The organism is Bacillus sp. FSL R5-0576 (assembly GCF_038004765.1).
Classification (GTDB): domain Bacteria; phylum Bacillota; class Bacilli; order Bacillales; family Bacillaceae; genus Bacillus; species Bacillus subtilis.
In genome coordinates, this window is record NZ_JBBORU010000001.1 from 642,843 (window position 1) to 758,185 (window position 115,343).

105 protein-coding genes and 6 pseudogenes (2 of these 111 cut by a window edge) are annotated in these 115,343 nt (G+C 46.8%); 80 read left to right on the top strand and 31 right to left on the bottom strand.

Annotated elements, in window-relative coordinates:
• The 23 genes and pseudogenes from NX903_RS03275 to NX903_RS03385 form a co-directional block, all read left to right on the top strand.
• A protein-coding gene (locus tag NX903_RS03275) for a GNAT family N-acetyltransferase (protein WP_014479097.1) crosses the window boundary here: on the top strand, nt 1-35 show its final stretch. Its footprint begins 508 nt before the window's first position; 35 of the gene's 543 nt are visible here — the last part of the coding sequence; its start codon lies beyond the left edge, outside the window; its stop codon occupies nt 33-35.
• 22 nt (nt 36-57) lie between these two features.
• Nucleotides 58-361 (top strand): annotated as a pseudogene (locus NX903_RS03280) (YesK-like family protein).
• A 114-nt stretch (nt 362-475) separates the two neighbouring features.
• On the top strand, nt 476-1,105 hold the full coding sequence (locus NX903_RS03285) for a YesL family protein (protein ID WP_072173406.1): 630 nt from the start codon (nt 476-478) through the stop codon (nt 1,103-1,105).
• Nucleotides 1,102-2,835, top strand: a complete 1,734-nt coding sequence (gene yesM, locus NX903_RS03290) for a two-component system sensor histidine kinase YesM (protein WP_086343545.1) — start codon at nt 1,102-1,104, stop codon at nt 2,833-2,835. Before NX903_RS03285 ends, yesM begins: the two co-directional genes overlap by 4 nt.
• Nucleotides 2,835-3,941, top strand: a complete 1,107-nt coding sequence (gene yesN / locus NX903_RS03295) for a two-component system response regulator YesN (protein ID WP_086343546.1) — start codon at nt 2,835-2,837, stop codon at nt 3,939-3,941. Before yesM ends, yesN begins: the two co-directional genes overlap by 1 nt.
• Nucleotides 3,942-4,044: 103 nt before the next feature.
• Complete coding sequence (locus NX903_RS03300; protein ID WP_086343547.1) at nt 4,045-5,328, top strand: ABC transporter substrate-binding protein; 1,284 nt, start codon at nt 4,045-4,047, stop codon at nt 5,326-5,328.
• Nucleotides 5,325-6,254: a carbohydrate ABC transporter permease gene (locus NX903_RS03305; RefSeq protein ID WP_086343548.1), complete on the top strand. Its 930-nt coding sequence runs from the start codon at nt 5,325-5,327 to the stop codon at nt 6,252-6,254. Before NX903_RS03300 ends, NX903_RS03305 begins: the two co-directional genes overlap by 4 nt.
• A gap of 3 nt (nt 6,255-6,257) precedes the next feature.
• Complete coding sequence (locus NX903_RS03310) at nt 6,258-7,148, top strand: carbohydrate ABC transporter permease (RefSeq protein WP_014479106.1); 891 nt, start codon at nt 6,258-6,260, stop codon at nt 7,146-7,148.
• A gap of 15 nt (nt 7,149-7,163) precedes the next feature.
• Entirely contained in the window at nt 7,164-8,198 is a 1,035-nt protein-coding gene (yesR, locus tag NX903_RS03315) for a rhamnogalacturonyl hydrolase YesR (protein ID WP_029317436.1), read from the top strand.
• 22 nt (nt 8,199-8,220) lie between these two features.
• Nucleotides 8,221-10,506, top strand: a complete 2,286-nt coding sequence (gene yesS / locus NX903_RS03320) for a transcriptional regulator YesS (RefSeq protein ID WP_086343549.1) — start codon at nt 8,221-8,223, stop codon at nt 10,504-10,506.
• Nucleotides 10,507-10,519: 13 nt separating this feature from the next.
• Nucleotides 10,520-11,218 (top strand): rhamnogalacturonan acetylesterase, encoded by a 699-nt coding sequence (gene rhgT / locus NX903_RS03325; protein ID WP_086343550.1) that lies wholly within the window; start codon nt 10,520-10,522, stop codon nt 11,216-11,218.
• Nucleotides 11,211-11,873, top strand: coding sequence for a YesU family protein (locus NX903_RS03330; RefSeq protein ID WP_086343551.1), 663 nt, complete (start codon nt 11,211-11,213; stop codon nt 11,871-11,873). The genes rhgT and NX903_RS03330 overlap by 8 nt, the downstream gene beginning before the upstream one ends.
• Entirely contained in the window at nt 11,870-12,496 is a 627-nt protein-coding gene (locus tag NX903_RS03335) for a YesL family protein (RefSeq protein ID WP_003233820.1), read from the top strand. The genes NX903_RS03330 and NX903_RS03335 overlap by 4 nt, the downstream gene beginning before the upstream one ends.
• 138 nt (nt 12,497-12,634) lie before the next feature.
• On the top strand, nt 12,635-14,479 hold the full coding sequence (rhgW, locus tag NX903_RS03340) for a rhamnogalacturonan lyase (RefSeq protein WP_441296277.1): 1,845 nt from the start codon (nt 12,635-12,637) through the stop codon (nt 14,477-14,479).
• Nucleotides 14,480-14,524: 45 nt separating this feature from the next.
• Nucleotides 14,525-16,379: pseudogene (gene rhgX / locus NX903_RS03345) on the top strand (rhamnogalacturonan exolyase).
• Between the two features lie 157 nt (nt 16,380-16,536).
• Nucleotides 16,537-17,190, top strand: a complete 654-nt coding sequence (locus NX903_RS03350; RefSeq protein WP_003233813.1) for a rhamnogalacturonan acetylesterase — start codon at nt 16,537-16,539, stop codon at nt 17,188-17,190.
• A gap of 7 nt (nt 17,191-17,197) precedes the next feature.
• Nucleotides 17,198-19,189 carry a beta-galactosidase YesZ gene (gene yesZ / locus NX903_RS03355; RefSeq protein ID WP_086343554.1) on the top strand — a complete coding sequence of 664 codons (1,992 nt, stop codon included), beginning with the start codon at nt 17,198-17,200 and terminating at the stop codon, nt 19,187-19,189.
• Between the two features lie 43 nt (nt 19,190-19,232).
• Nucleotides 19,233-21,806, top strand: a complete 2,574-nt coding sequence (locus tag NX903_RS03360; RefSeq protein WP_086343555.1) for an exo-rhamnogalacturonan lyase family protein — start codon at nt 19,233-19,235, stop codon at nt 21,804-21,806.
• A gap of 121 nt (nt 21,807-21,927) precedes the next feature.
• Nucleotides 21,928-23,436, top strand: a complete 1,509-nt coding sequence (locus tag NX903_RS03365) for an extracellular solute-binding protein (protein WP_029317444.1) — start codon at nt 21,928-21,930, stop codon at nt 23,434-23,436.
• 54 nt (nt 23,437-23,490) lie between these two features.
• Entirely contained in the window at nt 23,491-24,447 is a 957-nt protein-coding gene (locus NX903_RS03370; RefSeq protein ID WP_014479122.1) for an ABC transporter permease, read from the top strand.
• Nucleotides 24,448-24,460: 13 nt separating this feature from the next.
• Nucleotides 24,461-25,348: a carbohydrate ABC transporter permease gene (locus NX903_RS03375; RefSeq protein WP_003242715.1), complete on the top strand. Its 888-nt coding sequence runs from the start codon at nt 24,461-24,463 to the stop codon at nt 25,346-25,348.
• An 8-nt stretch (nt 25,349-25,356) separates the two neighbouring features.
• The gene (lplD, locus tag NX903_RS03380) at nt 25,357-26,697 is read left to right on the top strand and encodes an alpha-galacturonidase LplD (protein WP_046664331.1); all 1,341 of its coding nucleotides are present in this window, start codon (nt 25,357-25,359) and stop codon (nt 26,695-26,697) included.
• A 74-nt stretch (nt 26,698-26,771) separates the two neighbouring features.
• Nucleotides 26,772-27,467: a DUF421 domain-containing protein gene (locus NX903_RS03385; protein WP_003233805.1), complete on the top strand. Its 696-nt coding sequence runs from the start codon at nt 26,772-26,774 to the stop codon at nt 27,465-27,467.
• A 36-nt stretch (nt 27,468-27,503) separates the two neighbouring features.
• Here the strand turns inward: NX903_RS03385 and hmoA are convergent, their stop codons facing one another.
• From hmoA to NX903_RS03400, 3 genes are all read right to left on the bottom strand, one after another.
• Complete coding sequence (gene hmoA, locus NX903_RS03390) at nt 27,504-27,830, bottom strand: heme-degrading oxygenase HmoA (protein WP_014479126.1); 327 nt, start codon at nt 27,828-27,830, stop codon at nt 27,504-27,506.
• A gap of 103 nt (nt 27,831-27,933) precedes the next feature.
• Nucleotides 27,934-28,296, bottom strand: coding sequence for a VOC family protein (locus NX903_RS03395; RefSeq protein ID WP_003233803.1), 363 nt, complete (start codon nt 28,294-28,296; stop codon nt 27,934-27,936).
• 91 nt (nt 28,297-28,387) lie between these two features.
• Nucleotides 28,388-28,930 (bottom strand): hypothetical protein, encoded by a 543-nt coding sequence (locus NX903_RS03400; RefSeq protein ID WP_064671886.1) that lies wholly within the window; start codon nt 28,928-28,930, stop codon nt 28,388-28,390.
• 197 nt (nt 28,931-29,127) lie between these two features.
• On the opposite strand from NX903_RS03400, the gene NX903_RS03405 reads away from it, so the two are divergent.
• The 4 genes and pseudogenes from NX903_RS03405 to NX903_RS03420 all read left to right on the top strand — a co-directional run.
• Nucleotides 29,128-30,000 (top strand): STAS domain-containing protein, encoded by an 873-nt coding sequence (locus NX903_RS03405; RefSeq protein WP_014479128.1) that lies wholly within the window; start codon nt 29,128-29,130, stop codon nt 29,998-30,000.
• A 154-nt stretch (nt 30,001-30,154) separates the two neighbouring features.
• Nucleotides 30,155-30,322: a YezD family protein gene (locus NX903_RS03410; RefSeq protein WP_003244522.1), complete on the top strand. Its 168-nt coding sequence runs from the start codon at nt 30,155-30,157 to the stop codon at nt 30,320-30,322.
• A 109-nt stretch (nt 30,323-30,431) separates the two neighbouring features.
• The gene (locus NX903_RS03415; RefSeq protein ID WP_014479129.1) at nt 30,432-31,076 is read left to right on the top strand and encodes a Bax inhibitor-1/YccA family protein; all 645 of its coding nucleotides are present in this window, start codon (nt 30,432-30,434) and stop codon (nt 31,074-31,076) included.
• Between the two features lie 68 nt (nt 31,077-31,144).
• A pseudogene (locus tag NX903_RS03420) lies at nt 31,145-31,482 on the top strand (FAD-dependent monooxygenase); the annotation flags it as partial.
• A gap of 34 nt (nt 31,483-31,516) precedes the next feature.
• Here NX903_RS03420 and NX903_RS03425 read toward each other — a convergent pair.
• Entirely contained in the window at nt 31,517-32,587 is a 1,071-nt protein-coding gene (locus tag NX903_RS03425) for a DUF3900 domain-containing protein (protein ID WP_003233793.1), read from the bottom strand.
• A 149-nt stretch (nt 32,588-32,736) separates the two neighbouring features.
• On the opposite strand from NX903_RS03425, the gene cypD reads away from it, so the two are divergent.
• The 7 genes from cypD (at nt 32,737) to NX903_RS03460 (ending at nt 43,343) form a co-directional block, all read left to right on the top strand.
• Complete coding sequence (gene cypD, locus NX903_RS03430) at nt 32,737-35,922, top strand: bifunctional P-450/NADPH--P450 reductase (protein WP_086343557.1); 3,186 nt, start codon at nt 32,737-32,739, stop codon at nt 35,920-35,922.
• A gap of 446 nt (nt 35,923-36,368) precedes the next feature.
• A complete protein-coding gene (gene ltaS1 / locus NX903_RS03435; protein WP_024572622.1) occupies nt 36,369-38,288 on the top strand; it encodes a lipoteichoic acid synthase LtaS1 in 1,920 nt (639 codons plus the stop codon).
• Nucleotides 38,289-38,525: 237 nt separating this feature from the next.
• Complete coding sequence (locus NX903_RS03440) at nt 38,526-39,290, top strand: glucose-1-phosphate cytidylyltransferase (RefSeq protein ID WP_014479136.1); 765 nt, start codon at nt 38,526-38,528, stop codon at nt 39,288-39,290.
• 6 nt (nt 39,291-39,296) lie between these two features.
• Nucleotides 39,297-40,265 (top strand): GDP-mannose 4,6-dehydratase, encoded by a 969-nt coding sequence (locus tag NX903_RS03445; protein ID WP_003244102.1) that lies wholly within the window; start codon nt 39,297-39,299, stop codon nt 40,263-40,265.
• Nucleotides 40,266-40,288: 23 nt separating this feature from the next.
• Complete coding sequence (locus NX903_RS03450) at nt 40,289-41,200, top strand: putative nucleotide-diphospho-sugar transferase (RefSeq protein ID WP_086343558.1); 912 nt, start codon at nt 40,289-40,291, stop codon at nt 41,198-41,200.
• Between the two features lie 28 nt (nt 41,201-41,228).
• Complete coding sequence (locus NX903_RS03455; protein WP_003233779.1) at nt 41,229-42,407, top strand: glycosyltransferase family 2 protein; 1,179 nt, start codon at nt 41,229-41,231, stop codon at nt 42,405-42,407.
• On the top strand, nt 42,408-43,343 hold the full coding sequence (locus NX903_RS03460; protein ID WP_015482937.1) for a putative nucleotide-diphospho-sugar transferase: 936 nt from the start codon (nt 42,408-42,410) through the stop codon (nt 43,341-43,343).
• A 29-nt stretch (nt 43,344-43,372) separates the two neighbouring features.
• Here NX903_RS03460 and NX903_RS03465 read toward each other — a convergent pair whose 3' ends face one another.
• From NX903_RS03465 to NX903_RS03475, 3 genes are all read right to left on the bottom strand, one after another.
• The gene (locus NX903_RS03465) at nt 43,373-44,602 is read right to left on the bottom strand and encodes an MFS transporter (protein WP_014479139.1); all 1,230 of its coding nucleotides are present in this window, start codon (nt 44,600-44,602) and stop codon (nt 43,373-43,375) included.
• A gap of 111 nt (nt 44,603-44,713) precedes the next feature.
• Entirely contained in the window at nt 44,714-45,421 is a 708-nt protein-coding gene (locus NX903_RS03470) for a YjjG family noncanonical pyrimidine nucleotidase (RefSeq protein ID WP_014476102.1), read from the bottom strand.
• Between the two features lie 92 nt (nt 45,422-45,513).
• Nucleotides 45,514-46,899: an amino acid permease gene (locus tag NX903_RS03475; RefSeq protein WP_029946523.1), complete on the bottom strand. Its 1,386-nt coding sequence runs from the start codon at nt 46,897-46,899 to the stop codon at nt 45,514-45,516.
• A gap of 249 nt (nt 46,900-47,148) precedes the next feature.
• Between NX903_RS03475 and yfmT the strand changes: the two genes are divergently transcribed.
• The 7 genes from yfmT to NX903_RS03510 all read left to right on the top strand — a co-directional run bounded on the left by yfmT (nt 47,149) and on the right by NX903_RS03510 (nt 54,322).
• A complete protein-coding gene (yfmT, locus tag NX903_RS03480) occupies nt 47,149-48,606 on the top strand; it encodes a benzaldehyde dehydrogenase (RefSeq protein WP_086343559.1) in 1,458 nt (485 codons plus the stop codon).
• Between the two features lie 469 nt (nt 48,607-49,075).
• Nucleotides 49,076-49,480, top strand: a complete 405-nt coding sequence (locus NX903_RS20935) for a methyl-accepting chemotaxis protein (RefSeq protein WP_369888597.1) — start codon at nt 49,076-49,078, stop codon at nt 49,478-49,480.
• A gap of 133 nt (nt 49,481-49,613) precedes the next feature.
• Complete coding sequence (locus NX903_RS03490; protein WP_086343560.1) at nt 49,614-51,503, top strand: ABC-F family ATP-binding cassette domain-containing protein; 1,890 nt, start codon at nt 49,614-49,616, stop codon at nt 51,501-51,503.
• 122 nt (nt 51,504-51,625) lie between these two features.
• The gene (locus NX903_RS03495) at nt 51,626-52,072 is read left to right on the top strand and encodes a YfmQ family protein (protein ID WP_003243426.1); all 447 of its coding nucleotides are present in this window, start codon (nt 51,626-51,628) and stop codon (nt 52,070-52,072) included.
• Between the two features lie 124 nt (nt 52,073-52,196).
• Complete coding sequence (locus tag NX903_RS03500; RefSeq protein ID WP_014476107.1) at nt 52,197-52,619, top strand: MerR family transcriptional regulator; 423 nt, start codon at nt 52,197-52,199, stop codon at nt 52,617-52,619.
• A 65-nt stretch (nt 52,620-52,684) separates the two neighbouring features.
• A complete protein-coding gene (locus tag NX903_RS03505) occupies nt 52,685-53,875 on the top strand; it encodes an MFS transporter (protein ID WP_015252583.1) in 1,191 nt (396 codons plus the stop codon).
• A gap of 291 nt (nt 53,876-54,166) precedes the next feature.
• Nucleotides 54,167-54,322 (top strand): hypothetical protein, encoded by a 156-nt coding sequence (locus NX903_RS03510; protein WP_086343561.1) that lies wholly within the window; start codon nt 54,167-54,169, stop codon nt 54,320-54,322.
• A 118-nt stretch (nt 54,323-54,440) separates the two neighbouring features.
• Here the strand turns inward: NX903_RS03510 and NX903_RS03515 are convergent, their stop codons facing one another.
• The gene (locus tag NX903_RS03515; RefSeq protein ID WP_014476110.1) at nt 54,441-55,997 is read right to left on the bottom strand and encodes an ABC-F family ATP-binding cassette domain-containing protein; all 1,557 of its coding nucleotides are present in this window, start codon (nt 55,995-55,997) and stop codon (nt 54,441-54,443) included.
• 172 nt (nt 55,998-56,169) lie between these two features.
• Here NX903_RS03515 and NX903_RS03520 point away from each other — a divergent pair, with 172 nt between their 5' ends.
• On the top strand, nt 56,170-57,300 hold the full coding sequence (locus NX903_RS03520) for a DEAD/DEAH box helicase (protein WP_086343562.1): 1,131 nt from the start codon (nt 56,170-56,172) through the stop codon (nt 57,298-57,300).
• A gap of 70 nt (nt 57,301-57,370) precedes the next feature.
• Complete coding sequence (locus NX903_RS03525) at nt 57,371-57,817, top strand: GNAT family N-acetyltransferase (RefSeq protein WP_042978063.1); 447 nt, start codon at nt 57,371-57,373, stop codon at nt 57,815-57,817.
• 48 nt (nt 57,818-57,865) lie between these two features.
• Here NX903_RS03525 and NX903_RS03530 read toward each other — a convergent pair whose 3' ends face one another.
• The 6 genes from NX903_RS03530 to NX903_RS03555 form a co-directional block, all read right to left on the bottom strand.
• The gene (locus NX903_RS03530) at nt 57,866-58,885 is read right to left on the bottom strand and encodes an NADP-dependent oxidoreductase (RefSeq protein ID WP_086343563.1); all 1,020 of its coding nucleotides are present in this window, start codon (nt 58,883-58,885) and stop codon (nt 57,866-57,868) included.
• A 104-nt stretch (nt 58,886-58,989) separates the two neighbouring features.
• Nucleotides 58,990-59,790, bottom strand: coding sequence for a Fe(3+)-citrate ABC transporter ATP-binding protein YfmF (yfmF, locus tag NX903_RS03535; protein WP_003233737.1), 801 nt, complete (start codon nt 59,788-59,790; stop codon nt 58,990-58,992).
• Nucleotides 59,791-59,802: 12 nt separating this feature from the next.
• Nucleotides 59,803-60,804 carry a Fe(3+)-citrate ABC transporter permease YfmE gene (yfmE, locus tag NX903_RS03540; RefSeq protein WP_086343565.1) on the bottom strand — a complete coding sequence of 334 codons (1,002 nt, stop codon included), beginning with the start codon at nt 60,802-60,804 and terminating at the stop codon, nt 59,803-59,805.
• A complete protein-coding gene (gene fecD, locus NX903_RS03545; RefSeq protein ID WP_086343566.1) occupies nt 60,801-61,802 on the bottom strand; it encodes a Fe(3+) dicitrate ABC transporter permease FecD in 1,002 nt (333 codons plus the stop codon). Before fecD ends, yfmE begins: the two co-directional genes overlap by 4 nt.
• Nucleotides 61,803-61,874: 72 nt before the next feature.
• Nucleotides 61,875-62,822, bottom strand: a complete 948-nt coding sequence (gene yfmC, locus NX903_RS03550; RefSeq protein WP_042978069.1) for a Fe(3+)-citrate ABC transporter substrate-binding protein YfmC — start codon at nt 62,820-62,822, stop codon at nt 61,875-61,877.
• A gap of 109 nt (nt 62,823-62,931) precedes the next feature.
• Complete coding sequence (locus NX903_RS03555) at nt 62,932-63,300, bottom strand: YfmB family protein (protein WP_003233730.1); 369 nt, start codon at nt 63,298-63,300, stop codon at nt 62,932-62,934.
• Nucleotides 63,301-63,542: 242 nt separating this feature from the next.
• On the opposite strand from NX903_RS03555, the gene NX903_RS03560 reads away from it, so the two are divergent.
• The 10 genes from NX903_RS03560 to nosA all read left to right on the top strand — a co-directional run bounded on the left by NX903_RS03560 (nt 63,543) and on the right by nosA (nt 73,831).
• Entirely contained in the window at nt 63,543-63,890 is a 348-nt protein-coding gene (locus tag NX903_RS03560; RefSeq protein WP_003233729.1) for a general stress protein, read from the top strand.
• 190 nt (nt 63,891-64,080) lie between these two features.
• Nucleotides 64,081-65,343, top strand: coding sequence for a pectate lyase (locus tag NX903_RS03565; protein WP_003244025.1), 1,263 nt, complete (start codon nt 64,081-64,083; stop codon nt 65,341-65,343).
• Between the two features lie 126 nt (nt 65,344-65,469).
• Complete coding sequence (locus tag NX903_RS03570; protein WP_015383080.1) at nt 65,470-66,906, top strand: anion permease; 1,437 nt, start codon at nt 65,470-65,472, stop codon at nt 66,904-66,906.
• Between the two features lie 126 nt (nt 66,907-67,032).
• On the top strand, nt 67,033-68,661 hold the full coding sequence (gene yflR, locus NX903_RS03575; protein ID WP_086343567.1) for a two-component sensor histidine kinase CitS: 1,629 nt from the start codon (nt 67,033-67,035) through the stop codon (nt 68,659-68,661).
• Entirely contained in the window at nt 68,633-69,313 is a 681-nt protein-coding gene (gene citT / locus NX903_RS03580; protein ID WP_086343568.1) for a two-component response regulator CitT, read from the top strand. Before yflR ends, citT begins: the two co-directional genes overlap by 29 nt.
• A gap of 2 nt (nt 69,314-69,315) precedes the next feature.
• Nucleotides 69,316-70,275, top strand: a complete 960-nt coding sequence (locus NX903_RS03585) for a tripartite tricarboxylate transporter substrate binding protein (protein ID WP_029946126.1) — start codon at nt 69,316-69,318, stop codon at nt 70,273-70,275.
• 25 nt (nt 70,276-70,300) lie between these two features.
• Nucleotides 70,301-70,426: a hypothetical protein gene (locus NX903_RS03590; RefSeq protein ID WP_003233716.1), complete on the top strand. Its 126-nt coding sequence runs from the start codon at nt 70,301-70,303 to the stop codon at nt 70,424-70,426.
• Between the two features lie 43 nt (nt 70,427-70,469).
• Nucleotides 70,470-71,771 (top strand): citrate transporter CitM, encoded by a 1,302-nt coding sequence (citM, locus tag NX903_RS03595; protein ID WP_003242978.1) that lies wholly within the window; start codon nt 70,470-70,472, stop codon nt 71,769-71,771.
• A gap of 55 nt (nt 71,772-71,826) precedes the next feature.
• Nucleotides 71,827-72,621: an MBL fold metallo-hydrolase gene (locus NX903_RS03600; protein WP_015383086.1), complete on the top strand. Its 795-nt coding sequence runs from the start codon at nt 71,827-71,829 to the stop codon at nt 72,619-72,621.
• A gap of 118 nt (nt 72,622-72,739) precedes the next feature.
• The gene (nosA, locus tag NX903_RS03605) at nt 72,740-73,831 is read left to right on the top strand and encodes a nitric oxide synthase (protein ID WP_042978077.1); all 1,092 of its coding nucleotides are present in this window, start codon (nt 72,740-72,742) and stop codon (nt 73,829-73,831) included.
• On the opposite strand, the gene NX903_RS03610 is transcribed toward nosA, so the two are convergent.
• Nucleotides 73,822-74,097, bottom strand: a complete 276-nt coding sequence (locus NX903_RS03610) for an acylphosphatase (RefSeq protein WP_003243829.1) — start codon at nt 74,095-74,097, stop codon at nt 73,822-73,824. The two genes, nosA and NX903_RS03610, sit on opposite strands and share 10 nt — an antisense overlap.
• 66 nt (nt 74,098-74,163) lie before the next feature.
• On the opposite strand from NX903_RS03610, the gene NX903_RS03615 reads away from it, so the two are divergent.
• Nucleotides 74,164-74,829: an MOSC domain-containing protein gene (locus tag NX903_RS03615; protein ID WP_086343569.1), complete on the top strand. Its 666-nt coding sequence runs from the start codon at nt 74,164-74,166 to the stop codon at nt 74,827-74,829.
• 40 nt (nt 74,830-74,869) lie between these two features.
• On the opposite strand, the gene NX903_RS03620 is transcribed toward NX903_RS03615, so the two are convergent.
• The 4 genes from NX903_RS03620 to map form a co-directional block, all read right to left on the bottom strand.
• Nucleotides 74,870-75,007 (bottom strand): YflJ family protein, encoded by a 138-nt coding sequence (locus NX903_RS03620; protein ID WP_003233704.1) that lies wholly within the window; start codon nt 75,005-75,007, stop codon nt 74,870-74,872.
• 156 nt (nt 75,008-75,163) lie between these two features.
• Nucleotides 75,164-75,319: a hypothetical protein gene (locus NX903_RS03625; RefSeq protein ID WP_003244572.1), complete on the bottom strand. Its 156-nt coding sequence runs from the start codon at nt 75,317-75,319 to the stop codon at nt 75,164-75,166.
• A 106-nt stretch (nt 75,320-75,425) separates the two neighbouring features.
• Nucleotides 75,426-75,740 (bottom strand): DUF3243 domain-containing protein, encoded by a 315-nt coding sequence (locus NX903_RS03630; RefSeq protein ID WP_086343570.1) that lies wholly within the window; start codon nt 75,738-75,740, stop codon nt 75,426-75,428.
• A gap of 81 nt (nt 75,741-75,821) precedes the next feature.
• Nucleotides 75,822-76,571, bottom strand: coding sequence for a type I methionyl aminopeptidase (map, locus tag NX903_RS03635; protein WP_003233698.1), 750 nt, complete (start codon nt 76,569-76,571; stop codon nt 75,822-75,824).
• A gap of 171 nt (nt 76,572-76,742) precedes the next feature.
• Here map and nagE point away from each other — a divergent pair, with 171 nt between their 5' ends.
• Nucleotides 76,743-78,101 (top strand): N-acetylglucosamine-specific PTS transporter subunit IIBC, encoded by a 1,359-nt coding sequence (nagE, locus tag NX903_RS03640; RefSeq protein ID WP_014479158.1) that lies wholly within the window; start codon nt 76,743-76,745, stop codon nt 78,099-78,101.
• Between the two features lie 32 nt (nt 78,102-78,133).
• Here nagE and ltaS read toward each other — a convergent pair whose 3' ends face one another.
• Nucleotides 78,134-80,083 carry a lipoteichoic acid synthase gene (gene ltaS, locus NX903_RS03645; RefSeq protein WP_003233694.1) on the bottom strand — a complete coding sequence of 650 codons (1,950 nt, stop codon included), beginning with the start codon at nt 80,081-80,083 and terminating at the stop codon, nt 78,134-78,136.
• Between the two features lie 100 nt (nt 80,084-80,183).
• Here ltaS and NX903_RS03650 point away from each other — a divergent pair, with 100 nt between their 5' ends.
• From NX903_RS03650 to NX903_RS03660, 3 genes are all read left to right on the top strand, one after another.
• Nucleotides 80,184-80,321 (top strand): hypothetical protein, encoded by a 138-nt coding sequence (locus NX903_RS03650; RefSeq protein WP_086343571.1) that lies wholly within the window; start codon nt 80,184-80,186, stop codon nt 80,319-80,321.
• 18 nt (nt 80,322-80,339) lie between these two features.
• Nucleotides 80,340-80,732, top strand: coding sequence for a DnaJ family domain-containing protein (locus NX903_RS03655; RefSeq protein ID WP_086343572.1), 393 nt, complete (start codon nt 80,340-80,342; stop codon nt 80,730-80,732).
• A gap of 124 nt (nt 80,733-80,856) precedes the next feature.
• Nucleotides 80,857-82,272 (top strand): alanine/glycine:cation symporter family protein, encoded by a 1,416-nt coding sequence (locus NX903_RS03660; protein WP_015252561.1) that lies wholly within the window; start codon nt 80,857-80,859, stop codon nt 82,270-82,272.
• Here the strand turns inward: NX903_RS03660 and NX903_RS03665 are convergent.
• The 3 pseudogenes from NX903_RS03665 to NX903_RS03670 form a co-directional block, all read right to left on the bottom strand.
• Nucleotides 82,269-82,533 (bottom strand): annotated as a pseudogene (locus NX903_RS03665) (endospore germination permease); the annotation flags it as partial. The gene NX903_RS03660 and the pseudogene NX903_RS03665 overlap by 4 nt on opposite strands.
• A gap of 48 nt (nt 82,534-82,581) precedes the next feature.
• A pseudogene (locus NX903_RS20940) lies at nt 82,582-82,662 on the bottom strand (spore germination protein); the annotation flags it as partial.
• A gap of 126 nt (nt 82,663-82,788) precedes the next feature.
• Nucleotides 82,789-82,974 (bottom strand): annotated as a pseudogene (locus tag NX903_RS03670) (spore germination protein); the annotation flags it as partial.
• A 192-nt stretch (nt 82,975-83,166) separates the two neighbouring features.
• Between NX903_RS03670 and treP the strand changes: the two are divergent.
• The 4 genes from treP (at nt 83,167) to NX903_RS03690 (ending at nt 87,880) form a co-directional block, all read left to right on the top strand.
• On the top strand, nt 83,167-84,579 hold the full coding sequence (treP, locus tag NX903_RS03675) for a PTS system trehalose-specific EIIBC component (protein ID WP_003233682.1): 1,413 nt from the start codon (nt 83,167-83,169) through the stop codon (nt 84,577-84,579).
• Between the two features lie 70 nt (nt 84,580-84,649).
• Nucleotides 84,650-86,338 carry an alpha,alpha-phosphotrehalase gene (treC, locus tag NX903_RS03680; protein ID WP_086343573.1) on the top strand — a complete coding sequence of 563 codons (1,689 nt, stop codon included), beginning with the start codon at nt 84,650-84,652 and terminating at the stop codon, nt 86,336-86,338.
• Between the two features lie 20 nt (nt 86,339-86,358).
• A complete protein-coding gene (gene treR, locus NX903_RS03685) occupies nt 86,359-87,075 on the top strand; it encodes a trehalose operon repressor (RefSeq protein WP_041851175.1) in 717 nt (238 codons plus the stop codon).
• A 139-nt stretch (nt 87,076-87,214) separates the two neighbouring features.
• A complete protein-coding gene (locus NX903_RS03690; RefSeq protein ID WP_014476144.1) occupies nt 87,215-87,880 on the top strand; it encodes an NAD(P)H-dependent oxidoreductase in 666 nt (221 codons plus the stop codon).
• Between the two features lie 37 nt (nt 87,881-87,917).
• Here the strand turns inward: NX903_RS03690 and NX903_RS03695 are convergent, their stop codons facing one another.
• A complete protein-coding gene (locus NX903_RS03695) occupies nt 87,918-92,306 on the bottom strand; it encodes a multifunctional 2',3'-cyclic-nucleotide 2'-phosphodiesterase/3'-nucleotidase/5'-nucleotidase (RefSeq protein WP_086343574.1) in 4,389 nt (1,462 codons plus the stop codon).
• Nucleotides 92,307-92,548: 242 nt separating this feature from the next.
• Between NX903_RS03695 and yfkM the strand changes: the two genes are divergently transcribed.
• Nucleotides 92,549-93,067 carry a general stress protein 18 gene (gene yfkM / locus NX903_RS03700; protein WP_043940070.1) on the top strand — a complete coding sequence of 173 codons (519 nt, stop codon included), beginning with the start codon at nt 92,549-92,551 and terminating at the stop codon, nt 93,065-93,067.
• A gap of 39 nt (nt 93,068-93,106) precedes the next feature.
• Here the strand turns inward: yfkM and NX903_RS03705 are convergent, their stop codons facing one another.
• Together NX903_RS03705 and NX903_RS03710 are read right to left on the bottom strand one after the other, a co-directional pair.
• On the bottom strand, nt 93,107-94,297 hold the full coding sequence (locus NX903_RS03705) for an MFS transporter (protein ID WP_003243812.1): 1,191 nt from the start codon (nt 94,295-94,297) through the stop codon (nt 93,107-93,109).
• A gap of 92 nt (nt 94,298-94,389) precedes the next feature.
• The gene (locus NX903_RS03710; protein ID WP_010330293.1) at nt 94,390-94,605 is read right to left on the bottom strand and encodes a DUF1128 domain-containing protein; all 216 of its coding nucleotides are present in this window, start codon (nt 94,603-94,605) and stop codon (nt 94,390-94,392) included.
• A gap of 202 nt (nt 94,606-94,807) precedes the next feature.
• Between NX903_RS03710 and yfkJ the strand changes: the two genes are divergently transcribed.
• From yfkJ to NX903_RS03725, 3 genes are read left to right on the top strand one after another with little or no spacing between them, the layout of a single operon-like run.
• On the top strand, nt 94,808-95,278 hold the full coding sequence (yfkJ, locus tag NX903_RS03715) for a protein-tyrosine-phosphatase (protein WP_003243480.1): 471 nt from the start codon (nt 94,808-94,810) through the stop codon (nt 95,276-95,278).
• Nucleotides 95,279-95,295: 17 nt separating this feature from the next.
• On the top strand, nt 95,296-95,616 hold the full coding sequence (locus NX903_RS03720; protein WP_003242981.1) for a hypothetical protein: 321 nt from the start codon (nt 95,296-95,298) through the stop codon (nt 95,614-95,616).
• Between the two features lie 23 nt (nt 95,617-95,639).
• On the top strand, nt 95,640-96,467 hold the full coding sequence (locus NX903_RS03725; protein ID WP_003242564.1) for a YihY family inner membrane protein: 828 nt from the start codon (nt 95,640-95,642) through the stop codon (nt 96,465-96,467).
• Between the two features lie 198 nt (nt 96,468-96,665).
• Here the strand turns inward: NX903_RS03725 and NX903_RS03730 are convergent, their stop codons facing one another.
• On the bottom strand, nt 96,666-97,841 hold the full coding sequence (locus tag NX903_RS03730; protein ID WP_003233661.1) for an MFS transporter: 1,176 nt from the start codon (nt 97,839-97,841) through the stop codon (nt 96,666-96,668).
• Nucleotides 97,842-98,008: 167 nt separating this feature from the next.
• Between NX903_RS03730 and cax the strand changes: the two genes are divergently transcribed.
• Nucleotides 98,009-99,064, top strand: coding sequence for a calcium/proton exchanger (gene cax, locus NX903_RS03735; protein ID WP_003242902.1), 1,056 nt, complete (start codon nt 98,009-98,011; stop codon nt 99,062-99,064).
• Between the two features lie 70 nt (nt 99,065-99,134).
• Nucleotides 99,135-99,929, top strand: a complete 795-nt coding sequence (locus NX903_RS03740) for a YfkD famly protein (RefSeq protein ID WP_003233657.1) — start codon at nt 99,135-99,137, stop codon at nt 99,927-99,929.
• Between the two features lie 38 nt (nt 99,930-99,967).
• Here NX903_RS03740 and mscC read toward each other — a convergent pair whose 3' ends face one another.
• The gene (gene mscC, locus NX903_RS03745; protein ID WP_010886444.1) at nt 99,968-100,810 is read right to left on the bottom strand and encodes a mechanosensitive ion channel protein MscC; all 843 of its coding nucleotides are present in this window, start codon (nt 100,808-100,810) and stop codon (nt 99,968-99,970) included.
• Complete coding sequence (gene yfkAB / locus NX903_RS03750; RefSeq protein ID WP_003233655.1) at nt 100,811-101,932, bottom strand: radical SAM/CxCxxxxC motif protein YfkAB; 1,122 nt, start codon at nt 101,930-101,932, stop codon at nt 100,811-100,813.
• A gap of 144 nt (nt 101,933-102,076) precedes the next feature.
• Here yfkAB and NX903_RS03755 point away from each other — a divergent pair, with 144 nt between their 5' ends.
• Together NX903_RS03755 and pdaA are read left to right on the top strand one after the other, a co-directional pair.
• Nucleotides 102,077-102,262, top strand: coding sequence for an SE1561 family protein (locus NX903_RS03755; RefSeq protein ID WP_003223132.1), 186 nt, complete (start codon nt 102,077-102,079; stop codon nt 102,260-102,262).
• 100 nt (nt 102,263-102,362) lie between these two features.
• Nucleotides 102,363-103,154: a delta-lactam-biosynthetic de-N-acetylase gene (gene pdaA, locus NX903_RS03760; protein WP_014479173.1), complete on the top strand. Its 792-nt coding sequence runs from the start codon at nt 102,363-102,365 to the stop codon at nt 103,152-103,154.
• Between the two features lie 36 nt (nt 103,155-103,190).
• On the opposite strand, the gene NX903_RS03765 is transcribed toward pdaA, so the two are convergent.
• Both NX903_RS03765 and corA read right to left on the bottom strand, forming a co-directional pair.
• Nucleotides 103,191-104,051, bottom strand: coding sequence for an NAD(P)-dependent oxidoreductase (locus NX903_RS03765; protein WP_086343575.1), 861 nt, complete (start codon nt 104,049-104,051; stop codon nt 103,191-103,193).
• Nucleotides 104,052-104,149: 98 nt separating this feature from the next.
• Nucleotides 104,150-105,109 (bottom strand): magnesium/cobalt transporter CorA, encoded by a 960-nt coding sequence (gene corA / locus NX903_RS03770; protein ID WP_003233650.1) that lies wholly within the window; start codon nt 105,107-105,109, stop codon nt 104,150-104,152.
• Between the two features lie 117 nt (nt 105,110-105,226).
• Between corA and NX903_RS03775 the strand changes: the two genes are divergently transcribed.
• The 10 genes from NX903_RS03775 to acoL form a co-directional block, all read left to right on the top strand.
• On the top strand, nt 105,227-106,090 hold the full coding sequence (locus NX903_RS03775) for a DNA-3-methyladenine glycosylase family protein (protein WP_086343576.1): 864 nt from the start codon (nt 105,227-105,229) through the stop codon (nt 106,088-106,090).
• Between the two features lie 113 nt (nt 106,091-106,203).
• Nucleotides 106,204-107,604, top strand: a complete 1,401-nt coding sequence (gene rlmD, locus NX903_RS03780; RefSeq protein ID WP_086343577.1) for a 23S rRNA (uracil(1939)-C(5))-methyltransferase RlmD — start codon at nt 106,204-106,206, stop codon at nt 107,602-107,604.
• A gap of 603 nt (nt 107,605-108,207) precedes the next feature.
• Entirely contained in the window at nt 108,208-108,492 is a 285-nt protein-coding gene (locus NX903_RS03785; protein WP_134156917.1) for a YfzA family protein, read from the top strand.
• A gap of 744 nt (nt 108,493-109,236) precedes the next feature.
• Nucleotides 109,237-110,214, top strand: a complete 978-nt coding sequence (locus NX903_RS03790) for a tRNA dihydrouridine synthase (protein WP_086344577.1) — start codon at nt 109,237-109,239, stop codon at nt 110,212-110,214.
• 195 nt (nt 110,215-110,409) lie between these two features.
• Nucleotides 110,410-110,862: a DUF6884 domain-containing protein gene (locus NX903_RS03795; protein WP_014479178.1), complete on the top strand. Its 453-nt coding sequence runs from the start codon at nt 110,410-110,412 to the stop codon at nt 110,860-110,862.
• Between the two features lie 29 nt (nt 110,863-110,891).
• Entirely contained in the window at nt 110,892-111,581 is a 690-nt protein-coding gene (locus NX903_RS03800) for a YfjL-like protein (protein ID WP_049140609.1), read from the top strand.
• 229 nt (nt 111,582-111,810) lie between these two features.
• Nucleotides 111,811-112,812, top strand: coding sequence for an acetoin:2,6-dichlorophenolindophenol oxidoreductase subunit alpha (acoA, locus tag NX903_RS03805; RefSeq protein WP_086343580.1), 1,002 nt, complete (start codon nt 111,811-111,813; stop codon nt 112,810-112,812).
• Nucleotides 112,813-112,815: 3 nt separating this feature from the next.
• Nucleotides 112,816-113,844 (top strand): acetoin:2,6-dichlorophenolindophenol oxidoreductase subunit beta, encoded by a 1,029-nt coding sequence (gene acoB, locus NX903_RS03810; protein WP_086343581.1) that lies wholly within the window; start codon nt 112,816-112,818, stop codon nt 113,842-113,844.
• Nucleotides 113,845-113,857: 13 nt separating this feature from the next.
• Nucleotides 113,858-115,054 (top strand): acetoin dehydrogenase complex dihydrolipoyllysine-residue acetyltransferase, encoded by a 1,197-nt coding sequence (gene acoC / locus NX903_RS03815; RefSeq protein WP_043940072.1) that lies wholly within the window; start codon nt 113,858-113,860, stop codon nt 115,052-115,054.
• Between the two features lie 20 nt (nt 115,055-115,074).
• On the top strand, nt 115,075-115,343 hold the start of the coding sequence (gene acoL / locus NX903_RS03820) for an acetoin dehydrogenase complex dihydrolipoyl dehydrogenase (RefSeq protein ID WP_086343582.1). 1,108 nt of this gene lie beyond the right edge of the window; the window shows 269 of its 1,377 coding nt (coding positions 1-269); the start codon lies at nt 115,075-115,077; its stop codon lies off the right edge, out of view.

Consider the following 115,343-nt stretch of genomic DNA (forward strand, 5'->3'; position numbering starts at 1 on the left):
ATCATTTGTTTGAGAAAGAGATTACGGCAGAATAAGCGTCCTTTGCAGGGGGCTTTTTTGTCTTTTCTAAAAGGGAGGGCAGGCGATGTTGTGGCCAATATTATTTGTGACAGGGATCGTGACGGCTTGTCTGTTTGCTGGCGTATCCGTTTTGATGCGGATGAGATTTCCTGACAAAAGTCGGCCGGAATGGATGTAGGCCGGGCTGATCGTCCTTGGTGTGTTTCTGATCTGGTAGAGCCTCGTATATGCACGCGGCTGGGAAGGGGCTGCGCTCGGAATGCTTGGATTCAATGTCATTTTCGGAGCCATTGCCGGATATTTGATCGATAAGGCCATCCGGCGTTACTGGAAAAGATAAGGCTGCTGCTGTCTCTCATCATGTCGAAATTTTCACAGACCGGCAGGAATTTTCTTTCGAAAGGAGAAATACATATTACTTTAAAATGAAAGCGTTTTCCAAAGCAGGAAGGTGATGTTGATGATACACAGTGTGACAAATGGGCTGAATCGTTTTTGTACGTGGGTGATGAGACTGGCCTATTTGAATGTGCTTTGGATTTTGTTTTCTCTTGCAGGCCTGGTTGTGTTTGGGCTGATGCCCGCTACTGCCGCGATGTTTACAGTGGCGAGAGAATGGGCGAAGGGGAATACAGATGCCCCGGTGTTTTCTGTCTTTTTTCGGACGTTTAAAAAGGAATGGCGGGCATCACAGATCCTCGGGCTTATCGTTGTGACGGCTGCCCTGTTTCTGTTTGCGGATATGCGGATAGCGGCTCAGATGGACCAGCCTGTGCTCGTCAATGTATTCCTGAGCATTAGTTTGATTTTCGCGTTTGTTGTGCTGTATGTGTTCCCGGTATTTTCTCATTTTGACGTAAAAATCAGAGAGGTGCTGAGCATCAGCTTTTTCATTGCTTTCAGCCGTCCGGCGGTAACGCTTTTGATGGCGGCGGGCGCTGTCGGTGTGCTTTGTCTCGTTCTGTTTCATGTCACGTTTCTATTGTTTTTCAGCGGGAGTTTACTCAGCCTGATCTTAACGAAGCTGTCCTTTAAAGCGTTTCGGTCAATGGATCAGCGGCAGGAGAAAGAAAAGGCGGCATGAAGAAAAGAGTTGCTGGCTGGTACAGGCGGATGAAGATTAAGGATAAGCTGTTTGTGTTTCTATCGTTGATTATGGCCGTATCCTTTCTGTTTGTATACAGCGGGGTCCAGTATGCCTTTCATGTGTATGATGAGCAGATTTACCGCAAGTCCTCGGAGGTGCTTCGGATGTCTTCTGAAAGGATCGAAGACGAGCTGAAGAAGATAGAGGATGTGTCATATGAAATCATTACAGACGAACAGATTCAGCGCATCATGAGTATGCAAAATCGGGATGATACGTATGATCAATATCAAATGAAGCAGGAGCTGTGGGATCAGCTTGCGGGATATGCCAGCGATGAAAAGTACATCGATTCCATTCATGTGATTGATGCCCGCGGCTCAGAGTATTCAGCCGGAAGCAGTTCTTCAGATCTTTTGCAGCAGGAGCAGGAAGAGGTATTTAAGCGAGCGAAAGCGAAAAATGGAAGAAATCTTTGGATGACGCTCGGCGGGTCAGATCCTGTCCTGATTTCAGCACGGCAGATCAGGTCCTATCACCAGCTGAGTTTGAACGGCTTGGGCATGGTGCTGATCCAGGTCAATGTAAAACAGATGATTCGTGATGTGCCGAAGGATTGGGGCGATTCAGTCGGAGACATTATGATTGCTGACCAAGGCGGTAATTTGGTGTATACGGCACATGCATCAGCGCATGTTCCTGAGGCAGCAAAAGAGACGCTGAAGCACCCCGGTTATGACTTGATAAAAAAGAATGGCAAACGTTACTTTATTTCTTACCTTCAATCATCCTACCAAAATTGGAGCTACTATAACGTTATCCCCTTTGATCAGATGTTCGCAAAAATTTCCTTTATGAAAACAGTGATCGGCACATGCTTTCTTCTCTTTTTCTGTGTGGTTTTGCTTTTCGGAAGGAAAATCGCCAACAGCATCACGGAGCCGATTGAACAGCTTGTGACCGCGATGAAATCGGTGCAGCACGGCGGCATTGAAGCAGGTGTGTCGCTTTCTCTGCCGGAACATACACAGGATGAGGCCGGCATGCTGAACCGCCATTTTACTGTCATGATGAAACGGATTAATGAGCTGATGGAAGAAAATGTGGAAAAACAGCTCATTATTAAAGAAACCGAATTGAAAGCACTGCAAGCCCAGATCAATCCGCATTTTTTATATAACACGCTCGAGTCCATCAATTGGCTGGCTAAGGCGAATCAGCAAAAGCAAATCTCAAAAATGGTGGAATCGCTCGGTTTTCTTCTGCGAAACAGCATACATATGAAAAAGGATATCGTGACCATTCAGGAGGAGGCGGACATTGTACGTCACTATATGACCATTCAGCGATTTCGATTTGAAGAGCGCCTGAATTTCACGTTGGATATTGACGATGAGGTGAAGCATTGCCTCATTCCGAAACTGACGCTCCAGCCGCTTGCGGAAAATGCGATTCAATACGCGCTTGAACCCTTTACAAGGCCATGCGCCATCCGGATTCAGGCCAAAAAGGCGAAGGGCTGTGTCTGTATTACGGTCGAAGATAACGGCCCTGGCATGGATGGACGGATTCTTGAATCAACGGGCGGAAGAGGAATCGGACTTTGGAATATTCGCGAGCGCATCAGCCTGACATTCGGAGAGCCATACGGATTGCGGATTCATAGTGAGCATGAAAAGGGGACGAGGATTGTGATCACAATACCGTGCCGAAATGAGGTGGTGTGATGTATAAAATACTGCTGGCTGATGATGAGAGGATTATCCTTGATGGAATGGCGGGAATCATTGAGTGGGAGTCGCTTGGCGCCTCATTGATCGGTAAAGCGCAGAACGGACATGAAGCATATGAAAAGATTGTACATAAGCAGCCGCATATCGTCATCACAGATGTCAAAATGCCCGGCATGGACGGGCTTGAGCTGATCAAAAAGGTGTCAGCCGTCAGCCCGTCGGTGCAATTTATCGTCCTGTCCGGGTTTGGAGAGTTTGAGTACGCAAAGGAAGCCATGAAATATGGGGTGAAGCATTATTTGCTGAAACCCTGCAATGAACAGCAGATTATCAGCTCGCTGGAGGAAATCATTGCTGAGCTGAAGCGGCAAGATGTGCACAAAAAGAAAACAGCCCATCTAAAACACGAGCTCGACCATATCCGTTCCTTTGCAGCCGATCAATACTTGGAAGGCTTGATCGCCGGTGTGGCCCAGCTTTCTCCGCCGCCTTCACTTGCCGGAAAAAAGATCCGCCTCTTGATCTTAAAAGGGGAACAATCTATTGATGCCGCAGCCAGAGAGGCACTCGGGTCGGCACTGACAGCGGTTTGCAGCAGCGGAGAATGGACCGTGCTCGCCGTAGAGGAGAACGCCGCTGAAAAGGCGGAGGAGGTTTTTGCGGACCGCAAGCTGGTCATCAGTCAGGCGGGAGAACTCCGGCACGCGGGGCAGCTGTTTCGGGACACAGCTGAAGCGTCTGGTGACCTGCATGGGAGCGCAGTGATTTCGAAAATGATCAGGCTTATTGCCGACGAGCTCGGAAATCCGAATCTGTCCTTAAAATGGGCGGCGAAGGATATGTTGTTTATGAATCCTGATTATCTCGGGAAGTTATTTAAGCAGGAAACAGGCGAGAAATTTTCCCAATATGTTACACGAGTGCGTCTTGAACATGCGATGAAACAGATGAAAATGAGGCGGGATGCGAGTGTATCAGAAATTGCTGAAGAAATCGGGTTTGGCGATAATCCGAAGTATTTCAGTCTTGTTTTTAAAAAATATACCGGTCTGACACCGTCAGAATTCAGAAGAAAACAGGGAGGCGCTTCCGCAGGATAGCCATCTCTGTTTTTTTGACTTTCGCCACTGTTTTTTGAGTGTTTCGCCCTATCCGAACGCTTTAAAATAAAATGTAAGCACTTACATTAAAGGGGGGATTGGTTTGAAGAAGATTTGTTACGTGCTGTTATCCCTTGTCTGCGTCTTTTTTTTCAGCGGATGTTCAGCGGGTGAAGAGGCCTCGGGAAAAAAAGAAGACGTTACACTCAGAATCGCGTGGTGGGGCGGGCAGCCAAGGCATGATTATACAACAAAGGTAATTGAACTTTACGAGAAAAAGAATCCGCACGTCCATATTGAAGCGGAATTTGCGAACTGGGATGACTACTGGAAAAAGCTTGCGCCCATGTCTGCCGCCGGCCAGCTTCCTGATGTCATTCAAATGGATACCGCTTACTTAGCCCAATACGGAAAGAAGAACCAGCTGGAAGATTTAACGCCGTATACAAAGGATGGAACGATTAACGTCAGTTCAATCGACGAGAATATGCTGTCGGGCGGAAAAATCGACAATAAGCTATATGGATTTACGCTAGGTGTCAACGTGCTGTCTGTGATTGCCAATGAAGATTTGCTGAAAAAAGCCGGTGTGTCTATCAATCAGGAAAACTGGACGTGGGAGGATTACGAGAAGCTGGCGTATGATCTTCAGGAAAAAGCCGGTGTCTACGGTTCCAACGGAATGCATCCGCCTGATATTTTCTTCCCTTATTATTTGCGCACAAAGGGTGAGCGCTTTTATAAAGAAGACGGCACTGGCCTCGCGTATCAAGATGATCAGCTGTTTGTCGATTACTTTGAACGGCAGCTGAGGCTGGTGAAAGCGAAAACGTCCCCAACACCTGATGAAAGCGCACAGATTAAAGGGATGGAAGACGATTTTATCGTCAAAGGCAAGTCAGCGATTACATGGAACTACTCCAATCAATATTTGGGCTTTGCCCGGCTGACAGACTCGCCGCTGTCTCTCTATCTGCCGCCGGAGCAAATGAAGGAAAAGGCGCTGACATTGAAGCCGAGTATGCTGTTTTCCATTCCGAAAAGCTCTGAGCATAAAAAAGAGGCAGCGAAATTTATTAATTTCTTCGTGAATAATGAGGAAGCGAACCAGCTGATTAAAGGCGAGCGAGGCGTTCCAGTCTCCGACAAGGTGGCGGATGCGATTAAACCGAAGCTGAATGAGGAAGAAACCAACATCGTGGAGTATGTAGAAACCGCGTCAAAAAACATCAGCAAAGCCGATCCGCCAGAGCCTGTGGGAAGCGCGGAGGTCATCAAGCTGCTGAAAGATACGTCAGATCAGATTCTGTATCAGAAGGTATCGCCGGAAAAAGCCGCCAAAACGTTCCGGAAAAAGGCCAATGAGATATTAGAGAGGAATAATTGACGGGAAATGGGGCTGACGCAATGAAAAAAAGCCGGAGTATAAGAAAAGACAATCTGGCGGGATATGCTTTTATTTCTCCGTTTATCATCGGGTTCCTATGCTTTACGGTGATTCCGATGGGGGTGTCCCTGTTTCTGTCCTTCACGAGCTATGACTTGTTTACGGCGCCGAAATGGATCGGGCTCGACAACTTTAAGGAAATGTTTACGGGTGACGAAAAGTATTGGCAGTCTCTGAAGGTGACGTTTACGTATGTGCTTGCCGGGGTTCCGCTCCGCCTCGGCTTCGCGCTTTTTATCGCTGTCATTTTAAACAATGCAGCAAAAGGAACGGCCATTTACAGAACGCTCTTTTATTTGCCTTCGATCATCGGCGGGAGCGTCGCCGTGGCGATTATGTGGCGCAATATTTTTGGCAATGACGGGGTCATCAATGCGCTGCTGTTTTTTGTCGGGATTGATCAAAAAATTCTTTGGTACCAGAATCCGACAAGTGCGCTGTGGACATTGATTCTGCTGTCCGTCTGGCAGTTCGGGTCGTCAATGCTGATTTTTCTGGCCGGGCTGAAAAACATTCCGTCTTCGTATTTGGAAGCGGCAAGTGTGGATGGGGCAAATCGGGTGCAGCGTTTCTTCAAGATCACGCTTCCGATCCTTACACCGATTATTTTCTTTAACCTAGTGATGCAGACGATTTCTGCTTTTATGACATTTACACCTGCCTATATCATTTCGAAGGGCGAGGGCGGGCCGCTTGACGGGACACTTCTCTATTCGCTCTATTTGTTCCAGCGTGCGTTTAACTATTTTCAAATGGGCTACGCAGCGGCGATGGCGTGGGTCATGCTTGTCATTGTCGGGCTGATTACGCTCATATTGTTTAAAACATCGTCATATTGGGTTCATTACGAGTCAAAGGAGGAATGACGGATGGAGCCGGTCAACGAGCCTGTCAGAAAAGCCCCGGTTTTTGAAAGAAAAAAAGCCGGGCGCGTCAGTCCCAAACGCATACTGTTCCATGTTTTTACGGCAACGCTGGCGGTGTTACTGCTGTACCCGGTCATTTGGCTGTTTGTCAGCTCGTTTAAAGAAAGCGCCAGTATTTTTACAACCTCACATTCTCTCATTCCCGACCCTTTTATTCTCAGTAACTATGCTGAAGGGTGGAAGGGTATCGCGGGACAGCCGTTTCTGACGTTTATTAAAAACTCGGCGATCATTGTCGGACTGTCAACAATCGGTGCCGTCCTGTCATCGGCTGTCATTGCGTACGGATTTGCGCGTATTCCGTTTAAGGGAAAAAAATTTTGGTTTGCGTGCATGATGGGGACGTTAATGCTGCCTCATGAAGTGTTGATGATTCCGCAGTATATTATGTTTGCGAAATTAGACTGGCTGAATTCCTTTAAACCAATTGTCGTTCCGCAATTTTTCGGGCATGCGTTTTTTATCTTTCTGATGATCCAGTTTATCCGGACGATTCCCGAGGAGCTGGATGAAGCCGCGCGAATCGACGGATGCGGGCGCTTTGCCTGCTTTTGGCGGATCATTCTCCCGCTGATTGCCCCCGCGCTTGCGACGTCTGCGATTTTCTCCTTCTATTGGAAGTGGGAGGAGCTGATTCAGCCGCTTTTGTATTTGAATAAGCCGGAGCTTTACCCTGTTTCACTTGCGCTGAAGCTTTTTCTCGATACAGAGTCGGCTTCGAACTGGGGCGCGATGTTTGCCATGTCGGCCGTCTCGTTATTGCCTGTGATTCTTGTATTCTTTTTGTTTCAGAAATATATCGTTCAGGGCATCAGTACGACCGGATTAAAATAAAAAGGAGTGTTGCAGATGGCACAGCTTATCTTTGATGAAGAAAAGGTGACGTCGGTTATTGACCGGATCGTGAAACGGACATTTCAGATGGATTTTGCGTGGGATTGGCCTGGCGGCGTCGCGTTTTACGGTGTGGCGGAGGCCTATGAAGCGACGGAAAACGAGGAATATATCAATCTGTTAAAAACGTGGGTGGATGAACAGCTGGAGGATGGGCTGCCGCCGCTTTCGATCAACGGAGTTTCCATCGGGCATACGCTTTTGTTCCTCCACAAGGTGACAGGTGATGACGTGTATTTGGAAACAGCGGCCGAGATGGCGGAATATGTGCTGCATAAGGCGCCGCGCTTTGGCGAGGGTATCCTTCAGCATACGGTGAATGCGGCAGAATACGTATTCCCTGAACAGGCATGGGCGGATACGCTGATGATGGCTGGGCTGTTTATGCTGAGAATCGGGCGGGTCATGGAGCGTGAGGATTATTTTGAAGACGGCCTGCGCCAGTTTCACGGACATGAGGATGTGCTTCAGGACCCTGTCACGAATTTGTACTACCACGCCTGGGACAACAAAGCGCAAAATCATCTGTCGGGGATTTATTGGGGCAGGGCGAACGGCTGGGCGGCACTCACGATGGCAAAGGCGCTCCCGCTTATTGAGGTGACACATCCTTCCTTTATGATCATCGACGGATCGCTCAGAGACCAGCTGAGCGCGCTTGTCCGGCTTCAGGATGAATCAGGGCTGTGGCATACGATTTTGGATGATCCGGATTCTTATCTGGAGGTTTCGGCATCAGCGGGTATTGCTTCTGCTCTGATGTCGAGCGGAAAGCTGTATACAAAATATGTGCAGAAATCGCTTGCCGCCATTTTGGATGCAGTGGAAGAGGACGGACGGGTCAGCAAGGTATCGGCCGGGACAGCCGTCATGAAAAATGCCGAAGGATACAAACAGGTGCCTTACAAACGAATACAAGGATGGGGGCAGGGACTTGCGCTGACGTTTCTTGCTGATGTTTTGAAAACGAAAAAACGCGTGTATCAGTAAAGATAGCGGCGGGGGGAGAGGGATGAAAAAACAGCCTCAACAGAAGGAACGGGTTTCTCGCTGGAAGGGAACGTATTTCAAAAGAAACTTTGTCTTCATTTTGCTGATTGCCTGTATTCCCGGATTGCTGACTGGCGGCGCAATCTACTTTCTTTCGATCGACAAGGTGGAGAAAGAGCTGCAAAGGTCGCATGAAACACAGGTGGCGCGTGAGGTCAGCCGAATGGATGAGAAGCTGGGAGTGCTTGAACTGGCACTCACCCAGATGGCCTACGATTCTTCACTGATGAATGGATTGGCCGAGAGGGATTTGGAGAAAGACTTTACGTTCTCCTATCAATTAACGAAAAAGCTGTTTCTTTTGCGGGACCAGCAGCCGCTGATCGAGCAGGCTTCCATCTTTCTGAACAGCCCCCGGCCTCTTGTGCTGAGCCCTGAATACAGCGCTTTGACAGAACAAGAGGGCCTTCGCAAGTATCGCTCGCTGCTTGCCTCAGACCACAGCATTTATTGGAAACGGTCGGGAAATCAAGCGATGCTGATCCAGCTCATTCCGGGCGCGGCGGAGAAACCGTTCGGCGCGATCATGCTGGCGGTTGATCCGAAAGAAATGGAATCAATCCTGCAAAGCTTGTCCCCCTATCCTGATGGCAGTGCGCTGCTTTTAGATCAAAATCAAGAGGTGCTGTTTCATGAAGGGGAAAAAGATTTTGAAAAGACTTTACTTCAAGAGATAAAAAAACAGCCTGCTGAGAAAGGTCATTTTCAGATGGAATGGGAAGGCAAGGTGTATTCTGTCTCCTTTGGAGAAATGAACCGGATGCATCAGCAATGGACCTTTGTGTCAGCGGCGCCTCTTTCAGCTATTACAGCGCCGATGGTGTTTTTATCAAAAGTGATCATCGTGATGCTGGTCATTTGCATCGGTTTGGCGGTGTGCATGACATGGTATGCATCAAAAAAAATCTATCGTCCCATTCAGCATTTGCTTGGCTTGTTTACCGGTGGAGAGAAGAAAGTATGGCAGGCGTCCGGGCAGGATGAATTCAAGTGGATTGAAAAGAGATGGCAGGATCTATCCCTTGAAAGCCGGAAGCTCCAAGAGCAGCTCCTGCGGCAGACGCCCCATATGAAAAAAAGTTTTTTGCAGCATCTCTTGCAGGGCGATTTTTACTATGACAACGAGGAAAGCCTCAGATTGCGGATGGAGGAGGCTGGCTGGAACATCGGCGGAAACGTGTTTCATGTGCTTGATCTACAGGTGACAGGGCTCCGTTGTGAAAAAAGCATCTTCCGTGAAGGTGATGAACAGCTTGCCGTGTTTACCCTGACCAATCTGGCTGAGGAATTGGCGGATAAACACGTTTTTCAGCTCTCCATACTTGATATCGGCCGGCTTTCTGTCACCGTTCTTGTGATGAAAACAAACAGCTCTGATCTGAAGGCGTATATAACGGAGCTGGCACGCCAATTTGGGGATGTAACCGGACTATGCCTGACCTCGACATGGAGCAGCAAAACGGAGCGTGTCACGGAAATCCCTTCTTTATTTCAGAATGTGAAATGCGGCAAATCCCGCAGGAAATTTGCTAACCGGGATCAGGTCATTGATTTGCAGGCCGACTTCCCTCAGGATGAGCAGTTCGCTCCTTATTACCCTTTTGAGCTGGAAAAACAAATTGTTCAGGCCATCCGGCTGGAAAGAAAACAGGAAGCCAAGGAACTGATAGATGGATGTATGAGGGAACTGGCGGAAAAGGCGGCCATAGACAGGCATGTGCATTCCGCCCTGATTCAGCTGTTTTCCCGCATTCAGGAGGATATTTTGCATTCCGGGCTCAATCCCAGCGAACTGTTTCAGCACCGGAATCCGTTTCTTGATATTTCAGAATTGCGCGAACCTAACGAAGCGGCGGCCTGGCTGATGGATGTAGTGGTGACGCCTTACCTTTCCAAGCTTGAGGGCAGAAAAAACAGACAGCAAAAGCAGCTGGCAGAACGTGTGATTGCGATGATTCACGAACAGTATATGGCGGACATTTCATTGGAAAGCTGTGCCGATGCGCTTGGCATGAATTCATATACGTTAAGCAAGGCATTTAAGCAAGTGACCGGCATTAATTTTATCGATTATGTGACCCAGATCAGAATCGAAAAGGCGAAAGAACTGCTGGTCAATACGAATAAAAAAATTCATGACGTGTCAGAAGAAGTCGGCTACCGCCACAATTATTTCAATCGGATTTTTAAAAAACAGGTCGGCATGCCGCCGGGTGTCTTCAGGCAAATGTATCAGGAAACGCCGTGAAAGGAGAGAACATGTGATGAAGAAACCGATTCAAGTATTTTTAGCGGGAGATTCCACTGTGAGTGACTGCCCGCCTCATGAAGCGCCGATGGCGGGGTGGGGGCAGGTATTCGGGCAATTGTTTTCTGAAGATGTGCTGGTCCGCAATCATGCCAAAGGAGGAGCGAGCACCAATTCTTTTGTGGAGGAAGGAAGGCTTCAAGCAATTGCCGAGCACATCACACAAGGCGATTATTTGTTGATTCAATTCGGCCACAATGACCAAAAACCGCGGGGGACGAAGCCGTACTCCACATTTCAGCAGTTTCTTACCTTGTTTGCAGATACGGCACGCGAAAAGGGCGCGCATCCTGTGTTCGTCACATCGGTGCAGCGCCGCCGCTTTGATGAAAACGGACGGATCGAGCATACGCTCGGTGAGTATCCAGATGCGATGAAAGCACTGGCGAAGGAGCTCGATGTACCTGTGATTGATCTGCTTGCGAAAACAAAGGTGCTGTATGAAGCATACGGGCCGGAGGAGTCGAAGCGATTGTTCGTTTGGTTTCAGCCGAATGAACATCCGAATTACCCGGACGGCATTGAGGACAATACGCATTTTTCGGAAAAAGGTGCAATGGAGGTTGCGAAGCTTGTGGCAGAAGGCATTGAAGAGATCGGACTTCCGCTTAAGGACCGCCTTGTGAGCCGGGAGGGGAAAGAACATGTATAAGGAAGGCGCGTGCCTGTACCGTAATCCGCTCCGGTCTAAAAGCGATGTGAAGGACTGGCGGATGGAGGGAGGCGGACAGATCTCATTTGACGATCACAGCTTGCACCTGTCACATGTCCAGGACGAAGCGAACTTTGTCTTTTGGTGTCCGGAAACCTTTCCAGACGGCATCATTGTGACATGGGACTTCTCTCCGATCGAGCAGCCTGGACTGTGTATGCTGTTTTTTGCCGCTGCGGGTATTCGCGGCGAGGATTTGTTTGACACAAGTCTCAGGAAAAGAACAGGAACATACCCTGAGTATCATTCAGGAGATATCAATGCCCTCCACCTGTCGTATTTCCGCAGAAAATACCCGGAGGAAAGAGCATTCCGCACCTGCAATTTAAGAAAAAGCCGCGGTTTCCACCTCGCCGCAATGGGGGCCGATCCGCTGCCTTCTCCAGACGACGCTGATTCTCCGTATCGTATGAAGCTGATCAAAGACAAAGGCTATGTGCACTTTTCAATCAATGGTCTGCCCATTCTTGAGTGGATGGACGACGGCAGCACTTATGGGCCTTTGTTAACAAAAGGAAAAATCGGGTTCCGGCAGATGGCCCCCATGAAAGCCGTTTACAGGGATTTTGCCGTGCATCAAGCGGTGAGAAGATGAAGACGACTGTAACGGATGCGCTTTATGCAGGCTGCGAAGCGGTGGTGAAAATAGCATGGCTCAACGGGCTGTGGCTGTTGTTTACACTTTTGGGCGGCGTTCTTTTCGGATGGGCGCCGAGCACAGCTGCGATGTGTGCCGTTATAAGGAAATGGCTGATGGGGCAAAAGGATGTCCCGATATTTTCGTTATTTCTCGATACCTATAAAAAAGAGTTTCTCAAGGTTAATGCGATCGGATTGGCGTTTTCGGCTCTTTTGCTCATATTGTCTGCCAACTATCATTATTTTTCTGCCAGTACGAATTGGCTGTCCTTTGCCGTAACAAGCTGCACGCTGCTTGCAGGGCTTTTGTATATCATCGCGCTGATGTATGTGTTTCCCCTTTATGTGCATTACCAGCTCCCGCTTCGCAAATATATTCCGCAGGCACTGCTGTTTGGCGCCATGAGGCCGCTGACGACCGGCTGTATGCTGATCGGGTGCGGATTTGTCCTTTATTTGCTGTATACGCTTCCTGGCCTGATTCCGTTTTACGGCCCATGTTTATTTGGGCTTGTGTTGATGTTTTTTGCTCTTAGGGGATTTCAAAAGACGGAGGCCCAGCACCATCAAGCCGGGTAACAAAAAAATGACAAATACGCAAAAAAGTGCAGTGTCCGAAATAGGCAGATGCAAAAAAGTGAAATTGAAGACAGCTCACATAGCGCATAAAATCCAATTTAAGTAAGCGCTTACAGATAAATGAGAAGGAGCTGTCTGATGATTAGACGAAGGAAACGCATGTTTACCGCTATTACGTTGCTGGTCTTGTTGGTGATGGGAACCTCTGTATGTCCTGTGAAAGCTGAAGGGGCAGCGCGGCAGATGGAAGCGCTGAACCGGGGGCTTGTAGCGGTCAAGACGGACGGGGGCATTTTTGTCAGCTGGCGGTTTCTTGGAACCGAAAACGCATCTGTTTTGTTCAATGTGTACAGAGACGGGCAAAAACTGAATGCTGCGCCTGTCAAAACAACGAACTATGTGGATAAAAACGGATCGGCGGGCTCAACGTATACGGTTCGGGCTGTTGTAAACGGTACCGAACAGCCGGCTTCTGAAAAAGCCTCCGTATGGGCGCAGCCGTATCATTCCGTCCCGCTGGATAAACCGGCTGGCGGCACGACACCAAAGGGTGAAGCTTACACGTACAGCGCTAATGACGCAAGTGTTGGCGATGTGGATGGTGACGGGCAATACGAGCTGATCCTGAAATGGGACCCGTCTAACTCAAAAGACAATTCACAGGATGGCTATACGGGTGACGTGCTGATTGACGCGTATAAACTGGATGGCACAAAGTTATGGCGGATCAATCTCGGCAAAAACATCAGAGCGGGCGCGCACTACACCCAGTTTATGGTGTATGACCTTGATGGTGACGGAAAAGCGGAAGTGGCAATGAAAACGGCAGACGGGACAAAAGACGGCACGGGAAAAGTAATTGGAAATGCCAATGCTGATTACAGAAATGAACAGGGGCGTGTGCTTTCAGGCCCTGAATATCTCACTGTGTTTCAAGGTTCAACCGGGAAAGAGCTTGTCACCGCAAATTTTGAACCGGCGCGCGGCAATGTGTCGGATTGGGGAGACAGCTACGGCAACCGTGTTGACCGTTTTCTCGCCGGCATTGCCTACCTTGATGGACAGCGGCCGAGCCTGATCATGACCAGAGGGTATTACGCTAAAACCATGCTAGTTGCCTATAACTTCAGGGATGGAAAGCTGTCAAAGCTTTGGACGCTGGACTCCTCAAAGTCAGGAAATGAAGCGTTTGCCGGACAGGGGAATCACAACCTGAGCATCGCGGACGTTGACGGGGATGGAAAAGATGAGATTATTTTCGGCTCAATGGCTGTTGATCATGACGGGAAAGGCATGTACTCGACCGGCTTAGGCCATGGGGATGCCCTCCATACAGGAGATCTTGATCCGGGCCGGCCGGGGCTTGAGGTGTTTCAAGTTCATGAGGACAAAAATGCAAAATACGGCTTATCTTTCCGGGATGCTGCAACCGGAAAAATCCTTTGGGGCGTTTATGCCGGCAAGGATGTAGGCCGGGGAATGGCTGCTGATATTGACCCGCGTTATCCGGGACAGGAAGTGTGGGCAAACGGTTCTCTCTACTCAGCGAAAGGGGTCAAAATCGGAAGCGGGGTTCCGTCCTCTACCAACTTCGGCATCTGGTGGGACGGCGATCTGCTCCGGGAACAGCTGGACAGCAACCGAATTGATAAGTGGGATTATCAAAACGGCGTATCGAAAAATGTGCTGACTGCATCAGGCGCAGCGGCTAACAACGGCACAAAAGCAACACCAACGCTTCAGGCTGATCTGCTCGGTGACTGGCGCGAGGAAGTCGTGTGGAGAACGGAGGACAGCAGTGCACTGCGCATTTACACGACGACCATTCCGACTGAGCACAGGCTGTATACGCTGATGCACGATCCGGTGTACCGGCTTGGCATCGCCTGGCAAAATATCGCCTATAACCAGCCGCCGCACACAAGCTTCTTTTTAGGAGACGGCATGGCGGAACAGCCAAAACCAAATATGTATACGCCTTAACTGAAAGGGGGAAGGAACGGGCTGCGTGCAGCCCGTTCCCATCAAATGAAACCAAAAAAGAGGCAAATGGAATACCTGACCAGAGGTTTGATTGCGGTAAAGACAGAACAGGGCGTGTTTGTCAGCTGGCGTGTTTGTCAGCTGGCGTTTTCTCGGCACGGATCATGAGACGACGGCTTTTCACCTTTATCGGGATGGAAAGCGGATCACCCGCGATCCAATCGCTGAAAGCACTAATTTTCTCGATCAAAATGGAACGGCTGACTCTGTTTATCAAGTGGCGGCTGTCAATAAAGGACGGGAAGAAAAGCTTTCCAAGGAAGCTCGTGTTTGGCAGGAAAATGTCCTGGAGGTTCCGCTTGCCAAACCGGAAGGCGGTGTGACGCCGGACGGAAAGCCGTACACTTACAGCGCCAATGATGCTAGTGTCGGGGATATAGACGGGGATGGAGAATATGAAATGATCCTGAAGTGGGACCCGTCCAATTCAAAAGACAACGCTCATGACGGTTATACCGGGGAGGTGCTCATAGATGCCTATAAACTGGACGGCACCTTTTTGTGGCGCATCAACCTCGGCAGAAACATCAGGGCGGGCGCTCATTACACGCAATTTATGGTGTATGACCTTGACGGTGACGGAAAAGCAGAAATCGCCATGAAAACAGCTGACGGCACAACAGACGGGAAAGGACATATCATCGGTGATGAGCAGGCCGATTTTAGAAACGAACAGGGCAGAATTTTGTCCGGCCCGGAATATTTGACTGTGTTTAAAGGAGAAACCGGTGAGGCACTCACGACCGTGGAATATGAACCGCCCCGCGGCAAGCTGGAGGATTGGGGAGACGGATATGGAAACCGGATGGACCGTTTTCTCGCTGGAATCGCTTATTTGGATGGGGAGCGGCCGAGCCTTGTAATGGCACGCGGCTACTATACGAGAGCCGTGCTCGTGGCATACGATTTCAGAAACGGAAGGCTCAAAAAACGCTGGGTATTTGACTCCAACCATCCGGGACATGAAGCGTACGCAGGACAGGGGAACCACAGTTTAAGCGTGGCGGATGTCGACGGAGACGGAAAAGATGAAATCATATACGGCGCAATGGCTGTCGATCATGACGGAACCGGCCTGTACTCAACGGGGCTCGGGCACGGAGACGCGATGCATGTAGGGGATCTGGACCCGTCACGAAAAGGGCTTGAAGTGTTCCAGGTGCATGAGGACGCCACGAAGCCGTACGGACTGTCGCTGCGAGATGCCGGAACCGGTGAGATATTATGGGGCGTCCATGCTGGAACTGACGTTGGCCGGGGCATGGCGGCTCATATTGATCCAAGCTACAAAGGATCGCTCGTCTGGGGAATTGATCCGCCGGGCAATGATGGCATGTCGTATGGGCTTTTCACGAGCAAAGGCGAAAAAATCAGCGACAAAGCGCCCGCTTCAGCCAATTTCGCCATCTGGTGGGACGGTGATTTGGTCAGAGAACTGCTTGATCATGACTGGGACGGAACGATCGGCAGGCCAAAGATTGAAAAATGGGATGCTGAAAACGGCTGTCTGAAGACGATATTTCAGCCGGCCGGCGTGCTGTCCAACAACGGCACGAAAGGAAACCCGGTTCTTCAGGCCAACCTGTTCGGAGACTGGCGGGAAGAAGTGATATGGAGAACGGAAGACAGCAGCGCGCTCCGTATCTATACAACGACACATCTCACCCGCCACCGCTTTTACACGCTGATGCATGATCCGGTTTACAGGCTCGGCATCGCCTGGCAGAATACCGCCTACAACCAGCCGCCGCACACGAGCTTTTACCTCGGAACGGGAATGAAAAAACCGCCGAAGCCCGCCCTGTACATAGCGGGAAGTAAAGCGGAGGCACCGCTGTAGGAGGACTAAGGGATAAGACGCAAAGGCTGAACTCTACGACAAGATGATTAACGAACGGGCAGGACGAACCAATGCTCAAGCGCTGTACGCACCGGTCTTTTTCAAGGGAAGAGCTATCCGTGATGGAAGCTGTATAAAAAACGAGGGGGAATGAAAAATGGCAAATCATATTTATCTTGCCGGCGATTCGACTGTTCAAACGTATGGAGACAGCACAAATCAAGGGGGCTGGGGGCAGTTTCTCGGCTCGCATCTGCCGGAGCATATTCAGGTGATCAACAGAGCGATCGGGGGAAGAAGCTCGAAGACATTTGTCGAAGAGGGCAGGCTTCAGGCGATCCTCGATGTGATCGAGCCGGATGATTGGCTGTTCGTGCAGATGGGCCATAATGACGCGTCGAAAAATAAGCCGGAGCGCTACACCGAGCCCTATACTACTTATAAACAATATTTAAAGCAGTATATCGCAGGCGCGCGGGAAAAAGGCGCCCATCCGCTTCTCATTACCCCCGTAGCCCGCTTTCATTACGAAAATGGCGTGTTTTTGAACGATTTTCCAGATTACTGCATTGCCATGAAGCAGACGGCTGAAGAGGAGAATGTCCAGCTCATTGATCTGATGGAGAAAAGTCTCGCTTTCTTTACTGAGAAGGGCGAGGAAAAAGTGTACACCTATTTTATGATTTCAGAAGGGATTAATGATTACACGCATTTTACAAAAAAAGGCGCAAATGAAATGGCGAAACTTGTAGCAAAAGGCATAAAGGAGCTCGGCCTGCCATTGACAGAATCGATCATCAAAGAAAGGTGAAAATGGGATGAGAAAACTGTATCATGGTGCTTGCTATTATCCGGAATTATGGGATGAAGAGACGATTCAGCAGGACATTGACATCATGCGTGAAGTTGGCGTAAATGTTGTGCGGATCGGCGAATTTGCCTGGTCTGTCATGGAACCTGAAGAAGGAAAAATTGACGTCGGTTTTTTCAAAGAAATCATCGCCCGGCTGTATGAAAGCGGGATCGAAACGATTATGTGCACGCCGACGCCTACCCCGCCAATTTGGTTCTCACACGGCCGGCCCGAACGCATGCATGTCAATGAAAAAAGAGAGATCATGGGGCATGGCTCCCGTCAGCATGCCTGTACGAACAACCCGTATTTTCGAAAAAAAGCCGCTATCATCACCACAGCCATCGCCAAGGAGCTTGGCCGGCTCCCGGGGCTGATCGGCTGGCAGCTAGACAATGAGTTTAAATGCCATGTTGCAGAATGCATGTGTGAGACGTGCTTGCGCTTATGGCATGACTGGCTCAAAAATCGCTATGGGGTGATTGAGCGGTTGAATGAAGCTTGGGGAACCGATGTGTGGAGCGAAACCTATCAGGCGTTTGAGCAAGTCCCGCAGCCGGGACCGGCCCCATTTCTGCATCACGCCTCTTTAAGCACTATGTATCAGTTGTTTTCGATGGAGATGATCGCTTCGTTTGCGGATGAACAGGCCAAAATCATCCGCTGCTATTCAGATGCGCCGATCACGCATAACGGATCAGTCATGTTCAGCGTGGACAATGAGAGAATGTTTCAGAATCTCGATTTTGCCTCCTATGACACATACGCTTCGCAGGAAAACGCCTCTGCCTTTTTATTGAACTGTAATTTGTGGAGAAATTTGAAACAGGGACGCCCGTTTTGGATTTTGGAAACGAGTCCGTCGTATGCCGCCTCGCTTGAAAGCTCCGCTTACCCGCACGCAGACGGGTATTTGCAGGCTGAAGCCGTATCGTCCTACGCCTTAGGAAGCCAGGGGTTTTGCTACTGGCTATGGCGACAGCAGCGTTCAGGCAGCGAGATTTCCCACGGTTCGGTTCTCAGTGCCTGGGGCGAACCCACCATCGGCTACCAAAATGTGCTGGCGGTTGAGCGGGCAAGAAAGGAAATCGAGCCTGTTATTCTATCGACTGAACCCGTTCAAGCCGAGGCGGCGATGACTTACTCTGACAGAGCAAAAGCATTTATTAAAACTGAGCCTCACCGGGGACTCCGGCATCGTTCGCTTGTGACGCATTTTTATGAACGTATTCTCAACACGGGGATTCACCGTGACCTTATTCCGGAAGGCGCTCCACTGGACGGATATCGCTTGCTGTTTACGCCATTTGTGCCGTATTTGTCTTCTGAATTTATCAAAAAAGCTTCGGCATTCGCTGAAGCGGGCGGCATCTGGATTGCCGGGCCGTTGACAGGAGGGCGCACATGCGAGCATACCATTCATACCGATTGCGGACTTGGCGAACTTGAGAAAACGTCAGGGATCAAAACACTGTTTACCTTTCCGATGAATGAGAACGTGAATACAGGAAAAGCGTTTGGCATCACGGCGCCGCTTGGGCTGTGGAGCGCGGTGTTTGACACAGAGAGCGGAAACACCCTTGGCACGGTTGAAGCAGGACCGGGGGCGGGCCATGCTTTTCTGACGGAACGGAATTACGGCGAGGGGAAAATTGTCATGCTGGGCTCGCTTCCATCCGGGAAAGAAGGGGATGCGATGCTGGAAGCGCTCGTCAGGCATTATGCGGAGGAAGCTGTTATTTCCAGCCGGTCGGATGTTACGCCCGGCACGATCGTTGCCCCGCGCAAAGGCGATAACGGCCTTGTGTGGATCATCGTGAATATGGATGGAAAAGGAGGAAGTGTGACACTGCCGGAAGCGGGAACAGATCTGTTGACGCACCGCTTGGAAAAGGCGGGGAGGCTGGCGGTCGGACCGCATGAATACCGTGTGATTCAATTTGACAATCCCAGCTGATTCTTTGCATCGAATCAGCTTTTTTCTATGGAGGGAGAGACCGATGAAAAAGATCAAATGGTTATCAGGACAGCCAAAGGTGATAAGCGGTGTGACGTGGGGCGTGCCATGGAAAAAAGGAGAATTAAAAAAGGGTGACCGTCTGGCGCTTATGAATAAAAACGCGGAAACGCGATATGTGCAAAGCGAACCGTCGGCCTATTGGCCGGACGGGAGCATCAAGTGGACAAAGCACGCGGCGGTGTTTGGCGGTAAGGAAAACCAAAACTTTATCGTGCAAAAAAGAGAAGTCCCGCAGCCAACTGAATCGCTCAGTATTCATGAGACAGAGCACGATATCCAAGTGGATACAGGAGCACTCGTTTGTACCATTCATAAAACAGGATCTGATTTCATTCAATCATTGCAGATCAACGGAAAGCCGATCGCCGCAGGCGGGAGGCTCGTTGCGATAAGAGAAACGAGAAAGGAGTCAGCGGCGGAAACGGTTCTTTTTCAAGAAACGTCTGTCAGCTTTATCAAACGGGCGACGATTGAGCAGAGTGGTCCTGTCAAAGCAGTAGTCAAAATCGAGGGAGTGCATGTGCTCCATAAAACGAATGAAGAATGGCTGCCGTTTGTCATCCGATTGACGTTTTATGCCGGGCTGTCTGAGATCGGCCTTGTGCACACGCAGCTGATTGACAGGAGCGGTAAACTAGAATTCGTTAAGGGGCTCGGCATCGAATTCGACCTTTTTTTGGAGGGAGAGCCGTACAACCGCCATTTTCGCTTTGCGGGAGAGAAAGGGATGTACAAAGAACCCGCCCAGCTGTTTGGTACACGTAAATTCAATGAACGATATCCGCTTTATGAAAAACAAATCAATGGCGAAATGCTGTCTCCAGATGAAGAGCATAAGGAATGGTTTGCGCACGGAACACAGAATGCGGTTTGGGACGATGTGAAGCTTGTTCAGGATTCAAGCGATCATTACAGCCTGTCAAAACGGACCGGAAAAGATTATGCGTGGATCGGCATGCTGCATGGCAGCCGGGCGAAGGGGCTTTGCTATGCGGGCGGAAAAAATGGCGGTGTGGCTCTCGGCCTGCGGTATTTCTTTGAGAAATATCCGTCAGCACTGGAAATCACAGGTCTTGCCGGCAGCCGCCCCAAAATGACTATCTGGCTTTGGCCTCCGGACGGCGAAGCGATGGATTTGCGGCATTATACAGGAAACACCCACGTGGCCAGCGCGTATGAAGGCTTTGATGAAATGCGCTCTGATCCGACAGGCATTGCGAACACAAATGAAATCAGCTTGGCGTGCTTTTCGCACATGCCGTCTGACGAAGTCCTCAATGCGCTCGCTGACAAATGGCAGGCGCCGCCGCTCATTGTATGCGAGCCGGACATCTATTACGAATCAAAAGCACTCGGGGTTTGGAGCATCATTGACACATCCCATCCGCTCAAAAAAGAGCTGGAAGAACATCTCGATGCGGCCTTTCTGTTTTATAAAAAGGAAGTAGAGCAACGCAGATGGTACGGTTTTTGGCATTATGGCGATGTCATGCATACGTATGACCCGATCCGGCATATGTGGCGGTACGATCTCGGCGGATACGCATGGCAAAACAATGAGCTCGTTCCGACCTTATGGCTGTGGCAGGCGTTTTTCCGCTCAGGCAGAGAGGATATCTTTCGCATGGCAGAAGCCATGACCCGCCATACGAGCGAAACGGACAGCTTTCACCTCGGTGAATACGCAGGACTTGGTTCACGGCATAACGTTGTGCACTGGGGATGCGGCTGCAAGGAAGCGAGAATCAGCATGGCCGGGCTTTATAAATTCTATTATTATCTGACGGGTGATGAGCGGACGGGAGATCTTTTGACAGAAGTGAAGGATGCCGATTATGCCCTCGTCAAAACCGATCCGATGCGCGCTTTTTACGAGAAAGGCAAGCACCCGACTCACGCCAGAACGGGACCGGACTGGGCGGCGTTTTGCTCGAACTGGCTGGCGGAATGGGAGCGGACCGAAAATCCGGAATATCTCAAAAAAATCGAAACGGGAATCAACTGTCTGAAGCTGCTGCCGCTCCGCTTATTATCCGGCCCGACATTTGAATATGACCCGGCGACCTCGATGCTTCATCATTTGGGAGACGGCATTGCGGGCGGATATCATATGATCATTGCCTTCGGCGCGCCGCAAGTGTGGATGGAGCTGGCTGAGCTGCTTGATGACCGGGAATGGGAAGATATGCTGAGTGAATTCGGCGAATTTTACACACTAAGTGATGAGGAAAAACGGAAAAAAAGCGGAGGCGCTCTTCATGACGAGCATTTTCACTGGCCGATGTTCGCCGCCGGTATGACAGCCTACGCCGCGAGAAAAAAACAAGATCCTCATCTCGCCGCCAAAGCGTGGAATCTTTTGCTAGAAGATAAGCTCAGCCATATGCCGCTTCCGATCAAACCGGAGCGCATCGAGACATGGACGCAGCTAGAGGAGCTTCCATGGGTGACAACGAACACTGTCTCTCAATGGTGTTTAAATGTCATAGCGGCACTGGAACTGATCGGAGATTCCCTTCCGGCAAAAAAAGAAACATCGGGCAAAAAAGGATAACAGCCGGAATTTCATAGGAGAAATGGTGCAAAAAATGAAGATTGCAAGAATTTATGTAAGCGCTTTATATTGAGAGGGGCAAAGGGGAAATGCAAATTGAAAAAAGGGGGACTTACGCATCATGAAAATAAGAATGCGAAAAAAATGGATGGCCTTGCCGCTTGCTGCCATGATGATCGCCGGATGCAGCCATTCGGAAACATCCAATTCAGCAAGCGATTCGAAAGATACGATCAAAATTATGGCGCCGCTCTTATCGCCGGAAAGCCCGAGTGATAAGAGTCCTTCATTAAAAGCGCTCGAAAAATACACAGGCAAAGAGATTAAGGTCACATGGGTGCCTGATTCATCCTACAACGACAAATTCAACATCGTCATGGCTTCAGGAGAGATGCCTCACGCGATTGTCATTAAAGATAAGTCAGCCGGCTTTATCAAATCTGTCAAAGCAGGGGCGTTTTGGGAGCTGTCTCCTTATTTAAAAGACTACAAGAATTTAAGCCAGGCAGATGAAAAGATTTTGAAGAACAGCTCGGTGAACGGCGAGGTGTACGGAATCTACAGAACGAGGGATCTGATTAGGGCGTGTATGATCATCAGAACCGACTGGCTGAAAAATGTCGGTCTGGATATGCCGGAAACGCTTGATGATTTCTATGAAGTGCTGAAAGCCTTTAAGGAAAAAGATCCTGACGGAAACGGCAAGGATGATACGTACGGCATGGTCGTGCCGAAATGGATGGGACTCGGCAACGGAAGCCCATGGGATGTTCTGCAAATCTGGTTCGGCGCTCCGAACCGCTACGGTGTTGAAAACGGAAAGCTGATTCCGGATTTTACAACGAAGGAATACATGGATGCGCTCACGTTTTTTAAAAAGCTCTATGATGAGGGATTGATCAATAAGGACTTTGCTGTCATGGATTCTGCGAAGTGGAATGATCCGGTTGTAAAAGGAAAAGCGGGTGTCATCGTTGATACAGGCTCAAGAGCGTCTCAAATCCAAAGCGCGATGGAGGAGGCGGATGAGTCGAACAAGGATATCATTGATATCGTCGGCTCGCTTGAGGGACCGAATGGCAAGCGCACCTTCCCGACATCTGGTTATTCAGGCATGATCACGATACCAAAATCAAGCGTCAAAACCGAAAAAGAGCTGAAAGAGGTGCTGTCCTTCCTTGATAAGATGAATGATAAGGAAGCGCAGATTCTCACGAACAACGGAGTGAAGGGCCGCAATTACGAGCTCAAGGACGGCGTATTCACCTCACTTGAAAAAAACAATAAATCTCTCCTGTATGAGCATGAAGGCTTGGCACAGTTCAGCATGTCGATTCCGAAAAGCGAGTATTACATCGAAGACCAGAAAACCAAGCTCTTCCAGCATCGCAAGGACATCATAACCGAAGGAGAAAAAATAGCCGTCTTTAACCCGGCTGAGTCGCTTGTATCTGATGTCTATACCCAAAAAGGAGCCCAGCTTGACAACATCATTCTCGACGCGAGAACACAATTTATCATTGGAGAAATTGATGAAAAAGGGTTCGATGATGCGGTGGAGCTTTGGAAAAAAAGCGGCGGCAATGAACTGATGAAGGACTTGAACAAATTGTACCAATCGTCAAAATAAACCGATGCGCCTGCCTTTCGGCGGGCGCCCCGGTATCACGAAAGGAGAACAGATATGGAAACAGTGCCGAAGAAGGGAGATGCACCTGTTCTCACCGCTGGAAAAGGCATCAGCTGGATGGCTGCGCTCAAACGGGACAAATGGCTTTATCTTCTTCTTATTCCCGGTCTGCTTTATTTCTTGATTTTCAAATACTTGCCGATGTGGGGCGTGCTGATCGCTTTTAAAGACTATTCGCCATATCTCGGCTTCTGGAAAAGCGAATGGGTCGGCTTTGATTATTTCAAAGACTTTTTTATGAATCCGGATTTTTTCCGGCTGCTGCGCAACACCCTCATGCTGGCGAGCCTGGATCTTTTGTTTGCCTTTCCCGCGCCTCTCATTTTGGCCCTGCTTTTGAATGAGGTAAGAAAGGCCGTGTATAAAAGATGTATCCAAACCTTTATTTACGTACCCCATTTTGTATCATGGACAATTGTGGTCAGCATCACCTTCGTTTTCTTTACTGTCGATACAGGTGTGATCAACAAATTGATTATGAGCCTGACAGGTGAGCAGATTTCTTTCTTGTCGGATGCAGACTGGTTCCGGCCAATGATTGTGATGCAAAGCATTTGGAAGGAGACAGGCTGGGGAACGATTCTATTTTTGGCAGCGCTTGCTACGGTTGATCAAGAGCAGTATGAAGCGGCCATCATGGACGGAGCGGGGCGGTTCAGGAGAATGTGGCATATTACTCTGCCGGCGATTAGAAGCACCATTATCGTTTTGTTGATTTTAAGAATCGGCAGCTTTTTGAATCTAGGCTTTGAACAGGTGTATTTGATGACGAACTCGCTCAACCGCAGTGTGGCTGACATCTTCGACACGTATGTGTACATGATGGGGATTACCCAAGGGGCGTATAGCTACAGCACGGCGGTCGGTTTGTTTAAGTCAGTTGTCGGGATTATCTTGATTTTTGGCGCCAATTACATTGCGAAAAAGTTTGATCAGGAAGGATTGTTTTAGAGGAGGGAGAGGTATGGCTGAAATTCACACGATGCACAACACCAAAGCCGGACGGGTGTTTGACGTCTGCAACATTCTGTTTCTCGGCGGTGTCGGCGCGATTACCATTTTGCCGTTTTTGTATATTATCGCCGGTTCCTTTGCGACAGAAGCGGAACTCGCCCAGCGGAGCTTCTTTATTTTCCCGAAAACCTTTACACTTGATGCTTACAAGTATGTGTTTTCGACACCGACGTTCCTTCGAAGCATGGGTGTGTCCATCTTCATCACCGTGGTCGGGACGGCTGTACAGCTGTTTTTCACCTTCACAATGGCGTATCCGCTGGCGAAGCGGCATGTGAAGGGACGGAATCTGCTGTTGAATCTGGTGATTTTCTCCATGCTGTTTTCAGGCGGCATGATTCCGACGTACCTTGTCGTAAAATCACTTGGCCTTTTGGATACGTATTGGGCATTGATTCTGCCGATGGCGATTAATCCGTTCAACCTTATTATTATCAAAAACTTCTTTCAGCAGCTGCCGCGCGAGCTGGAGGAATCAGCAAAAATTGACGGCTGTTCCGAAATCGGCGTCTTCTGGCGGATCGCCCTGCCACTGTCAAAGCCAGTCATAGCGACCTTTGCGCTGTTTTATGCGGTCGGGATTTGGAATGATTTCTTCCACGCTCTCTTATATATCAATGACAGTGCAAAATGGCCGCTGCAAATGGTGCTTCGCCAAGTCACGATTTTATCGGATTTAACGGCGACCAATGGCGATACGATGCAAAATGCCGTTCCGCCGGAGCAGGGAATTAAACTCGCTGTCATTGTCATAGCGACGCTGCCGATTTTGGCGGTCTATCCATTTTTACAAAAACACTTTGCAAAGGGAATGCTGATCGGTTCGGTGAAAGGCTGAGAAAGGGAGTGTTTCATATCAGTACATTAGATCAGATTAAGATTGCCTATATCGGCGGGGGGTCCCAAGGCTGGGCCAGAAGCCTGATGAGTGATTTGTCGATTGATGAACGGATGTCAGGCACGGTGGCGCTCTATGATCTTGATTTTGAAGCCGCTCAGAAAAATGAAGTGATCGGCAATCACAGCGGGAACGGCAGATGGAGATATGAGGCTGTTTCTACTTTGAAAAAGGCGTTATCAGCCGCGGATATCGTCATTATTTCCATTTTGCCGGGATCACTGGATGATATGGAAGTCGATGTCCACTTGCCTGAGCGCTGCGGTATTTATCAGTCTGTAGGTGATACTGTCGGGCCTGGAGGGATCATCAGGGGCTTGCGTGCTGTCCCGATATTTGCGGAAATTGCCCGGGCAATAAGAGACTACGCACCTGAATCATGGGTCATTAATTATACAAACCCGATGTCTGTCTGTACAAGAGTGCTGTATAAAGTGTTTCCCGGCATCAAAGCGATTGGCTGCTGCCACGAGGTATTCGGGACGCAAAAGTTATTGGCGGAAATGGTCACGGAAAGGCTGGGGATTGAGGTGCCGCGGCGTGAGGATATCCGCGTTAATGTGCTCGGCATTAACCATTTTACATGGATCACAAAAGCCTCTTACCGCCATATTGACCTGCTGCCTATATTCCGTGAATTCAGCGCGCACTATGGGGAATCAGGATATGAGCTGGAGGGGGAAAGCTGGAGGGACAGCGTCTTTTGTTCGGCACACCGTGTTGCGTTTGATTTATTTGAAACGTATGGCGCCATCCCTGCTGCGGGAGACAGGCATCTGGCAGAGTTTCTTCCCGGCCCATACCTCAAACAGCCTGAAGTATGGAAATTTCATCTCACACCTATATCATTCAGAAAACAAGATAGAGCTGAGAAACGACAAGAAACAGAACGGTTGATCGTGCAACAACGGGGCGTTGCTGAGAAAGCTTCGGGAGAAGAAGGCGTGAACATCATAGCGGCTCTTCTCGGATTGAGTGAACTCGTCACAAATGTAAATATGCCGAATCAAGGCCAGGTCTCAAACCTTCCTATACAAGCCATTGTCGAAACAAACGCATTCATCACAAGGAACCGTGTCCAGCCGATTTTGTCCGGAGCGCTTCCGAAAGGTGTGGAAATGCTGGCGGCTAGGCATATATCCAATCAGGAGGCAGTGGCGGACGCAGGTTTAACAAAGGATGCTGGCCTCGCGTTTCAAGCCTTCCTCAATGACCCGCTTGTCCAGATTGACCGCAGTGATGCAGAGCAGCTTTTCAATGACATGCTCCAATTCACCATGCAACGTTGAGCGGAGCTTTTCCGGTTTAGAAAGGAAAGCATTGACCATACTGATAGTATAATCAAGAAGTAGGTGCTATCAATATGGGAAATTATTTAAGCGTTGCGGTAGAACTGGTCTGCGGTCTAGGCATTTTATTTATCATCTTAAAGCTTCTCGGGAAAACCCAATTTTCTCAAATTACGCCGTTTGACTTTATTTCTGCTTTAATTTTAGGTGAATTAGTCGGAAATGCCGTCTACGATCATGAAATCAAAATCAAAGAAATTATTTTTGCTTCGCTGCTGTGGGGCGTGCTGATTTATATTATTGAATTTATCACGCAAAAAATGAAATCATCGCGAAAGTTCTTGGAGGGTGAGCCGAATATCGTCATCCGCAAAGGAGAGCTTCAATATAAAGTAATGAAGAAAAATAAGATAGACATTAACCAGCTGCAAAGCCTTTTGAGGCAAGCCGGGAGCTTTTCGATCCAAGAAGTAGAATATGCGATTTTGGAAACAAACGGGATGGTCAGCGTGCTTCCAAAATCCGACTTTGACAAACCGACCAATAAGGATTTGCAGATTCCTTCGAAGTCTGTTTCCCTGCCGATCACTTTAATCATAGATGGAGAGATTGTCCGGGATAATCTGAAGGAAGCAGGTGTGGATGAACAGTGGCTGAAGCAAGAATTGAAAAAGAAGAACATTGATAAGACGGAGGACGTGTTATTTGCAGAATGGCATAAAAATAAGCCGCTGTATACCGTAACATACGAACAAAGCAGATCAACATGACTCTTAGAAAAAAGCTTGCAGCAAGGCGCAAGCTTTTTATTGATTGTATGTCCCTTGTTTGACAGCACGTACATGGTACATGCTCACTTCAGTGCTGATCAGATAGTCAGGCTTTGGTTTGCCTTTGTTTGCTTTGTGGCCGGCGATATGCGCATCGCTTTTTTCCCATTGCTTCCAGCGATCCTCTGATTCCCAGCGAATCATGACAACAACTTCCTCATCACCGCGGCGTACGTTTTTCTCAAGCACTGTCACATCAATTAAACCTTCTTGTTTTTCAATGATTCCTTCAGCGCTGAAACGTTCTATGACTTTATCTGCAAAGCCTTCTTTAACCGTCATTTTTCTTAACTGTACAAACATTTGTCTCACTCCAATCATTCTCACATATGAATAATTGTAAATGAAATTCATTCTCAATGTCAAAGAAAGCGCAGGGCGGAATCGAACCGCCGTGCGCAACAGTTTATTCTTTTAATAAAAACACATTTCCGTCTTCGTCCTTAAATTGAACGAAGGTGCCCCACTCCATTTGATTGGGCTCACCGAGAAATTCTACACCGTTTGTCTTCATTTTCTCGTATGTACCAAAGATGTCTTCGCATTCAAACACAATAGAAGCCTTCATTTGCTCTGAGCCTTTCATCATGGCTTTCGGGTAAATGACTAAACGAGTCTCGGCTCCTTTTGGCGCAACCTCCAGCCAGCTTGCTTCAGGTCCCATCGGGTGGTCCGCTGCAATATCAAAGCCTACCTTCTCTGTCCAAAATTGCTTCGCTTTCTGCTGGTCCTCGACATATACAGCAACAGTGCCAATTTGTTTGATCATAGGGAAACCTCCAAGTTGAAAAGATAATAATACTATAACCTGTTTACGGCCGAAGTAACATAAAAAAATCAGCCGGGAAACCGGCTGATTATTAAAATGAGCAGCTTACAACATCGATGTGATTTGTGTCTAAGGCGAAATAAACCCAGCGGCGCCGTGAGGAATCCCAATAAAAGCCGCCGACGGATCTTCTGCCAAGGATGATCGGGTAAAACCAAAATGAGCGGCCATTGGTTAACCAAACATAGGTAAATCGGAAAAGGCAAGGACGAATGGTGATTGGTTCAACTAACAAAACGGCTCCTTGAGAACCCTGCGGTTTTGGGGGTTTCGCTGGTATTTGGGAAGGAGGAGGTCCCTGCGGCGCACCGCCGAAGCCTGGGCTGGCACCGCTGCCAATACCAGGGCCGGAGCCGCCGCCAAAGCCTGGAACAGCGCCACCGCCAATACCAGGGCCGGAGCCGCCGCCAAAGCCTGGAACAGCACCGCCGCCAATGCCAGGGCCGGAGCCGCCGCCAGAGCCCGGAACAGCACCGCTGCCAATGCCAGGCCATGGATATCGGTATTCATATTCAAAAGCAGGCCAAGGCTCATAAAAATGCCCCGCAAACATATAAGGATCAACATAATACATGTGATAACGTCCTTTCTCATTGTAAACTGTACACTGCAGTTTATGCGGGCGGACTCTTATTGGTGCATTCGCCTAAGGATATGAAGCTGAAATGCTCTCAGAGAGCAGAATCATTTGATTTTTCTCTAGTCTTATTCACAATTCCGATTTATCATTTTATAATGAAAGTGCTTCTATTACGAAAAAGGAGACAGACCGTGAATATCGATCAATTATTATATCAATATATCATAGACAACACTGCGGATATTACTGAGAAATGGTTCAGTTTGCGTTGCCAGCTAAAAGGCGAGCTATATTCCGCCAGCCATTTAAGTGAAGAAACGAAAACACTTTTAACCGAGCAGCATACATTTACCAATATAACAATCGCAAGCGCATTTCTGGAGGATCAAACCGATTTTCAAGACAACATGACAAAATGGGCGGAAAACGTTGCGAAAAACAGGGTAGAGCAGGATGTTCAAGTTCATGAGGTCGTAGAAGCCATATCCAACTCTAGAATCTCATTCTGGGACGCAGTCGTCACATTTATAAAAGAGAATCAGGAGATCGTGACAAATGAGGATGCAGACCGATGGAACCGCATTGTGAATCAGTCGTTCGATAAGCTGATTATTGAATTCTCTGAGCAGTACCAAAAATTCATGCTGATGAGGCTCACATCTCAGCAGGAACTGATCTCAGAGCTTGGCTGCCCGGTCATTTCCATTGCCGATGGAATCGGGATATTGCCGCTTATCGGCTCCATTGATACAAAACGGGCACAGGTCATTTTAGAAACAGTGCCGGTCCGCTGTGTCGAGAGAAAAATCACAAGCCTCGTCGTTGATCTTTCGGGTGTTCCGATTGTGGATACCATGGTGGCTCAGCAATTGTACAACCTGTCTAAAACGCTTTTCTTATTAGGCGTCAAAGCCGTATTTTCAGGGATTCGCCCGGATGTGGCCCAAACATCGATTCAATTGGGGCTTGATTTTAGTGAATATGAAACGTACGGCACGCTGAAGCAGGCATTAGAAAATATGGGTGTCCGCTGTATTGTTGAGGAATTGGAAGAAAACAAATAGGAAGTTTCCAGGCATATGATTGTCCGTCACCGGGTGATCATATGCCTTTTTGATTTGAACAGAAATCACCATTGATTTATCAAAAAAAACATAATATTATAATTCTTATAAGAATACTGTGAATTAAAACCTATTCAACAGGGGGGAAGGTCTTTTGGTTTCAAAATCAACGATTGATCCGGAAGTGATTGAAAAAATCATCAGCTCGCTGGAAACACTCGATTTCGGCACCGTTCAAATTACGGTTCATGATTCTCAGATTACCCAAATTGAGAAAATAGAAAAGCACCGTTTTTCGCTGAAAAGGAAAGAATCAAAATGATAATGTAAAGGGCGTTTGTTTTCATTAAATTCTCCTTAAAACATATACATATTTCATCCAATTTTTATATAATAGACCTTTAAGATCATTTTTTAGGAGGATTTTTGACATGCAAGCTACGGTTCACGAGAGTAAGCAATCGATCATGCAACGCATTTTGACAGTCTTTGTCTTTACTTTGCTGATCGCGACTGTCGGCCTTTTTATCGGCCAATTTGTTCCTGTCGCTTTGATGCTGCCGCTTTCTATTCTTGAAGTGGTGATGATTATTCTGGCCTTCTGGATGCGCAGAAGAAAAGCGGTCGGGTATGCGTTTGTATATACATTCGCGTTCGTTTCCGGCATTACCTTATTTCCGATCGTCAGCCATTACGCTTCCATCGCCGGCGCCTATGTCGTGCTTGAAGCCTTTGGTTCTACATTTGTCATTTTTGCCGTCTTAGGCACAATCGGCGCAAAAATGAAGAAGGATTTATCCTTCCTGTGGTCATTTCTGCTGGTTGCGGTGCTCGCCCTCGCAGTGGTAGGGATTTTCAACATTTTCAGCCCGTTAAACTCAGCGGCGATGATGGCGTATTCCGTGATCGGAACCATCGTCTTTTCCCTTTACATTTTGTATGATTTGAATCAAATCAAACACCGCCACATTACGGAAGACTTGATTCCGGTTATGGCGTTATCGCTGTACCTAGACTTTATCAACTTGTTCATCAACCTGCTCCGCTTCTTCGGCATTTTGAGCAGTGATGATTAATGAAAAAGCGCCTGTCTTTGGATAGGCGCTTTTTTTCCATACATAAAAAGGGCAGATGGAGTGTTTATGAGTATCCTATCATTTTAAATACGCTGGAGCAGGTCACAGTGCTGGAGCCATGGTACGAAGACCCGTCATCATCGGAGGAGACGCCGCCCACGCCGGTGCGCCAACCCTGGCACAAGGAGCGGCAATGGCGATCGAGGATGCCATCGTCCTCGCCGAAGAACTCCAAAACCACGCCGACCACGAAACAGCATTACAGGCGTACTACAAAAGAAGAGCCCCACGAGCGCTCAAAGTCCAGAATCTATCTTCAGAAATCGTCCGCCGCGGGCTGAAAGGAGAGCCGGGAGCGGAAGAACTGATTGGGGAGTGCTATGCGGTGTTGAGGGAAGGGTATTAAATAGGAAAAGTCCAGAAAGTGATTTCTGGACTTTTTAGTCTTGCTCTGTTTTATTCCTTATCCGCTCAATCACCTCATGCAGCCCCTCAGGCTTATAAAACTCCACCGGTGAACTGCCTTTCTCAAACGAAATCGTCTCGGCTTCAATCAGCGCGACATAGCGCCCGTTTACTTTTGCGAGATGAATAGAATCGCCAAAATCCGCTAGCAATCCCTTAATCTCTGTTTCTCCGACTTTCATTTTCAGCTGGGCCTCTGGCGTGTGCTCGATGATTTGGGCGGAGGCTTCGATGACTTGATGGGTGTCGAGGCGCTCTTGGATTTCCCGTTTTTCGCTTGCTTCCCAAATCTCAATGTCGTGCTCGAACTGCTTGAGTTCTTCGCTGTTGTCTTCAAATGTCTCGTAGACGTGCTCTTGTACCATGTTCATGACCTGATTTTTCATGATTTCTGGCATCGATTCTCCGTACTCGACGAATTTCAGAAAGTCCTCAAAATAGCGGGCGTGTGAGGCCTGGTGGATTTTCAGTTCACCTTCCTCGACCATTCCTTCCTCTGGCATGTACGGGTATTGGATGCTTTTCATGTTTTTTGTCGTGATCGCCATTTCGACTTTTTTAATGAGAGAAGACGCGTCAGAGATGCGGGCGACCTTCGGCTCAAAATCACATTTCATAATGAAGACAAATGACTCGTCAAAGTATTTTCTCGGTACGGCCGAAGCGACGAGAAACACGCCGCCGCGAACCGCGCTTGTGTCAAGGTACGTGCGGACGAACTGCTCGCTCAGCTCATTGAAGTCTTCTTTTGTTTCCGCCAGACGCGCGCGGTTGAACATGTTGTAGTTTGGGTTGGAATCGAGCTCGTGGCCGGGCTCGACGATAAAATGGCCGATTTTCGTCGGCACCTGCTCGGACTGCGGATGGCGGTCTGCTTTCCGTTTGACGATTTTTTTCAGTTCCCCGTCGAGAAAGTCCTTCAGCTCGCTTTCTTCAAATTCGCCCGTATCAAGGGTCTGGAAGTGCTTGAACTGCTTGTTCGCCTGCTCATCTTTGCCTTCCACCTGTATGACATAAAAGGATAAAAACCGAATTTCAAAATCCATATATAAACTCACCTTATTCGCGTATTGTACAGCTTCTCAAGTATAGAAAAAACAGCGATCATGCGTCAATTGGGAGAACGGAATAATCATGACCATGAAAGGGAAATGTAGTCAAATAGAAGGCATCTCATACGGAAAGGAATGGTTCGATGAAGGAAACAAGCCCGATTCCTCAACCGAAGACGTTTGGGCCGCTCGGCAATTTGCCTTTAATCGATAAAGACAAGCCGACGCTTTCGCTGATCAAACTGGCGGAAGAACAGGGCCCGATTTTTCAAATCCATACACCCGCGGGCACGACCATTGTAGTGTCCGGCCACGAATTGGTGAAAGAGGTTTGTGATGAAGAACGGTTTGATAAAAGCATTGAAGGCGCCTTGGAAAAGGTCCGCGCGTTTTCCGGTGACGGATTGTTTACGAGCTGGACGCATGAGCCTAACTGGAGAAAAGCGCACAACATTCTGATGCCGACGTTCAGCCAGCGGGCCATGAAGGACTATCATGAGAAAATGGTCGATATCGCTGTTCAGCTCATTCAAAAATGGGCAAGGCTCAATCCGAATGAAGCAGTCGATGTCCCGGGAGATATGACCCGGCTGACGCTCGACACCATTGGGCTATGCGGGTTTAACTACCGCTTTAACAGTTACTACAGAGAAACGCCCCACCCGTTTATCAACAGCATGGTGCGGGCGCTTGATGAAGCGATGCATCAAATGCAGCGGCTTGATGTTCAAGATAAGCTTATGGTCAGAACAAAGCGGCAATTCCGCCATGATATTCAAACGATGTTTTCGTTAGTCGACAGCATTATTGCAGAGCGCAGGGCGAATGGAGACCAGGATGAAAAAGATTTGCTCGCCCGCATGCTGAATGTGGAAGATCCGGAAACGGGTGAAAAGCTCGACGACGAAAATATCCGCTTTCAAATCATTACGTTTTTGATTGCCGGCCATGAAACAACGAGCGGCCTGCTTTCCTTTGCGACTTATTTTTTATTGAAGCATCCTGACAAACTGAAAAAGGCGTATGAAGAGGTCGATCGGGTGCTGACGGATGCAGCGCCGACCTATAAACAAGTGCTGGAGCTTACATACATACGGATGATTTTAAATGAATCACTGCGCTTATGGCCGACAGCTCCGGCTTTCAGCCTTTATCCAAAAGCAGACACAGTCATTGGCGGGAAATTCCCGATCACGACGAATGACAGAATTTCTGTGCTGATTCCGCAGCTTCATCGTGATCGAGACGCTTGGGGAAAGGACGCAGAAGAATTCCGGCCGGAACGGTTTGAGCATCAGGACCAAGTGCCTCATCATGCGTACAAACCATTCGGAAATGGACAACGGGCCTGTATCGGCATGCAGTTTGCCCTTCATGAAGCCACACTTGTGTTAGGCATGATTCTAAAATATTTCACACTGATTGATCATGAGAATTATGAGCTTGATATCAAACAAACCTTAACACTTAAGCCGGGCGATTTTCACATCAGGGTTCAAAGCCGTCATCAGGAAGCCATTCATGCGGACGTCCAGGCAGCTGAAAAAGCCGCGCCTGATGAGCAAAAGGAGAAAACGGAAGCAAAGGGTGCATCGGTCATCGGTCTTAACAACCGCCCGCTTCTCGTGCTGTACGGCTCAGATACCGGCACCGCAGAAGGCGTCGCCCGGGAGCTTGCTGATACTGCCAGTCTTCACGGCGTAAGGACAGAGACAGCACCTCTGAACGACCGGATTGGAAAGCTGCCGAAAGAGGGAGCGGTTGTCATTGTGACCTCGTCTTATAATGGAAAACCGCCAAGCAATGCCGGACAGTTCGTGCAGTGGCTTCAAGAAATCAAACCGGGTGAGCTTGAGGGCGTCCATTACGCGGTATTTGGCTGCGGCGACCACAACTGGGCGAGCACGTATCAATACGTGCCGAGATTCATTGATGAGCAGCTTGCGGAGAAAGGCGCGACTCGGTTTTCTGCGCGCGGGGAAGGGGATGTGAGCGGTGATTTTGAAGGGCAGCTTGACGAGTGGAAAAAAAGCATGTGGGCAGACGCCATTAAGGCATTCGGACTGGAGCTGAATGAAAACGCCGATAAGGAACGAAGCACGCTAAGCCTTCAGTTTGTCAGAGGGCTGGGCGAGTCTCCGCTCGCTAGATCGTACGAAGCCTCTCACGCATCCATTGCCGAAAATCGTGAACTCCAGTCCGCAGACAGCGATCGAAGCACTCGCCATATCGAAATTGCATTGCCGCCGGATGTTGAATATCAAGAGGGCGACCATCTTGGCGTATTGCCAAAAAACAGCCAAACCAATGTCAACCGGATTCTCCACAGATTCGGTCTGAAGGGAACCGATCAAGTGACATTGTCTGCAAGCGGCCACAGTGCGGGGCATCTGCCATTGGGCCGTCCTGTCAGCCTGCATGATCTTCTCAGCTACAGCGTCGAGGTGCAGGAAGCAGCCACAAGAGCGCAAATACGTGAACTGGCCGCTTTTACAGTGTGTCCGCCGCATAAGCGCGAATTAGAAGAACTGACAGCAGAGGGTGTTTATCAGGAGCAAATATTGAAAAAACGAATTTCCATGCTGGATCTGCTTGAAAAGTATGAAGCGTGCGACATGCCGTTTGAACGATTTTTAGAGCTTTTACGGCCGTTAAAACCGAGATATTATTCGATTTCAAGCTCTCCAAGAGTGAATCCGCGGCAAGCATCGATCACAGTCGGTGTCGTGCGTGGCCCTGCGTGGAGCGGCCGTGGCGAATACAGGGGCGTGGCATCAAATGATTTAGCTGAGCGTAAAGCCGGTGATGATGTCGTGATGTTTGTCCGCACACCGGAATCCCGGTTTCAGCTTCCAGAAGATCCTGAAACTCCAATCATTATGGTCGGACCAGGCACCGGAGTCGCACCATTCCGCGGTTTCCTTCAAGCCCGCGAAGTTTTAAAGCGGGAAGGGAAAACGCTCGGTGAAGCTCATCTCTATTTTGGATGCAGGAACGATCGTGATTTTATATACCGCGATGAACTTGAGCAGTTTGAAAAAGACGGAATCGTCACTGTCCACACAGCCTTTTCCCGCAAAGAAGGCATGCCGAAAACGTATGTCCAGCATGTAATGGCTGACCATGCAGAAATGTTAATATCGATCCTTGACCGCGGAGGCAGGCTTTATGTATGCGGTGATGGCAGCAAAATGGCCCCGGATGTGGAGGCGGCACTGCAAAAGGCGTATCAGTCTGTTCATGGCACCGGGGAGCAAGAAGCGCAAAACTGGCTGAGACATCTGCAGGATACCGGTATGTACACCAAAGATGTCTGGGCAGGGATATAGATAAAGAAGACTGGGAACATCCAGTCTTTTTTGTCCTTTAGAAAAAATGGTGATCGCGCTAAACATTGATGCATACAATAACTTCAGTCCGCCGGAAGGGCGGGCTGTCTGCAAAACCTATTTTTCGTTTTTGCTAGTTTATGTTATTCTTATACTCGGTATCTATTTCTTTTTTCAAAGGCACACATGACAAAAGAAATCCTTTTTTTATTTCCGAGAAAAAAATGTGAAACGAAATGAAGGTTTCTTTCGTCCAGTGATTGGTTTCCAAATGGTTGTAATAAAAATGATATGGTGCGAAACATAAATATTCCGGCTTGCCGCGGTGTATTTCTTGTTGTGTGATGCCTTGATTTTGTTTGGAAAGAAGGAATTGGAAGGCAGGATATAAAGAGCAGGTAAATATGAATGAAGAACTTAAAGTGTTTAAGAAAGTAGAGGTTGCCATGAAGAAACTTTTTTCTTACAAACTTAGCTTTTTTGTGCTGGCTGTTATACTGTTTTGGGCAAAAACGTATTTATCCTACAAGACTGAGTTTAATCTTGGGGTAAAAGGCACAACTCAGGAGATCCTCCTGATATTTAACCCATTCTCAAGCGCCGTCTTCTTTTTAGGACTGGCTTTGCTGGCGAAAGGGCGTAAATCAGCCATTATTATGCTGATTATCGATTTCTTGATGACATTTGTGTTATATGCAAATATTTTATTCTATCGTTTCTTTGACGATTTCTTGACGTTCCCGAACATTAAACAGTCCGGAAACGTTGGAAACATGGGAGACGGGATTTTCAGTATCATGGCCGGTCATGATATTTTCTATTTCTTAGATATTATCATTTTGATTGCGGTATTGATCTGGAGACCTGAATTAAAAGAATACAAAATGAAAAAACGCTTTGCATCTTTAGTGATCCTTTCTGGGATCGCACTGTTTTTCATCAACCTGCACTATGCGGAAAAAGACCGTCCGCAGCTGCTGACAAGAACGTTTGACCGCAATTATATTGTGAAATATTTAGGTTTATACAACTACACCATTTATGACGGTGTACAGACGGCTCAAACAGAAACGCAACGGGCCTATGCAAGCAGCGATGATTTAACAAGCGTCGAGAATTACACGACGTCTCATTATGCGAAACCGAACGCCGAGTACTTCGGCTCTGCCAAAGGCAAAAATATCATTAAAATTCACCTCGAAAGCTTCCAGTCATTCCTGATTGACTACAAGCTAAACGGTGAAGAGGTGACGCCTTTCTTAAATAAGCTTGCGCACGGCGGGGAAGATGTGACGTATTTTGATAACTTCTTCCATCAGACAGGCCAGGGAAAAACATCTGATGCCGAGCTGACAATGGATAACTCGATCTTCGGTCTTCCTGAAGGCTCCGCGTTTGTGACGAAAGGCGAAAACACTTACCAGTCGCTTCCTGCGATTTTAGACCAGAAGGAAGGCTATACAAGCGCCGTCCTGCATGGTGATTACAAATCGTTCTGGAACCGTGACCAGATTTACAAACATATCGGATATGACAAGTTCTTCGACGCAAGCACGTATGATATGTCAGATGAAAATGTGATTAATATGGGGCTTAAGGATAAGCCGTTCTTTACAGAATCGATTCCAAAGCTTGAATCTCTTAAACAGCCGTTTTATGCGCATTTGATTACATTGACAAACCATTATCCGTTTAACCTTGATGAAAAAGACGCGTCTCTTAAAAAAGCGACAACAGGCGATAACACAGTTGACAGCTACTTCCAGACAGCGCGTTATCTTGACGAAGCGCTTGAGCAATTCTTCAAGGAGTTGAAGGAAGCCGGCCTGTATGACAACTCAGTCATCATGATTTACGGTGACCATAACGGTATTTCTGAAAACCATAACCGAGCGATGAAAGAGATTCTTGGAAAAGAGATCACAGATTATCAAAACGCACAGAACCAGCGTGTGCCGCTGATGATCCGCGTTCCTGGCAAAAAAGGCGGAGTGAACCATACGTATGGCGGCGAAATTGACGTTATGCCGACACTTCTGCACTTAGAAGGAATTGATTCTCAGAAATATATCAACTTTGGTACTGATTTATTCTCTAAAGACCACGACGATACGGTGGCATTCAGAAACGGAGACTTCGTAACGCCGAAGTACACATCAGTCGACAATATCATTTACGATACGAAGACAGGTGAAAAACTGAAAGCGAATGAAGAAACGAAGAATCTGAAAACAAGAGTGACCCAGCAGCTGAGTCTTTCAGACAGTGTCCTGTACAAAGACTTGCTGAGGTTCCATAAACTAAGTGATTTCACAGCCGTTGATCCGTCTGACTATCATTACGGCAAGGAAAAAGAAATCAAATAAAGATGAGAAAGAGCCTTGAGCGGGCGCATTGCCTTCGCTGAAGGCTCTTTTTTTTGGTTACATAACCAACTTCAAAAAATAGATTCTATTTGGTCACCAAGGCCGTCTTTCTCTCATATCATTACAGTAGATTTTGAAACCGGATTGAAATCGGACAAATTATCGGGGAAATGCCTTGATAGATTGTGAAGATGTACCAGGTTTCGAACTCAATATTCATAGAGATGAGGGGTAGAGATGAAAGCGGTCATTCTCTGCGGCGGAAAAGGAACGAGAATGAGTGAAGTCACGAATGACATTCCTAAACCGCTCGCCATGATAGGCGGCAAACCGATTCTATGGCATATTATGAAAATTTATCAGTACTACGGAGTAAACGAGTTTATTCTGCTTTTGGGCTATAAAGGAGAAAAAATCAAGGAATACTTTCTCGACTATGAATGGAAGCACAACAGCCTGACACTCGACAGCTCTACGGGAGAGGTACAGATGCTGGGGCAGCCTGAAACGTGGAAAATTACGTTTTTGGAGACTGGGGAAGATACGCTGACAGCCGGAAGAATCTTGCAGGCGAAAGACTATATCGGTGATGAAACATTTCTGCTTACCTATGGGGACGGGCTGGCCAATATCAATCTTTTCCATCTCATCAGCTATCATCAGACAAAAGGTGCTGCCGCGACTGTCACCGGCATTGACAAAGTCTCGCAGTTTGGCACCTTGACGGTTGAGGACGGCATGGCGAAAACATTTTCTGAGAAGACATCAAGTGACGGAATCATCAACGGCGGATTCTTCGTTCTCAGTCCAAAGGTTTTCGATTATTTGCCGAAGGACGGAAACACGATGTTCGAAGATGAACCGCTGAAGAACCTTGCCAAAGACGGGGAGCTTGCTGTGTACCGCCATTACGGATTTTGGACGGCCATTGATACGTATAAAAATCTCTTAGAAGTCAACAAAATGTGGAATCAAGGACAACAAGTATGGAAGGTATGGTGAATCGATTTGAGTTTCTGGAAAAATAAAAACGTATTTGTCACGGGATGCACAGGTCTTTTAGGAAGCTATTTGGTGAAAGAGCTGATTGAACAGGGCGCAAACGTTACGGGGCTTGTCAGGGATCATGTGCCTCAATCCAATCTTTATCAGGGAGAACATATCAAGAAAATGAACATCGTGCGGGGCTCTCTTGAGGACTTGGCTGTGATTGAACGCGCGCTTGGCGAGTATGAGATCGACACTGTCTTTCATCTTGCTGCACAAGCGATTGTCGGCGTGGCAAACCGCAACCCGATTTCTACCTTTGAAGCGAATATCCTCGGCACATGGAATATTCTCGAAGCCTGCCGCAAGCATCCGTTAATTAAGCGGGTCATTGTCGCTTCAAGTGATAAAGCTTACGGCGATCAAGAAAACCTTCCATACGATGAAAACATGCCGCTGCAAGGCAAGCACCCGTACGACGTCTCAAAAAGCTGCGCAGATCTGATCAGCCACACCTATTTTCACACGTACGGGCTTCCGGTCTGCATTACGCGCTGCGGAAACTTATACGGCGGCGGAGATTTGAACTTCAACCGCATCATTCCTCAGACGATTCAGCTTGTGCTGAACGGGGAAGCGCCGGAAATCCGAAGCGACGGTACCTTTGTACGGGACTACTTCTATATTGAAGACGCCGTTCAGGCTTATCTGCTTCTTGCAGAAAAAATGGAAGAAAACAATCTTGCCGGAGAGGCCTTTAACTTCAGCAATGAGATCCAGCTGACCGTACTTGAACTGGTAGAGAAAATATTAAAGAAAATGAACAGTAATCTGAAACCTAAGGTGCTGAATCAGGGAAGCAATGAAATCAAACATCAATATTTATCCGCGGAAAAAGCAAGAAAGCTGCTGAATTGGACACCGGCCTACACTATTGATGAGGGACTTGAAAAAACGATTGAGTGGTATACGGAATTCTTCAAAAAGTAATGTGAAACGAGGTGAACAAGACTGTGACCAGCGCGTATTGCACCGTTTTATCAAAAGGAAGATTATATCAGGCAGTCGCTTTGTTTAAGTCGTTAGAGCAAGTTGATCAAGACAGTCCCATTTTTATACTTTGCATGGATGAAGATACGCACCGCGTGTTACAGAAGCTGAAGATGAAGCAGCTGAACCTTGTGCCGGTGGCCGCTCTTGAAAATGAATTGCTGCTGAAGCTGAAGGAAACTAGAGATCAAAGTGAGTATTGCTGGACGATGAAGCCGATCTTTCTGCAAGCTGTGCTGAACAGCAATCCTGAGCTGGAGCGTGTGACGTATATTGACGGGGATCTCTTTTTCTATGCAGATCCATCGCCGATTTTTGAAAACCAGCCGGACTGCTCGGTGCTGCTTTCACGGGGGGATATTGTAATCCCTTCTTTTGAGAAAGAGCAGATTGACATGCTGCAGCGTCTTTTAGGCAGATATAATTCCGGGTTTATCAGCTTCAAGCATGATGATGCAGGCACGGATTGCTTGGAGTGGTGGAAGGAACGCTGTCTTGAGGAATGCAAAAATGCACCGGGTGAAGGGAAATTCGGTGATCAGGGCTATTTGGATTATATGTCTGAGCTGTTTCCGAATGTGTGTGACATTACAACACCCGGCGTGAACATTGGGCATTGGAATTATGGGCATCATACGTTTTCCTGGAAAGATGGCCGGATCGTGCTGGAGGATGGCAGTCCGCTGATCTTTTATCATTTCAGCGGATACCGAATCGTCAGCATCAATGAAATCAAACAGATTCATGAAACAACCCGCACAGATCTGCCGTTTGTGCATGAACTGTATCAAGAGACACTGCCGCATATCATTCAGCACATGAAAACGTTAGACCCTGAATTTAACGGTTTTGCTTCAAAAGATGACAACAAATAAATGAGTAAATACAGGAAGTGAAAATGAAGTGAAAGCAAGCGTTATTATTCCTGCATATAATTCGAAGGAGCGTCTTTACAACAGCCTTCTGTCATTAAACCAGCAGGAGTGCGATGAAGAATTCGAAGTCATTGTAGCGGACAATGGCTCTGAGGACGGGACGCTCTCGATGCTTGAGTCATTTCAAGCTGATTTTCCGCTGATCTTTACACGGATTAAAGAAAACAGGGGCATTGCGTACGGACGAAATCAGGCGCTTCGCAATGCCAGAGGAGACATCCTGATTTTCCATGACAGCGATATGCTTGCGGCAAAGGACCTTGTGGCAAAACATATTAAAGCCCATGAGAACGAAGAGAATCTCGTCGTGTGCGGGTTGTTTTGGAAACGGATCTACAGTTTTTATTATGAACGGTTTGAAGAAGAACATAAGGAACAGCTCGCAAAGCTCACAGGTGAAATGCCGAAGAAAGACAAACAAAAGCTGCTGGAGGAAGCGGACATCAAAAACGGAAGCTTTCTTGATAAAAGCTTTGACCTCGATACCGACTTTATAGACGTGCTCAAGAAGATTTTAGATGAGTACGGCGATGACTTGAAAGGCTATCATATGCCATGGCGCTTTTTTATCACGAATAATTCCTCTGTGAAACGCAAGCATGTGGTTGACCTCGGTTTATTTGACGAAGGCATTGTGCGGTACGGGTTTGAGGATTATGACCTCGGGATCAGGCTTCATCAGGCCGGATTGACCTTCAGGCTTCGCCGCGATATTGTCAGTGTTCATCAGGAACATCCAAGCAATTGTAAGTCTGTAGACGATATTCGGGCAAACATTGCCTATATGTGCGATAAATACAATAACATCCGCTCCTTAGACGTTCATCTCGCATTTAATGGGCCGTTCCCGCCTGACATGACGAACAGAATCATGGCTGATATTCAAAAGCTGCTGGAATCACAGAAATATGATATGCTGCTGAATCTGTTTCTTGAGCTTCTGCATGTTGTTAAAGAGCGCAACATTGATCCGGATTGGAGAAAGAAATCCCCAAGGGTGACGGCGAAAAGCTTTGATTTACAAACTGTCCGCAAGCTTCTGCCGAAAGCGAAGAAAAAGCTAGGCGTGAACGATTTTGCCAACGCACTGTATGCGCTTGTCAACGATTTGCTGCACGTGGATCTTAGATCATTGGATGTGGTATAAGTGAGTACATTTCATTTTTCAACGATAGTGTCAAGGACACATATCTTTAAGCTCATGCCTATGATTCATTCTCTCCATGAGCATTGCGATGATTTTCATTTATATGTGCTGTGTGTCGACCAGAAAGCGTATGAATTGCTTCAGCATGTTCCATGGGAGCATGTCACCTTTGTGCAGCTGCATGAAATGGAAGACCCGGAGCTGCTGAAAGCGAAAAGCAACAGAACGTTTCATGAATATTGCTGGACGTTAAAGCCCGCCTTTTTGTTTCATGTGATGAGCAAGTGGGATGACGCTGAATACTTTGCCCATATGGATACGGATCTATTTTTCTTTTCTGATCCGGCGCGTATTTTTGCAGAAAACCCAACGGCGTCTCTGTATTTGACTGATCATCGTAACTCGCCGCGCTTCATGTCCTACTACGACCGAACCGGACGCTTTAATACAGGCTTTGTCGGTGCCGGTAATACAAAGGAAGCATATGAAGCGGTGTGGCAGTGGAGACAGGACTGTATTGAATTTTGTACGGTCGAAATGGATACGGAACGAAAGACATATGGTGATCAAAGGTATGTGGAGAAATGGCCGGCGCAGTTTAAAGGTGTTCATGTTGTCAAATCAATAGGAGCCAATACAGCGCTTTGGAATATCGAAAACTATAAGGTCGGGCAAAAGGACGGCCGCGTGTATATAGATGAAACGCCGCTGATTTTCTATCATTTCTCAGGGTTTACACTGGTGACAGAAAAAGAGTTTAATCTTTGCTGGTACTACCGGATTGAAGACGAAGCGACAATTGAGATGATTTATATGCCGTATATATTAAATCTGAAAAGATGGATTGATGAAATACAGTCGGCGTTTCCGGACTTTGCGGATGGCTTTATCCCGAAGCACGCAGTGCCTGACACTCATTTTATCCAGCTGGATTAAAAAACCCCTGCCGCCTGGCAGGGGTTTTTTCAGCTATGCCATTCTCTCAGCTTCTGGTCACTCGGCAATAGGAAGGCAAGGATGCCGAGAACAGGGAGAAAAGCAATGGCGATCATCGTGGGGGTCAGTCCCGCGGCGTCAATCAGAGCGCCCAGCGCCACAGCGCCGATTGCGCCCATCCCAAAGGCAAGCCCGACGGTTAAACCGGACATTGTGCCGATTTTTCCAGGAACTAGCTCCTGTGCGTAGACGACCGTTACAGAAAAGCTCGACATCAGAACCAAGCCAATCAATGCGAGCACGCCATAGGCGAGAACCGGGCCGGCAAATGGCAGCACAATCGCCAGCGGCGCCGAGCATAACAGCGAACCGAGGATAACGAAGCGTTTTCCAAAACGGTCTGCAAGCGGGCCGCCGAGAAACGTGCCGATTGCGCCGAACAGCAAGAAGACAAAAATATAGCTTTGTGCCTGCTGAATGCTTACGTGATATGTATCCATCGCGTAAAACGTGTAAAAGTTACCGATCGCACTCGTATACCAAGAACGAGCAAAAATGAGAAATATAATAATAATAAGAGCAGATACAACAGATTTGGTGATGGCCGTGTTTTCAGCCGTTTTCTTTTGCTTGCCTGATTTCTGGGCAAGGCTGCCGAGACGTGAGGCGTACCATTTCGCAATATACATGAGAAACAAAACAGCAAGCGCGGCGACGAGCGTGAACCAAACAGCGCCGAATTGCCCGAGCGGCACAAGGATCAGCGCGGTGATCAGCGGCGCCATCGCCTGGCCTGAGTTTCCGCCCACCTGATAAATCGACTGGGCGAGCCCGCGTTTTGTGCCGGCGGCCATATACGCCACACGGGAGCCCTCCGGATGGAAAATGGCCGAGCCTAATCCAATGAAAAACACACAGCATAAGATCGTTATGAATGACGGGGCAAATGCAAGGCCTAAAATGCCAAGCATGCTGGCGGTCAAACCGACTGGCAGCGCATACGGCCGCGGCCGTTTATCGGTATACCAGCCGACAACAGGCTGCATGACGGATGACACCATGTTTAATGTGAAAGCGATGATGCCGAGCTGTGTAAACGTCAGGCTCATGGAGCGTTCCAAAATAGGGAACATGGCCGGAATCACAGCTTGAAGCGAATCGTTGAGCATATGGCAGATTCCGATAATAATCAAAATCGGATACACCGTGGTGCCTGGTTTTTGAACTGTTTTTTCTTTTAACGGGGCGGCGATAGCCAATTGAGTCTCCTCCTTACATATATAACCAAAGCATACCACCATATTATTCATAAGGTGAAGAATTTATCAAGAGGAAAAAAGACTCTTATGAAAGAAACGCCGTCAGCCTGATTAGCAGCTGACGGTATTTTCGATATTCAAAATGTGATATAGCTCTTCAAGCTTACGAATCTCATAGGTTGGTATGATCTCTGGCACATTCGGCTTCATGTCAGGGTTCATCCAGCAAGTATCAAGCCCGGCGAGCTGTCCGCCTTTGATATCAGCAGTTAGTGAATCCCCGATGATTAATGTGTGCTCTGCTGAAAATTGAGGAATCCGTTCAAACACGTAATCGAAATATTCCTTCATCGGCTTTTGGAAGCCTGTGTCTTCAGAAACGAAAATGTCCTTGAAGAATGGAAATAATCCTGAATCACGGAGGCGCTTATATTGTGTGTTAGACACGCCGTTTGTCACGATGTACAAATCAAACTGTTGCTGCAGATTTGAGATGAGATCAAATGCACCGTCAATAAGCTGATGTCCTTCTTCAAGAAAGCGGCGGTATTTTTGCTCAAGCAAGGCGCCGTCCGCCTCGTAACCGTACTCCTTGAGCAAAGCGGAAAAACGCGTGTTTACGACTTCATCCCTTGTCATCTTACCTTCTTCAAAGGCTCTCCAGAGACCTTGATTGATGGTTTTATACTGCGCCTTCATGTCATTTGTTAAAGGAATGTTCTGATCTTCAAACAGCAAACGCAGGGCTAAAGCTTCTGCCGCTTGAAAATCAAGGATGGTATCATCTACATCAAATAATAAAGTGCGGTATCGTTTCATCTGTGTGTCTCCCTTTCCTCATATGTATTCAAAGTATAGCACATAAAAAAAGGAAAAAGCCGGCGGGTGAGGCACCGCCGGCTAAAAAGAGATTATTTGTTTAATAAGCTGTGTTTTCTCGAATATAGGAAGTAAACCAGCGTTCCGACAGCGATCCAGATGACAAATGAAAGCCATGTGACGCCGGGAAGGCTGTACATGAACCAAATGCAGATGCCTGCGCTGATAATCGGCACAACCGGAACGAACGGCACTCTGAAGGACGCCTTGATTTCAGGATGTTTCTTTCTTAGCACAATGACAGCAATAGATATGACCGTAAACGCGGCAAGTGTTCCCATGTTCACCAGATGGGCCAGCGTTCCGAGGTTAATAAAGCCGGCGATTCCCGCTGCAACGATTCCTGTCAGCCATGTGTTGCGGAACGGGGTTTTAAATGACGGATGAACCTTTGCGAACAATCCAGGCAGAAGGCCGTCTCTGCTCATGGCAAATGTCAAACGAACCTGAGCGTACAGCAAAGCGAGCATCACCGTCGTAATCCCGATAATCGCACCGACAGAAATAATTCCGGCAACAGCGTCCTGTCCGACGAATTTCAGCGCAAAGGATACAGGATCTCCGACATTCAATTTGGCATAAGGCATCATGCCTGTCAGCACAAGCGATACCGCGATGTACAGAACCGTACAGACGGCTAGAGCTGAAATAATGCCGACGGGCATGTTTTTTTGCGGATTTTTCACTTCCTCTGAAGCGTTAGAAACCGCGTCAAACCCAAGGTACGCGAAGAATACAGTGGCAGCGCTAAGAATGACGCCTTTCATCCCGAATGGCATAAAAGGAGACCAGTTGTCCGGTTTCACATAGCCGATACCGACAATAATGAACAATAAAATGATCGCGATTTTCATCAGTACGATGACGTTGTTAAAGCGTGTGCTTTCCTTGACGCCTCTGCTGACAATCGCAGTGATGAGGAGAATGATCACCGCAGCCGGAAGATTAAATACGGCGCCCGCCGTGCTTCCCGGCGCTCCTGTCAGTGCAGCCGGAATATGAAGATTGAAGCCGGCAAGCAGTGATTGAAAGTATGAAGACCAGCCGGTGGCAACCGCCGACAGTGCAATGACATATTCAAGCATGAGATCCCATCCGATCAAAAAGGCGAGCAGCTCTCCAAGTGTCACGTATGAGTATGAGTATACGCTTCCCGAAATCGGAATTGAAGACGAAAACTCAGCATAACAGAAAGCAGCCAGCGCACAGGCGAGCCCCGCTAAAATAAACGATATGATGAGGGCGGGACCTGCACCGGTCGCTGCCACTGTTCCTGTAATGACAAAAATCCCTGTACCGATGACACAACCGATACCGAGCAAGGTTAAATCAAATGCGCTTAACGTACGGGCAAGGCTTTTTGACTTGCTCTGCGCACTCAATGTTTCAAGCGGTTTTTTTCTAAATAATGAACTCATCAAAAGTTCCTCCTGGAAATATTCAAAATATTCTAATCATTATATACAGTTCTTGTTGTATTATATTGTCGAAATTTGACGCAGTCAATAAAATATTTTTCTGCTTTAAATGATAGAAGCGAAACAGCGTTGTCGTATCATAGGATAGTAATTTTTACTAATCGTATATTCAATTTTATGCAAGATGAACCGATAGAAAAAATAGATTCGCCCATATTTTGATTTGCGGTTATAAAGGAGATGCTGACCATGTTTCAATATGAAGAGTTGAATAAACAGTTTATCGGCGGGAAATGGCAGGAGGGCAGCAGCCCAAATGTATTGGAAAACAAAAATCCTTATACTCAAAAAACATTCACAACATTCCGTAAAGCGACTGCTGACGATGTAGATGAAGCGTATCGGGCAGCGGCGCTGGCAAAGAAAAAATGGGATGCGGTCAACCCGTTTGAGAAAAGAACCATTTTAGAAAAAGCCGTCACGTATATTGAAGAAAATGAAGAAGCCATTATTTATTTGATTATGGAGGAGCTAGGCGGTACAAGGCTCAAAGCGGCTTTTGAAATCGGACTTGTCAAAAACATCATGAAAGAAGCGGCAACGTTCCCAATTCGCATGGAGGGGAAAATTCTTCCGTCCACAATAGATGGCAAGGAAAACAGATTATATCGCGTGCCGGCAGGCGTTGTCGGTGTCATCAGTCCGTTTAACTTCCCATTCTTTTTATCTATGAAATCAGTGGCGCCTGCACTCGGAGCCGGCAATGGCGTTGTGCTAAAGCCGCATGAGGAAACGCCGATTTGCGGCGGAACGCTGATTGCGAAAATTTTTGAGAACGCGGGAATTCCAGCGGGGCTGCTGAATGTTGTTGTCACAGACATTGCTGAAATCGGCGACAGCTTCGTTGAGCATCCAGTGCCGCGGATCATCTCATTTACCGGTTCTACGAAAGTCGGCAGCTACATCGGACAGCTTGCGATGAAGCATTTTAAAAAGCCGCTTCTTGAGCTTGGCGGGAACAGCGCCTTCATCGTACTTGAGGATGCAGATATAGAATATGCGGTCAATGCGGCGGTGTTCAGCCGATTTACACATCAAGGACAGATTTGCATGTCAGCCAACCGCGTGCTTGTTCATTCTTCTATTTATGACAAGTTCCTTGAGCTGTACCAGGCAAAAGTGGAATCGCTGAAAGTCGGCGACCCAATGGACCCTGATACGATTATCGGGCCATTAATCAACAGCAGACAGACGGACGGGCTGATGAAGACTGTAGAGCAAGCAATTGAAGAAGGCGCTGTACCAGTGAAGCTTGGCGGATTTAACGGGACGATCGTGGAACCGACGATCTTAAAAGACGTCAAACCGTTCATGAGCATTGCCAAGGAAGAGCTGTTCGGACCGGTCGTCTCCTTTATGAAGTTTGATTCAGAAGACGAAGCGGTGGATATCGCAAACGAAACCCCGTTTGGCTTGAGCGGTGCCGTACATACGTCAAATCTTGAGCGCGGCGTGGCTTTTGCGAAACGCATTGAAACAGGCATGATTCACGTCAATGACACGACCATCAATGATGAACCGAATGTAGCCTTCGGCGGTGAAAAGCAATCAGGCCTCGGCCGTTTAAACGGTGAGTGGAGCCTCGAAGAATTTACAACGCTGAAATGGATCTCGGTCCAGCACGAAAAACGCAGATTCCCTTATTAATGAAAAGGAGTGAATGGAATTGACCATAAATACGGAAAAAGAAACCGCAGATATTCTGGACGCATTTATCAAAGTAGCCCCTTATTTAAACAGCCTGGTTCAGGATGATATTACAATCGGCATTTATGATACGGAAAAACTGCTCGTGAATATACCGGCTAAAACCTTTTCGCTGAACGTAAAAGCCGGCGATCCGCTGCAGGAAGGGGATATCATCACAGATGCCATCCGCAGCAATCAGAAGAAGACGAGCATGGTTCCGAAAGAATTGTTCGGCTTCCCATTGATCGCGCGTGCCATCCCGCTGCACGACGAGAATGGAAGAGTCATTGGAGGCGTCGGCCTCGGAACGAGCCTTGAGGAGTCGTCAAAGCTGCATGATGTGGCGGAAAGCTTATCAGCTGTCGTTGAACAAACAGCCGCGGCTATTTCCGACATTTCTGAATCAATTAACGGGTTTTCAACTCAAATGTCGGGCATTTCCTCTCAGGCGAAAAAAGTAAGCGAAAGCGCCGGTGAAATCGCCGATATTTCAGTAACTGTTAAAGGCATCTCGGACCAAAGCAATCTGCTCGGCTTGAATGCCGCGATCGAAGCGGCAAGAGCAGGGGAGTCCGGAAAAGGCTTCTCTGTCGTCGCAGATGAGATCAGAAAGCTAGCAACGCATTCAAAAGAAAATGTCGGCCAAATTGACCAGATTACGAAAAAAATCCACAGCCTGCTGAAAGGGCTCGAGGAATCCATTGAGTCGATTAACCAGCATACAGACGGACAAGCCGCTGCTGTTGAACAAATTTCCGCCACGATGCAGGAGATTTCAGGAAGCGCGCAGCATCTTGCAAAAATGGCCGAAAAAGCGCTTGAGGAAGAGTAAGAGACCGGGGACAAATGTCCCCGGTCTTTTTCTATCCTGCATTTCCATGAAATTCGTCTGACGTTTTACTAGTTTTATTCCAGCGGCTGATTTAAAATGTACACATGAACTTACGTGAGGATTGATAGGAACCATGAGCATATTAAAAGCGGAAAATCTTTATAAAACATACGGAGATAAAACATTATTTGACCATATCTCCTTTCATATTGAAGAGAATGAGAGAATCGGATTAATCGGGCCGAACGGAACAGGAAAATCAACGCTGCTGAAAGTGATTTCCGGCTTGGAATCTATCGAAGAAGGAGAAATCACGAAATCTGGAAGCGTGCAGGTCGAATTTCTTCATCAAGACCCGGAGCTGCCTGCGGGGCAAACAGTGCTGGAGCATATCTATTCCGGTGAATCGGCTGTGATGAAAACCTTGCGTGAATATGAAAAAGCGCTGTATGAACTGGGGAAAGATCCCGAAAATGAACAGCGCCAGAAACACCTGCTGGCAGCACAAGCGAAAATGGACGCAAACAATGCATGGGATGCAAACACCTTGGCAAAAACCGTATTGTCTAAGCTGGGCGTCAAAGACGTAACAAAACCGGTCAATGAGCTCTCAGGCGGCCAGAAAAAACGGGTAGCCATTGCCAAAAACTTAATTCAGCCCGCTGATCTGCTCATTTTGGACGAGCCGACAAACCATTTGGATAATGAAACGATTGAGTGGCTTGAAGGGTATTTAAGCCAATATCCCGGCGCCGTCATGCTGGTGACGCACGATAGATATTTCTTAAACCGTGTCACCAACCGCATTTATGAGCTTGAAAGAGGAAGCCTCTACACGTACAAAGGCAACTATGAAGTGTTTTTAGAAAAACGCGCGGAACGGGAAGCGCAGGCTGAGCAAAAGGAAACGAAGCGGCAAAACCTGCTGCGCCGCGAGCTGGCCTGGCTCAGACGAGGAGCGAAAGCCCGCTCCACAAAACAAAAGGCGAGAATTGACCGGGTAGAGACGCTTAAAGAGCAGAAAGGCCCTCAGTCATCAGGTTCACTCGATTTTGCCATTGGCTCGCACCGTCTCGGAAAACAGGTTATTGAAGCGGAGAACGTCATGATCGCTTATGACGGCCGCATGCTCGTCGACCGTTTTAATGAACTTGTCATACCAGGTGAACGGATCGGGATCATCGGGCCGAACGGCATCGGGAAAACAACGCTGTTAAATGCCCTTGCCGGCCGTCATACGCCGGACGGAGGCGATATTACGATCGGACAGACGGTCAGAATCGGCTACTATACTCAGGATCATAGTGAAATGAACGGTGAGTTAAAGGTCATTGACTATATAAAAGAAACAGCGGAGGTCGTAAAAACGGCAGATGGCGATATGATTACAGCTGAACAAATGCTCGAGCGTTTCCTCTTCCCGCGTTCGATGCAGCAGACGTATATCCGCAAGCTGTCCGGCGGGGAAAAACGCCGTTTATACTTGCTTCAGGTTCTCATGCAGGAGCCGAATGTCCTGTTTCTCGATGAGCCGACGAACGATTTGGATACTGAAACATTAAGCGTTCTTGAGGATTATATTGACCAGTTCCCAGGCGTCGTCATCACCGTATCCCATGACCGCTATTTCCTTGACCGCGTCGTCGACCGTTTGATTGTATTTGAAGGAAATGGTGTCATTTCCCGCTTTCAAGGCTCCTACAGCGACTATATGGAGGAGTCAAAAGCGAAAAAAGCGGCCCCAAAACCGGCAGCTGAGGAAAAATCGGCTGAAGCCGAGCCGAAGAAAAAACGGAAAAAGCTTTCTTACAAAGACCAGCTGGAATGGGACGGCATCGAAGATAAAATTGCCCAGCTGGAAGAAAAGCATGAACAGCTCGAAGCTGACATCGCCGCAGCAGGCAGTGATTTTGGCAAAATCCAAGAGCTGATGGCCGAGCAGGCGAAAACTGCGGAAGAGCTTGAGGCTGCGATGGACCGCTGGACAGAATTGTCCCTCATGATTGAAGAACTGGAAAGCTAAAAAGCGTGGCCGCAGCAGGCCGCGCTTTTTTTCACATAATGGACAAAAACGAATCGGCCTGCTTATGTTAGGATAAAATTGTGTGTCAGCGGCACATGGAAAACTAACGGAGATGATGAAGTATGACATGGGCGATCGTGATGTTAATTCTCATGAGTCTGGTGAAAATCGTATTAACCTGTCTTCCTACAGGCGTCATAGAATGGCTGCTCGGCAAATTTGAAGTGCACGCCAAGCTGAGTGACGAAAATGCGAGTCTCTCTCTAGATGGAAAACGCCTCGAGGGTGCAGAGAAGCAGAAAGTGATTGATCAATTTAACGAAGCTATCTTCCTGGAAAAATATTATATCTATCCAGGTGATGAAGAGCGTTATTTACATCCGGAAAACGGCGGCACGCCGCTGGTGATAGATACAAAAAAAGGAAAAAAAGACGTGAAGCTGTTCGTGTACCGCTACGACGACCATATCGACGTCGTGAAACAGTACAAGAAGAAAGTGATCGCGTATCGAGTGCTTTCTGAAAGCCTTCAAAAAGAGTCTCTGTCAGTGGCGGGAAGTTTAGCTTAAACAGGAAAGTGAAAGACGGGTGCTTTATGCTGCTCGTCTTTTTTATTGTTTTTTAAAACTTAACGTTTACGTTAAGGTTCAAAAGGTGTATAATGGTAACAGAAACGGCGAAGGGGGATTTACCTTGGAATGGATGAAGATTGATCAAGTGGCCAAAAGAAGCGGGCTGACAAAGCGGACCATCCGGTTTTATGAAGAAATCGGCTTGATTCCGGCGCCGAAACGGACAGACGGCGGTGTAAGGCTTTATTCAGAGGATGATATGGAGGAGCTTGAGAAAGTCATCAGCACAAAAGAGGTGCTCGGTTTTTCCCTTCAGGAGCTTCAGCATTTCATGGAAACCAGCCGCCAGCTAGAGTTAAACAAAGAGGGGTATTTGTTGTCACTGGATCCTAAGGAACGGAAAGAAAAACTGGAGGAAATTCAGGAAACCCTGAATCACCAGCTGGATTTGATTGATGAGAAAATCCGCACATTCCAAAGCTTTAAAGAACGCCTGCAGGGCATGAAAAATAAAGCGGAACGCGCCATTCAATCAATCGAATGAAAAGTTTGCCAAACGCTATTTTTGTAGCGTTTCTTTTAATGGAATAAAGATGGAGGTCAGGTCAAATGGATAAGACAAAACAAGTGAATCAGAAAACAGGCTTGCTCAGCCAGCCGAAAGCGGTTTGGGCTGTCGCGTTTGCCTGTGTGATTTCCTTTATGGGAATCGGGCTGGTTGATCCAATTCTTCCGGCCATTGCCGCACAATTACATGCTTCACCTAGTGAAGTATCACTCTTGTTTACAAGTTATTTGCTTGTAACCGGATTTATGATGTTTTTCTCAGGAGCCATTTCCAGCCGCATCGGCGCGAAATGGACATTAATTCTCGGACTTATTTTTATTATTGTGTTTGCGGGGCTTGGCGGCAGCTCAAGCTCAATCGCTCAGTTAGTCGGCTATCGCGGCGGCTGGGGATTAGGGAATGCTTTGTTTATTTCAACAGCGCTTGCGGTCATCGTCGGCGTGTCAGTCGGCGGCAGCGCCCAAGCGATTATTTTGTATGAGGCCGCGCTCGGTCTAGGGATTTCTGTCGGGCCGCTTGCAGGCGGAGAGCTTGGAAGCATTTCATGGCGCGCACCGTTTTTCGGAGTATCTGTCCTGATGTTTATTGCGTTAATCGCGATTTCTTTCATGCTTCCGAAGCTGCCGAAACCGGCGAAGCGCGTCGGTGTGTTTGATGCGATGAAGGCGCTCAAATATAAAGGCCTTTTAACAATGGCGGTATCGGCATTCTTATACAACTTTGGATTTTTTATTTTGCTTGCTTATTCTCCGTTCGTTCTGGATTTAGATGAACACGGTCTTGGATATGTCTTCTTCGGCTGGGGCCTTCTGCTGGCGATTACGTCAGTCTTTACGGCGCCGCTCGTGCACAAAGCGCTGGGCACAGTGCGTTCGCTCGTCGTTCTCTTTATCGCCTTTGCGGCCATTCTCGTTATTATGGGGATCTGGACAGACCATCAGACTTTGATTATTACATGTATCGTTGTCGCTGGTGCTGTCCTCGGTATGGTGAATACGATCATGACAACCGCTGTGATGGGTTCTGCGCCGGTTGAACGTTCAATCGCGTCTTCAGCCTACAGCTCAGTCCGCTTCATCGGCGGCGCGCTCGCCCCGTGGATTGCAGGAATGCTGTCAGAACACTTTACTGCAAGCACACCATATACAGTAGGCGGAATCGTCGTTTTTGTCGGCATGCTTGTCCTTCTCATGGGACGTAAACATCTTGCTGGAATTAAGGCGGGACATTAATAACGAAAGACACTGCGAAGATGCAGTGTCTTTTTATTCGTTATAATGCATCATAATCGAATTGGTGAAGGAAAGGACAACCTTTATGACACAATTTTACTATTTTTCGACTGAAAACTCCCTTTAGAAACCGGTTTTTTCGGTCAGCAAGAACGGCGTTCGCGGAAAGGGCATCCGCTTCGGTCAGACATTGATGCGGCTGGGATTTATCTTGCAGAAGCTGAGAATGTGTCCGTTCATTTACGATTGCCATTTCAAGTGATGGTTTATGCTGTAGAGGGGACGTTTGCCATGGATAAGGCAAAACCTGACGAATATGATCATAAATGTTTAGAAACGCTCTATCAATACATACACAGCGTCATGAAAAACAGCTTTTCTCGGTCGAGTGGTTTACCGCTTGGGCAGATGAGGAGGATTTTGAGCTGTCTGCCAAAAGAGAGCTGACACTTGATGAATTCACCTCGCCATAGCAGCTCATTTTAAAAGACAGAGAGCTTTTGAGAATCGTTCAGAAAAAATGGCAGTAAAAAACCCGCCCTTTAGCAGGCGGGTTATTTATAAATTAAAGCACTTTCGTCGTCCAAGACTCGCAGTTCCACGTTTCTGTCGCAATATCCATATAAAAGTCTGGCTCGTGGGAAATGAGCAGAATGGAGCCTTTATATTCTTTCAGGGCGCGCTTGAGCTCTTCCTTGGCATCGACATCCAAGTGGTTTGTCGGCTCATCGAGCACCAGCAGGTTTGTTTCTGAGTTGATTAGCTTGCACAATCTGACTTTCGCTTTTTCGCCTCCGCTTAATACGGAGACGCGGCTTTCGATATGCTTTGTCGTCAGTCCGCATTTTGCCAGAGCGGCACGGATTTCATACTGCGTATAAGAAGGGAATTCGCTCCATACTTCTTCGATGCACGTATTGTTGTTTGTTTCCTTGACCTCTTGCTCGAAATAGCCGGTATAGATGTGCTCACCGCGTTCAACAGAGCCCTCAAGCGGCTGGATTTCGCCAAGCAAACTTTTCAGCAACGTCGTTTTTCCGATCCCGTTTGCGCCGTAAAGGGCGATTTTTTGGCCGCGTTCCATGCGGAGGTTGAGCGGACGGGACAGCGGGGAATCGTAACCGATCACGAGATCTTTCGTTTCAAAAATCAGCTTGCCTGACGTTCTCGCCGGCTTAAAGTGGAATTCCGGCTTTGGCTTTTCTGCCGCAAGCTCGATCATATCCATCTTATCGAGTTTCTTTTGGCGGGACATCGCCATGTTTCTCGTGCTGACACGCGCTTTGTTGCGGGCAACGAAATCCTTCAGCTCCGCGACTTCCTGCTGCTGCTTTTTGTAGGCCGCTTCAAGCTGCTGTTTTTTCACTTCGTAGACTTCCATAAACTGATGGTAGTCGCCGACATAGCGTGTCAGCTCTTGATTTTCAACGTGATAAATCAGGTTGATGACGCTGTTTAAGAACGGAATATCGTGGGAAATCAGGATGAACGCGTTCTCGTATTCCTGCAGGTAGCGCTTCAGCCATTCAATATGCTGTTCATCAAGATAGTTGGTCGGCTCATCGAGAAGCAGAATTTCCGGCTTTTCAAGGAGAAGCTTAGCGAGAAGGACCTTTGTGCGCTGTCCGCCGCTCAAATCGGTGACATCGCGCTCTAATCCGATATCGCTCAAACCGAGACCGCGGGCGATTTCTTCCACCTTGGAATCAATGACATAAAAATCATTGTTTGTCAGCGCGTCTTGAATGACGCCGACTTCTTCAAGCAGCTTTTCGAGCTCGTCGGGATCAGCCTCGCCCATTTTGTTGTAAATCTCGTTCATTTCCTCTTCCATCGCAAATAAATAATGGAATGCATCTTTCAGGACGTCGCGAATAGATTTTCCTTTTTCCAGCACGGTATGCTGATCAAGGTATCCGACACGGACATTTTTTGACCATTCGACTTTTCCCTCATCAGGTTCAAGCTTTCCGGTAATAATATTCATGAAGGTTGATTTTCCTTCACCGTTTGCGCCGATCAAGCCGACGTGCTCGCCTTTTAACAGGCGGAAGGAAACGTTATTAAAAATGGCCCGGTCCCCGAAGCCGTGGCTTAAATCCTTTACAGATAAAATACTCATGTTTACACCTCTATCGTTATCAAACACGCACAATCGGCGTGTAATATTCACCCTTTTGATTATAAAGGAGGATTCGGAATGTTGAAAGGTATAGGAAAGAAAAAGAAAAATTGCGTTCCGGGCGAGGTTTTGAGATACTATGGAATAGATTTCAGGAATTGAGGAGAACAAAATGACGCAAACTTGGCCATTTTTACATAATGCACAATCATTTATACAAGAGAATTGGAATGCTTCCGGCTTTCAAACGCCAACCCCTGTTCAAGAGCAGGCAGCCCAGCTGATCATGGACGGAAAGGATGTCATCGCGGAATCGCCGACAGGCACAGGCAAGACGCTGGCGTATGCGCTGCCGGTCTTGGAGCGGATCAAACCAGAGCAAAAGCATCCGCAGGCGGTGATTTTAGCGCCTTCCCGTGAGCTGGTCATGCAGATTTTTCAGGTGATTCAGGATTGGAAAGCGGGCTCAGAGCTGCGCGCGGCTTCCTTAATCGGCGGGGCGAATGTGAAGAAGCAGGTCGAAAAGCTGAAGAAACATCCGCATATCATCGTCGGCACGCCAGGCAGGGTATTTGAACTGATTAAAGCGAAGAAACTCAAAATGCATGAAGTGAAAACGATTGTACTTGATGAAGCGGATCAGCTTATCCTGCCGGAGCATCGCGAGACGATCAAACAAATTATTAAAACGACATTAAGAGACCGCCAGCTTCTATGTTTTTCCGCGACACTCAAAAAGGAAACAGAGGATGTGCTCCGCGAATTGGCGCAAGAGCCTGAGGTGTTGAAGGTACAGCGAAGCAGGGCGGAGGCAGGGAAAGTGAAACATCAATACCTGATTTGCGACCAGCGCGACAAAGTGAAGCTGCTGCAAAAGCTGTCAAGGCTTGAAGGCATGCAGGCACTCGTATTTGTGAGAGACATCGGCAACCTGAGTGTATATGCGGAAAAGCTGGCATATCACCACGTTGAACTCGGCGTTTTGCACAGTGAAGCGAAAAAAATGGAGCGGGCAAAAATCATTTCCGCATTCGAAGACGGAGAGTTTCCTCTTTTATTGGCGACTGACATTGCCGCACGCGGTTTAGACATTGAAAACCTGCCATACGTGATTCATGCTGATATTCCAGATGAAGATGGCTATGTCCACAGATCAGGACGAACAGGCCGGGCCGGAAAAGAAGGCAACGTGCTGAGCCTTGTGACAAAATTGGAGGAATCTAAGCTGAAAAAAATGGCGAAGAAGCTTGGTGTTGAACTGAGTGAAGCTGTGTATGCAGGCGGAAAACTGAAGACGAAATAAAAAGGAGGGCGGAAAGCCCTTCTTTTTTGTTGTAAAATAATAGAAAAAGTTTCGCGCAGGGGGTGCGAAGGTGGTTTCAATAGACAGGTTTCAAGCAGTGAAGGAGTCAGAGCTGAAAATTCTTGAACACTGGTTTGAGAATGAGGATACCAGACGGAGAATGGATGGGATGCTGCCATTAGATGAATGGTATGCACGAGTAAATAAAGATAAACACAATACTGTCATCATGGCGTATGATGGACAGCTGCCGGCAGGGATGGTCGTTATTGAGTTCGGAGAGGAGCGGACGTATATTGGATTGATCGTCAATCCTTTGTACCGGCTTCAAGGGTACGGAAAAGGGATATTGCAAAAGCTGATGACTGAACCTGATTTTACTAGAGTGCGGGAATGGGTGGCATGCATTGAAGAAGACAATCGAATCAGTTTGGCTTGCTTTCAAGCAGCAGGATTCACTTTGGAAGATACGGAACCTGATGAAGATGGTTTTCTTACGCTGATTCTTCGCAGCTGACCTCATCTAAACACATAAGGAGGGCAAAAAGCCCTCCCGATTTCATCTTCAGCTCGGATCGCTGACCTTGATCAGCTGTTTCCCTTTATTTTCTCCCTTAAATAAACCGAGAAACGCGTCAGGAATGTTTTCGAAGCCTTCTGTGATGGTTTCCTCGTAATGGAGTTTACCAGCCTTCAGCCATTGGGCCAGCTGTTTTGCTCCCTCAGAAAAACGATCGGAGTAGTCGCTAACGATAAACCCTTGCATCAGCGACTTTGTTTTAATGAGTTTTGATTGAACACGAGGGCCCATGTCATCTGCTTCGCTTTCTGCGTTATAGGAAGAAATGGCGCCGCACACCGGAATGCGGGCAAATTCATTGAGCAGGTTCATCACCGCGTCTGAAATCGGTCCGCCGACATTGTCAAAATACACATCGACACCGTCAGGACAAGCGTCTTGAAGCGCTTTTTGGATATCACCCGCTGTTTTGTAATTGATGGCTTCGTCAAACTGCAGCTCCTGTTTTAAGTAGTCGATTTTTTCATCAGAGCCCGCGATACCGACAACTCGAGCGCCTTTGATTTTGGCAATTTGCCCGACTGTTGAACCAACGGCTCCCGCAGCTCCGGAGACAACCACGGTTTCGCCTTCCTTCGGGCGTCCGATGTCCAGCAATCCGAAGTATGCTGTTAAGCCGGTCATTCCCAAAATGCCGAGATAGGCCGAAGCGGGAGCAAGGCTTGTATCAATTTTTCGCAAGGCAGACTCGCTCACAGCGGAAAATTCCTGCCAGCTGAGATTTCCGATGACGATATCGCCTTTTTTCAGATTGTTCCCGTCTGACACAACTTCAGCGATAACCCCGCCAGAAAGCGCTTCATCTAAAGCGAACGGCTCAACATATGACTTCGTATCCTGCATACGGCCGCGCATATAAGGGTCAACCGATACATAAAGCGTTTTGACAAGCACTTCCCCTTGCTTGGGTTCAGGAACCGGAATGGTTTCAAAGCGAAAGTCTTCATGAACAGGAATACCTTGTGGACGTCTTGCTAATTGAATTTGCTGCTGAGATGCTGTCATTTTCATCCTCCTATCACTTGGTTGACACCACTGTAACATGGACAGGAGAGGAAATACAAAAGGTAAGCTGGCATACAAAAAAGGAGAGGGGGCTCCTCTCCTTTTCATTTCGCCCGTAATTTCGGGCACAGTCCCGTCGGCAGGCACATTGGCTTCTGGTCGATCGGGCTTCTCATGATGCAGCATTCCAAGCCGAAGACTTCACGGAAAAATGGCTGGGTGAACACATCTTCCGGTGTTCCGGCATTGTAGATTTTTCCGTCCAGCACACTGATCAGATAGTCAGCATATTGAGCGGCTTGGTTTAAATCATGGAGCACCATGACAACGGTGCGGCCATGGTCGCGGTTCAGCTTTTTCAGCAGTTCAAGCACTTCAATCTGGTGTGAGATGTCTAAATACGTGGTCGGCTCATCAAGCAAAAGCAAATCAGTGCCTTGCGCAAGTGCCATGGAAATCCAGGCTCTTTGTCTTTGGCCGCCTGAGAGGGCATCAAGTGTCCGATCCTTCAGTTCAATCATGCCCGTTGCTTCCAGTGCCCACTCTACCATGTCATGATCCTCTTGGGTATGCTTGGATAACAGCTTTTTGTGAGGATGTCTGCCAAAATAGCATAATTCCTCTACCGTCAATCCTTCAGGAGCCTGAGGAGATTGTGGAAGAATGGCCAGTTTTTTTGCGACTTCTTTTGATGGCTGGCGGTGGATGTCTTTTCCTTCTAGTAGCACTGTACCGCTTTTCGGGGCCATCAGCCTGGCGAGCGATTTGAGGATTGTTGATTTACCGCAGCCATTAGCGCCGATGAGCGCAGTGATTTTTCCTTCTTCTATCTTTAAATCGACTCCGTCAATAATCACTGTACTGTCATATGAAAGAGTGAGCTGGTCTGCAGCCAGTTTTCCCATGGTATCCTCTCCCTACTGTTTCCTCGCTTCGAATTTCAATAAATATAAGAAATAAGGCGCGCCGATCACGGCTGTCAGTATTCCGGCAGGTATTTCAACCGGAGGCATGATGCCGCGCCCTAACGTATCTGCAATTAATAATATAATAGCACCAATCAATGCCGATGCAGGCAGTAAATATTTAGCTTTTTCTCCGGTAAGCCGTCTGGCGATATGCGGAGCAAGCAAGCCGATAAAACCGATTGAGCCGACGACGGCTACACAGCTTCCCGCCAGCGCCACCGCGGTGAAAATCAGGATGAATCTCAGCCGGTTTGCGTTTTCTCCGAGACCCTGTGCAAGCTCATCCCCGAGTGACATAAGATCCAGCTTCGGTATGAGTATGCAGACGATCGGAAAAAGAATCAAAAGCCATGGCGCAAGCAGCTTGACTTCCTCCCAGTTTCTTCCCCAGAGGCTTCCTGTCAGCCAAATGAGTGCAGCATTCACGTCGCCTGGAAACTTGACCATCATATATTGCATTCCGGCGTGGCAGACCGCGCCTAAAGCAATGCCTGATAAAGCCAGTGAAGAGGGCTGAATGCTCTTTTTTCGGGCTATCATTAATAATAGTACAGCAATAATGGCGGCTCCGGCAAATGCGGAGAACGGAAGCACGTATACCGGCGACTCAGGAAAGATGAGAATCACAGCCATCGCTGCAAGTCCGGAGCCTTTTGAAATGCCGACAACGTCCGGGGAAGCGAGCGGATTTCGGATCACACCCTGTAAAATCGCTCCGGCAGCGGCAAGCCCAGCCCCGGCCAAAATCGCTAATATGATGCGGGGCAGACGATATTGCTGGGTGATAAATTCAAAGGAATGATCCAATCCCAGCAGATTCGTCACTACCGCATCAGGTGAAATGTATAATGCACCGATTCCAATGCTGATGACGGACAGAACGATCAAAATCACGGCCAATATGAGTATCGCCAGCAAGGGGCGTTTTTGTTTTCTGGTTGTTTTCTTCATTTCAGATGCCGCCCTTTCCTTGCCAAATATAAGAAAAACGGCGTTCCGATAATCGCGGTGACAATGCCGACCGGTGATTCATAAGGAAATGCAATCCATCTGGCCAGAACATCTGCGTACACCAGCAAAATGGCACCGAACAGTGCCGAAAACGGAAGCACGTATTGATAATGTTCTCCGATCAGCTTGCGGACAATATGCGGGACGAGCAGCCCGACAAAGCCAATCGGCCCGGCGACGGCTACGGAAGCGCCGGAAAGGATTAAAATAATCAAACTGATCAGAATCCGGATGCCGTTCATATTTTGTCCAAGCCCTTTTGCTGTTTCGTCTCCGAGACCGAGAACAGAAACAGAACCGGAAAATATGAGGGCAAGCCCGATGCCAATGACAGAAAACGGAGCGATGGTTATGACGTCCTGCCAGTTGCTGCCGTCGATTGCGCCTGTCATCCAGTACAGAACATCCTCACCTGACTCATTTAAAATAATGATGGCCTGTGTCATAGAGGAGAGGAACAAGTGCACGGCCATTCCTGACAGCGCCAGCTTGACAGGTGTCATTCCGCCGGATGAGGCAATCATATACACAATCGCGCCGCCTGCTGCCGCACCCGCAAAAGCGAATATAACAGATGAATAGGGCGATGCCGGCAGAATGACGAGAGAAGCAACGACAAAAAGCGATGCACCCGCATTCACACCGAAAATTTGGGGTGAAGCCAGAGGGTTTCTGGTCATAGCCTGCATCAGCGCCCCTGCTACAGCTAGGCTGGCGCCGACAAAAACGCCGATTAATGTGCGGGGAAGGCGAAGAGTAGAGATGATGAGCTGTTCCTTTGAACCGTCCCATACAAAAAGATATTTCAATGAATCTATGATGCCGATGTCTGAGGCTCCTACTGAAAGATTCAGCCCAAGCCCAAATATAAAAATAATCAGTGCAATGATGAACATCATCAGTCTTGATGATGAGCGCCGTTTGGCTGAATGATACAACAGTCTCACTTCCTTACTGCGTCTGGTTGCAAAAACGAAGAAGCAAGGATTTCCCCTCGCTTCTCATTTGTCCTATTTATTATACACTTTTTTAAGCACATCTTTGGCGCTTGTTTCACTAGACTTGATGCCTCTGAATCTTGTCCAAGTGTCACGGTCCGCATCATAGACTTGTCCATTTTTCACCGCTTTGAGATTTTTCCAGAGCGGGTTCGTTTTCCACTCGTCTACAATGGTTTTACCTTCGTTGGCTGAGATGAACAAAATATCAGGATCGATTTTGCTCAATTGCTCGAGGCTGACCTCTTGATAGGCGTTATCTGACTTCACAGCGTGTGTAAAGCCTAGCATTTTAAAGATTTCTCCGTCATAGGATGATGATGTATGAAGCTGGAAGGAATCCGCTCTTGCAACGCCGAGAACGATGTTGCGGTTTTCATCTTTCGGAAGTTCGGCTTTTAGATCGTTGATGACTTTTTTGTGCTCGGCAAGCTTTTCTTTTCCTTCATCTTCTTTATTTAATGCTTTAGCAATGGTCGTAAAGCTGTCGATCGTTTCGTCATATGTCGCTTCACGGCTTTTTAATTCAATCGTCGGGGCGATTTTTTTCAGCTGTTTATAAATGTTTTTATGGCGCTCAGCGTCAGCGATGATTAAATCAGGCTTCAAGGAACTGATGACCTCAAGATTGGGTTCGCTGCGTGTGCCTACAGATGTGTAATCAATGGAGCTGCCGACAAGCTTTTTAATCATATCTTTTTTGTTGTCATCGGCGATGCCCACCGGCGTAATGCCGAGATTGTGAACGGCATCCAAGAATGAAAGCTCAAGCACAACCACCCGCTTAGGTGTGCCGCTTACTGTCGTTTTTCCTTCTTCGTCATGGATCACTCTGGAATCCTTAGACTTGCTTTCGCCGCTTCCGTTGTTATTCTGGCTTGATGAACAGCCGGATACAATGAGGCAGGCGAGCAATAAAACACTCATGATGGCAATCAACTTGTTAGAATAGGTGCGCATGTCATTCTTCCTTTTTTCAGATTTAGTAATGAGAATCATTATCACATGTAACACTATAATAGCATGGCTTATCATGTCAATATTTTTTTAGTAAAGAAAGCTGCGTTTTTTACTGCTTTCTCATGAAAGCATCATCAGACACAAATAAGTGGTATGCAGCGTTACCGTGTCTTCGAGACAAAAACGCATGGGCGTTGGCTTTAGAGGTTTCGAACATATCAGCAGTGACATAAGGAAGGAGAGTGCTGAGATAACCGGACAATTTCTTTTCTATTTCATCTGTTAGTGCAAATTCAATGTCGCCGATATTCATGATAATCGAGAAAACAAAGTCGATATCGATATGAAAATGTTCCTCGGCAAAAACCGCAAGCTCGTGAATTCCTGGTGAACATCCGGCACGCTTATGGAAAATCTGTTTGACTAAATCACTCACAATCCAAGCATTGTATTGCTGTTCTGGTGAAAAATATTGCATTAGACATACCTCCTGCTCGTACGGATAAAGGCAGCATTTCATGGTCGTGTGCTCCGTGCAGCGGCTTCTCTTTAATTTTGACTTTTCTGAAAATGGTCCCGTTCCTATCACTTTACCATGGACGGAAAATAAATAGCTACTACCATTCTTCCTGTTTTTCTATTCAATGTTCTGGAATCTGTTTCAGGTACAGACGATCGGGTATGGAAGAAATATAGAAAACATGAAGGAGGAATATCGACATGAAACCAGTTGTAAAAGAGTATACAAATGACGAACAGCTCATGAAGGATGTAGAGGAATTACAGAAAATGGGTGTTGCGAAAGAGGATGTATACGTCTTAGCTCACGACGATGACAGAACGGAACGCCTGGCAGACAACACGAATGCCAATACGATCGGAGCCAAAGAAACAGGTTTCAAGCACGCGGTGGGAAATATCTTCAATAAAAAAGGAGACGAGCTCCGCAATAAAATTCACGAAATCGGTTTTTCTGAAGATGAAGCCGCTCAATTTGAAAAACGCTTAGATGAAGGAAAAGTGCTTCTCTTTGTGACAGATAACGAAAAAGTGAAAGCTTGGGCATAAAGCAAAGAAAAAACCAAAAGGCCAATGTCGGCCTTTTGGTTTTTTTGCGGTCTTTGCGGTGGTATTTTGCAGAATGCCGCAATAGGATAGCGGAACATTTTCGGTTCTGAATGTCCCTCAATTTGCTATTATATTTTTGTGATAAATTGGAATAAAATCTCGCAAAATAGAAAATGGGGGTACATAGTGGATGAAAAAAGTGATGTTAGCTACGGCTCTGTTTTTAGGATTGACGCCAGCTGGCGCGAACGCAGCTGATTTAGGCCACCAGACGTTGGGATCCAATGATGGATGGGGCGCGTACTCGACTGGCACGACAGGCGGATCAAAAGCATCGTCCTCAAATGTGTATACCGTCAGCAACAGAAACCAGCTTGTCTCGGCATTAGGGAAGGAAACGAATACAACGCCAAAAATCATTTATATCAAGGGAACGATTGACATGAACGTGGATGACAATCTGAAGCCGCTTGGTCTAAATGACTATAAAGATCCGGAGTATGATTTGGACAAATATTTGAAAGCCTATGATCCTAGCACATGGGGCAAAAAAGAGCCGTCGGGAACACAAGAAGAAGCGAGAGCACGCTCTCAGAAAAACCAAAAAGCACGGGTCATGGTGGATATTCCTGCAAACACGACGATCGTCGGTTCAGGGACTAACGCTAAAGTCGTGGGCGGAAACTTCCAAATCAAGAGTGATAACGTCATTATTCGCAACATTGAATTCCAGGATGCCTATGACTATTTTCCGCAATGGGATCCGACTGACGGAAGCTCAGGGAACTGGAACTCACAATACGACAACATCACGATAAACGGCGGCACACACATCTGGATTGATCACTGTACATTTAATGACGGTTCGCGTCCGGACAGCACATCACCGAAATATTATGGAAGAAAATATCAGCACCATGACGGCCAAACGGATGCTTCCAACGGTGCTAACTATATCACGATGTCCTACAACTATTATCACGATCATGATAAAAGCTCCATTTTCGGATCAAGTGACAGCAAAACCTCCGATGACGGCAAATTAAAAATTACGCTGCATCATAACCGCTACAAAAATATTGTCCAGCGCGCGCCGAGAGTCCGCTTCGGGCAAGTGCACGTATACAACAACTATTATGAAGGAAGCACAAGCTCTTCAAGTTATCCTTTCAGCTATGCATGGGGAATCGGAAAGTCATCTAAAATCTATGCCCAAAACAATGTCATTGACGTACCGGGACTGTCAGCTGCTAAAACGATCAGCGTATTCAGCGGGGGAACGGCTTTATATGACTCCGGCACGTTGCTGAACGGCACACAGATCAACGCATCGGCTGCAAACGGGCTGAGCTCTTCTGTTGGCTGGACGCCGTCTCTGCATGGATCGATTGATGCTTCTGCTAATGTGAAATCAAATGTTATAAATCAAGCGGGTGCGGGTAAATTAAATTAAGAAAGTGAAAAACACAAAGGGTGCTAACCTTTGTGTTTTTTAATTAATTAAAATGTTTATTAACTTAGTTAAGGAGTAGAATGGAAAAGGGGATCGGAAAACAAGTATATAGGAGGAGACCTATTTATGGCTTCAGAAAAAGACGCAGGAAAACAGTCAGCAGTAAAGCTTGTTCCATTGCTTATTACTGTCGCTGTGGGACTAATCATCTGGTTTATTCCCGCTCCGTCCGGACTTGAACCTAAAGCTTGGCATTTGTTTGCGATTTTTGTAGCGACAATTATCGGCTTTATCTCCAAGCCCTTGCCAATGGGTGCAATTGCAATTTTTGCATTGGCGGTTACTGCACTAACTGGAACACTATCCATTGAGGATACATTAAGCGGATTCGGGAATAAGACCATTTGGCTTATCGTTATCGCATTCTTTATTTCCCGGGGATTTATCAAAACCGGGCTCGGTGCGAGAATTTCGTATGTATTCGTTCAGAAATTCGGGAAAAAAACCCTTGGACTTTCTTATTCACTGCTATTCAGTGATTTAATACTTTCACCTGCTATTCCAAGTAATACGGCGCGTGCAGGAGGCATTATATTTCCTATTATCAGATCATTATCCGAAACATTCGGATCAAGCCCGGCAAATGGAACAGAGAGAAAAATCGGTGCATTCTTATTAAAAACCGGTTTTCAGGGGAATCTGATCACATCTGCTATGTTCCTGACAGCGATGGCGGCGAACCCGCTGATTGCCAAGCTGGCCCATGATGTCGCAGGGGTGGACTTAACATGGACAAGCTGGGCAATTGCCGCGATTGTACCGGGACTTGTAAGCTTAATCATCACGCCGCTTGTGATTTACAAGCTGTATCCGCCGGAAATCAAAGAAACACCGGATGCGGCGAAAATCGCAACAGAAAAACTGAAAGAAATGGGACCGTTCAAAAAATCAGAGCTTTCCATGGTTATCGTGTTTCTTTTGGTGCTCGTGCTGTGGATTTTTGGCGGCAGCTTCAACATCGACGCAACCACAACCGCATTGATCGGTTTGTCCGTTCTCTTATTATCACAAGTTCTGACTTGGGATGATATTAAGAAAGAACAGGGCGCTTGGGATACGCTCACTTGGTTTGCGGCGCTTGTCATGCTCGCCAACTTCTTGAATGAATTAGGCATGGTGTCTTGGTTCAGTAATGCCATGAAATCATCCGTATCAGGGTTCTCTTGGATTGTGGCATTCATCATTTTAATTGTTGTGTATTATTACTCTCACTATTTCTTTGCAAGTGCGACAGCCCACATTAGTGCGATGTATTCAGCATTTTTGGCTGTCGTCGTGGCAGCGGGCGCACCGCCGCTTTTAGCAGCGCTGAGCCTCGCGTTCATCAGTAACCTGTTCGGGTCAACGACTCACTACGGTTCTGGAGCGGCTCCGGTCTTCTTCGGAGCAGGCTACATCCCGCAAGGCAAATGGTGGTCCATCGGATTTATCCTGTCGATTGTTCATATCATCGTATGGCTTGTGATCGGCGGATTATGGTGGAAAGTACTAGGAATATGGTAGAAAGAAAAAGGCAGACGCGGTCTGCCTTTTTTTATTTTCACTCCTTCGTAAGAAAATGGATTTTGAAAAATGAGAAAATTGCCTGTGAAAAATGGTATGATCTAGGTAGAAAGGACGGCTGGTGCTGTGGTGAAAAAGCGGTTCCATTTTTCCCTGCAAACAAAAATAATGGGGCTGATTGCGGCTCTGCTGGTCTTTGTCATTGGTGTGCTGACCATTACGTTAGCCGTTCAGCATACACAGGGAGAACGGAGACAGGCAGAGCAGCTGGCGGTTCAAACAGCGAGAACCATTTCCTATATGCCGCCGGTTAAAGAGCTCATTGAGAGAAAAGGCGGACATGCGGCTCAGACGCAAGAGGTCATTGAACAAATGAAAGAACAGACTGGCGCGTTTGCCATTTATGTTTTGGACGAAAAAGGAGACATTCGCAGCGCCTCTGGAAAAAGCGGATTAAAGAAACTGGAGCGCAGCAGAGAAATTTTGTTTGGCGGTTCGCATGTTTCTGAAACAAAAGCGGATGGACGAAGAGTGATCAGAGGGAGCGCGCCGATTATAAAAGAACAAAAGGGATACAGCCAAGTGATCGGCAGCGTGTCTGTTGATTTTCTGCAAACGGAGACAGAGCAAAGCATCAAAAAGCATTTGAGAAATTTGAGTGTGATTGCTGTGCTTGTACTGCTGCTCGGATTTATTGGCGCCGCCGTGCTGGCGAAAAGCATCAGAAAGGATACGCTCGGGCTTGAGCCGCATGAGATCGCGGCTCTATATCGTGAGAGAAACGCAATGCTTTTCGCGATTCGAGAAGGGATTATTGCCACCAATCGTGAAGGCGTCGTCACCATGATGAACGTATCGGCGGCCGAGATGCTGAAGCTGCCCGAGCCTGTGATCCATCTTCCTATAGATGATGTCATGCCGGGAGCAGGGCTGATGTCTGTGCTTGAACAAGGAGAAATGCTGCCGAACCAGGAGGTAAGCGTCAACGATCAAGTGTTTATTATCAATACGAAAGTGATGAATCAAGGAGGGCAGGCGTATGGGATTGTCGTCAGCTTCAGGGAGAAAACAGAGCTGAAGAAACTGATCGACACATTGACAGAGGTTCGCAAATATTCTGAGGATCTCAGGGCGCAGACTCATGAATTTTCAAATAAGCTTTATGCGATTTTAGGGCTGCTTGAACTTGGGGAGTATGATGAAGCCATTGATCTGATTAAAGAGGAATATGCGATGCAAAATGAACAGCATGATCTTTTATTCCATAACATTCATTCGCAGCAGGTGCAGGCCATTTTGTTAGGGAAAATAAGCAAGGCATCGGAAAAGAAGGTCAAGCTGGTGATTGATGAGAACAGCTCACTCGCGCCTCTTCCTGCGCATATCGGCTTGTCCCATCTTATTACGATTATTGGCAATTTAATTGATAACGCTTTCGAAGCTGTAGCGGAGCAAAGCGTGAAGGAAGTTTTGTTTTTTATCACGGATATGGGCCATGACATTGTCATTGAAGTATCAGACACAGGGCCCGGTGTGCCGCCAGATAAGATGGAAGAAGTGTTTGAGAGAGGCTATTCTTCAAAGGGGATGAGGAGAGGCTACGGTCTGGCCAATGTGAAAGACTCAGTGCGTGAACTGGGCGGCTGGATCGAACTGGCGAATCAAAAAACTGGCGGGGCGGTATTCACTGTGTTTATACCAAAGGAGAAACAAAGGGGGAATCCATTTGATTCACATCGCGATTGCGGAGGATGATTTTCGAGTTGCGCAAATCCATGAGAGATTGATCAAACAGCTTGATGGATTCAAGATTATCGGCAAGGCGGCTAACGCAAAAGAGACATTGGCGCTTTTGAAGGGACACAAGGCTGATTTGCTTCTGCTGGATATTTATATGCCGGACGAGCTTGGGACCGCGTTGATTCCTGAAATACGAAGCCGATTTCCTGAAGTGGACATTATGATTATCACAGCGGCAACAGAAACCCGGCATTTGCAGGAAGCGCTAAGGGCAGGAATTGCCCACTATTTGATCAAACCCGTAACGGCTGACAAGTTCAGGCAGGTGCTGCTTCAGTATAAAGAAAAAAGGAAGCTGCTCATGTCTCAGCCGGAGGTCAGCCAAGCCATGATCGACCATATTTTTGGGAACAGTGTGAAGACAGCTTTGCCGGCAGAGGATTTGCCGACTGGCATTAATTCGATTACACTGCGAAAAATTAAGGAAGCGCTTCAGACTGCGTCAGAAGGATTGACAGCGGAGGAACTTGGGGAAAAAATGGGGGCGTCACGAACAACTGCCCGCCGTTATGCCGAGTACCTTGTGTCAAAGGAAGAAGCAAGAGCCGAGCTTGAATACGGGATTATCGGCAGGCCGGAGAGAAAATATTATTTGGCGGCGGATTAGATATGAAAAAATCTATAATCCTATTGATTATTCTATTGATCTTTATGCAGGGTGATATCAGGCAGGCGGCTGCGCCGCGCCTGCCGGACGGGCCGATAGAAATTGTCGTCCCTGCCGAACCTTCTGGCGGCTGGGATGTCACAGCGCAGGCGATCCAATCTGTTTTGAGGCAGAAGCAGATCGTGAAGGGTGATGTTCATATCGTCTATAAATCCGGCGGCGGGGGAGAGAAAGGCTGGAAATATGTCAACAAAAGCAGCAAACAAACCATCAGCATGACGTCCAGCCTAATATTGAGCAATGATCTTCTCGGGCAAAGCAAATTAAAAATGGCCGATTTTACTCCGCTCGCCATTCTCTCCAAGGAATGGCAGACGGTTGCATTGCCAAAAGGATCAGCGTTAACAAATGGCAAGGATGTGCTGAATGAGATCAACATGCATCCCGGCAAGGTGAGAATCGGCTTTGCCCCGGGGTTTGGCAATGATGATCAGCTCTCGTTCGTCAGAGCGGCAGATATGTACGGCATTGACCCGTTTGACATTCAATTCTCACAGTATGACAGCAGTGAACAGCTCATTCAGGCGCTGATCAGACATGAGATAGAAGCAGCTTCCATGACCCTTTCTGAAGCGAAACCATATGAACGAAACGGCGATATCACGTTAGCCGCTGTAACGTCTGATAAAAGACTTCCCGGTTTTCCAAATGTACCGACGTGGAAGGAGCAGGGAATCCCGTTTGTTTTTTCTCATTGGAGAGGGATTTTGGGCCCGAAAAATATGTCTGAGGAAGAGATTTCTTACTGGGATCAAGCGCTAAAGAAGGTCACCTCTTCACCTGAATGGAAGCGGAAAATAAACGAACAGGACTGGGAAAGCTTTTATTTAAACAGCAGGGAAACGAAACGGTTTTTAGAAGAGCAATCTGCTTTTTATCAAAGCATCATGACAGGAAATTAAGATCCCGGCATCCCGGGATTTTTTCATGCCGAAAATTGATCAAAAAGAACAAAACGGTTTTAAAAAATTAAAAATACAAAAAAACCAAATTATTTACTTGCGGTTGGTTTTCCCATACGATGGCAAAAAGGCAAGACAAAAAGGGGAGTAAGGGAGAAAAAAATGTAAGCGGATTCATTTAAGGGGGAATGGATGTGTTAGCAATCTTAGGCTTTCTCATGATGCTTGTGTTTATGGCATTGATCATGACAAAACGGCTTTCTGTTTTAACAGCATTGGTTTTGACGCCGATTGTGTTTGCGCTTATCGCCGGATTTGGATTTACTGAAGTTGGGGACATGATGATTTCCGGGATTCAGCAAGTCGCGCCGACTGCGGTCATGATTATGTTTGCGATCTTATATTTTGGAATTATGATTGATACAGGCCTGTTTGATCCAATGGTTGGCAAAATTTTAAGCATGGTCAAAGGAGACCCTTTAAAAATTGTTGTCGGGACAGCGGTTCTTACAATGCTCGTCGCCTTGGACGGAGATGGCTCGACAACGTACATGATTACGACAAGCGCCATGCTTCCGCTCTATTTGCTGCTAGGCATCCGGCCAATTATCCTGGCGGGAATCGCGGGAGTCGGCATGGGAATCATGAACACGATTCCATGGGGCGGTGCGACGCCGAGGGCGGCGAGTGCGCTGGGGGTTGATCCAGCTGAGCTTACAGGTCCGATGATTCCTGTTATTGCAAGCGGGATGCTTTGTATGGTGGCGGTTGCGTATGTGCTTGGAAAAGCGGAACGAAAGCGCCTTGGTGTGATTGAACTGAAACAGCCAGCCAATGCCAATGAACCGGCGGCTGCGGTTGAAGATGAGTGGAAGCGGCCGAAACTTTGGTGGTTCAATTTATTGTTAACGCTTTCTTTAATAGGATGTTTAGTATCGGGTAAAGTCAGTTTAACCGTACTGTTTGTCATTGCGTTTTGTATTGCGCTGATTGTGAATTATCCCAATCTCGAGCATCAGAGACAGCGCATCGCGGCGCATTCCAGCAACGTGCTGGCTATCGGTTCAATGATTTTTGCCGCGGGGGTGTTCACGGGGATTTTGACAGGCACGAAAATGGTTGATGAAATGGCGATCTCGCTCGTGTCCATGATACCGGAACAAATGGGCGGATTGATCCCGGCGATCGTTGCTTTAACAAGCGGCATTTTCACATTCTTGATGCCGAATGACGCGTATTTCTACGGGGTGCTGCCGATTTTATCAGAAACAGCTGTCGCATACGGTGTGGATAAAGTGGAAATTGCCAGAGCCTCTATTATCGGCCAGCCGATTCATATGCTGAGTCCGCTTGTGCCATCCACTCATTTGCTTGTCGGACTCGTCGGAGTTTCTATTGATGACCATCAAAAATTCGCATTGAAATGGGCGGTTCTCGCAGTGATCGTCATGACGGCTATCGCTCTATTGATCGGTGCGATCTCTATTTCCGTATGATAATTCAGGCGTAATGACACACACTAACGGCATACAACATTCCGGAGGTGTCATTATGAGTGATCCTTATATGCCGCTGACTTCAGTCAGAAGCGGAACGGGGTTCGAAGCGGCAAAAGGGGTGCACGGCCTGACTGTGCAAATTGCGAATGTCTATTTTATTCAGCTGCCTTCTGAACCTCACTCATTTGTTTTAATTGATGCCGGCATGCCTCAATCAGCCGGCATGATTGTCAATGAAGCCAAACAAAGATTCGGTGAAGGGTTTCAGCTGAAGGCGATTATCCTCACACACGGGCACTTTGACCATATTGGGGCAATCGAAGAGATCCTTGAGCATTGGGATGTGCCTGTTTATGTCCATTCTCGGGAAATGCCTTATGTAACAGGTAAAGAGGATTATCCTCCGGCTCGTCCTGACAGCAAGAGCGGGCTGGTCGCCAAGCTGTCGCCGCTGTTTCCGCGGCACTCCATCGATATTTCCTCACATGTCCAGGCACTGCCGGAAGACGGTTCAGTTCCTTTTCTTGACGAGTGGATGTGGATCGCGACACCAGGACACACGCCGGGCCATATTTCGTTATTCCGCGATGACGGCCGCGTGCTTGTAGCAGGTGATGCTGTTATTACAGTGGAACAGGAGAAAATGGCTGACGTCTTGATACAAAAACAGGAGCTTCACGGTCCGCCGGCTTATTTCACGCCTGACACAGAGACGGCCGCGGAGTCCATTCTGAAGCTGGCCGGTCTTGAACCGGAAGCGTTATTGACAGGGCACGGCATACCGATGACCGGCAAAAACTTTCGAAGTGACTTAACTGAATTGGCAAATCGGTTATCGTCTATTTGACACCCGCACCACGCGGGTGTTTTTTATTGTTTTCCAGGAAGTTGCAGAAAAATCATTTGTCTTGCCGCTTAAAAACGATACAATGAAAAGCATGAAGTGATGTGAAGGGGAGAGTTTGTTGGAAGAAAAAGAAATACTCTGGAACGAAGCGAAAGCGTTTATTGCCGCATGCTATCAGGAATTGGGAAAGGAGGAGGAAGTGAAAGACCGTCTCGAGGACATTAAAAGTGAAATTGACCTGACCGGAAGCTATGTACATACGAAGGAAGAGCTGGAGCACGGAGCGAAAATGGCTTGGAGAAACAGCAATCGCTGCATCGGCAGATTGTTCTGGAATTCGCTGAATGTTATCGACAGACGAGACGTCCGGACGAAGGAGGAAGTGCGTGACGCCCTCTTTCACCATATTGAAACCGCCACCAATAACGGAAAAATCAGACCGACCATTACGATTTTCCCTCCGGAAGAGAAGGGTGAAAAGCAAGTCGAGATCTGGAATCATCAGCTGATCCGGTATGCTGGATATGAGTCAGACGGAGAAAGAATCGGCGACCCGGCTTCCTGTTCCCTGACAGCAGCTTGCGAAGAGTTCGGCTGGCGCGGAGAGCGAACGGATTTTGACCTGCTGCCGCTCATTTTTCGCATGAAAGGCGACGAGCAGCCTGTCTGGTATGAGCTGCCGCGTTCACTTGTGATCGAGGTTCCAATCACACATCCGGACATCGAGACGTTTTCTGATTTGGAGCTGAAGTGGTACGGCGTGCCTATTATTTCTGATATGAAGCTTGAGGTCGGGGGCATTCATTATAATGCCGCGCCATTTAACGGCTGGTATATGGGCACGGAGATCGGAGCGAGAAACCTCGCAGATGAAAAGCGGTACGACAAGCTCAAAAAAGTAGCGTCCGTGATCGGCATCGCCGCTGATTACAATACGGATTTATGGAAGGATCAAGCGCTAGTTGAATTGAATAAAGCTGTGCTGCACTCGTATAAAAAGCAGGGTGTCAGCATCGTTGACCATCATACAGCGGCAAGCCAGTTTAAACGGTTTGAAGAACAGGAGGAAGAAGCGGGCAGAAAGCTGACGGGGGACTGGACGTGGCTGATTCCGCCAATTTCACCCGCTGCCACTCATATCTTCCACCGCTCCTATGATAACTCAATCGTTAAGCCGAACTATTTTTATCAAGATAAGCCTTATGAGTAAACAATAGAAAATCGATGATGGCCTTCAAGGCTGCGGGATTCAGTCACAGAGATGTCGGTAACCTTTGAGAAAGGGCTTCCGTTCTTTACAGCCTCAACAAACGATTGCAGGGCGTTTTCCGGACCCTCTGCCAAAATCTCGACACGCCCGTCATCACGGTTTTTGACCCAGCCGGCCAGTTTTCGCTTATCAGCTTCCATTTGAACAAAATAGCGAAAGCCCACACCTTGAACCCGGCCGTCTACAATGATTCGGTATTGAAGCATGTAAAAACCACCTTTTCTTTTTATGATAATCAATCATTTTACAACCTGTAAAGGGGATGTGTTTGTATGAAACCAGAGCGCTATTCAGTTCTTTCTCTTAATCTGGGAAAACCGCAGACGCTTGAATATGACGGAAAGAAAATCGAAACCGGCATCATGAAGCGGCCGGCTGAATCAGCCGTCATGCTGTATCGGGAGAATTTTGAAGGAGACGGACAGGCGGACCTTGTCAACCATGGCGGACCTGATAAGGCTGTCTGTGTCTACCCGGCGGAGCATTATCCGTTTTGGGAAGAGTTCCTTTCAAGACCGCTGTCAAATGCCGCATTTGGAGAAAATCTGACGGTCGCGGGCCTGACTGAGGAGAATGTTTGCATCGGGGATGTGTTCAGGCTTGATGAAGCTGTTGTTCAGGTCAGCCAGCCGCGCCAGCCGTGTGTAAAGCTGGCGAAAAAGTTTGGTGTAAAAGAAATCGTGCTGAAGGTCCAGCAAACCGGCTATACAGGGTTTTATTTTCGCGTGCTGGAGGAGGGCAGGGTGTCTCCCGGCGCGAACCTTGAATTGCTGTCCAGAGGAGAGAAAGGCATATCCGTCCAGTTCGCCAACCGCATCAACTACCATGATGCAAAAAATCTCACCGCCATTGAACGGATTTTAAGTGAGGCTGCACTATCGGAAAGCTGGAGAGCGTCCTTTATGAAAAAAAAGGACAGGCTGCAGCCGGTTGAATAGAAAAAAGCCGCGCATATCAACGTGCGCGGCTTTGCCATATTTAAGATTGTTTTTTCTTTGATTCAAGCAGGTTGGCAAGAAAATAGGTTTTATAGCTTTGAAGCTTTCTTCCTTCATGGTGCGTGATCCCCTGCTTTTTTAGTTCTGCCACATACCAGCCTTTACTGCCGTAATGCATGTCAGAAAACTCCTTTCCCTATCTGATTTCGAAACGATTGGCATTGTAACATCTATAAAAAGATGCTGAAAAGAGATGCGGGGAAAACTGAGCCTTTCGCACTAGATGTACGAATGTTCTTCTGTATGTATATGCGGAGCAAAAGCCGAATATGATTTAATGGCCGGTTAGTTTGATCATGACAACGCCAAATGTCATAATGGCGAAAACAATGCCGATATATGTGAGCATCCCGTTTTTTTTCTTAACGCCGTAAACGGTCATAATGATGCCTTCAATGAAAAAAATGATGCCGAAAATAATAAACCACATGCAGATAAAGGCTCCTTTCACAGACATAATAGTAGTGTAGCATATCTGAAAGAGCCGGGCTGTGACAATATCAAGAAAGCCGGGCGCATATCGCCCGGCTCATGTTTTATTGTTTATCAACCAATTTGACCAGAAGCTGTGCCAAATGTTCTTTCTCACCTTCGTCTGCAACGCTCCAAAGCTCTTGCAGCAGCATTTCTTCACCGTTTTGCGGCTCTTCATGCTTTGCGAGGTAGTCTCCCAAGATCGCAGCGCTTTTTACAAGCTTGCCGTCATCCAATCCCAGCTTTTTGCCTCGGTTGACTTGTTTTTTCAGGTAGCCTTTAAATTCATCAAAGTCTTTTAAAATGTCTTCTTTTATTGTGCCATGCATCGCGTTCATTTCGTTTTCAATTTGGATTTTTTCTTGATCTCTGTTCATTGCAAGACCTCCTCGTGCAGAATAATGATGTTTTACCTGCTATTGGAGGAGGTTAAACCTGCCGGAAGCCCGGAATGTGTTTTACAGTTTCGTCAGGATAATCGGTTCATCTTTTGTGATGACGATCGTGTGTTCAACTTGGGCAACCATGCTTTTATCCGGCGTCTTGAACGTCCAGCCGTCTCCAGCTTCAACAATCGTTTCTGCTTTCGTTGAAATAAACGGTTCAAGCGCGATGACTGTGCCATTTTTGAACAGTGCGTTATCAAACGGATCATAATAGTTCATGATGTGATTCGGCGCTTCATGCAGGCTTCGTCCGATTCCGTGGCCGGTCAGGGTTTTGATGACGGTAAAGCCTTGAGAGCGTGCTTCATGATAAACGGCTCTTCCGATCTGGTTTTGGCGCTTGCCCGCTTTTGCCTGCTGAAGCCCCTTTTGAAAAGCGTTTTCCGCGCATTGGCAAAGCTTATGAAGGCGTTCTTCTCCTTCACCGAGCACAAATGAGATGCCTGTGTCGGAATAGAACCCGCCAAATTCAGCGGAGATGTCGATGTTGACAAGATCCCCTGCTTTTAAAATTTTGGATGTGCTTGGTATGCCGTGAGCCACTTCATCATTTACGCTGATGCATGTCACACCTGGAAAATCATATTCCTTCTCAGGAGCTGAAACGGCGCCGTGCTCATCAAGCACAGCTTTTCCGATAAGGTCAAGGTCTTTTGTGCTCATGCCGGGCTCTGCCTTCCGCTTCATTTCTTCACGCGCAAGCGCGACGATTCTTCCGATTTTTTTCAGGCCTTCTAATTCTTGATCGTTTGTTACAATCATCTGTCATTCCCGCTTTCTTTTTAAATAATCTAGATTAAGCTTACCACAACTGTCTTAAAAATAGGAAACACACGGACCTGGGAAAAAAGAAATACCCCCGGGAAAATTGGTATAGATCACTAGATATCTTATATGGTATATTTGAAAAAAAAGGGTATGAGGGGGATGGGTATGCTTTCATTTTTACAAAAACTCGGGAAGTCATTTATGCTCCCGATTGCAGTTCTGCCTGCGGTTGGAATTATCCTTGCGCTTGGCAGAGAGGATGTATTTAATATCCCGTTTGTCTATCAGGCGGGGACGGCGGTTTTTGATCATCTGCCGCTTATTTTTGCGATCGGAATTGCCATCGGCATTTCAAAAGACAGCAATGGGGCCGCGGGTTTATCAGGGGCGATATCGTATCTGATGCTTGACGCGGCAACAAAGACAATTGATAAAACAAATAACATGGCGGTGTTTGGGGGAATTATTGCCGGTTTAATTGCCGGTTACACCTATAACCGCTTCAAGGATACCAAGCTGCCTGAATATCTCGGGTTCTTCAGCGGCAGACGGCTTGTGCCGATTATAACAGCCATTATTACGATCATTTTAGCGGGCATATTCGGAGTCGTCTGGCCGCCGATTCAATCGTGTATAAACTCGTTTGGAGAGTGGATGCTCGGGCTCGGCGGCATCGGGGCAGGCATATTCGGCCTTTTCAACAGGCTGTTAATTCCGCTTGGCCTTCACCATGTGCTGAACAATATTTTCTGGTTCCAATTTGGAGAATATAACGGAGTGACAGGGGATTTGGCGCGCTTTTTCGCGAAAGATCCGACAGCGGGCACATATATGACGGGATTCTTCCCAATCATGATGTTCGGTCTTCCGGCGGCGTGTCTGGCTATGGTTGTGACTGCGAAGCCGTCTAAACGGAAAGCGACGGCTGGAATGATGATTGGGTTTGCTTTAACGGCGTTTATCACAGGAATTACGGAACCGATTGAGTTTGCATTTATGTTTTTATCTCCGCTTTTATACGCTGTTCACGCGGTCTTAACCGGGTTATCTTTATTTATCGTCAACTGGCTCGGCATCCGTTCAGGCTTCTCTTTTTCAGCCGGAGCTATCGATTATGTGCTCAGCTATGGAATCGCGGAAAAACCGCTGCTTCTGCTTTTGGTAGGTATATGCTATGCAGCGGTATACTTTATCGTGTTTTATGTACTGATTAAGGCTTTGAATTTAAAAACGCCTGGACGGGAAGACGATGATGTGGATGAAGTGCTGGATGAAAATACTGTTCAGGATGTAAATGAAAACATCATGCTGAAAGGGCTCGGCGGAAAAGAAAACCTTCAAACCATTGATCATTGCGCCACAAGGCTGCGACTGACTGTGAAGGATACCGCTTTGGTGGATGAAGCGCTGCTAAAGAAAGCAGGCGCAAAAGGGGTTGTCAAATCAGGGGGGCAATCGGTTCAAGTCATTATTGGCCCGAATGTGGAATTTGCGGCGGAAGAATTGAGAGCTGCTGTCAAATAAAAAAGCGGAGAGGGCAACCTCTCCGCTTTTTCTTATTTATCTTCGTTATCCTTTGACGTTTCGGAAGAATCTTCGTCATGTTTTGTGTAATCATAATCAGAAGGATTCACCTTCTTAAAACCTTTCGGCTCGTAGAACCGCAGCAGGTCTCCGTTTATGATTTTATCGGACATTTCAAGTTCCTTCTTGACGAGCGAGTCTTCTGACTTGTCGACTTCGGATTCATCGAGTTCTTTTCCGGTTTTCGTGTCGTAATACTTACCGGATATTTTCGTGTACTTCGGTGAAATAAAGTCTCCGTTTCGGAACGGAATCACTTCACGGTGTTCTTTCGATAAAATATCAGAACCGGACATCAGATAGTCCTTCGTATCCACTCCGAGCAGATGCAGAATGGTAGGAGCCACATCAACGTCTCCGGCATATTTATGAACTTTCTCGCCCTTCACGCCGGCAGCGTGGATAAAGAGCGGCACCCGTTGAAGCTGGGCGTTGTCGTAATCAGTGATTTCATCCTTGCCAAGCACTTTCGCCATCGCTTTATTGTGGTTTTCAGAGATGCCGTAGTGGTCTCCGTACATCACAATAATCGATTTATCATATAACCCGTCTTTTTTCAGATCATTGAAGAATTGTTCAATGGACTGATCAAGGTAATGGGCTGACTGGAAGTAGTTATCGACGACAGAGTCACCAAAGTCTCCAGCCGGGAAGTCTGTATCCCCCTCATCCATTCCGAATGGGAAGTGGTTGGAAAGGGTAATGAACTTCGTATAGAACGGCTGCGGCAGGCTTTCCAGCAGCGGCATTGATTCTTTGAAGAACGGTTTGTCTTTCATGCCGTAGTTTTTCGTGTTTTCTTCGTTCATGTCATAGTAGGCAGAATCAAAGAATTTATCAATGCCTTCCGCTTTGTACATTTCGTTACGGTTCCAGAACGTCTGCGTGTTCCCGTGGAAAGTAGCAGATGTGTAATTCTTAGACTTCAGAATCGCCGGAACGGATTGCAGCGTGTTTTGCGCTTTGTTTACGAAAACTGAACCTTGAGCCAGCGGGTACAGAGAGTTTTCCATCATAAATTCAGCATCAGATGTTTTGCCTTGTCCCGTTTGGTGGAAAAAGTTATCAAAGTAGAACGTTTCGTTATCATGTGCCAGTTTATTTAAGAACGGTGTCACTTCTTTGCCGTCAATTTTATAGTCGATGATAAATGACTGCAAAGATTCAAGTGAAACGTAAATGACGTTTTTTCCTTCCGCTTTGCCGAAATACACGTTATTCGGCACATCGTAATTGGCTTTCATGTAGTTTTCTACTTCCGTTACGTCGCTGGAATCGGCAAGCGCGCGCTGGCTGTTGGACTTGATATTCTGTACAGCGTCATAAATCGTGAAATTGTATGTTCCCAAGTATTTCACAAGATAGTTCCGGTCGAATGATCTTGTCAGCAATTCAGGACGGTCTGATTCCGCAACTGCCAGGTTGATCAAGAACACAAGAATTGAAGACGCAAAAATAATTCGGAACGATTTTTTGCTTGACGTTTCGGCAGGCTTGTTTACTTTGATCGCCAAGATGATCAGGATGATCGTATCGATAAAGTAAAAGGCGTCAGTCGGTCTCATCAGCGAAAATGCGCTGTCACCGAGTTGGCCGCCGTTTGTTTTAGCCTGCATAATGACCGGAATTGTAATAAAATCATTGAAAAATCTGTAGTACACAATGTTGGCGTACAGTAAAAAAGACATTAAAAAATGAATCACTATAATGGCTGTCTGCTGTAATTTTTTCTTGAACAAGAGTCCAAAGCCAAGAAAGAACAAGCTTGAGCTAAGAGGATTCACAAAAAGCAATATTTTTTGTATCGTGTTGTCTATTCCTAAGTTGAAGTTCAGGACATAACCGACATACGTTTTGATCCATAACAGGACGACCGCAATTAAGAAGAAGGCCAGTCCTCTTTCTTTTATAAATGTTTTCATTGTTACACTCCTTTTTTCCGATCCAGTTCGAGCGAAACGATAGAAAAAACGAACGTATCCAATATAACACGAATCAGCAGATTAGAAAAGTGAAAATCGTATGATGGAGAAAGTGGCGAAAAACGCCGTCGAATCAACGTTTCGCTTTGATATTACCAAATGTAAAACAAGGTATCTTTCTAGAAATAAAGGAATAAAATGGTACATCGGGAATTGTATGATAAAATATAAGGTATAGATAAAAAGAGGTGAAATGATGGATTTTTCCCATATTGTGTCTGAAGATAAAATTAAGCGCGCCATCAAAGACGGGGACTTTCAAAACCTCCCGGGAATGGGGAAGCCGCTGCCGAAGGATGACGCGGCACACTTGCCGGAATCGCTGCGCATGGGCTATCGTATTTTGAAAAACGCGGGAATGGCAGAGGACGAGGGCGCTCTCAAAAAAGAGCTTATGACCATCGACCATTTAATCGAAAAGTGCTATGACGAAAAAGAACGCGAGCAATTAATCAGGAAAAAATCTGAAAAGCAATTGCTGCTTGATAAGCTTGTCGACAAAAAAGGCATGTTTTCAAAGCCAGCATCCGCTTTTTATAAGAATAAAGTATATGACCGGCTTGAACGGAACAGACCTTCTTCCAGCTGATTTGTCTTGTCTGCAGGATGGCGATTGATAAAAGCCATCCTTTTTATGTTCCAAGTTCTATATCAAAAGGTTTATGTTTTTCCATCTATGGGAAATGACCCATAAACGAAAAAAGGGTGATGGGATGGAACGTCTATTAGTATGGATAGAGCATATATCTGATTGGCTGTGGGGGCCGCCGCTAATCATCCTGCTGACGGGGACGGGGTTGTATTTCACTATTTTGCTGAAAGGTTTTCAATTTCGCTATCCTTTATACATTTTCAAACAGACTATCGGCAGCGTAGGAAAAAAGCCGAAGGGAGAGGGCACAGTCACACCGCTTCAGGCATTGACCTCAGCCCTCAGTTCAACGATCGGTGCAGCGAACATTGTCGGTGTGCCCGCCGCTATTATGTTTGGAGGACCAGGAGCGGTTTTTTGGATGTGGCTTATTGCCTTATTTGCCATGGCGATTAAGTTTTCTGAAAGTGTTCTTGCTGTTCATTACAGAGAAAAAAATGAGCAGGGTGAATACGTCGGGGGACCGATGTATTACATAACAAAAGGGCTGCGCATGAAATGGCTCGGCGTATTCTTCTCTGTTGCGCTGATTGTGGAGCTGATTCCCAGCATTATGGTTCAGGGAAATTCGGTTTCAGTCTCGCTTGCCGAGACGTTTTCTTTCAATAAAATATACGCAGGAATCGGAATTGCATTTTTGATTGGGTTAGTGGTGATAGGAGGGGTAAAGCGGATCGGAAAAGTAACAGAGTTTGTCGTGCCTCTTATGGCAGGGGCATACGCAGGTGCCGGTCTCCTGATTGTTCTCATGAATCTATCATCAGTGCCGGCGTTTTTCTCTCTCGTCTTTTCAAATGCGTTTACCTCTTCTTCAGCAGTTGGAGGGTTCGCAGGTGCTGCGTTGGCGGAAACCGTTCGCTGGGGATTTGCCCGCGGGCTTTATTCTAATGAAGCCGGAATGGGAACAGCCCCGATTGCACATGCGGCAGCAATGACTGATCATCCTGTGCGGCAAGGGTTTTGGTCTGTGATCGGCATTGTCATTGACACCTTGATCATCTGCACGACCACCGCTTTTGTCGTTCTTGCATCTGGTGTCTGGACAGGGAAGAACGCCTCAATTGACCCGGCAGCACTGACGACGGCTGCATTTCAGCATTATTTCGGTTCTGGCGGAGGGTACTTCGTTTCGGTTTCCCTAGTCTTCTTTGTCGTATCAACCATTATGGTTGTCATTTTTTACGGTGTAAAGCAAGCTGAATTTCTGTTCGGGCGGCTGGCAGGACACGTGATTAAATTCGTTTATTTAGCGGCTATTATCATAGGTGCCGCAGGCGGAGCAAAAGCCATTTGGGGCTTTTTGGACTTAGCATTGGCTTTTATTCTCGTTCCAAATGTGATTGCGCTGTTGTTATTGAGCAGAAAGGTAAAAGCGCTGTACACCGAATTCTTTACATCTGAACAGTACTACCTGAAAGATATAAGAAAAACAAAACAGAATCCTGTTTATCAAACAAAAGAAGCTAAAAATTCCTAGTGCTTTGCTTTGGCGCTGAACAACGCTTTGCTTTTTATGATCAAATAAATGAGTAAAGGCAGCAAAATAGAAATCACTTCATTAATGATTGGTTTGATTCTGTTAAAGTCGAAGCTGATTTGTATGTAAGAAGAACCAAAAGCTGCCGGTTGGTGTATACATGGCTTTCGGGTCGTTTTTAGAGCGATAGGCTGTACCACGATACTTCACTATAATGACGGAAATCCAAAAGGCCGTGATGATCAGGCCTGAACGATCCAAGATACAATCATTACCATGGAGCAGACACAATTTCCGCATCAGTACTGTCCCAATAACAAGAGCGCCGAGGATGCTGACCGTCTGACCAACGGTTTTCGGCAGGCGCACTCCCTCTTCACGGAGAGCCTCAGCTGTATGGCGGGGAAAGAAATCGGCTAGCGGGCAGACGCCGCGCTGAACATTATACCCTGAGGCTTTCAGTGAAGCCCTCTCTCGATCCTTTGATGGTCGATTCTGTTATTAACTTTTCAAAGTTTCTTCATAAACAATAAATCCGCACAGCCCATTTCCAAAGTCAAATTGTCTAAATACGATGTTTGAGCAACCTTCTGTAAGCTGGGTCAGATTATCGAGGTTTTCCTTCAAATTGGGAGAGATCGGTCTGTCCTGATTGTCTTCAAGCTCTTTGATGAGCTGAAGCGCTTTGTCGCGTTTATTCATAGAGGCTCACCCTGCTTTTTAATGTCATATTCAATAAGTGCTTGTGACTTTTAGGGTAACCTTGTCTGTTTCATATAATCCAGACTAGGATGAAAGCGCTATAAAAAAGTGTTGACTGCCTGTATATACAGGAATACAATATGATTATAAGTTGTATATACAAGTTATAAAAACGGATACGGAGGGGTTGGCATGGGGGAACTGAACAAATCGGCACGTCAGATTGTCGAAGCAGTCGGCGGTGCAGAAAATATTGCAGCGGCAACTCATTGTGTTACACGTTTGCGTTTTGCTTTAATAGATGAAAGCAAGGTTGACCAAGAGATGCTTGATCAAATTGATGTGGTAAAGGGATCATTCTCGACAAACGGACAGTTTCAGGTCGTAATCGGCCAGGGAACTGTCAATAAAGTATATGCTGAACTGGTTAAGGAAACGGGGATTGGCGAGTCAACAAAGGATGAAGTGAAGAAGGCCTCAGAAAAAAATATGAATCCTTTGCAGCGTGCTGTGAAAACGCTTGCAGATATTTTTATTCCAATATTGCCTGCGATTGTCACGGCGGGTCTTTTAATGGGGATCAATAACATTTTAACGGCGGAAGGCATTTTCTTCAGTACAAAATCGATTGTGCAGGTTTATCCGCAGTGGGCGGATCTTGCTAATATGATTAACCTGATTGCAGGCACGGCCTTTACGTTTTTGCCTGCGTTAATCGGATGGTCTGCCGTCAAGCGGTTCGGCGGCAATCCGCTTCTCGGCATTGTGCTCGGAGTTATGCTCGTGCATCCTGATTTGCTGAATGCGTGGGGATATGGAGCGGCAGAACAAAGCGGAGAGATCCCGGTATGGAATCTATTCGGCCTAGAGGTGCAGAAAGTCGGCTATCAGGGCCAGGTGCTCCCAATTTTGCTTGCTTCTTATATGCTGGCGAAGATTGAGGTATTTTTAACAAAACGCACACCTGAGGGCATACAGCTGCTCGTTGTCGCACCAATTACGCTTCTCTTAACAGGATTTGCCTCTTTTATCATTATCGGCCCGATTACATTTGCGATCGGTAATGTACTGACTTCAGGGCTTATCTCGGTGTTCGGTTCTTTTGCCGCACTGGGCGGTCTGTTATATGGCGGTTTCTACTCAGCGCTCGTGATTACCGGTATGCATCACACGTTTCTTGCAGTCGACCTGCAGCTCATCGGATCAAAGCTCGGCGGCACCTTTTTATGGCCGATGCTGGCGCTTTCTAATATCGCACAAGGTTCGGCGGCTCTGGCCATGATGTTTATCGTGAAGGATGAGAAACAAAAAGGCCTCTCCCTCACATCAGGGATTTCTGCTTATCTTGGCATTACAGAGCCTGCCATCTTTGGGGTGAATCTGCGATACAGATTCCCGTTTATCATTGCAATGGTCAGCTCTGGCCTGGCCGGAATGTATATTTCTTCTCAAGGTGTGCTGGCAAGCTCCGTCGGTGTCGGCGGCGTGCCGGGGATTTTCTCAATCATGAGCCAGTACTGGGGCGCGTTTGCAATCGGGATGGCTATTGTATTGATCGTGCCGTTTGCCGGAACATACGCGTATGCGAGATTCAAACATAAATAACAAATGGGGAGCGGGACGTGTTGAACGTTCCCTTTTCCCGTTTTCAATTTAAATATGGTGGTGGAAACAGATGAAAACAGAACAAACGCCATGGTGGAAAAAAGCTGTGGTTTATCAAATTTATCCGAAGAGCTTTAACGATACGACGGGAAACGGTGTCGGCGATTTGAACGGCATTATTGAAAAGCTGGATTACTTAAAAACACTTCAAGTGGATGTGCTATGGCTGACGCCGATTTATGATTCTCCTCAGCATGATAATGGGTACGATATTCGTGATTGTTACTCGATTTATCCTGAATACGGAACGATGGAGGATTTTGAGCGGCTAGTGTCCGAAGCACATAAAAGAGACTTGAAAGTCGTCATGGATCTTGTTGTCAATCATACGTCAACAGAGCACAAATGGTTTCGCGAGGCGATCTCTTCCATAGACAACCCGTATCGTGATTTTTATATATGGAAAGACCCGCAGGAAAACGGTTCTCTTCCGACGAACTGGGAATCGAAATTCGGCGGCTCGGCATGGGAGCTTGATGAAGCGTCGGGCCAATACTATTTGCATCTGTTTGACGTGACACAGGCTGATTTGAATTGGGAAAATGAAGAGGTCAGAAAGCATGTCTATGACATGATGCATTTTTGGTTTGAAAAGGGAATAGACGGCTTCAGGCTTGATGTCATCAACCTGATTTCTAAAGATCAGCGCTTTCCGAATGCGGAGGATGGCGGCGACGGCCGCTCTTTTTACACTGATGGGCCGCGGGTGCACGAATTTCTGCATGAAATGAACGAAAAGGTGTTTTCGCATTACGACAGCATGACGGTCGGTGAGATGTCTTCAACAACCGTAGACCACTGCATCCGGTATACGAATCCTGACAATAAAGAACTTGATATGACATTCAGCTTCCATCATCTCAAGGTTGACTATCCCAACGGCGAAAAATGGGCCTTGGCGCCGTTTGACTTTTTGAAGCTGAAGGAGATCCTATCCGACTGGCAAACGGGGATGCACGCAGGAGGGGGATGGAACGCTCTGTTCTGGTGCAATCATGATCAGCCGCGCGTTGTATCAAGATATGGAGATGATGGCGCATATAGGGTGAAATCGGCGAAAATGCTTGCTACGGCCATTCATATGATGCAGGGCACGCCTTATATTTATCAGGGCGAGGAGCTGGGAATGACGAATCCGAAGTTTTCGGACATCAGCTCCTATCGGGATGTCGAATCGCTGAACATGTATCACGCCTTTAAGGAAAAAGGAATGGCAGATCAAGAGATCACAGCCATTTTACAGGCGAAATCCCGCGACAATTCCAGAACGCCTGTCCAATGGGATGATACGCCGAATGGCGGTTTTACAACGGGCACCCCATGGATACCGGTCGCCGGCAACTATCGGGAAATCAATGCCGAAGCGGCGCTGAGGGATCAAAATTCGGTGTTTTACCATTATCAAAAATTGATTCAGATTCGCAAAATGTATGACATTGTGACAGAGGGAACGTATGAGATAATCGCAAAGAATGACCCGAACATTTTTGCGTATCTCAGACACGGCAGCAATGAAAAGCTGCTCGTGATCAATAATTTTTACGGGACAGAGGCGGCCTTTACACTGCCGGACTCTTTAGCGCCTGACGAATGGAAGGCAGAGGTGCTGTTGACGAACGATGAAGCAAGGGAAGGGCTTCAGAACATGACGCTTCGCCCGTATGAGTCCATTGTTTATCGTTTAACGAAACCGTGTTAAACTAAGCTGGGTGGTCCATAATGAAGGTGAATAAATTCATCACAATTTATAAAGACATCGCACAGCAAATTGAAGGCGGCCGATGGAAAGCGGAGGAGATTCTTCCGTCTGAACATGAGTTGACCGCACAGTACGGTACATCAAGAGAAACGGTCCGAAAGGCGCTTCATATGCTCGCGCAAAACGGTTATATCCAGAAAATCAGGGGAAAAGGCTCCGTCGTGCTCAACCGTGAAAAAATGCAGTTTCCCGTTTCGGGCCTTGTCAGCTTCAAGGAGCTCGCGCAAACGCTTGGCAAAGAAACGAAAACAACTGTACACAAATTCGGGCTGGCGCCTCCGTCAGAGCTGATCCAAAAACAGCTCCGGGCCAATCTGGATGACGACATCTGGGAAGTCATCAGGTCTAGAAAGATTGACGGGGAACATGTGATTTTGGACAAGGATTACTTTTTCAGAAAGCATGTCCCTCACCTGACGAAAGAAATTTGTGAAAACTCCATATATGAGTATATAGAAGGAGAGCTCGGTCTTTCGATCAGTTACGCCCAAAAAGAAATTGTCGCCGAGCCGTGTACGGACGAGGACAGAGAGCTGCTCGATTTACGCGGCTATGACCATATGGTCGTGGTGAGAAACTACGTCTTTTTGGAGGATACCAGTTTGTTTCAATATACGGAAAGCAGACACCGTCTCGACAAATTCCGATTTGTTGATTTTGCGCGGCGGGGGAAATGAGAGAGGCGCCTGCCTGCGGCAGTGCGCTTTTTTGTTTGGTATCAAAATTGATACTATCCAACAAAAATGTGCGTACTTTTACTTTTTATCATAATGGCTACAATAGAGATGAGAGTAACCTAAAGGAGAGGTGTTTTACATGGCAGATCTAAAGAAACAAATTCTGGATGCATACAATTTCAGGCATGCGACTAAGGAATTTGACCCGAATAAAAAAGTGTCAGACAGCGATTTTGAATTTATTTTAGAAACAGGAAGACTGTCTCCGAGCTCACTCGGCCTTGAGCCTTGGAAATTTGTCGTCGTCCAAAATCCGGAATTCCGCGAGAAGCTTCGTGAATACACATGGGGCGCGCAAAAGCAGCTGCCGACCGCAAGCCATTTCGTCCTGATTCTTGCGCGTACAGCGAAGGATATCAAATATAATGCGGACTACATCAAACGTCATTTAAAAGAAGTAAAACAAATGCCTCAAGACGTGTACGAAGGCTATTTAAGCAAAACAGAAGAATTCCAGAAAAACGATTTGCATTTGCTTGAAAGTGACAGAACATTGTTTGACTGGGCATCAAAACAAACCTATATCGCGCTTGGCAACATGATGACTGCCGCTGCGCAAATCGGTGTTGATTCCTGCCCGATCGAAGGCTTCCAGTACGATCACATCCACCGTATTCTTGAAGAAGAAGGCCTTCTGGAAAACGGAAGCTTTGATATTTCTGTGATGGTGGCATTCGGCTATCGAGTGAGAGACCCTCGCCCGAAAACAAGATCTGCTGTTGAAGATGTTGTGAAGTGGGTTTAAATAAAGAAAGCTGCTCGCTAAGCGAGCAGCTCTTTTTTTATGCCTGATTCGCTCTATTCTGTTTTCTCCTCTGATGTAAGTACATTGCCGTTCCGAGTGCACTAATCAGAAATCCGGCCAACAGGATCGAGTACATGGATGTGGCTGTGTCCGGAAGCAGGCCGCCAGCCGGACCGTCTGTTCCTGATCCGCCCGAACCGTTTCCACCAGAGCCGTTAGTCAGTTGAGTGCCGGGAGGCGTATCATTTCCTCCGTTTCCGTCAGTTGGCTGTTTTCCGCCTGGTTTGTCGGAGCCTCCGCCATGATTGCCGTCATCACCGCCTGTCGGTTGGTCGGACGGGAATGCCGGCGGTTTGTTGTTTGAACCGGAATTTAAGATCGTGTATTCGCTGAAGTGGTTTGTATATCCTGTCACCATATCATCATCGACTGATCCGTGACCTGTCTTTGTGAAAGCTTTCTTTTTTCTATCGACGTGATAAATGGCAGGGTTATGGGCTTCTTCAATATCAAACATGCGAAGCGAAAGCTGTACGGGCTCCTTGAATGATTTTATTTCTTTTCCTTTTTGCTTCACTGTAAAGTCATATACATCTGACAGTGACACATCCAATTCTCCCGTAGACTTGATTCCGATTGCAGTGTCTGCGGTTTTAAGGTTCGCCATTGGCATCTTCATGCTGTACCAGTAGTTGAACATCGTCAATGAAGGATCTGACTCTCTTTCTTTCAAAAGTTTGACCTGATCTTTTTTCACTTTAAGATTGATAGGCTTCTCTTGAGATCCTTCATGTATTCCATAATAGACAAATGGCGTGTTGGCATTTTTAGCATAAATCGCAAATTTGTCTTCATCAAGTGTCCAGCTGCCGTCCTTCTGCTTTGTCGGCAGGAATACTTCTTTGATCCGTCCTTCAACTTTAGGAGAGACCTTGTTTCCTAGTTTTTTCAGCTGTTCGGTGAAAATCTCATAATCAACGTAGCCAAGGTCTTCACCATGGGAGGCTTCTGTAAAGACAGAATATCCGTCTCCTCCGGCACCGACAAAATTATTTGTTGCCACGCGGTAGGTATCATCCGTATTTATAGCAACTTTGTCTCCGTTAGGCGATTCAATTTTCACTTCTAATACACGGTGTCCAGGTTCGTTGTTTAATGTAAAGGTATATTCGATTCCGGCCACCTGAGGGAAAGCGCCGCCGCCATTTTCCACATTGCTTAGGCCTTGTTCAAGGGCTTCTTTAATTTGTTTTCCGGTTAAATCGGCCACGTAAAGCGTATTGCCGAACGGCATCACGTTGAGCACCTCGCCGAGTGTGATATCACCTTTGTCAATGCCTGCTCTGATGCCGCCGCCATTTGTTATCGCTATTCTGGCGCCGGCTGCTTCTTTCGCTTTTGCCAGCATACCGTCCGCGATGAAGTTTCCGAGATTCGTTTCTTTCGTGCGCACATGCTCACGCTGGCCGTCAAGCGCCACATCCGTATAGCCGACTTTTTCATTTTTCACGTCTTCTAATTCACTTTTGAACTGATCAAGCTCTTGTTTTGCTTCTGCGTTTTCTTCTGTATGCTCATCAATTGGCAGCACGCTCAGATTTGATTTGTCTGTTTGCACAACGCCATTTTCATCAAACGCGACATCAACGCGCCCCAAGAATTGGCCGTATTCTTTTGCCTGCGCCACGATCGTCGGTTCTTCGTTGTTTACGACCTCCATTTTGTCAACGAGGGTGTGAGTGTGTCCGCCGATGATCAAGTCAATGCCTTTTACTTTTTTGGCTAGCTCAAGATCACGGTTATGACCGATATGTGTTAAAGCAATAATTTTATTTACCTTTTCTTCTTCCTGAATCGCTTTGACGGTGTTTTGTGCTGTTTCAAAGGCATCATTGAATACGATGCTTTTGCCCGGGCTTGATGTGGTGGCTGTATCTTCTGTTGTCAGGCCGAATACGGCGACTTTCTCCCCGTCAACGTCTAACAGAATGTAAGGGTGAATGCCGGCCTCTTTCTTTTCACCTGCCGTAAAGGTTTGCGGCTTTTTGACAAATGATTTCAGCTTGGGCTCATTTGACACATCTACGTTTGCACTGACAATCGGAAATTCCGGCGCTTCAAAGTGATAGCGGTTCGCCGGATCAACGGTTGCGCTGTTTCCGCTTAGAAAATCAGAAAGCACTGTCGGGCCTTTGTCAAATTCATGATTTCCGAAGGTCATGGCGTCATAGCCCATCATGTTCATCATTTTCAGATCGGCCAAACCGTTCCATTTTGTAAAATACAGATCGCCGGAAAACACATCTCCCGCATCAAGGAGAATGTTGTGATTTGTTTCGCTGCGTACTTCGTTGATTTTCGTCATTCGTCTTGCTGCATCATCGAGATGTGCGTGCGTATCATTGGTGTGCATGACGGTCAGGTCCCACAGTCCGTCTTTAGGAGGATCTGGATTTGAATCATCATCGAATTGCAGCTTATACACACCATAGCCTTCATTCGCAGACTTGCCTACATAAGCGACGTCGTCTGCTTTATCGGCAAATGGCTTGGCCAAAAGCGAGGATTCAAACGTCAGATTCGTGCCGGAAACAGGCGCGATTGACCAGTTGTTGTCTGCTTTTGGATTGACTGTTTTTTGTTCAATAATGTAATCCATCAGCACCTGCCTATTTTCAACTGCAGAGCCGTGGACAATTTTATCGCTCGTCAGATGAGGGAACCCGCCGCCTCCGGACGCACGATAGTTATTGGTGACTACGAGAAATTCCTGGCTTGGGCTGATCGGCTTGCCTTCATAGGAAAGATTGATGATACGGGATGAATCCGCATTGATCACTTTTCCGTTCTCATTGTATTTAGCCGGTTTTGTCACATCGACCTGATATGTGACACCGTCAATCACATCAAAATTATAGGAGCGGAAATTCTCGTTCAGTAAGGCCTGATCGCCGCCTTTGGCTGGATCAATTTGATTGAATTGGCCTGCTGACATCTCCAGCCAGTCCTTCACTTCGCTGCCTGTCAGCTTGACGATTTGAACAGTATTATCGTAAAGGTACAAGTCACCGACATTTTTAATCGCAAGATCTCCGGCTGGAATGTTTGTATAGTAATTGGCTCCGTTTCTGCCGCCTGCTTTAAACGGCGCTCCAGCGGATAAAATCGGCAGGTTCTTGTACTCGGTATCCTTCATTTCTTTTTCAGCGTACCACTTTTGCGCGTCAGTCACGATCTGAATGGAAGGATCATCTTTGACCTGTGCAAAGAAGCTGTTAATATCTGCTTCGGTTTTGCCGACTGGCTTTCGGACATACTCCAGTGTGTTTTGGTGTGTTTGCTGAATGGTGTTTGTAACGGTTTCGTTTCTTGATGTGACGTTGCCAGCAATAGATTCAATACTTCCTTTGGAATCTGCTACCTTCCATGAGCCGTCCGCCTTTTCAAGCTTGAGGTCAATCACGCCTAAATATTTGCCCCAGCTGCTTGGCATGACGACAGGAATGCCGTTAATTGTTCCCTTTTCCACATTGAACTGAGCAACACCCGCATACTCGGCGGAAGGAAAGAGTCCGTGCTGATGGCCCGAGATAATCGCGTCAATGCCTTTCGTTTTGGTGGCAAGGTCAAATACGGCGTTTTCTGCACCTGATGATTGTGACTGCTTTTCAATGCCGGTGTGGGCGAGGGCAATAATGACATCTGCGCCTTCCGCCTTCATTTTCGGGATTGTTTCATTGGCGGATTCTACGATATCCTGCACCTGAACCTGCCCCTCGAGATTCTTTTTGTCCCATGTCATGATTTGCGGCGGGACAAAGCCTATGTAACCGACTTTTACTTTCTGCTCATTACCGTTTTCATCAATGAGGGTTTTTTCATTAATCACATACGGCGTATAACGGTTTTCGCCGCTAGTTGTTTTGACGTTGGCATTTACAATCGGGAAATCGGCTCCTTTGATTGTGCCGTCGAGAAAGTCGAGCCCGTAGTTGAATTCATGATTGCCAAGCGTTCCGGCGTCGTATTTCAGCGCATTCATGACGCTGATAATCGGATGGGTTTTCGTGCCGGAGATAATGTCGTCTTTTTGATATTTCACCGCGTATTCACCCAGCGGATTCCCTTGAATCAAGTCGCCGTTATCCACAAGCAGGGTGTTAGGGTTTTGCTCGCGGTGCTTTTGGATCAATTGCGCTGTTCTCGCCAGACCGAAATCCGCCGTTTCTTTGTCACTGTAGTAATCGTAATCCATCATGTTGGCATGAATATCAGTCGTAGCCAAAATACTCAGATGCACCTGAGGAGCCGCGCTTTCTTCTGCATGAATGGGTGGTGTTGGGAGGATTAGGCTAAGTATCATAATTGGGGGCAAAAGAATACGGAGAATGTTTTCGACGTGTGTTCGTCTTTTCTGTATTCTCACCAGTTCTCCACCTTTCAACGAAATTTGTGTTACAGCTCCTATTGTAAGAATATTTTGTAACTATTTGTAGGTGTTTCTTTATGATTATTGTAAAAGGGAGAAAAATGAGTATTATGTAGCAGTATCAAGCGACAAATACTGGGTATTTATGCTTATCGTTTGTCACAATCGCGGAATGTTTATTTTAGTGTGGCTGGGGTAGAGTGTTTTATGTAGACATATAAAGCGGGAGGTTATGAATCATGGGGAAAAAAATTGCAGTGGTTTTAACAGATTATTTTGAGGACAGCGAGTACACTGAGCCTGCGAAAGCCTTTAAAGAAGCGGGACATGAACTGACTGTCATCGAAAAAGAAAAAGGAAAAACAGTAAAAGGCAAGCAGGGAAAAGCGGAAGTGACGGTTGACGCGTCCATTGACGACGTAAACCCTTCAGACTTTGATGCGCTTTTGATTCCCGGAGGATTTTCACCAGACCAGCTTCGCGCTGACGATCGTTTCGTCCAATTTACAAAAGCGTTTATGACTGACAAAAAACCGGTATTCGCCATTTGCCACGGCCCGCAGCTTTTAATCAATGCGAAAGCGCTCGACGGCCGAAAAGCGACGGGCTATACGTCCATTCGTGTTGACATGGAAAACGCCGGTGCCGACGTTGTGGACAAGGAAGTGGTTGTTTGCCAGGATCAATTGGTCACTAGCCGCACACCGGACGATATACCGGCATTTAACCGCGAGTCATTGGCATTGCTTGAGAAATAAGAAAAAACGGACGCTCTTGGGCGTCCGTTTTTTTGTTGCTTAGGCTTGAGCACCTGTCAGTTTCTTGTACCTGTAATACAAGAAAGCAGCTGCAGCCGTTCCGATGACCGCAATGCCGAAGTCGAATATGAAAATATGGGCGATGCCCCCCGCTTTTGCGATAAGCCCTGTTGCAATCGGCAGCAGAATCGATGCAAGGCTTGAAGCGGTCGCTACAATTCCGGTAACGGTTCCTTTTCGCTTCCAGAAAAGCTCTGTCATTAACGTAATGGTAATTTGAAACACACCCGCAGTTGAAAAGCCTAAGAAAAAGGCAGTGATGTCCAGCACAACTGGGATATGAACGGTCAGCATGACTGCGAGCGTACATAAAGTAATAATAGGATATAAGAGCGTTATGAAGACAGGTTTGACCCATCTATTCAGCAAAACGGCTAATAATAAAACAGATGCCAGAGATCCTATACTATAATAGCTCAGCAATTGTACAGATGCTGATTCAGCTAAACCGGCTGCCTTTTGCGCGTAGCTCGGGAGCCAGATTTGAGAAACCGTAAATAAAGCCGTGGATGTAAAACCGATGATAATCAGTGCGGTGCCTTCCTTCTGAAAAACGGGTTCAGACAAGAAAACGGGAGATTCCTGTTGGCCGCTATTAGTTGGTTTCTTATGTTTTTTAGGAAACGAAAGCGTTGATAAATAAATAATATTCAGGAGATAGACCGCTGCCGGCAGATAAAAAGCAAATCCGTAAAACATGCTGTGGTCTGCTAAAAATGTGATCAAAAGCGGCAAAAGTGCGGCCCCGACAGACATAAAGGCTTTGACCAAGACATTCGCCGAACCGGAAGCAGACGGAAAGAGCTCGGTTAGGGCCGGATATGTTCCGGCATCCATGGCTGAATTAGCGACTCCGGCTAATAAAGCGAACACAAACGCCAGTTCATAGCTCGGTGATAAAGGAATACCGACTAAAAAGACGGCCATAATTCCCGCAGAAGCGACAACAAGCGGCTTTCTGCCGATTTTATCTGATAGAACTCCGGAAATGCCGTATGTCAGCAGTTTGCCAAACCCGATAGCGGCAATGACATAACTGATGCCGGTCGGATCGGTATTCCACTGTTTTGTTAATGAGGACATATTGGATGCGAGAATAATGTTGACCATCCCCAGAAAGAAGTAGTTGATATACATTCCGGATGCTGTTTTGATAGATGTCGTTTGCATGCTTGTACTCCTTCAGATCTTATTCGAACACTTTACTGTTTTGGTTTGAGGAAATGATAAAAAAGACTCGCCGAGTTTCCGGCCAGTCTCCATTATTTACGAAGCGAGGCTAATTCTTGAGCAATTGCCTGCATTTCACTTGGGCTGAATGATTCTTTTTTCATCACCATGCTGTGAAGGTACGTGAGGTCTTCAATCTTCTCATCACTGAAATCCTCCGCTTTGATTACGCCGACGTTCAGCATGTTCAGCTTTTGGGAAATCTCTTCAATCATTTGAGTTAATGTTTCTGTATTTGGGCTGGACAAATGGTTCCATCCTTTCTATGCGCAATATAGGTATGTTTTATTCTAACAGAATTCCATCAGAAAAAAACCCTATTCTAAAAGCAGGCTTTTAATTCCAAAAAAGTGAAGACATCAGTTGAAAAGGAAATGAACATCCTACTAAGATATTCATGAAGGTTTCTTTTTAGAGAAATAGGGGCAAAGAATAGGGAGGTTGCACATCATGATAAGCGTGTTATTTGTTTGTTTAGGTAACATTTGCCGGTCTCCGATGGCGGAAGCGATTTTTCGGGACCTGGCAGCCAAAAAAGGATTAGAGGGGAAAATCAAGGCGGACTCAGCCGGTATTGGCGGCTGGCACATCGGCAACCCCCCGCATGAGGGAACGCAGGAGATATTGCGCAGAGAAGGAATCAGCTTTGATGGCATGCTGGCGCGTCAAGTCAGCGAACAGGATCTGGACGATTTTGATTACATCATTGCGATGGACGCAGAAAATATCGGGAGCCTCAGAAGCATGGCGGGTTTTAAAAACACCTCGCATATCAAAAGGCTCTTGGACTATGTTGAAGATTCAGATCTGGCTGACGTACCCGATCCTTACTACACAGGGAACTTTGAAGAGGTCTGCCAATTAATCAAAACGGGCTGTGAGCAGTTGCTTGCATCCATTCAAAAAGAAAAACAATTGTGAGTGAAAGGAGAATTTGCATGAACAACGAACGTTTAATGCTGAAAGGGATATTTCTCGGAGCTGCGGCAGGCGCGGCGTTATCACTGCTCCATAAGCCGACAAGACAGGCGTGCGGGATGAGATGGCTGACATGCAAGCATAAACTTTCACTGTACAAAAGCAACCCAGAGCTGTTAAAAAACACTGTCATCACAAAAGTGGATGAGGCCAAAAAGCTCGCCCGAACGCTTTCAAAGGAAGTCGACTTTGTGAACCAGCAGGTGAAAGAGCTGAAGAAAACAACGCCGCAAGTGATGGAACTCGTGCAAGAAACGAAAGAGCATTTTTCAAAAAAATGATCAAACATGCGAGGTGAGACGACATGAGTTTTTTGAAAGAGCTTTTCAGCAGATACACCCTTCATGAAGGACAAAGTAAATCAGCGGAGCTGGCGTATTTTTTTCTATTGTCACTGTTTCCGTTTTTGATTTTTATGCTGACGCTCACCGCGTATCTTCCGCTTTCTACCGATGATGTTTTAGGAGTCATAGAACAATATGCTCCCGCCAGTGCGATGTCACTCGTTGAATCCATTACCCATCAAACCTTAAATAATCGAAATGGCGGTTTGCTGTCATTCGGGATTATCGCCGCATTATGGTCTGCGTCTAATGGAATGAACGCGATCGTCCGGTCGCTGAACCACGCGTATGATGTGGAAGAAAACCGCTCTTTTATCATTGTTCGTCTAACCTCTATTTTTTTGACGATTGCCATGGTATTTACGATTTTAGTGGCTTTGCTTCTGCCGGTATTTGGCAGGGAGATTGGAAGGCTCGCTTCTGACTTTGTCGGCGCATCGGATCTGTTTTTATCCGTCTGGGCCGCCATTCGCTGGGGTGTCAGCCCGCTTGTGCTTTTGATTGTTTTTTCCGCGCTGTATGTGATTGCGCCGAACAAAAAGCTGTCTCTCCGGTTTGTCATGCCGGGTGCGGTCTTTGCGACCATCGGCTGGATTATTGTCAGCACACTGTTTTCGTTTTACGTCAGCACGTTTGCGAACTATAGCGCCACTTACGGGAGCATCGGGGGAATCATCGTTCTGATGATTTGGTTTTACTTGAGCGGCATTTTAATTATCCTAGGCGGAGAAATCAACGCTCTTTTACATAAACGTAAAAAGCTTCCTGATGAAAATCCCTACCATTAGCGCACCCTATAAACGAACTTCGGTTCAAAAAGAAGTCGGGGGGATATCGTGATGACCAAGCATACGAAAAAAGGCGGAAGCCATAACAAACAAAATTCGAAAAGCAAATCGAGCAATAAAACAAGCGGAAGCGCCAACGGACAAAACGGCTACCATTAGCATAAAAGCCTCCTGACATGATGTCGGGAGGCTTTTTGATTAAGAAGATGAAGAATAGGTTTCAGCCGGTGACCAGCTTTTCGGTTTGCCCAGCACAAGGGCCAGCCACACAGCGCTAAGCGTGAGAGTAATGAAGTAGAACAAGTTTGCGCTTTCAAATGTCTGCATATACCAGCCGCCGGCAACCGGGCCGAGGATGCTGCCGAGACTGAATGTAATGCCGCAAAGCAGGTTTCCCGCCGGCAGGAGGTGAGGCGGGAGAAGATCTGTCATATAGCTGATGCCAAGTGTAAAGGTTGATCCGACTGCCATTCCTGCAATAAAAAAGCAGCCGCCGATCACGTAAGGCGAAGGAAATACACCGGCGATGAAAAAGCAAAGAGCCCCAGTCAGCAAAATCACCAGCAGCACATTCCGCCTGCCGTATCTATCGCTGAGGATGCCGAGCGGAAACTGAAAAATAATGCTTCCAATCGCAAATGCGGGAAGGATGATCGCTACTGCGTCTACTGATATCCCCAAACGGAGCGCGTACACCGGAAAGCTTCCGTTCAGCGCCGTTTCCAAAAAGCCATAGCCAAATGTAGGCATAAAGGCAACCCACCCAAACAGCATGGCCTGATAAAATCGCCTGAAACTATTGTCTGATTTGGTTTCATGAGGACTGGTTTCCGGGTATGCATTTTGTAGAAAGAAAACAAAAAGCCACGCAAACAGACTGATGCAGCCGGACACGATAAAAGGAAGCGACGGACTCAGCTTGACAAGCGGCACCATGAACGGGCCTGCGGCAAAGCCAAGGCCAAAGGAAAGCCCGTAAATAGACAGGTTTCTTCCGCGATTTTGTTTTGATGACATGGAGGTCACCCACGTTTGCGTAGAAAAGTGAAGCATGTGGTCGCCGATTCCAATGAACAGGCGAAGCAGGAACCAGACCCAAACTGACTGAAGCCAAATAAATCCGAATAAGCTTAAAATGACAATGCTTCCGCCCATGACGATCAGCGGCTTGAACCCGAGCTTTCTGAGCGGTGCTTCCATAAACGGCGAAGCCAAAAGCACACCGATATACAGCCCGGTCGCGTGCAGGCCGTTGATAGCAGCGGATTCTCCATTTGTTTCAAAAATGATTGAAATGACAGGCAGCAGCATGCCTTGTGAAAACCCGGAAATGGAAACGAGCAAGACAAGGATAAAGAAATGAAATCGTGACATCGTGTCAGTTCTCCTTATGTGGAATCTATGTTGATCGTACAATGTTTTCCAAAAGCAGGCAACCTGAAAAAAGCCTATATCACGCTATACATTTGCCCTCGTGTAATCATGAAGGTTTTTGTGAAGAATAAAAATAAAACAAGTCATAAAAAAGGAGCTATTTCACCATGAATCGTATCTTTTTTATTTTAGTGGCGGCCGGTGTTCCGCTTTCTGTGATTGGCAGTTTGATGCATTGGCCTTCCGCGGTTCTATTTGCCGTTTATTGCGTGACGATTATCGCGCTTGCAAGCTATATGGGGAGGGCGACAGAATCACTGTCCATTATTGCAGGACCGCGTATCGGCGGTTTGTTGAATGCCACCTTCGGGAATGCGGTGGAGCTGATTATTTCCCTTTTTGCATTAAAAGAAGGCCTGACAGGAATCGTGCTTGCCTCTTTAACCGGTTCAGTGCTGGGGAACCTGCTGCTGGTAGCGGGCCTATCGTTTTTTGTCGGCGGTTTAAAATATAAGCGGCAGGAATTTAATATCCATGATGCCCGCCATAATTCCGGGCTTCTGATTTTTGCCATCATTGTCGCCTTTGTGATTCCGGAGGTATTCTCTGTTGGTATGGGAAACGCCAGCAAGCTCAATTTAAGCATCGGCATCAGCATCATTATGATTCTGTTATATGTCGCGGCGCTGTACTTTAAACTTGTCACGCATCGGGGCGTTTATCAGCCGAATAATGCGGCTCAGACTGAAGAAGAGGAAGAGCCGGAATGGTCAGGGAAGGTTGCGACGATTGTCTTGTTTGCGGCAACGATTGTGGTTGCATACATATCCGAAAACCTGGTCCATACCTTTCACTCGGTGGCTGAACAGTTCGGCTGGAGCGAGCTGTTTATCGGGGTCATCATCGTGGCGATTGTAGGAAATGCGGCGGAGCACGCGTCAGCGATTATTATGGCCTTCAAAAATAAAATGGACATTGCGGTTGAAATTGCAGTCGGCTCTACGCTGCAGATCGCTATGTTTGTTGCACCGGTTCTCGTCATCTGTTCTATCTTTTTTCCGACAAGCATGCCGCTTGTATTTACATTGCCGGAGCTCGTCGCGATGGTATCAGCGGTTCTCTTGATGATCGCGATTTCGAATGACGGGGATTCCAACTGGTTTGAAGGGGCGACACTGCTTGCTGCATATGTCATTATGGCGATCGGCTTTTTCCTTCTTTAACCTGAAAAAATGATGGATAACAACAAAGCGGGATGAAAAGACTAAGGGAAAATGCCATAGAAAGAGTGATATGATGAAAAAGCTATTTCATTCCACACTTATTGTGTTGTTATTCTTTAGTTTTTTCGGCGTTCAGCCCATCCACGCGAAAAAGCAGTTTAAGGTTCCTAATTCTGTCGCAAGCATTTCAAAGGAAAACACGTATCCGAATGCTTCACAGGATCAGCCAATGCTTCAGCCGAGCAAGCTGGCAAAGGAATTGCTCGATCATTCTGAGGTAAAGATTGAAAATCCGCATCTCATCAAAATGCTGAATGAATCCAACATATCCGGCACACCGCTTGCAGTAGGGTACCGGGCGACAATATTTCTCGGGAAATGGGCGCTCGGCTATGAATCAAATGAAACAGTCGCAAACTGGGAATATAAAAAAATCAATACAAACCGTGCGGATAACCGCGGCGGGAAAGAAACTGCTGAAATGCATTATGCCCAGGAACAGCAGTACAGAGTGAAGGGCGGCTTGACAGCTAAAGTTCCAAATGCTGAAGATGTCAAAAGCATGATGATGCAAAAAGCAATGAAGAAAACGAACCTTCCGCTTGCATTTGAGACGGTCATCGGGGCTGGCACAAAACGGGATCAGATTTATAAAGTCGCTCCTAAAAAAATCGGTTATCTACATGCATATGCACCGGCTGTGAATGAAAAAGGAAAAGTGACTTACGGAGAAGTGTACTTAGTGCTGAAAGGAAATAAACGAAAACTCGTCGTGAAAAATGTCACGTCACAGGGAATCGGCGCCTGGATTCCGGTTCAAGATCATGTCACATTTGGCTTTCAGCTTTCCTCACTGCCAAGATAAATAAAAAACTGATTCCAACTCGGAATCAGTTTTTTTGTTTATTGGGTTCTCTCAATTCGGACCGCTTCCTCAAGCATTTGCACATTGTTTTGGTAGAGCTGGCGAACGAGAACCCGTCTTACTGCAAGGCTGGCACTGAAATAATCATCATCTTTCACCATGCCTTTAACCGTAAATTCGACGCCGCGATTGATTTTATTCAATGCGGTGATGCCGTGGATTTGAAACGGTTCTGTCGGATTGCCGAATTCATCCCGCTTCAATGAATCACGAAGCTCTTCATTCAGCATGTCACATGCCTCTTCCAACACGCTGTACACGCGGTCCGGATCTTCTTTAAAGCTGATAAGAAAGGATTCGGTAATCCGCATAAAATCAATATTATAGTTCTCTATTTGTCTGACCTCGCCGTTGCTGATGGTGAGCAGCTTCCCGCTCCATTCCCGGATTTGCAGCGAGCGGAGGCCGATTTCCTCCACTGTCCCGTTGAACAAGTTGTTGACGGTGACATAATCGCCTTTGTGCAGCTGGCGTTCATATATTAAGAACACACCAGCCAGCACATCTTTGATCAGCGATTGGGCGCCAAAACCGATCACGATACCTGCTACGCCCGCCCCGGCCAATATCTTGCCGAAATCATGCACAAATAAAGAAATAACGTAAAAGATAAAACCAATTGTCGCCGTATACTGGGTGACAGAACGGACAAGGCTTTCAATCGTTTTTTCCTTTTTTTCTTCAATAAAATCCGTCCGTTTAAAAAATAGCTGTACCAGCCGGTTGATGATAAAGACACCGATCCAAAGGATAACGGCAACGAGGAGAATATCGACGATTTTATTTTGAAAAATCTCCGTAAGTGTTTCTTTCATCCGCATCTAACTCCTGGCTTGACGTTTTGTGAAGTCTGTATCCTGATAATAACTGTTTTTGACAAGAACATTCGGTCCGAGGCACCGGACATTCGGGCAGTGGCAACTTAGTTCCTTCGCAAGCTTGGTCTCTCTCCACTTTTCATAGGCGGAAGGGAGGCTGTCCGTCTGAATGTTGCCAAGCGGCGGGGTATCACCGAAATCGGTCACGATAATGTTTCCGTCGAAAATGTTCACATTCAGGCGGGATCGGCCGTCAGGGTCATTTCGCACTGTGACGTTTTTCGCCGCGCGAAGCCGGCGAAGCAGCTTTTGGTCGTCTTCGTCCGGACTGCAGGCATAAAACGGCAGCGTTCCGAACAGCATCCACGTATTTTCATCACGAATATCCAGCAAGCGGTGAATGGCCTGTCTCATCTCTTTCAGGCTGAGGGATTCAAGAGCGCTTGCGAAATCGCTTGGATACATTGGGTGGACCTCGTGACGCTGACATTTCATATCTTCTGTGATTTGGCGGTGAATATGCTCAATATGCGGAAGTGTTCGTTTGTTCAGCATCGTTTCCGCAGATACCATTACTCCGGCATCCACGAGCGTGCGGCTGTTTTCGATCATTTTTTCAAAATAGCGCGCGCGCTGTTCGAAGGTCGGTTTTCTGTCCATCATGGCAAAGCCGATTTCAGCAAAATCTTCAACTGTACCCCAGTTATGAGAAATATGTAGCACATCGAGATACGGAATGATCCATTCGTACCGCTCGATGTCGAGGGTCAGATTTGAATTAATTTGTGTCCGCACACCCCGTTCATGGGCATATTTCAATAAAGGAACAACATATTCTTTTACTGATTTCAACGAAAGCATCGGCTCTCCGCCTGTGATGCTGATGGATCTGAGGCGCGGGATTTCCTCCAGCCGTTTTAACAGAAGATCTATTGGCAGAGCATTCGGGTCTTTAGGCTGCAATGTATAGCCTACAGCACAATGCTCGCATCTCATATTGCACAGTGTCGTCGTTGTGAATTCAACGTTTGTCAGCTGCATGTCTCCGTATTGGTCAACATCCATATAGGCTTCCCAAGGGTCAAACTCGGGCGTAATCGGACGCAGCTTCGTGTTTTGTGTCATGACTATCTAACTCCTTTATAAATGGGCATACTAACGCTGCCAACAGTTAATTTTAGACCTGATTTGCCAAGATCGCAAGTAGCGCGGCGATTGAAAAACGGCAAAAAATGAGCTACCATAATAAAAAATGAATGGAGGAACAGAATGGGGAACGCCGTAAACAATAAAGATCAGCAGATTGATTATTTAAAGAACAGACTTGACATGTTTATGAACGTCATCGATTCATTAGACCCTGAAGCAACCGACGTTGAAGATATAGACAGGCTCATCAGCATGCTTGATGACCTGGAAGCCAAATACGAACGTTTTAAAAAAGATTGGGAATAAAACCGCGCGCCCGCTGCGGTTTTTTTATTGGCATAAAGCAACAGTATAAAACAAAGCCCCTATCTGTAAAATAAGAAAAAATGCAGAAGGAGCGCTGGCCATGAAGTGGATGTGTTCAATATGCTGCGCCGCCGTATTGCTTGCCGGAGGTGCAGCACAGGCGGAAGCGGTGCCGAATGAGCCGATTAATTGGGGCTTTAAACGAAGTGTCAATCATCAGCCGCCAGATGCCGGGAAGCAGCTGAACAGTTTAATTGAAAAATATGACGCGTTTTATTTAGGGAATACAAAGGAAAAAACGATTTACTTAACGTTTGATAACGGATATGAAAATGGCTATACGCCAAAAGTGCTTGATGTCTTAAAAAAACATCGCGTAACAGGAACGTTTTTTGTCACCGGGCATTTCGTAAAGGACCAGCCTCAGCTGATCAAACGAATGTCAGATGAGGGCCATATTATCGGCAACCATTCCTTTCACCATCCGGATTTAACGACAAAAACAGCTGATCAGATTCAGGATGAACTTGATTCAGTCAACGAAGAGGTTTATAAAATTACGGGAAAGCAGGACAACCTGTACTTGCGTCCGCCGCGCGGCGTGTTCAGTGAGTACGTACTGAAAGAAACGAAACGCCTCGGCTATCAAACCGTTTTCTGGTCGGTCGCTTTTGTTGATTGGAAAATCAACAACCAAAAGGGGAAGAAATATGCCTACGATCATATGATCAAGCAGGCGCACCCGGGAGCCATTTACCTGCTGCACACCGTATCAAGGGACAATGCAGAAGCGCTGGATGACGCGATTACAGATCTGAAAAAACAGGGCTACACATTTAAAAGCATTGATGATCTGATGTTTGAGAAAGAAATGAAGATGCCGTCCTTGTAATGAGAAGAGCCTCTCCTGAAATGGAGAGGCTTTTCTTTATTTTATACATTTAATCAGTGTGGCCCAATCCAGATCTCCGAAGCCCTGTTCAATCCCGCTTTCAAAATGGCTCTTGGCCAGCTCGGCAAGAGGAAGATTTGCAGAAACCCGTTTTGCGGCGGCGAGTGCCAGGTTGGTATCCTTCAGCCCTAAAGACATTTTGAAGCCGGCCGGCTCAAATTTCTGCTCGGCCATAATGGTTCCGTAATTTTGATAGACTGGAGAACCAAAGAGCGCGCTGGCGATCTCTAAAAATTGTTTTTGTTCTAAGCCGTATTTCTCCATCATTAAAAAGGATTCAGATAACGCCTCCAGCATGGACACAAGCAAGAAATTGATGCTGATTTTGGCTGCATTTGCCGTCTTGCTTTCTTCGCCGACGTCAAATACCTGCTGGCTCAGGCTGTCGAACAGAGGCTTGGCAGCTTGCTTTGCTTCCGCCGGTCCGGCTGTTATGATACGGAGCGCGGCTTTGGCTGCGGCATCCGGTCTGCCAAGGACAGGAGCGGCGAGAAAAAATTGTCCTTTCTCTGCATGAGCCGCTGCGAGCTTTTCTGAGAACTCAACACTGATTGTGCTCATCGAGATGTGAATGCCGTTCTCTGCTAATCCTTCAAGCAGCCCGTCTTCTCCGAATGTCACGGTGCTGACTGAATCATCATCTGCAAGCATTGTGATGACAATATCAGCGGATTTTGCCGCCAGCCGTGGCGTATCAGCTGCCTGTGCGCCTTCTGTGACAAGGTCTTCTGTCTTTTGTTTCGTCCGGTTATAGACAGTCAATTCGTAGCCTGCTTGAAGAACATTTCGGGCAATGGGCTGTCCCATATTGCCGAGTCCGATGACAGCAATTTTCAATCTAATCACTCCCTGAATATTTTTTCCATTATAAACAATATGAACAGAATATGCATAGCGATCGGCTTACAACAAAAAAGAACAGCTGCTCGCTGTCCTCATTTAAAAATATTGAACCATCCTTTATGTACAAACCAAATCAGCATTCCAATCACAAGCGCGGCCATCAGGCCAAGTACAGCGAAATATCCGTATTTCCAATGCAGCTCCGGCATAAAGTCGAAGTTCATACCGTATACACCGGCAATAAAGGTGAGCGGGATGAAAATGGTTGATACGATCGTCAGTGTCATCATAATCGCATTCATCCGGTTTGAGTTTAGCGTCACGTAGCTGTCACGCAAGTCGGACGTCATGTCACGGTTGGATTCCACAATTTCAGACAACTTTAACAAATGATCATATATGTCGCTGAAATAGGCTTTCGTTTCCCGCTGCTCTTTCACATGGTCAAGGCTTAAAATCCGATAGAGCAAATCACGCATCGGGATAATCGTCCGTCTCAAATGCAATAGGTCTGTTCTGAGATCAAACACCTCATTCATCAGCGTTCCATACGTTTTGTGGGGACGGCTTTCTTCAATTTCATTCAGCCGGTCTTCGATTTTATACACGAGAGGAAAATATTCATCAACAAGCTGATCCATGATCATATAAGAAATATGCCCGGGCCCTTTTTTCAATATGTCCGGTGAAGCATACAAACGCTCCCGGACTTTAGCGATACCGGGCGTTTCGTGTAAATGAAAGGTGACGACAAATTTTTCGCCTTGAAAGATATCGACTTCCTCCGTCTCAAGTGTTTCCTTATTCAGCGCATGAATCACGTAAAAACGATAGCCGTCATAATGGTCAAGCTTCGGCCGCTGCATATGCTGGAAGCAATCCTCAATGGCAAGCGGGTGAAAATGAAAAAAATCTCTCAATAACGCCGTTTCCGTATCCTCCGGGCCGTAAAAATCAACCCAGTACCATGCAATATCAGGCTGTTCCACTCGTTCGATCGGTATATTTTTCAGCAGCTGATGCTCTGTTGTGATTGCGGTAATGTTGATCATAAACAACCCTCCACCTGCCATTATATCATGCGGTCTTTATGAGAAAAGTATACGGTACTCTCTGCCTAATTCAAGCGGCATGTTATACTGAACAAAAACGGAAAAAGGGTGGATCTCATGTGGAAGGAAAAAGTATCTGTCACGCCTCCGTATCATTTTGACCGCGTGCTGGACAGGCTGTCTTTAGACCCCCTCAATTCTGTTGATCGAGAGGCGAGGGAAGTCCGTGTGCCAATCAGAAATCAAGCGGGGGACGTATGTATTGTAAAGGTACAGGCGTTAGGCCATGCGGGTGAGCCTGAGTTCCTCGTCAGCGGGGAAACGGATCAGGGAGAAATGATGAAGGAAATCAAGCGGATTTTTCAATGGGAAAATCATTTGCAGCACGTTCTGGATCATTTTTCAAAAACGAGCCTGTCCGCCATTTTTGAAGAGCATGCAGGGACCCCGCTTGTTCTGGACTACAGCGTGTACAACTGCATGATGAAATGCATTATCCACCAGCAGCTCAATCTTTCCTTCGCTTACACGCTAACAGAACGGTTTGTTCATGCGTTTGGCGAGCAGAAGGATGGCGTGTGGTGCTACCCAAAGCCGGAAACGATTGCAGAACTCGATTATCAGGATCTGCGTGATCTGCAATTCAGCATGAGAAAAGCGGAATACACCATTGATACATCAAGGATGATCGCAGAAGGCACACTCAGCTTGTCAGAGCTGCCGCATATGGCGGATGAAGACATTATGAAGAAACTGATCAAAATCAGGGGTATCGGCCCGTGGACCGTGCAAAACGTCCTCATGTTCGGACTTGGCCGTCCCAATTTATTCCCGCTTGCCGATATCGGCCTCCAGAATGCCATCAAACGCCATTTTCAGCTGGACGATAAGCCGGCAAAGGATGTCATGCTGGCGATGAGCAAGGAGTGGGAGCCTTATTTAAGCTATGCGTCTTTGTATTTGTGGAGAAGTATAGAATAATTCGTCTGACAATGAAGGAAATCCTGCAAACGTGTTATACTAGAAAGATGTGAAAAAACCATTTCACTTTCTGCCATCTGCAGAAAGCTTTATATAGAAACGGAGAGAACAACGTGAACCAACAAAAGAAACAGGCGCCTGTCGAACTGAAGGTCGGACAAACCTTTCCGCTGACGATTAAGCGTCTCGGCATTAACGGAGAAGGTGTCGGCTATTTTAAGAAAAAAGTCGTCTTCGTGCCCGGCGCGCTTCCTGGCGAAGAAGTTGTTGTGCAGGCCACAAAGGTCCAGCCGAAGTTTTCGGAGGGCCGCATTAAGAAAATCCGCAAGGCGTCTGAGCACCGGGTAGCACCGCCTTGCCCTGTTTATGAGCAATGCGGCGGCTGTCAGCTTCAGCACCTTGCATACAGCCAGCAGCTTCGGGAAAAACGCGATATCGTCATTCAGTCTCTTGAACGCCATACGAAGTTTAAAGTTGAAAACATGGAAATCAAAGAAACGATCGGCATGGACAACCCGTGGAATTACCGCAATAAAAGCCAATTCCAGATCGGGCGCTCGCAAAGCGGCAGCATCATCGCCGGCTTATACGGCCTTGATTCTCATGATATCGTGCCGATTAAAGACTGTATCGTTCAGCATCCGGCAACGAACAAAACAACAGGCATCGTCCGCCGCATTTTAGAGGACTTCAATGTGTCTGTTTATAATGAAAGAAAACGAAAAGGCGACGTTCGCACGATCGTGACGAGAGTCGGCTTTGAAACAGGCGAAGTGCAGGTCGTGCTTGTAACCGCAAAAGAAACGCTTCCGCACAAGGAAGAAATCGTCAAAGCGATTCAAAAGCGATTGCCAGAGGTCAAATCCATTATTCAGAATGTAAACGGGGCGAAAACCTCAGTGATTTTTGGTGAGAAAACAAAACAGCTCGCCGGAAAAACAGTGATTCAAGAAGTGCTCGGCGACGTATCTTTTGAATTGAGCGCCCGCGCTTTCTTCCAGCTCAATCCGGAACAGACCGTCAAGCTGTATGATGAAGTGAAAAAAGCGGCGCAGCTGACCGGAAAAGAAAAAGTCGTTGATGCGTATTGCGGCGTCGGCACTATCGGCATGTGGGTTGCGGACGGAGCGAAGGAAGTCCGCGGCATGGACGTCATCAAGGAATCAATTGACGATGCTAAGAAAAACGCCAAAAAATACGGCATGGCAAATGCCACATACGTAACAGGAACAGCCGAGCACTGGCTCCCGAAATGGACGAAAGAAGGCTTCCGCCCGGACGTCGTCATTGTAGACCCGCCAAGAACCGGCTGTGACAGCACGTTCTTGGACACGATCAAAAAAGTCAAACCGAAACGCTTTGTCTACGTTTCCTGCAATCCATCCACGCTCGCGAAGGATTTGCAGACGCTGTCGAAGGACTATCGCGTGGACTATATTCAGCCTGTCGATATGTTTCCGCAGACGGCGCATGTTGAAGCAGTGGCGAGACTTGTATTGAAATCGTCTAACTAAAATAAACAATACTAATCAGACCTGGATTTCGGTAAAATAAACAATTCCGATTTCCGGGTCTTTTTCGTGCGCAGCCCTTGTCCTGACTGTCTTTCCCAAATTTTATCTTCCTTCTTTTCTCGGAGATCTTTATTTTAACTGGCGAAAAGAATTGAACAAACGTGTTGAAAAGCGGGTGAAAAAAGCGTTATTTAACCGGAAAAATTTCCTTCCAGTATGATTAAAATACATGAGTAAAATGATGTAAAATCATAGATATATTTTTCATAATTTGTAAAATTATATATTAACTTGCAGTTATTACGTGTGAAATATTGATGATAGGAATATAAGGAAAGGTATGGCGTATATCATTTCAAGAGTCATTCGATGTAAAAAGTTGAAACATTGTAATAAATGAAAGAGGTGAAAATGATGGCCAACCCCATTTTAAAATGCATAACGTATGAGCACTACAACAATTAAATAATAGTGCCGAGACGATAACAACTATTACAGTAATACCTACAATGGTTATATCCTTGAGACAATTATGCTTCATAATATAAATTTTAGATTGACACTTGGCTAAAAAGTATTGCAGAGAAGGAAATGGATAACTAAATGGATAAAGTATATAAAAAACGACCGTTATATAAAAGAAGTTGGTTTCAAACATTTTTGGCATTTTTAGTATCTCAGCTTTATTTTAATTTTGTAGAATTAACGGGATGGGGTCCTAAGTATAGAGAAATGAATGGATTCCCAGCAAACATAGGTGAACTAGATTTCTTTCAAACATATCTTTCATTCTATGATAATCCATGGTTTAATATTATTACTGTTTTCTTGGGAGTTTTCACTATTATACAAATAATTACAGGGATAACAAAGGATATTCGAAATTAAAGCAATAACTTCTGATGCCTTATTTAATGATGAAAGAAAATGAACACTTTCTTAATTATCTTATGAGTGAAGACTGCGACACTTAGTCAGCAGTCTATTTTATTGGTTCTGGATCAGGATTACCGAATTATAACTCTATAGTAGGTTGCCACTTGCTGCGTTGGTTATTTTCTAAATCATGAGCAAATCCCAAACGATCCAGATTGAAGTTCTTGAATTCTTTAAAATAAGGGTTTATTTTCTCTTCTCATCCTCTTTACTCCATGTGATTCATAAGTGGTAGCAGTAGCTTAAGTAGGTTTTTTCATTCTCTTGAGTACTAGTTATACCACCCCCAACTCAATTTGCTTAATCAAAGTTTATCTCTTGAAATTAGTTTTTCCGCAAATATGATATAGAGATACGGATATGGTGTAGTGTTAAATATCTTATCTTCAATAACAGGGCAATTATTTTGCGTTGGTAATATGGAGAACTCATATGATATTCTATTTAGGTTGGAATCCTTTTTATCCAAAAAGTTCAAAAGCAAGGCCACTAAGAAAGACGAAGGTCAGCGCCAGTGTTAACCACAATATAAAAAATAGGTATAGATGGTCATCCCACGTGAAATGTTCAAAAATTACTATAGATTGATAAGAAATGCTTTCGCATGCGATAAGTGTAAAAAGAAAGCATGGTCAGTTTTTTAATATTGAGATACAGGTATAGCCGTATCCCCTAATGAAAGGATTTGATTTTGTTATGACAGAAAATTTCTGGCGTGAATTACCACGGCCATTTTTTGTACTGGCACCAATGGAAGATGTGACAGATGTTGTTTTCCGGCATGTAGTAAGTGAAGCAGGCAGACCGGATGTATTTTTTACAGAGTTCACAAACTCAGAGAGCTATTGCCATCCGGATGGGAAGGATAGCGTACGCGGCCGTTTAACTTTTACAGAGGATGAACAGCCAATGGTAGCCCATATATGGGGAGATAAGCCTGAAAACTTCCGTAAAATGAGTATTGGCATGGCAGAGTTAGGATTTAAAGGACTAGATATCAATATGGGCTGCCCAGTGCCTAATGTTGCGGGGAATGGAAAGGGAAGCGGCCTTATTTGCCGTCCTGCAGTTGCGGCAGAATTAATACAAGCTGCAAAAGCAGGGGGATTGCCTGTAAGCGTGAAGACAAGACTTGGATACACGGATGTGGATGAATGGCGCGAGTGGCTGACACACATTTTGAAACAGGATATTGCCAATCTTTCTATTCATCTGCGTACTAGGGCAGAAATGAGCAAAGTAGATGCGCATTGGGAGCTCATCCCGGAGATTAAGAAACTTCGTGATGAGGTGGCACCAGATACACTTTTGACGATCAATGGTGATATCCCTGACCGCCAAACTGGCTTAAAACTTGCTGAACAATACGGTGTTGATGGGATTATGATTGGGCGTGGTATTTTTACAAATCCATTTGCCTTTGAAAAGGAGCCGAAAGAGCATAGCAGCAAGGAATTGCTTGATCTCTTAAGGCTGCATCTGGATCTTCATGATAAATATTCAGCATTAGAAGCCCGTCCGTACAAGCCTCTTCCTCGTTTTTTCAAAATTTATCTCCGCGGGTTCCGAGGGGCAAGTGAATTAAGAAATCAATGCATGAACACAAAGTCAACAGATGAAGTGCGTGCATTGCTCGACGACTTTGAGAGAAAGTATCTTGATGGGGTAGAATAACAGCAGTGCTTGATTCAAAAAAGGCTAACAAAATAAAGGGATTTTTACACCATTCTTGACTAAAATAAACCTGGATTTTCGGTAAATCCGGGTCTTTTTTGTACGCAGCTTTTACTCAGCCTGTCTTTTCTCTAATGTATTGTAAGAAAATAATGGTATATTTAGTGGAGATATCTTATAAAGGGGGAGAGGAAAATGAAACGACTATGCATCATCCCCTGCGGCAAGAAAAAAATCTGGGACGTCCAGCCTGATGCCGGGCCGGTAAGAGCAGAGGACGCTTATCTCAGCCCGTTTCATCAGGCGTGCGAACGGTATGCGAAAGCATTTTTCGATGAGTGGGTGATTTTGTCTGCGAAGCACGGGTTCCTCCGCCCTGATGATCTCGTTTCGGGAAATTACGATGTCACTTTTGGCACCGGTCATCCGGAAATCATGACAGCGGACGAGCTGAGCCGCCAATTTCACGAAAAAGGCTTTTCTGATATCGAAGAGCTAGTCATGCTTGGCGGAAAAAAATATCGAAGCGTTCTAAACGCCGTCATCGGAGAACACCAGCATATCAGCTGGCCGCTATCATCTTACAAAGGCATAGGCTATATGCTCCAAGCGCTGAACCGGGCTGTTGAAGAAAAGCATGAACTGTAGCACGTACATATGAGGAAAAGAGTGGGAACATGAAAAAACTTGTGTTTGGCTTGCTTGCCATTGCATTATTCGGATGCGGACTATATATCTATCATGTATGGTTCGGTGATCCATTTTCGAAAAATGCTGCAGAACAGAAGCTAGTCTCTTATGTGAAACAAACCTATCCTAAGAAAGAAATCAAGATCACGAATGGGGTATATAACGCTAAAACCTCTGAATATGTATTCGAAGCAACCTCCCAATCTCATCGCTACCCAATGTGTACGAAGGGATTTCTGCATCATAAAGTAACGTGCGATGGAATTGAAGAAGCGTATACCGAATCAGTAGCAAAACATGTAAATGAAGAAGCATCGAAGGCAATCGAAGCAGATCTGAAAAAAACGGTTCCTCGACTTATAAAAGCTGATGCTGCTTTGAGTATCGAAAACGGACAGTTCACGTTAGATACAAAATGGAACAAACAGCTGGCTGAAAAAGCGCCTATGAGTATGACGATTCAGTTAGACACCAGCGGGTTATCAAAAACAGATGCCGCAAAGATGGCGGAAACGGTCAGAAAAACGCTTAATGAAAAGGGATACACATACTCAAACGGCACGATAGACTGTATGCAGAAGGACGGGGACGGCGGTATCGGATATGTCAAATATTCAATTGATTTTCTTTCAAAAGCAGCTATTCAGTCAAACGATGCAGAGGAACTAGGAAGTTAAAAAGATTTCCAAGGAAATAAATACGTCGATCATTGTCAAAGGCCGGGTGATATCCGGTCTTTTTTGCATGCTGTAAAACGAGACAAATGAATCAGTTTGAGACAAAACGAGACACACGTCTCAAACTGTCTCCAAGGTGAAGACGAGAAGACTGATTTTACGGGCTCAAAAGACTGGCACACTTCTTGCATTTTTAATGGTGAACCCTAAATAGAAGGAGGCGCACAAAATGGAATTGTTAAAACGAGAGGGCTTGTCATTAACTGAGGAAAAAGCGCTGTGGATGTACCAAAAGATGCTGGAGATCAGGGGCTTTGAAGACAAAGTGCATGAACTGTTCGCCCAGGGAGTGCTTCCCGGATTCGTTCATTTATATGCCGGTGAGGAAGCCGTGGCTGTAGGGGTGTGCGCTCATTTACATGATGGCGACAGCATTACAAGCACACACAGGGGACATGGACATTGTATCGCCAAAGGCTGCGATCTGGATGGTATGATGGCGGAAATTTTCGGGAAAGCGACCGGATTGTGCAAAGGCAAGGGCGGTTCTATGCACATTGCGGATCTTGATAAAGGCATGTTAGGCGCAAATGGAATCGTCGGGGGCGGCTTTACGCTCGCATGCGGATCAGCGCTCACGGCTAAATATAAACAGACTAAAAATGTAAGCGTTTGCTTTTTCGGGGACGGGGCAAATAACCAAGGCACCTTCCACGAAGGGCTGAATTTAGCGGCTGTATGGAACCTTCCTGTCGTATTTGTTGCTGAAAACAACGGCTATGGCGAAGCTACCCCATTTGAGTATGCATCAGCCTGTGATTCAATCGCCGATCGGGCGGCTGCTTATAACATGCCGGGGGTGACAGTTGACGGCAAAGATATTTTAGCAGTTTACCAGGCAGCGAAGGAAGCGATAGAAAGAGCAAGAAACGGCGGCGGCCCGTCTTTGATTGAATGTATGACCTACAGAAACTACGGCCATTTCGAAGGAGATGCCCAAACCTATAAAACGAAGGATGAAAGAGTTGAGCACCTTGAAGAAAAAGATGCCATTCAAGGTTTTAAAAACTACCTTTTAAAAGAAACAGATGCTAATAAGCTGTCAGACATTGAACAGCGTGTCAGCGAATCGATTGAAAAAGCCGTCTCGTTCAGCGAAGACAGCCCATATCCAAAAAATTCGGAGCTGCTGGCAGATGTGTACGTGTCATATGAAAAAGGAGGAATGTAAGAGATGGCGAGAGTCATAAGCATGTCAGACGCGATCAATGAAGCAATGAAGCTTGCGATGAGAAGAGACGAAAATGTGCTTTTGATCGGTGAAGATGTCGCCGGGGGAGCGGCGGTCGATCATTTGCAGGATGATGAAGCATGGGGCGGTGTATTAGGGGTCACAAAGGGACTCGTACAGGAATTCGGGCGTACACGAGTGCTGGACACTCCGATTTCTGAGGCAGGCTATATGGGAGCGGCTATGGCTGCGGCATCAACCGGTTTGAGACCGATTGCCGAGCTGATGTTTAACGATTTTATCGGCACGTGCTTTGATCAGGTGATCAACCAAGGGGCGAAATTCCGTTATATGTTCGGCGGAAAAGCGCAGGTGCCGATTACCGTCCGCACCACATACGGAGCAGGGTTCCGGGCCGCTGCCCAGCATTCACAAGCGCTGTATGGCCTTTTCACGAGCATCCCTGGACTGAAGACGGTTGTTCCATCCAATCCGTATGATGCCAAAGGTCTTCTGCTTGCAGCAATAGAAGATAATGATCCGGTGTTCTTCTTTGAAGACAAAACGTCCTACAACATGAAGGGCGAGGTGCCGGAAGATTATTATACAATTCCCCTCGGAAAGGCGGATATCAAACGCGAAGGTAAGGATGTCACGCTCTTTGCAGTCGGCAAGCAGGTCAATACTGCACTTGAAGCGGCTGCACAGCTTTCAGAGAGGGGCATCGAAGCCGAGGTCCTTGATCCGCGCAGTCTGTCCCCTCTGGATGAGGATGCGATTTTCACATCGTTAGAAAAAACAAACCGGCTGATCATCATTGATGAAGCCAATCCGCGATGCAGCATTGCCACGGATATTGCTGCGCTTGTCGCTGACAAGGGCTTTGATTTGCTTGATGCGCCGATTAAACGGATTACAGCGCCGCATACACCGGTTCCGTTTTCACCAGTGCTTGAAGATCAATATTTGCCGACACCAGATAAAATTGTCAGCGTCACGCTTGAATTGCTTGGCGAGCCGGCAATGAATTAAAGGGGGAACACAAATGGCGGTAAAAGTAGTGATGCCAAAATTGGGAATGGCCATGAAACAAGGGGAAGTATCGATATGGAATAAAAAAGTAGGCGACCCGGTTGAAAAGGGAGAAAGCATTGCCAGCATTCAATCGGAGAAAATTGAAATGGAGATAGAAGCGCCTGAAAAAGGAACGCTGATCGATATCAAAGTGAAAGAGGGAGAAGAGGTTCCGCCCGGCACAGCAATCTGCTATATCGGGGACGCCAATGAGTCGGTGCAGGAAGAGGCGAGCGCGCCTGTTGCTGAAGACAGTGTGCCGCAAGCCATTCAGCCCGTCAAACAAGAAAACAAACCCGCAGCCTCCAAAAAAGATCGAATGAAAATATCTCCAGTCGCCAGGAAAATAGCAGAAAAAGCAGGATTAGACCTAAAACAACTGAAAGGAACTGGACCAGGCGGACGAATCGTGAAGGATGACGTAACAAAGGCTCTTGCTGAACAGAAAAAAGATCAGGCAAAGCCTGTTTCGGAGCAGAAAGCGCAGGAAATCCCGGTGACAGGCATGAGAAAGGTCATCGCTGCCCGAATGCAGGAAAGCTTGGCAAACAGCGCGCAGCTGACGATCACGATGAAAGCTGATATCACCAAGCTTGCCACTCTTCAAAAACAGCTTTCACCAACTGCGGAAGAGAGATACGGCACAAAACTGACGATCACTCATTTTGTCTCAAGAGCCGCCGTTCTCGCTCTGCAAGCTCACCCTGTGCTGAACAGCTTTTATCAAAATGAGCGCATTATCACACATCCCCATGTACACCTTGGTATGGCTGTAGCCTTGGAAAATGGCTTAGTGGTGCCTGTCATCCGCCATGCTGAAAAGCTATCGCTGATTGAACTGGCTCAATCCATCTCAGAAAATGCCAAAAAAGCACGCGAGGGACGTGCGGGAAGCGAAGAACTGCAAGGCTCTACCTTCTCCATTACAAACCTTGGCGCGTTTGGCGTTGAGCATTTCACACCGATATTAAATCCGCCGGAAACAGGCATTCTCGGCATCGGAGCAAGCTATGACACACCGGTGTATCAAGGGGAGGAGATCGTCAGAAGCACGATCCTGCCGCTCAGCCTGACATTTGATCACAGAGCGTGTGACGGCGCCCCTGCCGCTGCATTCCTGAAGGCGATGAAAACATATTTGGAAGAACCCGCAGCATTAATTTTATAGGAAAAGCAGGTGAAAACGACATGACATTAGCCATTATCGGCGGCGGACCTGCAGGCTATGCGGCTGCGGTTTCCGCGGCACAGCAGGGCAGAAACGTGCTGCTCATTGACAAAGGCAAGCTTGGAGGGACCTGCCTGAATGAAGGCTGCATCCCGACAAAGTCTTTGTTAGAAAGCGCAAACGTTCTTGATAAAATCAAGCATGCCGACAGCTTTGGAATCGAACTTCCGGCAGGTGCGATATCAGTCGATTGGAGTAAAATGCAAAGCCGGAAACAACAGGTTGTCAG

Bases quoted from the DNA above. Each gene is read 5' to 3' on its own strand.
- NX903_RS03785 (WP_134156917.1), top strand. From the start codon at position 108,208: ATGGATAAAGTATATAAAAAACGACCGTTATATAAAAGAAGTTGGTTT.
- NX903_RS03365 (WP_029317444.1), top strand. From the start codon at position 21,928: ATGAAAATAAGAATGCGAAAAAAATGGATGGCCTTGCCGCTTGCTGCC.
- NX903_RS03335 (WP_003233820.1), top strand. From the start codon at position 11,870: ATGAAGACGACTGTAACGGATGCGCTTTATGCAGGCTGCGAAGCGGTG.
- map (WP_003233698.1), bottom strand. From the start codon at position 76,571: ATGATTGTAACAAACGATCAAGAATTAGAAGGCCTGAAAAAAATCGGA.
- NX903_RS20935 (WP_369888597.1), top strand. From the start codon at position 49,076: ATGTCGGGCATTTCCTCTCAGGCGAAAAAAGTAAGCGAAAGCGCCGGT.
- NX903_RS03610 (WP_003243829.1), bottom strand. From the start codon at position 74,097: ATGCTTCAATACCGAATCATTGTAGACGGCCGGGTTCAAGGTGTGGGC.
- yesM (WP_086343545.1), top strand. From the start codon at position 1,102: ATGAAGAAAAGAGTTGCTGGCTGGTACAGGCGGATGAAGATTAAGGAT.
- NX903_RS03425 (WP_003233793.1), bottom strand. From the start codon at position 32,587: ATGGATTTTGAAATTCGGTTTTTATCCTTTTATGTCATACAGGTGGAA.
- NX903_RS03470 (WP_014476102.1), bottom strand. From the start codon at position 45,421: ATGAAACGATACCGCACTTTATTATTTGATGTAGATGATACCATCCTT.
- NX903_RS03615 (WP_086343569.1), top strand. From the start codon at position 74,164: ATGAAACCAGAGCGCTATTCAGTTCTTTCTCTTAATCTGGGAAAACCG.
- NX903_RS03725 (WP_003242564.1), top strand. From the start codon at position 95,640: ATGAGTTTTTTGAAAGAGCTTTTCAGCAGATACACCCTTCATGAAGGA.
- NX903_RS03775 (WP_086343576.1), top strand. From the start codon at position 105,227: ATGTGGAAGGAAAAAGTATCTGTCACGCCTCCGTATCATTTTGACCGC.
- yfkM (WP_043940070.1), top strand. From the start codon at position 92,549: ATGGGGAAAAAAATTGCAGTGGTTTTAACAGATTATTTTGAGGACAGC.
- acoB (WP_086343581.1), top strand. From the start codon at position 112,816: ATGGCGAGAGTCATAAGCATGTCAGACGCGATCAATGAAGCAATGAAG.
- NX903_RS03565 (WP_003244025.1), top strand. From the start codon at position 64,081: ATGAAAAAAGTGATGTTAGCTACGGCTCTGTTTTTAGGATTGACGCCA.
- NX903_RS03630 (WP_086343570.1), bottom strand. From the start codon at position 75,740: ATGAACAGAGATCAAGAAAAAATCCAAATTGAAAACGAAATGAACGCG.
- NX903_RS03310 (WP_014479106.1), top strand. From the start codon at position 6,258: ATGGAGCCGGTCAACGAGCCTGTCAGAAAAGCCCCGGTTTTTGAAAGA.
- NX903_RS03755 (WP_003223132.1), top strand. From the start codon at position 102,077: ATGGGGAACGCCGTAAACAATAAAGATCAGCAGATTGATTATTTAAAG.
- yesN (WP_086343546.1), top strand. From the start codon at position 2,835: ATGTATAAAATACTGCTGGCTGATGATGAGAGGATTATCCTTGATGGA.
- NX903_RS03475 (WP_029946523.1), bottom strand. From the start codon at position 46,899: ATGAGTTCATTATTTAGAAAAAAACCGCTTGAAACATTGAGTGCGCAG.
- NX903_RS03560 (WP_003233729.1), top strand. From the start codon at position 63,543: ATGAAACCAGTTGTAAAAGAGTATACAAATGACGAACAGCTCATGAAG.
- NX903_RS03720 (WP_003242981.1), top strand. From the start codon at position 95,296: ATGAACAACGAACGTTTAATGCTGAAAGGGATATTTCTCGGAGCTGCG.
- yfkAB (WP_003233655.1), bottom strand. From the start codon at position 101,932: ATGACACAAAACACGAAGCTGCGTCCGATTACGCCCGAGTTTGACCCT.
- NX903_RS03800 (WP_049140609.1), top strand. From the start codon at position 110,892: ATGAAAAAACTTGTGTTTGGCTTGCTTGCCATTGCATTATTCGGATGC.
- NX903_RS03705 (WP_003243812.1), bottom strand. From the start codon at position 94,297: ATGCAAACGACATCTATCAAAACAGCATCCGGAATGTATATCAACTAC.
- NX903_RS03350 (WP_003233813.1), top strand. From the start codon at position 16,537: ATGGCAAATCATATTTATCTTGCCGGCGATTCGACTGTTCAAACGTAT.
- NX903_RS03530 (WP_086343563.1), bottom strand. From the start codon at position 58,885: ATGACAGCATCTCAGCAGCAAATTCAATTAGCAAGACGTCCACAAGGT.
- NX903_RS03515 (WP_014476110.1), bottom strand. From the start codon at position 55,997: ATGAGTATTTTATCTGTAAAGGATTTAAGCCACGGCTTCGGGGACCGG.
- NX903_RS03600 (WP_015383086.1), top strand. From the start codon at position 71,827: ATGAGTGATCCTTATATGCCGCTGACTTCAGTCAGAAGCGGAACGGGG.
- treP (WP_003233682.1), top strand. From the start codon at position 83,167: ATGGGGGAACTGAACAAATCGGCACGTCAGATTGTCGAAGCAGTCGGC.
- yesZ (WP_086343554.1), top strand. From the start codon at position 17,198: ATGAGAAAACTGTATCATGGTGCTTGCTATTATCCGGAATTATGGGAT.
- acoA (WP_086343580.1), top strand. From the start codon at position 111,811: ATGGAATTGTTAAAACGAGAGGGCTTGTCATTAACTGAGGAAAAAGCG.
- NX903_RS03385 (WP_003233805.1), top strand. From the start codon at position 26,772: ATGGGAAATTATTTAAGCGTTGCGGTAGAACTGGTCTGCGGTCTAGGC.
- NX903_RS03730 (WP_003233661.1), bottom strand. From the start codon at position 97,841: ATGTCACGATTTCATTTCTTTATCCTTGTCTTGCTCGTTTCCATTTCC.
- NX903_RS03370 (WP_014479122.1), top strand. From the start codon at position 23,491: ATGGAAACAGTGCCGAAGAAGGGAGATGCACCTGTTCTCACCGCTGGA.
- NX903_RS03510 (WP_086343561.1), top strand. From the start codon at position 54,167: ATGGATAAGGCAAAACCTGACGAATATGATCATAAATGTTTAGAAACG.
- NX903_RS03395 (WP_003233803.1), bottom strand. From the start codon at position 28,296: ATGATCAAACAAATTGGCACTGTTGCTGTATATGTCGAGGACCAGCAG.
- yfkJ (WP_003243480.1), top strand. From the start codon at position 94,808: ATGATAAGCGTGTTATTTGTTTGTTTAGGTAACATTTGCCGGTCTCCG.
- NX903_RS03400 (WP_064671886.1), bottom strand. From the start codon at position 28,930: ATGTATTATGTTGATCCTTATATGTTTGCGGGGCATTTTTATGAGCCT.
- NX903_RS03590 (WP_003233716.1), top strand. From the start codon at position 70,301: ATGCCGAAAATTGATCAAAAAGAACAAAACGGTTTTAAAAAATTAAAA.
- nagE (WP_014479158.1), top strand. From the start codon at position 76,743: ATGCTTTCATTTTTACAAAAACTCGGGAAGTCATTTATGCTCCCGATT.
- NX903_RS03440 (WP_014479136.1), top strand. From the start codon at position 38,526: ATGAAAGCGGTCATTCTCTGCGGCGGAAAAGGAACGAGAATGAGTGAA.
- NX903_RS03690 (WP_014476144.1), top strand. From the start codon at position 87,215: ATGGCAGATCTAAAGAAACAAATTCTGGATGCATACAATTTCAGGCAT.
- NX903_RS03360 (WP_086343555.1), top strand. From the start codon at position 19,233: ATGAAAAAGATCAAATGGTTATCAGGACAGCCAAAGGTGATAAGCGGT.
- ltaS1 (WP_024572622.1), top strand. From the start codon at position 36,369: ATGAAGAAACTTTTTTCTTACAAACTTAGCTTTTTTGTGCTGGCTGTT.
- NX903_RS03740 (WP_003233657.1), top strand. From the start codon at position 99,135: ATGATGAAAAAGCTATTTCATTCCACACTTATTGTGTTGTTATTCTTT.
- NX903_RS03520 (WP_086343562.1), top strand. From the start codon at position 56,170: ATGACGCAAACTTGGCCATTTTTACATAATGCACAATCATTTATACAA.
- yfmC (WP_042978069.1), bottom strand. From the start codon at position 62,822: ATGCGCACCTATTCTAACAAGTTGATTGCCATCATGAGTGTTTTATTG.
- NX903_RS03625 (WP_003244572.1), bottom strand. From the start codon at position 75,319: ATGTGGTTTATTATTTTCGGCATCATTTTTTTCATTGAAGGCATCATT.
- cax (WP_003242902.1), top strand. From the start codon at position 98,009: ATGAATCGTATCTTTTTTATTTTAGTGGCGGCCGGTGTTCCGCTTTCT.
- NX903_RS03505 (WP_015252583.1), top strand. From the start codon at position 52,685: ATGGATAAGACAAAACAAGTGAATCAGAAAACAGGCTTGCTCAGCCAG.
- yfmT (WP_086343559.1), top strand. From the start codon at position 47,149: ATGTTTCAATATGAAGAGTTGAATAAACAGTTTATCGGCGGGAAATGG.
- rhgW (WP_441296277.1), top strand. From the start codon at position 12,635: ATGATTAGACGAAGGAAACGCATGTTTACCGCTATTACGTTGCTGGTC.
- NX903_RS03620 (WP_003233704.1), bottom strand. From the start codon at position 75,007: ATGCATTACGGCAGTAAAGGCTGGTATGTGGCAGAACTAAAAAAGCAG.
- NX903_RS03570 (WP_015383080.1), top strand. From the start codon at position 65,470: ATGGCTTCAGAAAAAGACGCAGGAAAACAGTCAGCAGTAAAGCTTGTT.
- NX903_RS03795 (WP_014479178.1), top strand. From the start codon at position 110,410: ATGAAACGACTATGCATCATCCCCTGCGGCAAGAAAAAAATCTGGGAC.
- yesR (WP_029317436.1), top strand. From the start codon at position 7,164: ATGGCACAGCTTATCTTTGATGAAGAAAAGGTGACGTCGGTTATTGAC.
- cypD (WP_086343557.1), top strand. From the start codon at position 32,737: ATGAAGGAAACAAGCCCGATTCCTCAACCGAAGACGTTTGGGCCGCTC.
- pdaA (WP_014479173.1), top strand. From the start codon at position 102,363: ATGAAGTGGATGTGTTCAATATGCTGCGCCGCCGTATTGCTTGCCGGA.
- NX903_RS03285 (WP_072173406.1), top strand. From the start codon at position 476: ATGTTGATGATACACAGTGTGACAAATGGGCTGAATCGTTTTTGTACG.
- NX903_RS03375 (WP_003242715.1), top strand. From the start codon at position 24,461: ATGGCTGAAATTCACACGATGCACAACACCAAAGCCGGACGGGTGTTT.
- yfmE (WP_086343565.1), bottom strand. From the start codon at position 60,804: ATGAAGAAAACAACCAGAAAACAAAAACGCCCCTTGCTGGCGATACTC.
- NX903_RS03415 (WP_014479129.1), top strand. From the start codon at position 30,432: ATGCAAGCTACGGTTCACGAGAGTAAGCAATCGATCATGCAACGCATT.
- NX903_RS03790 (WP_086344577.1), top strand. From the start codon at position 109,237: ATGACAGAAAATTTCTGGCGTGAATTACCACGGCCATTTTTTGTACTG.
- treR (WP_041851175.1), top strand. From the start codon at position 86,359: ATGAAGGTGAATAAATTCATCACAATTTATAAAGACATCGCACAGCAA.
- NX903_RS03490 (WP_086343560.1), top strand. From the start codon at position 49,614: ATGAGCATATTAAAAGCGGAAAATCTTTATAAAACATACGGAGATAAA.
- NX903_RS03495 (WP_003243426.1), top strand. From the start codon at position 51,626: ATGACATGGGCGATCGTGATGTTAATTCTCATGAGTCTGGTGAAAATC.
- ltaS (WP_003233694.1), bottom strand. From the start codon at position 80,083: ATGAAAACATTTATAAAAGAAAGAGGACTGGCCTTCTTCTTAATTGCG.
- NX903_RS03655 (WP_086343572.1), top strand. From the start codon at position 80,340: ATGGATTTTTCCCATATTGTGTCTGAAGATAAAATTAAGCGCGCCATC.
- NX903_RS03650 (WP_086343571.1), top strand. From the start codon at position 80,184: ATGATGGAGAAAGTGGCGAAAAACGCCGTCGAATCAACGTTTCGCTTT.
- NX903_RS03585 (WP_029946126.1), top strand. From the start codon at position 69,316: ATGAAAAAATCTATAATCCTATTGATTATTCTATTGATCTTTATGCAG.
- mscC (WP_010886444.1), bottom strand. From the start codon at position 100,810: ATGCGGATGAAAGAAACACTTACGGAGATTTTTCAAAATAAAATCGTC.
- NX903_RS03555 (WP_003233730.1), bottom strand. From the start codon at position 63,300: ATGCAATATTTTTCACCAGAACAGCAATACAATGCTTGGATTGTGAGT.
- acoC (WP_043940072.1), top strand. From the start codon at position 113,858: ATGGCGGTAAAAGTAGTGATGCCAAAATTGGGAATGGCCATGAAACAA.
- yesS (WP_086343549.1), top strand. From the start codon at position 8,221: ATGAAAAAACAGCCTCAACAGAAGGAACGGGTTTCTCGCTGGAAGGGA.
- treC (WP_086343573.1), top strand. From the start codon at position 84,650: ATGAAAACAGAACAAACGCCATGGTGGAAAAAAGCTGTGGTTTATCAA.
- corA (WP_003233650.1), bottom strand. From the start codon at position 105,109: ATGATCAACATTACCGCAATCACAACAGAGCATCAGCTGCTGAAAAAT.
- hmoA (WP_014479126.1), bottom strand. From the start codon at position 27,830: ATGTTTGTACAGTTAAGAAAAATGACGGTTAAAGAAGGCTTTGCAGAT.
- NX903_RS03330 (WP_086343551.1), top strand. From the start codon at position 11,211: ATGTATAAGGAAGGCGCGTGCCTGTACCGTAATCCGCTCCGGTCTAAA.
- yfmF (WP_003233737.1), bottom strand. From the start codon at position 59,790: ATGGGAAAACTGGCTGCAGACCAGCTCACTCTTTCATATGACAGTACA.
- NX903_RS03660 (WP_015252561.1), top strand. From the start codon at position 80,857: ATGGAACGTCTATTAGTATGGATAGAGCATATATCTGATTGGCTGTGG.